102 protein-coding genes, 3 tRNA genes and 2 pseudogenes are annotated in these 115,343 nt (G+C 57.0%); 44 read left to right on the top strand and 63 right to left on the bottom strand.

Features of this window, described 5'->3' with window-relative positions:
- Positions 1 to 156: 156 nt before the first annotated feature.
- Both QMC91_RS02685 and hcp read right to left on the bottom strand, forming a co-directional pair.
- Positions 157 to 399 carry a type II toxin-antitoxin system HicB family antitoxin gene (locus tag QMC91_RS02685; RefSeq protein WP_300234967.1) on the bottom strand — a complete coding sequence of 81 codons (243 nt, stop codon included), beginning with the start codon at positions 397 to 399 and terminating at the stop codon, positions 157 to 159.
- Between the two features lie 473 nt (positions 400 to 872).
- Positions 873 to 2,490: pseudogene (gene hcp / locus QMC91_RS02680) on the bottom strand (hydroxylamine reductase).
- Between the two features lie 65 nt (positions 2,491 to 2,555).
- On the opposite strand from hcp, the gene QMC91_RS02675 reads away from it, so the two are divergent.
- Positions 2,556 to 2,915 (top strand): helix-turn-helix domain-containing protein, encoded by a 360-nt coding sequence (locus QMC91_RS02675; RefSeq protein ID WP_300234963.1) that lies wholly within the window; start codon positions 2,556 to 2,558, stop codon positions 2,913 to 2,915.
- 361 nt (positions 2,916 to 3,276) lie between these two features.
- Positions 3,277 to 3,486, top strand: coding sequence for a hypothetical protein (locus QMC91_RS02670; RefSeq protein WP_300234960.1), 210 nt, complete (start codon positions 3,277 to 3,279; stop codon positions 3,484 to 3,486).
- A gap of 134 nt (positions 3,487 to 3,620) precedes the next feature.
- On the opposite strand, the gene QMC91_RS02665 is transcribed toward QMC91_RS02670, so the two are convergent.
- Positions 3,621 to 3,932: a hypothetical protein gene (locus tag QMC91_RS02665; RefSeq protein WP_300234957.1), complete on the bottom strand. Its 312-nt coding sequence runs from the start codon at positions 3,930 to 3,932 to the stop codon at positions 3,621 to 3,623.
- 320 nt (positions 3,933 to 4,252) lie between these two features.
- On the opposite strand from QMC91_RS02665, the gene QMC91_RS02660 reads away from it, so the two are divergent.
- Both QMC91_RS02660 and QMC91_RS02655 read left to right on the top strand, forming a co-directional pair.
- Positions 4,253 to 5,485: a hypothetical protein gene (locus tag QMC91_RS02660; protein WP_300234954.1), complete on the top strand. Its 1,233-nt coding sequence runs from the start codon at positions 4,253 to 4,255 to the stop codon at positions 5,483 to 5,485.
- A gap of 59 nt (positions 5,486 to 5,544) precedes the next feature.
- A complete protein-coding gene (locus QMC91_RS02655; protein WP_300234951.1) occupies positions 5,545 to 5,874 on the top strand; it encodes a DUF6398 domain-containing protein in 330 nt (109 codons plus the stop codon).
- 108 nt (positions 5,875 to 5,982) lie between these two features.
- Here the strand turns inward: QMC91_RS02655 and QMC91_RS02650 are convergent, their stop codons facing one another.
- Genes QMC91_RS02650 through QMC91_RS02635 form a run of 4 tightly spaced genes read right to left on the bottom strand, consistent with a single transcriptional unit; the run spans position 5,983 to position 10,434 of the window.
- Positions 5,983 to 7,071: a DNA topoisomerase IV subunit A gene (locus QMC91_RS02650; protein ID WP_300234949.1), complete on the bottom strand. Its 1,089-nt coding sequence runs from the start codon at positions 7,069 to 7,071 to the stop codon at positions 5,983 to 5,985.
- On the bottom strand, positions 7,064 to 8,866 hold the full coding sequence (locus QMC91_RS02645; RefSeq protein ID WP_300234945.1) for a DNA topoisomerase VI subunit B: 1,803 nt from the start codon (positions 8,864 to 8,866) through the stop codon (positions 7,064 to 7,066). Before QMC91_RS02645 ends, QMC91_RS02650 begins: the two co-directional genes overlap by 8 nt.
- Positions 8,853 to 10,085: a histidine--tRNA ligase gene (gene hisS, locus QMC91_RS02640; protein WP_300234942.1), complete on the bottom strand. Its 1,233-nt coding sequence runs from the start codon at positions 10,083 to 10,085 to the stop codon at positions 8,853 to 8,855. Before hisS ends, QMC91_RS02645 begins: the two co-directional genes overlap by 14 nt.
- 16 nt (positions 10,086 to 10,101) lie before the next feature.
- Positions 10,102 to 10,434, bottom strand: coding sequence for an ABC transporter permease (locus QMC91_RS02635; RefSeq protein ID WP_300234939.1), 333 nt, complete (start codon positions 10,432 to 10,434; stop codon positions 10,102 to 10,104).
- Positions 10,435 to 10,482: 48 nt separating this feature from the next.
- On the opposite strand from QMC91_RS02635, the gene larB reads away from it, so the two are divergent.
- The 4 genes from larB (at position 10,483) to QMC91_RS02615 (ending at position 13,985) form a co-directional block, all read left to right on the top strand.
- Complete coding sequence (gene larB, locus QMC91_RS02630; RefSeq protein ID WP_300234936.1) at positions 10,483 to 11,256, top strand: nickel pincer cofactor biosynthesis protein LarB; 774 nt, start codon at positions 10,483 to 10,485, stop codon at positions 11,254 to 11,256.
- Positions 11,253 to 11,759: a nicotinamide-nucleotide adenylyltransferase gene (locus QMC91_RS02625; protein ID WP_300234934.1), complete on the top strand. Its 507-nt coding sequence runs from the start codon at positions 11,253 to 11,255 to the stop codon at positions 11,757 to 11,759. The genes larB and QMC91_RS02625 overlap by 4 nt, the downstream gene beginning before the upstream one ends.
- Before the next feature lie 42 nt (positions 11,760 to 11,801).
- A complete protein-coding gene (locus QMC91_RS02620) occupies positions 11,802 to 13,058 on the top strand; it encodes a hypothetical protein (protein ID WP_300234932.1) in 1,257 nt (418 codons plus the stop codon).
- 78 nt (positions 13,059 to 13,136) lie between these two features.
- Positions 13,137 to 13,985: a hypothetical protein gene (locus QMC91_RS02615; protein ID WP_300234930.1), complete on the top strand. Its 849-nt coding sequence runs from the start codon at positions 13,137 to 13,139 to the stop codon at positions 13,983 to 13,985.
- 348 nt (positions 13,986 to 14,333) lie between these two features.
- Here the strand turns inward: QMC91_RS02615 and QMC91_RS02610 are convergent, their stop codons facing one another.
- Complete coding sequence (locus QMC91_RS02610) at positions 14,334 to 15,104, bottom strand: DUF169 domain-containing protein (RefSeq protein ID WP_300234927.1); 771 nt, start codon at positions 15,102 to 15,104, stop codon at positions 14,334 to 14,336.
- 310 nt (positions 15,105 to 15,414) lie between these two features.
- Between QMC91_RS02610 and QMC91_RS02605 the strand changes: the two genes are divergently transcribed.
- From QMC91_RS02605 to QMC91_RS02590, 4 genes are all read left to right on the top strand, one after another.
- Positions 15,415 to 16,221 carry an ATP-binding cassette domain-containing protein gene (locus QMC91_RS02605; RefSeq protein ID WP_300234924.1) on the top strand — a complete coding sequence of 269 codons (807 nt, stop codon included), beginning with the start codon at positions 15,415 to 15,417 and terminating at the stop codon, positions 16,219 to 16,221.
- 108 nt (positions 16,222 to 16,329) lie between these two features.
- Entirely contained in the window at positions 16,330 to 16,749 is a 420-nt protein-coding gene (locus QMC91_RS02600; RefSeq protein WP_300234922.1) for a pyridoxamine 5'-phosphate oxidase family protein, read from the top strand.
- 38 nt (positions 16,750 to 16,787) lie between these two features.
- Entirely contained in the window at positions 16,788 to 17,900 is a 1,113-nt protein-coding gene (locus tag QMC91_RS02595; protein ID WP_300234920.1) for a TIGR04013 family B12-binding domain/radical SAM domain-containing protein, read from the top strand.
- Positions 17,901 to 17,903: 3 nt separating this feature from the next.
- Positions 17,904 to 18,545, top strand: coding sequence for a metallophosphoesterase (locus QMC91_RS02590; protein WP_300234917.1), 642 nt, complete (start codon positions 17,904 to 17,906; stop codon positions 18,543 to 18,545).
- Here the strand turns inward: QMC91_RS02590 and cyaB are convergent.
- Entirely contained in the window at positions 18,535 to 19,062 is a 528-nt protein-coding gene (gene cyaB / locus QMC91_RS02585) for a class IV adenylate cyclase (protein ID WP_300234914.1), read from the bottom strand. The genes QMC91_RS02590 and cyaB overlap by 11 nt on opposite strands.
- A 1,343-nt stretch (positions 19,063 to 20,405) precedes the next feature.
- Here cyaB and QMC91_RS02580 point away from each other — a divergent pair.
- Positions 20,406 to 21,143: a peptidylprolyl isomerase gene (locus QMC91_RS02580; protein ID WP_300234911.1), complete on the top strand. Its 738-nt coding sequence runs from the start codon at positions 20,406 to 20,408 to the stop codon at positions 21,141 to 21,143.
- A 444-nt stretch (positions 21,144 to 21,587) separates the two neighbouring features.
- Positions 21,588 to 21,935: a transposase gene (locus QMC91_RS02575; protein ID WP_300234908.1), complete on the top strand. Its 348-nt coding sequence runs from the start codon at positions 21,588 to 21,590 to the stop codon at positions 21,933 to 21,935.
- Between the two features lie 169 nt (positions 21,936 to 22,104).
- Here QMC91_RS02575 and wecB (QMC91_RS02570) read toward each other — a convergent pair whose 3' ends face one another.
- The 3 genes from wecB (QMC91_RS02570) to QMC91_RS02560 are packed head-to-tail and all read right to left on the bottom strand — an operon-like array spanning position 22,105 to position 25,552.
- Positions 22,105 to 23,190, bottom strand: coding sequence for a non-hydrolyzing UDP-N-acetylglucosamine 2-epimerase (wecB, locus tag QMC91_RS02570; RefSeq protein ID WP_300234906.1), 1,086 nt, complete (start codon positions 23,188 to 23,190; stop codon positions 22,105 to 22,107).
- A 3-nt stretch (positions 23,191 to 23,193) separates the two neighbouring features.
- On the bottom strand, positions 23,194 to 24,624 hold the full coding sequence (locus QMC91_RS02565) for a nucleotide sugar dehydrogenase (RefSeq protein WP_300234903.1): 1,431 nt from the start codon (positions 24,622 to 24,624) through the stop codon (positions 23,194 to 23,196).
- Positions 24,625 to 24,637: 13 nt separating this feature from the next.
- Complete coding sequence (locus tag QMC91_RS02560; protein ID WP_300234900.1) at positions 24,638 to 25,552, bottom strand: Gfo/Idh/MocA family oxidoreductase; 915 nt, start codon at positions 25,550 to 25,552, stop codon at positions 24,638 to 24,640.
- Between the two features lie 298 nt (positions 25,553 to 25,850).
- On the opposite strand from QMC91_RS02560, the gene QMC91_RS02555 reads away from it, so the two are divergent.
- Positions 25,851 to 27,311: a flippase gene (locus QMC91_RS02555; protein WP_300234897.1), complete on the top strand. Its 1,461-nt coding sequence runs from the start codon at positions 25,851 to 25,853 to the stop codon at positions 27,309 to 27,311.
- 1,129 nt (positions 27,312 to 28,440) lie between these two features.
- Here the strand turns inward: QMC91_RS02555 and QMC91_RS02550 are convergent.
- The 9 genes from QMC91_RS02550 to QMC91_RS02510 form a co-directional block, all read right to left on the bottom strand.
- Complete coding sequence (locus tag QMC91_RS02550) at positions 28,441 to 28,884, bottom strand: hypothetical protein (protein WP_300234894.1); 444 nt, start codon at positions 28,882 to 28,884, stop codon at positions 28,441 to 28,443.
- A gap of 471 nt (positions 28,885 to 29,355) precedes the next feature.
- Positions 29,356 to 29,631 (bottom strand): DNA-binding protein Alba, encoded by a 276-nt coding sequence (gene albA, locus QMC91_RS02545; protein WP_300234892.1) that lies wholly within the window; start codon positions 29,629 to 29,631, stop codon positions 29,356 to 29,358.
- 13 nt (positions 29,632 to 29,644) lie between these two features.
- Positions 29,645 to 30,661 carry an aspartate-semialdehyde dehydrogenase gene (gene asd / locus QMC91_RS02540; protein ID WP_300234889.1) on the bottom strand — a complete coding sequence of 339 codons (1,017 nt, stop codon included), beginning with the start codon at positions 30,659 to 30,661 and terminating at the stop codon, positions 29,645 to 29,647.
- Positions 30,662 to 30,706: 45 nt separating this feature from the next.
- Entirely contained in the window at positions 30,707 to 30,880 is a 174-nt protein-coding gene (locus tag QMC91_RS02535; protein ID WP_214023117.1) for a 4Fe-4S binding protein, read from the bottom strand.
- A 62-nt stretch (positions 30,881 to 30,942) separates the two neighbouring features.
- A complete protein-coding gene (gene dapB, locus QMC91_RS02530; RefSeq protein ID WP_300234882.1) occupies positions 30,943 to 31,704 on the bottom strand; it encodes a 4-hydroxy-tetrahydrodipicolinate reductase in 762 nt (253 codons plus the stop codon).
- Positions 31,694 to 32,572, bottom strand: coding sequence for a 4-hydroxy-tetrahydrodipicolinate synthase (gene dapA, locus QMC91_RS02525; RefSeq protein WP_300234879.1), 879 nt, complete (start codon positions 32,570 to 32,572; stop codon positions 31,694 to 31,696). Before dapA ends, dapB begins: the two co-directional genes overlap by 11 nt.
- 9 nt (positions 32,573 to 32,581) lie before the next feature.
- Positions 32,582 to 32,770 (bottom strand): 30S ribosomal protein S17e, encoded by a 189-nt coding sequence (locus QMC91_RS02520; RefSeq protein WP_300234876.1) that lies wholly within the window; start codon positions 32,768 to 32,770, stop codon positions 32,582 to 32,584.
- Between the two features lie 12 nt (positions 32,771 to 32,782).
- Complete coding sequence (locus tag QMC91_RS02515) at positions 32,783 to 33,334, bottom strand: thiamine-phosphate synthase family protein (protein WP_300234872.1); 552 nt, start codon at positions 33,332 to 33,334, stop codon at positions 32,783 to 32,785.
- A 37-nt stretch (positions 33,335 to 33,371) separates the two neighbouring features.
- Entirely contained in the window at positions 33,372 to 33,965 is a 594-nt protein-coding gene (locus tag QMC91_RS02510) for an HD domain-containing protein (RefSeq protein WP_300234869.1), read from the bottom strand.
- Between the two features lie 47 nt (positions 33,966 to 34,012).
- Here QMC91_RS02510 and QMC91_RS02505 point away from each other — a divergent pair, with 47 nt between their 5' ends.
- Entirely contained in the window at positions 34,013 to 34,195 is a 183-nt protein-coding gene (locus tag QMC91_RS02505; RefSeq protein WP_300234866.1) for a hypothetical protein, read from the top strand.
- Between the two features lie 56 nt (positions 34,196 to 34,251).
- On the opposite strand, the gene priL is transcribed toward QMC91_RS02505, so the two are convergent.
- Entirely contained in the window at positions 34,252 to 35,256 is a 1,005-nt protein-coding gene (priL, locus tag QMC91_RS02500) for a DNA primase regulatory subunit PriL (RefSeq protein ID WP_300234863.1), read from the bottom strand.
- Positions 35,256 to 35,999: a DNA polymerase sliding clamp gene (locus tag QMC91_RS02495; RefSeq protein ID WP_300234860.1), complete on the bottom strand. Its 744-nt coding sequence runs from the start codon at positions 35,997 to 35,999 to the stop codon at positions 35,256 to 35,258. The genes priL and QMC91_RS02495 overlap by 1 nt, the downstream gene beginning before the upstream one ends.
- Positions 36,000 to 36,595: 596 nt before the next feature.
- Between QMC91_RS02495 and QMC91_RS02490 the strand changes: the two genes are divergently transcribed.
- From QMC91_RS02490 to QMC91_RS02475, 4 genes are all read left to right on the top strand, one after another.
- Positions 36,596 to 37,207, top strand: a complete 612-nt coding sequence (locus QMC91_RS02490; RefSeq protein ID WP_300234858.1) for an RlmE family RNA methyltransferase — start codon at positions 36,596 to 36,598, stop codon at positions 37,205 to 37,207.
- Positions 37,188 to 38,063, top strand: a complete 876-nt coding sequence (gene moaA / locus QMC91_RS02485; RefSeq protein ID WP_300234855.1) for a GTP 3',8-cyclase MoaA — start codon at positions 37,188 to 37,190, stop codon at positions 38,061 to 38,063. The genes QMC91_RS02490 and moaA overlap by 20 nt, the downstream gene beginning before the upstream one ends.
- Positions 38,064 to 38,175: 112 nt before the next feature.
- Positions 38,176 to 38,685, top strand: a complete 510-nt coding sequence (locus QMC91_RS02480; protein ID WP_300234853.1) for a hypothetical protein — start codon at positions 38,176 to 38,178, stop codon at positions 38,683 to 38,685.
- A 12-nt stretch (positions 38,686 to 38,697) separates the two neighbouring features.
- Positions 38,698 to 39,864: a M20 family metallopeptidase gene (locus tag QMC91_RS02475; protein ID WP_300234850.1), complete on the top strand. Its 1,167-nt coding sequence runs from the start codon at positions 38,698 to 38,700 to the stop codon at positions 39,862 to 39,864.
- 205 nt (positions 39,865 to 40,069) lie between these two features.
- Here QMC91_RS02475 and QMC91_RS02470 read toward each other — a convergent pair whose 3' ends face one another.
- Positions 40,070 to 41,395: a hypothetical protein gene (locus QMC91_RS02470; protein ID WP_300234846.1), complete on the bottom strand. Its 1,326-nt coding sequence runs from the start codon at positions 41,393 to 41,395 to the stop codon at positions 40,070 to 40,072.
- 299 nt (positions 41,396 to 41,694) lie between these two features.
- On the opposite strand from QMC91_RS02470, the gene QMC91_RS02465 reads away from it, so the two are divergent.
- Entirely contained in the window at positions 41,695 to 42,693 is a 999-nt protein-coding gene (locus QMC91_RS02465) for a lysylphosphatidylglycerol synthase transmembrane domain-containing protein (protein WP_300234843.1), read from the top strand.
- A 40-nt stretch (positions 42,694 to 42,733) separates the two neighbouring features.
- Here QMC91_RS02465 and QMC91_RS02460 read toward each other — a convergent pair whose 3' ends face one another.
- Complete coding sequence (locus tag QMC91_RS02460) at positions 42,734 to 43,441, bottom strand: class I SAM-dependent methyltransferase (RefSeq protein ID WP_300234840.1); 708 nt, start codon at positions 43,439 to 43,441, stop codon at positions 42,734 to 42,736.
- A gap of 10 nt (positions 43,442 to 43,451) precedes the next feature.
- Positions 43,452 to 44,189 (bottom strand): glycosyltransferase, encoded by a 738-nt coding sequence (locus tag QMC91_RS02455; protein WP_300234837.1) that lies wholly within the window; start codon positions 44,187 to 44,189, stop codon positions 43,452 to 43,454.
- A gap of 82 nt (positions 44,190 to 44,271) precedes the next feature.
- Between QMC91_RS02455 and wecB (QMC91_RS02450) the strand changes: the two genes are divergently transcribed.
- Positions 44,272 to 45,354 carry a non-hydrolyzing UDP-N-acetylglucosamine 2-epimerase gene (gene wecB / locus QMC91_RS02450; RefSeq protein WP_300234834.1) on the top strand — a complete coding sequence of 361 codons (1,083 nt, stop codon included), beginning with the start codon at positions 44,272 to 44,274 and terminating at the stop codon, positions 45,352 to 45,354.
- Positions 45,355 to 45,435: 81 nt separating this feature from the next.
- Here wecB (QMC91_RS02450) and QMC91_RS02445 read toward each other — a convergent pair whose 3' ends face one another.
- Together QMC91_RS02445 and QMC91_RS02440 are read right to left on the bottom strand one after the other, a co-directional pair.
- A complete protein-coding gene (locus QMC91_RS02445; RefSeq protein ID WP_300234831.1) occupies positions 45,436 to 46,551 on the bottom strand; it encodes a glycosyltransferase family 2 protein in 1,116 nt (371 codons plus the stop codon).
- Positions 46,552 to 46,565: 14 nt separating this feature from the next.
- Positions 46,566 to 48,101, bottom strand: a complete 1,536-nt coding sequence (locus QMC91_RS02440) for a glycosyltransferase family 39 protein (protein WP_300234828.1) — start codon at positions 48,099 to 48,101, stop codon at positions 46,566 to 46,568.
- Positions 48,102 to 48,245: 144 nt separating this feature from the next.
- On the opposite strand from QMC91_RS02440, the gene QMC91_RS02435 reads away from it, so the two are divergent.
- Complete coding sequence (locus QMC91_RS02435) at positions 48,246 to 48,884, top strand: hypothetical protein (RefSeq protein ID WP_300234825.1); 639 nt, start codon at positions 48,246 to 48,248, stop codon at positions 48,882 to 48,884.
- Positions 48,885 to 49,017: 133 nt separating this feature from the next.
- Positions 49,018 to 49,089: transfer RNA gene (locus QMC91_RS02430), tRNA-Arg, on the top strand.
- Positions 49,090 to 49,490: 401 nt separating this feature from the next.
- On the opposite strand, the gene uvrB is transcribed toward QMC91_RS02430, so the two are convergent.
- The 4 genes from uvrB to QMC91_RS02410 form a co-directional block, all read right to left on the bottom strand.
- Positions 49,491 to 51,434 (bottom strand): excinuclease ABC subunit UvrB, encoded by a 1,944-nt coding sequence (gene uvrB / locus QMC91_RS02425; RefSeq protein ID WP_300234822.1) that lies wholly within the window; start codon positions 51,432 to 51,434, stop codon positions 49,491 to 49,493.
- A complete protein-coding gene (gene uvrC, locus QMC91_RS02420; protein WP_300234819.1) occupies positions 51,431 to 52,981 on the bottom strand; it encodes an excinuclease ABC subunit UvrC in 1,551 nt (516 codons plus the stop codon). Before uvrC ends, uvrB begins: the two co-directional genes overlap by 4 nt.
- A gap of 174 nt (positions 52,982 to 53,155) precedes the next feature.
- Positions 53,156 to 55,960 carry an excinuclease ABC subunit UvrA gene (uvrA, locus tag QMC91_RS02415; RefSeq protein ID WP_300234815.1) on the bottom strand — a complete coding sequence of 935 codons (2,805 nt, stop codon included), beginning with the start codon at positions 55,958 to 55,960 and terminating at the stop codon, positions 53,156 to 53,158.
- A gap of 173 nt (positions 55,961 to 56,133) precedes the next feature.
- Positions 56,134 to 56,589, bottom strand: coding sequence for a ferritin family protein (locus QMC91_RS02410; protein ID WP_300234812.1), 456 nt, complete (start codon positions 56,587 to 56,589; stop codon positions 56,134 to 56,136).
- A gap of 295 nt (positions 56,590 to 56,884) precedes the next feature.
- Between QMC91_RS02410 and QMC91_RS02405 the strand changes: the two genes are divergently transcribed.
- A complete protein-coding gene (locus QMC91_RS02405; protein WP_300234809.1) occupies positions 56,885 to 57,556 on the top strand; it encodes a DUF5591 domain-containing protein in 672 nt (223 codons plus the stop codon).
- Between the two features lie 223 nt (positions 57,557 to 57,779).
- Here the strand turns inward: QMC91_RS02405 and rbcL are convergent, their stop codons facing one another.
- The 10 genes from rbcL to QMC91_RS02355 all read right to left on the bottom strand — a co-directional run bounded on the left by rbcL (position 57,780) and on the right by QMC91_RS02355 (position 72,994).
- Positions 57,780 to 59,072, bottom strand: a complete 1,293-nt coding sequence (gene rbcL / locus QMC91_RS02400) for a type III ribulose-bisphosphate carboxylase (protein ID WP_300234806.1) — start codon at positions 59,070 to 59,072, stop codon at positions 57,780 to 57,782.
- Positions 59,073 to 59,457: 385 nt separating this feature from the next.
- On the bottom strand, positions 59,458 to 60,108 hold the full coding sequence (locus QMC91_RS02395) for a TfuA-related McrA-glycine thioamidation protein (protein ID WP_300234803.1): 651 nt from the start codon (positions 60,106 to 60,108) through the stop codon (positions 59,458 to 59,460).
- Positions 60,071 to 61,285, bottom strand: coding sequence for a YcaO-related McrA-glycine thioamidation protein (locus QMC91_RS02390; RefSeq protein WP_300234800.1), 1,215 nt, complete (start codon positions 61,283 to 61,285; stop codon positions 60,071 to 60,073). The genes QMC91_RS02395 and QMC91_RS02390 overlap by 38 nt, the downstream gene beginning before the upstream one ends.
- The gene (locus QMC91_RS02385; RefSeq protein ID WP_300234797.1) at positions 61,282 to 61,698 is read right to left on the bottom strand and encodes a molybdenum cofactor biosynthesis protein MoaE; all 417 of its coding nucleotides are present in this window, start codon (positions 61,696 to 61,698) and stop codon (positions 61,282 to 61,284) included. The genes QMC91_RS02390 and QMC91_RS02385 overlap by 4 nt, the downstream gene beginning before the upstream one ends.
- 191 nt (positions 61,699 to 61,889) lie before the next feature.
- Positions 61,890 to 62,633: a HesA/MoeB/ThiF family protein gene (locus QMC91_RS02380; protein WP_300234794.1), complete on the bottom strand. Its 744-nt coding sequence runs from the start codon at positions 62,631 to 62,633 to the stop codon at positions 61,890 to 61,892.
- Positions 62,634 to 62,806: 173 nt separating this feature from the next.
- A tRNA-Leu gene (locus QMC91_RS02375) sits at positions 62,807 to 62,891 on the bottom strand.
- A 163-nt stretch (positions 62,892 to 63,054) separates the two neighbouring features.
- Entirely contained in the window at positions 63,055 to 67,188 is a 4,134-nt protein-coding gene (locus QMC91_RS02370) for a HEAT repeat domain-containing protein (protein ID WP_300234791.1), read from the bottom strand.
- 452 nt (positions 67,189 to 67,640) lie between these two features.
- Entirely contained in the window at positions 67,641 to 69,437 is a 1,797-nt protein-coding gene (locus QMC91_RS02365) for a PAS domain S-box protein (protein WP_300234788.1), read from the bottom strand.
- 461 nt (positions 69,438 to 69,898) lie between these two features.
- Entirely contained in the window at positions 69,899 to 72,007 is a 2,109-nt protein-coding gene (locus QMC91_RS02360) for a minichromosome maintenance protein MCM (protein ID WP_300234785.1), read from the bottom strand.
- Between the two features lie 12 nt (positions 72,008 to 72,019).
- Positions 72,020 to 72,994 (bottom strand): replication factor C small subunit, encoded by a 975-nt coding sequence (locus QMC91_RS02355; RefSeq protein ID WP_300234782.1) that lies wholly within the window; start codon positions 72,992 to 72,994, stop codon positions 72,020 to 72,022.
- A 141-nt stretch (positions 72,995 to 73,135) separates the two neighbouring features.
- On the opposite strand from QMC91_RS02355, the gene QMC91_RS02350 reads away from it, so the two are divergent.
- The 7 genes from QMC91_RS02350 (at position 73,136) to QMC91_RS02325 (ending at position 82,578) form a co-directional block, all read left to right on the top strand.
- Positions 73,136 to 73,888 (top strand): hypothetical protein, encoded by a 753-nt coding sequence (locus tag QMC91_RS02350; protein ID WP_300234777.1) that lies wholly within the window; start codon positions 73,136 to 73,138, stop codon positions 73,886 to 73,888.
- A gap of 7 nt (positions 73,889 to 73,895) precedes the next feature.
- The gene (locus QMC91_RS02345; protein ID WP_300234774.1) at positions 73,896 to 74,633 is read left to right on the top strand and encodes a metallophosphoesterase; all 738 of its coding nucleotides are present in this window, start codon (positions 73,896 to 73,898) and stop codon (positions 74,631 to 74,633) included.
- Complete coding sequence (locus tag QMC91_RS02340) at positions 74,578 to 77,310, top strand: DEAD/DEAH box helicase (protein WP_300234770.1); 2,733 nt, start codon at positions 74,578 to 74,580, stop codon at positions 77,308 to 77,310. Before QMC91_RS02345 ends, QMC91_RS02340 begins: the two co-directional genes overlap by 56 nt.
- 171 nt (positions 77,311 to 77,481) lie before the next feature.
- The gene (locus QMC91_RS02335; protein WP_300234768.1) at positions 77,482 to 80,895 is read left to right on the top strand and encodes a PAS domain S-box protein; all 3,414 of its coding nucleotides are present in this window, start codon (positions 77,482 to 77,484) and stop codon (positions 80,893 to 80,895) included.
- A 216-nt stretch (positions 80,896 to 81,111) separates the two neighbouring features.
- On the top strand, positions 81,112 to 81,861 hold the full coding sequence (locus QMC91_RS02330; RefSeq protein WP_366944357.1) for an aminotransferase class V-fold PLP-dependent enzyme: 750 nt from the start codon (positions 81,112 to 81,114) through the stop codon (positions 81,859 to 81,861).
- Between the two features lie 5 nt (positions 81,862 to 81,866).
- Positions 81,867 to 82,232, top strand: a complete 366-nt coding sequence (locus QMC91_RS09960; RefSeq protein ID WP_366944361.1) for an aminotransferase class V-fold PLP-dependent enzyme — start codon at positions 81,867 to 81,869, stop codon at positions 82,230 to 82,232.
- On the top strand, positions 82,204 to 82,578 hold the full coding sequence (locus QMC91_RS02325) for a hypothetical protein (protein WP_300234766.1): 375 nt from the start codon (positions 82,204 to 82,206) through the stop codon (positions 82,576 to 82,578). Before QMC91_RS09960 ends, QMC91_RS02325 begins: the two co-directional genes overlap by 29 nt.
- A gap of 91 nt (positions 82,579 to 82,669) precedes the next feature.
- Here QMC91_RS02325 and QMC91_RS02320 read toward each other — a convergent pair whose 3' ends face one another.
- A complete protein-coding gene (locus QMC91_RS02320) occupies positions 82,670 to 83,860 on the bottom strand; it encodes a Xaa-Pro peptidase family protein (protein WP_300234764.1) in 1,191 nt (396 codons plus the stop codon).
- A 118-nt stretch (positions 83,861 to 83,978) separates the two neighbouring features.
- Here QMC91_RS02320 and QMC91_RS02315 point away from each other — a divergent pair, with 118 nt between their 5' ends.
- Positions 83,979 to 84,728 (top strand): class I SAM-dependent methyltransferase, encoded by a 750-nt coding sequence (locus QMC91_RS02315; protein ID WP_300234761.1) that lies wholly within the window; start codon positions 83,979 to 83,981, stop codon positions 84,726 to 84,728.
- Positions 84,729 to 84,895: 167 nt separating this feature from the next.
- On the opposite strand, the gene QMC91_RS02310 is transcribed toward QMC91_RS02315, so the two are convergent.
- The 3 genes and pseudogenes from QMC91_RS02310 to QMC91_RS02300 all read right to left on the bottom strand — a co-directional run.
- A complete protein-coding gene (locus QMC91_RS02310; protein ID WP_300234760.1) occupies positions 84,896 to 85,072 on the bottom strand; it encodes a hypothetical protein in 177 nt (58 codons plus the stop codon).
- A gap of 230 nt (positions 85,073 to 85,302) precedes the next feature.
- Positions 85,303 to 85,740 carry a HAMP domain-containing sensor histidine kinase gene (locus QMC91_RS02305; RefSeq protein WP_300235183.1) on the bottom strand — a complete coding sequence of 146 codons (438 nt, stop codon included), beginning with the start codon at positions 85,738 to 85,740 and terminating at the stop codon, positions 85,303 to 85,305.
- Positions 85,741 to 85,992: 252 nt separating this feature from the next.
- Positions 85,993 to 86,748, bottom strand: a pseudogene (locus QMC91_RS02300) (PAS domain S-box protein); the annotation flags it as partial.
- Between QMC91_RS02300 and QMC91_RS09955 the strand changes: the two are divergent.
- Positions 86,629 to 87,000: a hypothetical protein gene (locus QMC91_RS09955; protein WP_366944356.1), complete on the top strand. Its 372-nt coding sequence runs from the start codon at positions 86,629 to 86,631 to the stop codon at positions 86,998 to 87,000. The pseudogene QMC91_RS02300 and the gene QMC91_RS09955 sit on opposite strands and share 120 nt — an antisense overlap.
- Positions 87,001 to 87,441: 441 nt before the next feature.
- On the opposite strand, the gene carB is transcribed toward QMC91_RS09955, so the two are convergent.
- Positions 87,442 to 90,612: a carbamoyl-phosphate synthase large subunit gene (carB, locus tag QMC91_RS02295; protein ID WP_300234759.1), complete on the bottom strand. Its 3,171-nt coding sequence runs from the start codon at positions 90,610 to 90,612 to the stop codon at positions 87,442 to 87,444.
- Complete coding sequence (carA, locus tag QMC91_RS02290) at positions 90,612 to 91,667, bottom strand: glutamine-hydrolyzing carbamoyl-phosphate synthase small subunit (protein ID WP_300234756.1); 1,056 nt, start codon at positions 91,665 to 91,667, stop codon at positions 90,612 to 90,614. Before carA ends, carB begins: the two co-directional genes overlap by 1 nt.
- Before the next feature lie 128 nt (positions 91,668 to 91,795).
- Between carA and QMC91_RS02285 the strand changes: the two genes are divergently transcribed.
- Both QMC91_RS02285 and QMC91_RS02280 read left to right on the top strand, forming a co-directional pair.
- Positions 91,796 to 92,677, top strand: a complete 882-nt coding sequence (locus tag QMC91_RS02285) for a flavodoxin family protein (RefSeq protein ID WP_300234753.1) — start codon at positions 91,796 to 91,798, stop codon at positions 92,675 to 92,677.
- 28 nt (positions 92,678 to 92,705) lie between these two features.
- The gene (locus tag QMC91_RS02280) at positions 92,706 to 93,050 is read left to right on the top strand and encodes a hypothetical protein (RefSeq protein WP_300234751.1); all 345 of its coding nucleotides are present in this window, start codon (positions 92,706 to 92,708) and stop codon (positions 93,048 to 93,050) included.
- On the opposite strand, the gene QMC91_RS02275 is transcribed toward QMC91_RS02280, so the two are convergent.
- The 8 genes from QMC91_RS02275 to QMC91_RS02240 all read right to left on the bottom strand — a co-directional run bounded on the left by QMC91_RS02275 (position 93,047) and on the right by QMC91_RS02240 (position 101,472).
- Positions 93,047 to 93,628: a carbonic anhydrase gene (locus tag QMC91_RS02275; protein ID WP_300234748.1), complete on the bottom strand. Its 582-nt coding sequence runs from the start codon at positions 93,626 to 93,628 to the stop codon at positions 93,047 to 93,049. The genes QMC91_RS02280 and QMC91_RS02275 overlap by 4 nt on opposite strands.
- A gap of 330 nt (positions 93,629 to 93,958) precedes the next feature.
- Positions 93,959 to 95,602, bottom strand: coding sequence for a dihydroxy-acid dehydratase (gene ilvD, locus QMC91_RS02270; protein ID WP_300234746.1), 1,644 nt, complete (start codon positions 95,600 to 95,602; stop codon positions 93,959 to 93,961).
- A 183-nt stretch (positions 95,603 to 95,785) separates the two neighbouring features.
- The gene (gene cobA, locus QMC91_RS02265; protein ID WP_300234744.1) at positions 95,786 to 96,523 is read right to left on the bottom strand and encodes a uroporphyrinogen-III C-methyltransferase; all 738 of its coding nucleotides are present in this window, start codon (positions 96,521 to 96,523) and stop codon (positions 95,786 to 95,788) included.
- Positions 96,520 to 97,404, bottom strand: coding sequence for a hydroxymethylbilane synthase (gene hemC, locus QMC91_RS02260; protein ID WP_300234741.1), 885 nt, complete (start codon positions 97,402 to 97,404; stop codon positions 96,520 to 96,522). Before hemC ends, cobA begins: the two co-directional genes overlap by 4 nt.
- Complete coding sequence (gene hemL, locus QMC91_RS02255; RefSeq protein WP_300234738.1) at positions 97,389 to 98,636, bottom strand: glutamate-1-semialdehyde 2,1-aminomutase; 1,248 nt, start codon at positions 98,634 to 98,636, stop codon at positions 97,389 to 97,391. The genes hemC and hemL overlap by 16 nt, the downstream gene beginning before the upstream one ends.
- Entirely contained in the window at positions 98,623 to 99,606 is a 984-nt protein-coding gene (hemB, locus tag QMC91_RS02250) for a porphobilinogen synthase (RefSeq protein ID WP_300234735.1), read from the bottom strand. Before hemB ends, hemL begins: the two co-directional genes overlap by 14 nt.
- Positions 99,585 to 100,856 carry a glutamyl-tRNA reductase gene (gene hemA / locus QMC91_RS02245; protein WP_300235181.1) on the bottom strand — a complete coding sequence of 424 codons (1,272 nt, stop codon included), beginning with the start codon at positions 100,854 to 100,856 and terminating at the stop codon, positions 99,585 to 99,587. Before hemA ends, hemB begins: the two co-directional genes overlap by 22 nt.
- 1 nt (position 100,857) lies before the next feature.
- Positions 100,858 to 101,472 (bottom strand): bifunctional precorrin-2 dehydrogenase/sirohydrochlorin ferrochelatase, encoded by a 615-nt coding sequence (locus tag QMC91_RS02240; RefSeq protein ID WP_300234733.1) that lies wholly within the window; start codon positions 101,470 to 101,472, stop codon positions 100,858 to 100,860.
- 232 nt (positions 101,473 to 101,704) lie between these two features.
- Between QMC91_RS02240 and QMC91_RS02235 the strand changes: the two genes are divergently transcribed.
- Positions 101,705 to 102,397 (top strand): PrsW family intramembrane metalloprotease, encoded by a 693-nt coding sequence (locus tag QMC91_RS02235; RefSeq protein ID WP_300234730.1) that lies wholly within the window; start codon positions 101,705 to 101,707, stop codon positions 102,395 to 102,397.
- 98 nt (positions 102,398 to 102,495) lie between these two features.
- Positions 102,496 to 102,567 (top strand) — tRNA-Gly (locus QMC91_RS02230).
- Positions 102,568 to 102,801: 234 nt separating this feature from the next.
- Here QMC91_RS02230 and fae read toward each other — a convergent pair.
- Positions 102,802 to 103,305 carry a formaldehyde-activating enzyme gene (gene fae / locus QMC91_RS02225; protein WP_300234727.1) on the bottom strand — a complete coding sequence of 168 codons (504 nt, stop codon included), beginning with the start codon at positions 103,303 to 103,305 and terminating at the stop codon, positions 102,802 to 102,804.
- Positions 103,306 to 103,796: 491 nt separating this feature from the next.
- Here fae and QMC91_RS02220 point away from each other — a divergent pair, with 491 nt between their 5' ends.
- Entirely contained in the window at positions 103,797 to 104,900 is a 1,104-nt protein-coding gene (locus QMC91_RS02220; RefSeq protein ID WP_366944355.1) for an inositol-3-phosphate synthase, read from the top strand.
- Between the two features lie 215 nt (positions 104,901 to 105,115).
- Here the strand turns inward: QMC91_RS02220 and QMC91_RS02215 are convergent, their stop codons facing one another.
- The 6 genes from QMC91_RS02215 to QMC91_RS02190 form a co-directional block, all read right to left on the bottom strand.
- A complete protein-coding gene (locus QMC91_RS02215; protein WP_300234722.1) occupies positions 105,116 to 105,769 on the bottom strand; it encodes a DUF2284 domain-containing protein in 654 nt (217 codons plus the stop codon).
- Positions 105,770 to 105,927: 158 nt separating this feature from the next.
- Positions 105,928 to 107,067 carry a helix-turn-helix domain-containing protein gene (locus tag QMC91_RS02210; RefSeq protein WP_300234719.1) on the bottom strand — a complete coding sequence of 380 codons (1,140 nt, stop codon included), beginning with the start codon at positions 107,065 to 107,067 and terminating at the stop codon, positions 105,928 to 105,930.
- Positions 107,051 to 108,037 (bottom strand): homoserine dehydrogenase, encoded by a 987-nt coding sequence (locus QMC91_RS02205; protein ID WP_300235177.1) that lies wholly within the window; start codon positions 108,035 to 108,037, stop codon positions 107,051 to 107,053. The genes QMC91_RS02210 and QMC91_RS02205 overlap by 17 nt, the downstream gene beginning before the upstream one ends.
- Complete coding sequence (locus QMC91_RS02200) at positions 108,037 to 108,525, bottom strand: amino acid-binding protein (protein WP_300234716.1); 489 nt, start codon at positions 108,523 to 108,525, stop codon at positions 108,037 to 108,039. The genes QMC91_RS02205 and QMC91_RS02200 overlap by 1 nt, the downstream gene beginning before the upstream one ends.
- A gap of 99 nt (positions 108,526 to 108,624) precedes the next feature.
- Positions 108,625 to 108,945: a hypothetical protein gene (locus QMC91_RS02195; RefSeq protein WP_300234713.1), complete on the bottom strand. Its 321-nt coding sequence runs from the start codon at positions 108,943 to 108,945 to the stop codon at positions 108,625 to 108,627.
- Between the two features lie 444 nt (positions 108,946 to 109,389).
- Complete coding sequence (locus QMC91_RS02190) at positions 109,390 to 110,559, bottom strand: redox-regulated ATPase YchF (RefSeq protein ID WP_300234710.1); 1,170 nt, start codon at positions 110,557 to 110,559, stop codon at positions 109,390 to 109,392.
- A gap of 112 nt (positions 110,560 to 110,671) precedes the next feature.
- Between QMC91_RS02190 and QMC91_RS02185 the strand changes: the two genes are divergently transcribed.
- The 5 genes from QMC91_RS02185 (at position 110,672) to QMC91_RS02165 (ending at position 115,164) form a co-directional block, all read left to right on the top strand.
- Positions 110,672 to 111,262: a pyruvate kinase alpha/beta domain-containing protein gene (locus QMC91_RS02185; protein ID WP_300234708.1), complete on the top strand. Its 591-nt coding sequence runs from the start codon at positions 110,672 to 110,674 to the stop codon at positions 111,260 to 111,262.
- Between the two features lie 2 nt (positions 111,263 to 111,264).
- Positions 111,265 to 112,092, top strand: a complete 828-nt coding sequence (locus tag QMC91_RS02180; RefSeq protein ID WP_300234705.1) for a hypothetical protein — start codon at positions 111,265 to 111,267, stop codon at positions 112,090 to 112,092.
- A 308-nt stretch (positions 112,093 to 112,400) separates the two neighbouring features.
- The gene (hxlB, locus tag QMC91_RS02175) at positions 112,401 to 113,000 is read left to right on the top strand and encodes a 6-phospho-3-hexuloisomerase (protein WP_300234703.1); all 600 of its coding nucleotides are present in this window, start codon (positions 112,401 to 112,403) and stop codon (positions 112,998 to 113,000) included.
- A 9-nt stretch (positions 113,001 to 113,009) separates the two neighbouring features.
- Complete coding sequence (locus QMC91_RS02170) at positions 113,010 to 114,119, top strand: pyridoxal phosphate-dependent aminotransferase (protein ID WP_300234700.1); 1,110 nt, start codon at positions 113,010 to 113,012, stop codon at positions 114,117 to 114,119.
- 7 nt (positions 114,120 to 114,126) lie between these two features.
- Complete coding sequence (locus QMC91_RS02165) at positions 114,127 to 115,164, top strand: M42 family metallopeptidase (RefSeq protein ID WP_300234697.1); 1,038 nt, start codon at positions 114,127 to 114,129, stop codon at positions 115,162 to 115,164.
- The last annotated feature ends 179 nt before the right edge of the window (positions 115,165 to 115,343 follow it).

Here is a 115,343-nt window from a genome sequence, read left to right as displayed (position 1 = left end):
AGCAACGAGGATTGCTCCCTCCCACTTCATTAACCCTTCCCCTGGCAGAAGCAGGTATCGTATAGCGCCCCTACCGAAGGTTGAAATACCGTGCGCTGGCCCTGCAATCACCTGATTTCTGGAGATCGCCTGCGTATTATATGGGGCTGCTCACGGTCATGACGCGGTGCCTTTTTCCCGGCAAGATATCCCGGAGCCGCTCCTGCCGGCAGGTTCCGGGATAACACTCCCCTCCTCCCGGGCGGCCTCAAGCCAGAGGGAGACGGCAACCTTCACATCCCGGAGCGCCTCCTCCTCGGTCACGCCGAAGGCAGAGCACCCCGGAAGTTCCGGGACCACGGCGATGAACCCCTCATCCTCATCGCTGTAGATGATCTCGATTGCGTATTTATGCGGCAACGTCATCCTCCAAGAGGTTATAACTCTCAATAACTTTAAGCAGTTGGCGAACCTGATAGGGCTAATAGGGCTTTGCCTTCCTACCCACGTTCTGGAAGTTCAGTATCTCCGTGATGCCCTGCCGCACATAAACCCTGTGACTGCCTTTTCCACCCCTTAAAAAGAAACCGAATGTCTCCGCTGCACGGCGGAGGTCGTCGAACCGCACATTCTTCGGGTTGTGCTTCAGGCTTTCGTAGGCCCGTCTTCGATCCCATCCCCTGGTCCCTCTCCTGTATCTTTTCCTCAATCTACCCAGTTATGGGTTTTCTTATCCCTCCCAGGCCCCGCTTGTGAGTAATGGAAGTTGTTGCCAGGCTTGAGGGGCATAGAGATCCACACCAGAATCAGCATGCACCGGATCTGCATCCTCAAATTGAAAGGAGGCTCCCCTCAGAGCCCGTGGAACCGCGCTCCTTCCAAAAAAGGAGAATTCAGTTCTCCGGCACCATCCGTGCGAGATCCTCCTTGAACGTCGAGATACCCCGGATCCCGAAGTTCTCCACGAGCACTTTAAGGATGCCTGGTGAGACGAAGCCAGGCAGGCGGGGACCAAGGGTGATATCCCGCACACCGAGCGATAGAAGGCTCAGGAGGACGAGCACAGCCTTCTGCTCGTACCAGGCGATGTTGTATGAGACCGGGAGTTCGTTTATCCCGACCCCGAAGGCCTCCGCAAGCGCCTGGGCGATCACCACCAGTGAGTAGCAGTCATTGCACTGCCCGGCGTCCAGGACACGCGGTATCCCGCCGATATCACCAAGACCCAGGCTGTTATAGCGGTACTTCGCACAGCCTGCCGTAAGGATGACCGTATCCTCCGGAAGTGCCTCCGCAAACCATGTGTAGTAGTTTCGCTCAGGGTGCCGACCATCGCAGCCTGCCATCACAACAAACCGCCGGATGGCACCGGACTTCACCGCATCGATCACCTTATCCGCGATTGCGAGTACAGGGGTGTGGGCGCAGCCCGTCACAAGGTCGCCGCGGGAGATATCCTCCGGGGGTTTACAGCGTTTTGCGTGCTCGATCAGCGCCGAGAAGTCTTTCTTACCATCAGGCTTGGCGTCGATATGCTTCAGCCCCGGATACCCCACAGGCCCGGTTGTGTAGATCCGGTCGCGGTATGAGTCCCTCGGTGTAACGAGACAGTTCGTTGTGACCAGGATCGGGCCGTTGAACCGCTCAAAATCACCGCGCTGGAACGGCCAGGAGCCACCGTAGTTCCCGACCAGGTGGTCATACTTCGCGATCTCCGGGTAGGCGTGCGCCGGGAGCATCTCGCCGTGGGTGTAGACGTCAACGCCGGTCTCTCTGGTCTGCTCGAGAAGGTCAAAGAGGTCTTTGAGGTCGTGGCCGGTGACAAGTATTCCCGGACGGTTGCCCGCCGCTGTGCTGACCGTCGTTATCGCCGGCGTCCCGTAGGCGTCAGTGTTTGCCGCATCAAGCAGGGCGAGAACCTTCACGCCGATCTTGCCACATTTCAGGACGTAGCCGACCATCTCGTCGACGCTGAGGTCTTTCAGTGTGGCGGCAAGCCCTTCCTGAAGAAACCGCATGACCTCCTCATCCTCATGCCCGAGGGCCGCGGCATGGTATGAGTAGGCACCAACCCCTTTGAGGCCATAGGTGAAGGAGGTCGCGGAGCGACTTGAGATCCTGATCCACGCTCTCACGCGCGGCAACAATCTCCTGTGCCTTTGCCGTAACCGCTTCCGGGCCTGATGGTGCCCAGGTGCATGCATCGGGTTCACTCTTCCCGGCGGGTGGGAGGGCGTCACGGAGCCTGGCCGCCTGCTGGATCATATGCTTGAGGCGCTCCTGGTCGAAGTTCACGTTTGTGAGGGTGACAAAGAGGTGTTCTGCGATAAACCTCCCTGCCTCCGGGTTCCCGCCACCCCTCTCCATCGCCGCCAGGTTCCTGACCGAGAGTCCCTTGAGAAGGTAGATCAGGACATCCTGGAGCCCCGCGGTATCATCATCTTTTCCGCATACACCGCGCACGGTGCAGCCAACGCCTTTTGAAGTCTCTTCACACTGGTTGCAGAACATTCATGCTCACTCTATAGTATCTTTTTGATACTATATAAGTAGGAGAAGGTTTCTCATACTATACCATGCAGAGCGGTTGCACGGTCAACCAGACCCTCAAATACCTTGGAAAGAAGTGGATGCTCCTGATCATCCTCGAACTCTACAAGGGGGAGGGCTACACCCGGCGGTTCACCGAGATAAAGGAACGACTCCCGGGAATCACGGCAAAAGTCCTCTCAGCCCGGTTGAAGGAACTCGAGGAGGAGGGTCTCATCGAAAAGAGGATAGATGCCACCTCTGTCCCCGGGAGGAGCGACTACACCCTCACCGAGAGTGGGGTTGATATTGTGGAGGTGATAAAAGAGATCAAACGCTGGGCGCTGAGATGGAAGATAGAGAATCTGGCATGCGGTGCACAGGACTGCCACGATTGCATGCTGTGAACTACCCCGCCCTCACGGACAGGGCTTTGGGTAATCACCCCCAACAGGTCCACAGGTTCAAGCGGCGCTGATCCACATCTGCACGTATCGTGTTCACTTCTAGTGGGCCATTTCATCTAATATTTCACGTGGCCTCCCATCACCTCTCATGCTCTCGCGCGAAGCGTGCTATGAGCCTTCAGCTCATAGATGAGGCATGAAAACCGGCTATGGCCGGCCCGTATTGGTTATAGCCGCCTCTTCGGGCGGGCGCTCTCCATATACCCATAGATTGGTTTTCATACCAGCCTTGACGCCCGTGGGATAGTTACGCCATCCTTCGCGAAGTCCGTGTATCTCCTCCTAACCGGGACCGCTACGAGTGCGACTTCCAGGTCAGGTCAGGTCAGGCCGGACGATTGTCCAGGCCGTCCAGGTGATGCAGTCCCTGCAGGACGACGCCACGAGGCAGCGGGAGATGCGCGGCCTTGACGAAGGAACGATCGTCACTGCGTCGGAATCGGCGGAGACGACCATCGACGGGCGGGCCGTCCACATTGTCCCGACCGCAGAATGGCTGGAAGAACTGTGACGCTTTTCTGGAACCGGTGTGTAAGCTGCCGGGCCGCTACAGGGTTGCCGGCCGCTCGCAGCACCACTCCTCCGGATTCGGGATGCTGCGTCGTTCCGATAGACCGTACGCGAGGATACGATTTTTTTGGGAGGTCAGAGGTCCAGCAGGAGTTCCGGGTCGGGATCGGTTGATACAAGAGTGACGTTTGTTATCCGGTGGTAGAACCTCTGGGGATAACTGTAGGTTGTCTTCCCGCTCCGGCTTTTCTGCGCGAAGGGTTTGAGGATATCCTCCGTCTCGTACTCAAGCGAGTACGCCGCCCCGGTTTTGAGGGGAGCCACCCCCTTCGCCCGGAACATGACTTTCTTGAAGCCCTCCATCGAATGGTCGCAGTCCGAGTAGTCAGAGGCGAAAACAAGTCCATCTTTCCGGACCCTGTCGATCACAATCCTGGTTCGTAGCATGGATTTGCTATCGCCCCGGTCAGGCATTAAGGTGTGCCGTGCGGGGCGAAAGTAATCCTGACGAAAGGGCCCCACCCATAAGGGGTAGTTACCGGGGCCCCCGGAGCGGTCATGCAGACGCGCGGAAGATCCGTTGTGGACCGCTTCGTCTTCGCGCACTTCTGCGTGAGGTAGTGATCACTCCCATGCACCTGGACCCACACGATATGGTGACATGCCCCATAGTCCGGGCATGCGGAGGAGCGCCCTGATCGCGTTCCCGGAGAGGGCAGCAGACCACGATCATTCATTATCCCATTACAATCATACCTCTGTGGTGAATGACACCAAAGGTCTCAACCGCTACCTGCCTCGTCTGCAGGGCTCCCCTGACGAAACGAAAGGCGCTTAAACACGCCACAGAATGCCTTCAGGCGTCGGGCTGGCCCACCGAAGAGAAGCCCTCGCTCCTAATCATGATAGAGGGACTCCGCAAAAATAAATACTGGCTGGTAGTTCTCGCACGACACGACGCCCGGCTTGGAGATCTAGACCGGTTGATCCGCGACGTTTGGGTGGAGTGTTGCGGGCATCTCAGTTCCTTCGAGATCGAAGATGTCTTGTACGACTCAGACGATGATATGTGTTCCACAGGCGCCATGGAAGTCCCCCTTTCGGATATCGTCTCGCCGGGCAGCACATTCACCTATGACTACGACTTCGGTTCCACCACCTCGCTGGAATTGAAGGTGATCGGAGAGACACCCATCGCCCCACCGAAAGGTCCGCTCTGCCTGATCGCACGGAACAACCGGCCACCTATCCCGTGCAACCACTGTGGCGGCGAGGCCGCTTTTGCGCTGTGCAATACCTACGGGGAGAACCCGCACTATTACTGCCGTGAATGCCTCTCTACGATCGATCACGATCCCTTTTGTGTGGAGATCATCTCCAACTCTCCGCGAAACGGCATCTGTGGCTATATCGAGGACGCCACCACCGCACTTCAATGGTATCCACCCGGATGGAGCGCGGATGAGATCGTTCCTGAAGAACCGACCGAGATCCCGAACCTGACCGCGTTCGATGACGAACAAACGGTGGAGGCCGCAAAATATACCATCATCCAGGATATCGGACTCGATATCGACGCGTTTGTCGAGGCGGAGAAGGCAAAAGACGGAGAAGAGGCCGGCGCGATGGCCGGGAATACCGTCATAACCTTCTGCACTTTAATGCTTCTTAACCGCAGATTGAAGATCGATGCATGGGATGCCCCATCTGTGCAGGAGTGCCTGGTAGAGCATATGTCGCAGAACCCGATCTACCCAAAAGACTGGCCGAATAAAGCCGTCCCGATCCTCTGCCGTTTCCTCACACACATGGAAGCATCCGGCCACCTCACAAACGCTTCTGAACTCATCGCTGCTCTCAAGAAACCACATGATGCCCGTCAGGGCTACAGGCATACCGGATGCAAATCGGGGGTCATTTTCATACGAAAGCGGAACCCCACTTTCAGAAAGAAACCACGAGCCCGGAGAAGGGTCTGGCTTACTTCAAGTACATCCTGAAGAAAGCGGAGAAAGCAGGCGTCAACACGAACGACATAAACGCGTTCTTCAATTTCGCGATGAGAGAGTTCGCCGAGATGGTCGGGTTGGACGTTGAGAACGAAGAAGTCCAGCAAGAATTCTCCGTTCTGCTTGATACCGGAGCGTCTGAACTGGACATAGAAGGTCTGCGTACCACCATGATCTTTATCCGGTGCGAGGACTTCTGCAAACGGTTTAATGACGATACCGTCCTTGAGCGTTGCCGGAAGATCCTCAAGGACCTCTTCGAGCATCCGGCCGCACCACTCTCGCGGGGTGACGCGGTTCTCTGGAGTGCGGCAATCGTGTATGCAGCCTGTCAGGATGAGAACCTGATCCGGACGGGAAAAGGTGCCTTTTTTCCTTGAAGATGAGATCAGTTATTTCTTAGGCTTTGAACGAGCATCGATCCGGAACAAGGTGAGGGCGTTGAGAGCGTTCCTCCCTGACTGAGGGCGGGGATCAGGGCCACTCCCTCAGATAACCCCCATCTCCGACAACCTTGTCGGCAGGTAATCCTTCGTCACAAAGTCAAGCCCCCTGCTTGCAAACGCCTGCTGTTCCGACTTCAGCTTCATATTGAGCTGCAGGTTGATCTGGTTATGCCAGTAATCGGTCGCAAACCTCGGATCGGTGAGTTCCGCTTTCAGGGCATTGATATCCTGCTCTGTGAGCCTGTCGGCGGGGAGGTTGTAGTCCGAGATATCCGATGGCTGCACCCCGACAAACTGCGCCTGAGGTGTCGCCAGGAGTTCCGAGATGTGGGCGCTCTTGATCGAACCGTAGGCAACGCTTGCATATATCCGGTATGACCACGGATCGCCGTCGGTGAAGACCACCACCGGTAGACCGAGCGAGTCGTTGAGTCGCCGCAGCACCCTTCGCGTCGAGCGCGCCGGTTGGCCCTTGAGGTGGACAAGGATCGCCCCATAGTCCTCGTCAAACCCGTTCTCCATCAAGCGGGCATACATACCACCGGTCTCTATTGCGATGACAAACTTCGCATCGTGATCGATGAACTCAAGGTTGTCGACGTTGTTCGGGATGGGGTATCCAGCCTCCCCGACATCCTCCTGACAATGGATCTCCTTCACCCCCCTGCGGGTGGTCTCCCGGATCCGGAGCGGCCCGAATATAGAGGCCCCATCCTCCTCCGGACGGAGGTGAAAAGCCTCCCGCTGCATCTCTGTGATGATCTCCAGGTCCTCGATCAGGAGGTTGCTCTCGTCCTGGGCGGCAAACTTCGCCTTTTTCCAGCCTTCGGAGATGTAATAGAGTTCTCTCAGGGTTGACGACCGGTTCTCCACGAGTTGCTGTTTCAGGAACCCGATTACGTATGCCATCTTCAGGAGATGGATGGCACTCTTCTCCGTTGTCGCTGAGCGTGTGCTCTCCAGGTCACCGTACTTCCAGACCTCGCTATCATCATCGTACTCAATATTCCGCTTCGTCCGCGTCGGCAACCGGATATATGGCACAACGCCGTCCTTCATCTGTTCATACCAGTCGCGGGCGATACCGATAAGCCGCTCCTTCGCACGTGCGTCCATCTCTTCCCTAGACATCGAGATCCACCACCACTTTCATCCCGTCATCAACCCCTCGCAGATCAAGCGTCCCCTCCCCCGTCCCGGTGTAGATGGCGCGCCAGGCCTCGCCTGCACCGAGGGTGCACCTCCAGACCCTGGTGTATTCACCGTCGATGCTCTCAACAAAATCCGGTAGGGGCACCGCGTCCTCCGCCTTATCGCTGGAGAGGTTGTAGATTACGAGGTCCACCTCCTTTCCGGTGTAGTTGTTCACCTCGATAGAGACCTTCCCATCGACCGTCCGTTTCTTTGCAACGACTTTTCGCATGATCTTTCCCTCAATCGGGGTGGTGTCCACCGGCGGGAGTTCAACGATCTCGCTTACCTTTGCTGCTATCTCCGGGATGATCGAGCATATCGCCCGGGCACGGTCGTCCTGCTGTTTCTTCTTCTCCCGCCGGGCAAGATATCGCTTGACCTCGCGGCCGAGTTCCTGGAGGACAAGGATTATCTCACGTTCGATCTCCGGGATGGACGCGATCGCGTCCTTGCTCTCGCTCGTGAAGGGGACGTTTGTGGAGGCCACATGAACCATGATCAGCACCGGCCCCATCGGGAGACCCTGCTGTGCGAGCCCGTAGTTCTTCCAGTTCACCTGCGAGACACAGTCCGTGATGGCGCAGGCGCCCTGCTGATATAGGAGGGGAACGCGGTTTGCAAACCGGAGGATCATGGCGTTTCCTTCCGGCGGGATCTTGCCTCCGTAGCCTATCGCCGCCTCGACTATGAACGAGTGCCCACCGTAGACCGCGCTCGGCCGCGTCCGGGCCTTGATGAAGTCAAGCTGGATCTCCTTCTCAAGTCCCCTGCAGATCAGGTCTTCCCCGATGGGTGAGAGGCACTGCTGTGCCGGCGGGGCCGGAACCCTCACGGCCTGCATCGCCTCCAGGAGACGCTTGAGTTCGTTTGAGTCGAGTTTGTTTACCTTCCGGGAGGGTTTGAGCCCGGCGAGGTTGATCATCTCCTCCGCGGTCTTCTTTCCAACACGTGAGAAACTGCCGATCAGGAACTCCTCGACTGTTTCGGTGCTCGCGGCCGCAAGCCTTTTCAGCGCACCGAATTCGATCCCGTGCGGGTGGGGGAGGATCGGTTTTGGGCACGGCGGGACGTCGTTGCTTGCCCGCTCAAAGACTGTGATCTCACCATCGATATCCGCGGTGATCCTTGCATGCGGGTTGACGATCGCTGTCAACCTGAGGTAGTCAAGCAACCGTTTCTTGGCGGTAAGCGTGCTCCTGAACTGGATCTCGATCCTTGTCCCGTGTGTCCGGTCCCACTCGATCTCTTCGTGGCTGATCACCTCCGGTTCGTTGGTCTCCGTCCGGATCATAATCTCGAACCGGTGGGCGGGTCTGTTTACACCCGTCCTCGAGGTGATCCGGGCCGGTGTGCCGGTTGTGAGCTGCGCATACAGCACTGCCGCCGATATCCCGATACCCTGCTGCCCCCGACTCTGCCGGATCTGGTGGAACCGGGAACCGTAGAGGAGTTTTCCAAAGACCGGAGGTACGTTCTCCGGGACGATGCCAGGGCCGTTGTCCTCGACGATTATACGGTAGACCTCGTTTTCAACCCTTCTTACCCCGACAAAGATGTCCGGGAGGACTTCTGCCTCCTCGCAGGCGTCAAGGGCGTTGTCTACCGCCTCCTTGACGGTTGTGACGATCCCGCGTGTGGGGGAGTCAAAACCCAGCAGGTGTTTGTTCTTCTCGAAGAACTCCGCAACGCTTATGCTCCGTTGCTCTCTTGCCAGGTCCTCAGCGATGACCATGCCCTGCTACCCCGGCGATGGCGTCCTCGAGTCCCATCTCCTTCTGCTCCCCGGTGCTGAGGTTCTTCAGGGTCACCGTGCCGGCCTCAACCTCGCGTTTACCGACGATCACGACAAACTCCGCGGTCTTTGCGGCATGAGCGACCTGGGCGGAGAGACCTCTCTGCATCAGGTCGACCTCGGCCCTGATCCCGGCCTCCCGGAAGGCGCGGGCGACCTGAAGCGCCCGGGTGCGGGCCTCAGGCGTGCAGACAACTCCGACGACGGACTCGTGGGGGAGTTCAACCTCACCGAGCGAGACCATAACACGGTCGAACCCTATCGCAAAACCACATGAGGCGACGTCTTCGCCGCCGAAGAGGTGGGCAAGCCTGTAGGCGCCGCCGCCAAGGATCTGGTTCTCCGCGCCCAGGTTCCTTGCAAAACCCTCAAAGACTGTTCCGGTATAGTAGTCAAGCCCGCGGGCGATCCCGAAGTCCGGTCTGTATGAGACCCCCTGGGAGTCCAGTATCCCAAACGTCTCCTCGATCCTGGTGCGTTCAGGAACGTCCCCGGTGACCTCAAAGACCTCGTCCACGCTGCGGCAACCAGAGAGGGCGGCAAGCGGTTCGGCAAGGTGGCTGAGACCCCGGGCAGCGAGCACCGCCTCGAGACCCTCCAGGTCGTGCTTATCGAGACAGGCCATGATCAGCCCCTGGTCACCGGGATCGAGACCGGAGAGGATGTGCTTCATCGGTGCGAGGTGCCCGACATGGAGGTCGAACGTGACCCCTGTCGACCGGAGCATGTCGTCTGCAAGCATGATCACCTCGGCGTCGGCAAGCGCGGTGTCCGCGCCGATCAACTCGACGCCGAACTGCCAGAACTGTCTGTATCGGCCTTTCTGGGGGCGCTCGTAGCGGAAACAGTCGGCAAAGTAACACCAGCGGATAGGTTTTGGAATTACCCTGCCCTCGTTGACGTACATCCGCAGCACCGCCGCGGTGACCTCGGGCCGGAGTGTCATCTTCCTGCCGCTCTTGTCCTCAAAGACATACATCTCCTGGATGATCCCTTCGCCGGACTTCATCGTGAATAGTTCAAGGTGCTCAAAATCAGGGGTACAGACCTCCCGGTATCCCCACCGTCGGGCCACCTCCCGCATCCGCTGCTCGATCGACCGTCGCTGTTCCATCTCTTCGGGTAAAAAGTCCCGTGTACCCCGTGGTTTCTGAAGCATTCAGCATTCTCTCCGCTTATGGTCTCTTCTGCGAACTCTTAACATTTCTGCGTTCCGCTCTGCCAAAGAACCGCTCGATGGCACTTTTGCCATGCCATATGTTCTCCCGCTCAACCCTGTCCTGGAGGTAGAGGGCAAGCAGGATCAGCGCAAGACCGAGAAGGTCCCACGATTCTGCATACATCGTGATGAACGCCCCGAGGAGCGCAAGCGCCGTGTATGGAACCCCGTGATACGCCGCCTTCCGGTATCCAGGAAGGCCTGTGCGATAAAATATCCGCAGGTCGCGCAGCCAGAGGAAAGCGGTGGCGGCAACGCCGAACCCTGCGATGTAGGCAAGGTAGGACATGATATGAAGTAATATTATACCTCCACCCCCTATTTTTGTTATCGAATTATGCTGCCTAATGCCACAATCAGGGAGATCCTCCGGATGTATCGTGACGGCGAGGTGTCCGAGGACGAAGCAGCAGGCGCTATCGAAGGGCTCCGGATCGAGATGATCGACGGCATTGCCCGGTTCGACACCGGCCGGAGTGTGCGTTGCGGAATGCCCGAGGTTGTGCTCGCCGAGGGCAAGGAGCCGGAAGCGTTTGCGGAGATAATGCTTGCGCAGGTGAGGGCGGCGGGCCGATGCATCGCGACAAGGGTCTCGCCGGCACACCTTGAGGCGCTACGCAGCCGGCTGCCGCCGGGTGTCCTGCTGGAGTATCGGGAAGCGGCAAGGGGCGTCATCCTCTCTACGGGGGAGGACCCCGCCCCCAGGGGAGGTACGGTCGCCATCCTCACGGCAGGGACGTCCGATATCCCTGTCGCAGAGGAGGCAAGGCTGATGGCCGAGGAGATGGGATGCAGGGTCAAGACCGCCTACGACGTCGGGGTAGCGGGGATCCACCGTCTCTTCTCGGCTCTTAGGGACATGATACCCGCGGACGTCTTCGTCGTGGCCGCCGGTCGTGAGGGCACGCTCCCGGCGATCGTGGCGGGTCTGGTTGACCGCCCGGTGATCGGTCTTCCTGTGAGCACCGGTTATGGCTACATGGGCGGAGGGGAGGCGGCCCTTGCAAGCATGCTCCAGGCCTGCTCGGTTCTGGCGGTCGTGAACATCGATGCCGGGTTCACGGCGGGGGCTTTTGCCGCTCAGGTCGCACGTGGGGGGTGCCGTGAATGAGTCGCGGGTTCTACATCGGTCGGTTCCAGCCCTATCACAACGGTCACCAGTCGGTGCTGGAGAGGATCGCACGGTCTGTGGACGAGATTGTCATAGGTGTGGGGAGCGCCCAGCTCTCCCATACCATGGACAACCCGTTTACTGCCGGCGAACGGGTGTTAATGCTGACAGGTTCGCTCACGGATCTCGATTGCCCCTTCTACGTAATTCCGATCGAGGATATCCAGCGTAACGCCCTCTGGGTGGCCCACGTCCGGTCGATGACACCGCCGTTTGAAACGGTCTACTCTAGCAATCCGCTGGTCATGCAGCTCTTTGCCGAGGCGGGGGTGGCGGTTCAGTCGCCGGATATGTATGAACGGTTGACGCACTCGGGCACCGCCATACGGCGGCGGATGCTTGGTGGTGAACCCTGGGAGCACCTGGTCCCTCCTGCGGTTGTGGAGGTTATCCGGGAGATCCATGGTGTTGAACGCCTCCGGCGGATCGCAGGGAGCGATTGAAGAAAAGAATGATGGTGACCGGGATCATAGTCTGAGAAAGGCATGTTCAAACAACTGCGCGACCTATTTCGACCGGCGGAGGAGCACCTGGAACTCTCGTTTGACGGTCTTTCGTCCTGGCTGGATTCCCGCGAGGAGGAGATCGCCCGCGACCTTGCCGCTGCGACGGCATCGTCACAGGACGCCATCTCCACCACGCTGGTCACCCTGCGGGAGGCGGTCGCCCGGATGGAGACGGCGGAGACCGATGAGGACGCTCACCCCCGGCTCAGGGATATATCGCGAAAGACACTCCCTGCGTTCACAAGGTCGATGTCCCAGTTCCTCTCCCGTGAGCCATCCGGCGACCCGGAGGCCTTCTATGCGACGGCTGCTGAGATCCTGAAAGGTGTGCTCAAGGCGATGAAAGGACAGGGGAAGTACCTCTCATCCGCTTACCCCGACGAGGTCAAGGAGGTTAGAGATGCTGTGCGCGACCTGGGACGCGAGGTCAACACTATGACAGAGGCGATCGGGCGGGCGCGTGAACGCCGGGAGCAGGTGGAGGTGGTGCGCGGGTCGTATGAGGCTGTTCTCCGGATACGGGATGAGTATGCTGCCGTAAGCGCCCATGTCCGGGATCATTCCACGGCGATTGAAGAACTGGAGACCTCGATCCGGAAGGCGGAAGAGGGACTTGCCACCCTGAAAGACCACCCCGACCAGGCCCGGAAGAGAGAGATTGAGGAGACGATCCGCGAGATCAAGGCTGCGGAGGCGGGGGTTGAAAGAGAGATCGGGTCGCTCCGGGTCACTGCTCTCCACGTCCTCCGGAAGGCCGGGAAGGTGGCAGAGAGGAGCGGAGACCGTGCCGCTGTTGCGGCGATCTCGATAGCGGTTGAGGATGAGGATGCGATCGAGGCGGCGATGCCGTCGGTCCTCGACATGGTCCGGCGGGGCGACCTCGCTCTCAAGAACCAGGAGGAGATCCGTCTCTTCTCCGACCCGGAGACGCTGTCCGCCGCGTTTAGGGACGCTGTTTCGCGCAAACGTGCCCTTGAAAAGGAGCAGAAAGTGCAGGAGGCGGCCCTGGCGGCGTTAACGGTCGTGGTTGAGGAGGAGCGTCTCAGTGCGGCGCTCCCTGACCTGCAACGGAGGCGCGAGGCTGCTGTCGCGGCGAAGGCGCGGGCGGAGAACCGTCTGGAGGGGCTGCGGGCCGAGTATGCGCAGGAGTGCGAGAACCTGCGGTCAGGTCTGAACAGTCTCGCCGGCACAGGGGTGAGTGTCACGATCCCTGACCTCACGCCGCCTCAATCCTGACCGGGAGGGTGTGGTCCCCCGGTCGAGAATAGAAACCATGTTTATCTCTGGCGGCGAAATGACCTGTGAGAAGAGTCGATGACCACAAAAACAACAACACCCGGACCCGCGTCCCGTCTCTGGATGGCGGTTCCCGCGGTATCGTTTGGGGGTATACTGGTCGGTCTGCTGCTGAGGACGGTTGCCGGTCTCTCCTATAGTTTCTGGGTGGGGATCGCCGGTTGCGTGATCGCCTCCTGCATCCTCTGTTATCAGGCTTACACGAGACCACGGCGAGATCTCGTCTCGCTCTTCACACCACTCTACGCCGTCCTCATCTTTCTCGTCCCTAACGATATCGGATCGATGATGATCGTCCAGGTGCTCTTTGCGGCGACGATCAGTCTTCTTGCCGTCCGGGTGGAGAAGTTGTTTGGGGTCAAAAAAGTGGAGAAGAAGACCATGAAACAGATGTTGAATGAGTATATCATGCGGATCGAGCCTCTCTTTGCTCCGATCGACGAGGAGACAGGGCACCTTGTTGCACAGGCGTTGTTGAGGTTTAAGTTCGGACTCTATGAGTCCGCGATTGATAACTGTACAAAAGCACTTGACCTGCTCAAAGCGATCAAACCGTACCCCGGCGTGCTGGAGCGCGCACTCCTGATCCTCCGTGAGCGTGCGGCCGGTCTCGCTGACTCAATGGTGGTTACAAACCCCGAACACGTCTTCAAAGATGAGGACAACGAGTATCTCGCCATACGTCTCCCGAAAGATCTCGTCGACGACCCCGCTGCGCTTGACCTGGACAACGCTCTAATCCTGCTCTACGCTGTCGGGATAGAGACATCACCCAATGACGAGCAGGCGCTCGAGGAGCACCAGCGTTTCGTCACCCAGATCCTTGAGTCTTATAAGGAGAAGATGGCCGAAGCAAACGTGACCTGAGCGGCGGGTAGCGGCGGTCACCTGCTGTTCTTACTGGCTCTCGTGGCCGCCAGAGGTGATCCCTCACATTCCAATGCCGGAGTGGGAGCATCCCTGCTGGAGGAAGAGATCGCCGGCATGGCCGAGTTATGGGGTGTGTTACAACCTGGCAGGCACTCCGACCTTCCCTAATTCAAACGATCCCATGACCGCCCACCGAGAGCGGCAATCGATGAACAGGGTTACAACTACTGGCTCTGGCCCTATCTGGTTGAGGAATACCGCTCCCCTGGCAGAGCAGGGCCAAACTACATCAACAGCATCGTCTTGGTTCCGAAGATTGCATGTTACTCGCCCTTTTACCCCTTTTCAGGGTGAATGCAACGCATTGCTCCGTGCGATCTTCTTCACGACTTTCTCCCAGGTGCCCGTGATCAGGAAACTCTCCTCCATGAACCCGATGACCCTCTCAAACTTCTTCATTGGGAATGCCATCGTCAGGACATCCACCGGCACGCAGGGCCGTGCCGAGGGGTCAAACAGCCCGAGAACGGCTTTTGGGTCATCGTTCTGCTGCTCAAGCCAGGGGTAGTGAAAGACCGAGCTGCACCCGGCGCCGAACGGGCAGATAACCCCGCAGGGGTCTGGCCGATCGAAGTTTGCAAGTGTAAAGAGCCCGGAGATCACTTCGGGCCTGGTGAAGAAGACCACGGCATCAGGATTGTCTGCAGCGGTCAGGTTGTCCCAGCGCTTGAAGACGATCTCTTTACCTTTTGTCGGTATTCGGACGGTCTTCCGGTCGAGTTCGTCGACAAGTTCGGGTGTCTGCCGGTATCGTTCCCCCTCAACGATGCCTGGTTTGCCGTAGGATAGGAAGTAGCGGAAGTCTGGAGCCCTTTCGGCGTCGTAACCGAGGTAAAACCTCCCACCACGACAGCCAATCGATTCTTCAGAGAAGACGAGGCTCTGGCCCTTCCGCACCCTGGCAACGTCGCAGACAAAGCACCTCCAGCCTTTCGGGGCAGGAATCCTTTCCAAACCCTCCGTAACTCCCCCGACCTCAAAGGCGATCGGGAGTTCGGCTCCCGGGAAGTAGGTCTCGTGAAGCCGGATGTAGGTGTCGCGCAGTTCTGTGTCCATAGGGCTCTGTTTCGGGGCAGGGCGGATTAATTTTATGATCTGTACCATGGGTGTGTAGAGGCCATGAGATCAACGATCAAGACCTTATCTCCCCCCTCTTTCCCGGTATTATGCATGGGGCAATCAAATAGCCCCCGGTGAAGATCCCTCGATGACCCCCGCCTCCCGGCCGTTGAACGTCTTTCGTGACCGACCGCCCCACATTGCCGTTGACAAGAAGCATACCTTTTGAAGAGAACTGCCAAATGTACAGAGCGGCGACGCCTGATGGAATCCCCTACCATAACACCCACGCGACGGAGTGGCTGAGATGACGGCTGAAGATCAGCGTTCTCCAGACCCGTTTGTCGAGTTTCAAAACCTCAGTATCGTCCGGGATGGGAGAGTTCTCCTCGACTCGGTCTCACTCACGATCCAGGAGGGGGAACATATTGCCATTCTTGGACCGAATGGTGCCGGGAAATCGTCGCTCATCAAGGCGATCACCCGGGAATACTACCCTTCCGCTCCCGGCCCGGAGGTGACGTTCCGGTTCTGTGGGCAGGATACGTGGGACGCCTTTGACCTGCGATCCCGCCTCGGCGTTGTCTCCGGCGACCTCCAGTACATCTTCACCCGCGGAATATCGGGACGGGAGGTTCTGCTCTCGGGTTTCTTCTCGAGCATCGGGCTGTTCTCCCATGAGGTGACCCCGGCGATGGAGGAGAAGGTCGACGAGATCCTGGAGTTCCTGGGTGTCGCCCACCTCGCCGACCGCCCGATGACAGAGGTCTCGTCGGGTGAGGCCCGCAGACTTCTGATCGGGAGAGCGCTCGTCCACGACCCAGGCACCCTGGTCCTCGATGAACCCACAAACAGTCTCGACCTGCACGCGCTCCACACCCTCCGAAAAACCCTTAGAAAGATTGCCGGATCGGGGACAGGAATCATCCTGGTGACGCACAACCTTCATGATATAATCCCGGAGATCGCGCGGGTGGTTCTGATGCGGGATGGCGCGATCGCGATGGACGGCGAAAAGCCTACAGTGCTGACAGAGAGGAATATCGGTGAACTTTTCCGCGTCCCGGTACACATCCACAGAGAAGATGGTTACTACTACGCCACAGGCTACTGAAATCTGGCGGTCGGGGCTGGAAACGCTTATTTTTGTGCTGGAATTGCACTTACCCATAACCCTTTTAGTCAGAAATGACAATTTCCGGATCGATAGGAGGAGAGAATCATGTCATCCAGACTTATGGACTACTTCAACAAACAGCCAAGAGTTGGCATACTGAGCACCGCAAACAGAGAGGGTAAGGTAAACGCGGCTGTCTTTGGGTCACCGAGGATGGTCGATGAGAAGACCATTGTCATGGGGCTAGGAAAGAACCGCACACTCGAGTACCTGCAGGAGAACCCCTATGCCGTCTATACAATCCTTGAGCAGGGGAAGACGCTCATGGACTGGAAGGGTATCCGTGTCTACATGAAACTGAAGGACTACGCGACCTCAGGCGAGAAGCTGGAAGCATACAAGAGAGAGGTTGCTGCGGCACTTGGCGAAGATGCGGCGAAGATGATGCACGCCACGCTGACATTTGAGGTCACTGAGGTCCGTCCAATCGTCGATATGGGCCAGGGCTGGGAGAAATCAATCTGAACGCTTTAAGCATCAGGCACGCCCGCAAAACCCGTGACATGAGGGTATACTGGCGATACATCCCTCAGGCAAAGAACACCTTTGCCGCACTTGCTGCTGCGTGCGAGGTGCACGGTTACGAGATCGAGGTGACGGACGGCCCTCGACCGGATGTCACCATCTACAGCCTGAACTCTATAAACGAATGCGTCTATCGTGACGAGATCGCCGGCACAGACTGCATAACGATCGTAGGCGGCCCTCATGCCTCTGCCTGCTACCGTGAGGTGGCTGAATACGCCGATTACGTTGTCGTCGGGGAGGGCGAGTACACCCTCCCGGCGCTTCTTGCCGCTATCGAGGAGGGGCGTGACCCGCCGCCCGGTGTTGCTACCGCTACTGGCTACACCCCTGCCCACCACACCGTTCTCCTGGACGGTTACCCGCCCTTCTCGCAGATCAAGGGTTTTGTCGAGATCACGCGGGGATGCCCCTTCTCCTGTGATTACTGCCAGACGCCGCGCCTGTTTGGGCGATGTATGCGCCACAGGTCCATTGACGAGATCGTCCTCCACGCCTCGCGCTACCTGGATGTCAGGTTCGTCACCCCGAACGCCTTCGCCTACGGCTCTGATGGCGTCCATCTGCGACCTGACAGGGTAGAGCGCCTCCTCAAGAGACTGGATGGGCGACGGGTCTTCTTCGGCACCTTCCCGGGCGAGGTGCGCCCGGAGTGCGTCTCAGAACAGTTCCTGGAACTTGTGACCGACCACTGCGCCAACACCCGTCTGCACTTTGGGGCGCAGTCGGGGAGCGATGCGGTGTTACGCCGTCTGCACCGGGGGCATACGGTCCAGGACGTCCTTTGTGCTGTCGACCTCTGTTATGAATACGGGCTCGTTCCGGTCGTCGATTTTATCCTCGGGCTGCCATTTGAGAGCGATGATGACCAGCGCGCAACGCTCGACCTGGTGAGGGAGGTCACGCGGGTGGGGAGGGCACATATCCACTACTTCATGCCACTCCCGGGGACACCGCTCTCAAAAGCCAGCCCCCGTTCGCTCCTTCCGGAGACCGAGAACGTCCTTGGAAAACTGGCGCTCAACGGCAGAATAACCGGCTCGTGGATGGATCATGAGATAAGGTTTTTTAGACACACCCCTCATCTATAGAGCATGATGGATGTGCTCCTCCTAGCAGATCTGCACGGAAACTACGGAAAAGTAGACGCTTTTCTCGGCTACGACTACGATGCGGTCATAATCGCTGGTGACATAACCAATTTCGGTCCACTTGAACCTGTAGAGTCAGTAGTCTCCTCCTTCGAGGTGCCATGTTTTGCAATACCAGGCAACTGCGATCCCCGCGAGATCGTCGACGTGCTCGAGCGTTCGGATGCGGTCTGTCTGCATAACTCTTGGATCTCCCTTGGCAAGGTAACATTCGCCGGGCTTGGGGGCTCGAACAAGACTCCATTTGACACACCGTTTGAACTGACGGAAGAAGAGATCGATAAAGAACTCGGCAGGATCGTCAGGTACATGGAGCGGAACGTTCACAACGTCCTGATAAGTCATGCCCCGCCTTACAAGACACTGGACGTCGTCGGCGCGAATCACGTCGGGAGCCAGAGCATAAGAAAGCACATGGCCGGTTTCGACCTGGTTTGCTGCGCCCATATCCATGAAGCACGGGGCGTCACCGAGGTAGACGGCGTCAGAATCGTCAACCCCGGGCCTGCATCGGATGGATTCGGTGCTCTCATCCATTTCGGGGATGAACCGAAAGAGATCCGTATTGATCTGATCACTGTTTGAACAACAACATCTCAAGATATGAGGTGTAGATCGGTGGACCCTCTACACCCAGTTCTTTTGCAATCGCGCCAATCCTTGTGGCGGCGTCATCTCTATCGTCTCCGGTCAGGATCTCGATCTCGATGAATGTCCCGAGTCCCTCGACGGCGTCGAGTGTTATGGTCACACCTGCTGCCTCATAGAACTCGCGCACCTTGGAGACCGTGGCAGCACGTCGGAACCCCAGGCTGGTGAGTATCGCCTCAAGGGTCTCCCCGGAGCTCACACCCAGGTTCTGTTCTTCCCTGGCCTTTGCGCTGCCTACATGGATTTTCGGGCCTTTGTAGGTGAGTGTGATCCCGGTATCATCATACCTGACCCGCAACGCCTCGTCCGTCTCACCAAAATCGCGGTGTGGGGCGTTGTAGTAGACGTCCAGTTCCTTTTGTCTCCTGCCCTTCCGCACTCCCATCGCTTCCAGCCTGGATCTGATTGTATCAAGATCCCTGACCGCAAACTTTGCCTCCACCTCGAGCATAACTCTCGCATCAGATCGTCTATCTGGATCGGTGATAAACCCCTGCCGATGGGGTGTTCCTGGCGATTGAACCCTGGCGAAGGCGCACCCTGAATGGCCGGACAATTCTCCAGGCCGTCCAATGCGAGAAATGGGAGCGTCTCTCTCCGATTCAGGATGAAAGACTCCTTAAAAGCAAGAACTCCATTTGCCCCTGGCGGAAAGGGCGGAAGGGGGGACGCGCCGGCGGGCCTGGGGGCGGGGTTCTTCCACCATACGATGGATAACCCGGTCACTGGAACCATGCAGCGAGAGGAATGGGGAATTACCTTCTCCCACGGTACACTGCTACAAAACAAATCGCCTTGCCGGGTTCATCTGGCTTCTCACATCACCATGAATGGTTTCCACGGTGCTATCTCCACACCCATCCTCACCCTGCTGGCCGGTGGTTCTAAGAACGATTTCATACTGTTTAGCCTCCTCCAGATCTCACTATTCAGCCACTTTTTGAGTCTCCGTATTCTGGTTAACGCCAGTTGTAATGGTCCCCCTACCAGAAGTACATCCACAATAGCGGTATTTTTACAATTGTTCAGAAATAATAGCACAATCCTCGTAAATAGGCTGTTTAAACTCACTTTGCGAGACCTTAGCCTCACCTGCCTGAGCATCGCGACAGATATTCTGCTCCCGGAGCCCCACGGTTCAGTAACTTCACATAAGCAAAGGTTCGCTTTCTCCACCTCCTCGGGGGTGAGGGGATTACGGGGTGATTGCCAGGGAAGGCCGTGCCATGGATGGTCTCGCCGTGATACTCTGGATGCACACCGGGACACTGTATCAATGGAGAATCGCCCCCGTGGGGAGGGGCTGACGGTGGGGCGGAACGCCTCTTTCCCATGTCTTGACTTGTTACCGGGCACTCTTTTCCGGCATGCAGATCACCCACACCTCCCGGCGCGTTCCGCGCCTCCTCCCGCCCCCTTCCGAGGGGCGGGCAGTGCGTGGCGATAGCAGGGATGGCCGTGCATGTGTCTTCTCCAGCGCCTCTCTCGTGTTTCTGGTTTTAAACTACCAGGATCTGGTATCAGGCCTCAGAGCGAGTTTACTTTTGCAAGGGGAGCGATCTTTGAGCCTTTAAGTGCGGATCTAACGGCAAAATAGGCTGAAGATCCAGGTAGTTCTGGAGGGGGCTAGATCCTGTTATTCCGGGTGCTTATGACCACGGGCAGGCTGGTAGACAGTATATATACCATTCCATCCTAATGAAATGGAACAACTTGATAGAGGTGCTCGGTGAACCTGTGCGCAAACGCCGTACAGGAGATTGCTGTGCACTAACTAACCATGGTGAATGGAAAATGGCACTTCAGGAAGGAGATTTTGTCAGGATCAGCTACACCGGCCGTATCGGTGGGGACGTTTTTGATACCACAGATGAGGAGATTGCAAAGGAAGAGGGTATCTACAATCAAATGGCGGAATACGGCCCGATAACCATCCGCCTTGGAAGCCACCACATCCTTAGCGGTCTTGAAGAGGAACTGATCGGAAAGGAGGTTGGCACGGAAGGAGAGGTTGAGATCCCGCCCGAGAAGGCGTTCGGAGAGCACGACGAGAGCGAGGTGGCCTCTTTCCCGATCACGCAGTTCCGCGAGAAGCCCGAACCCGGGATGCGGGTCAGCATCGAAGGCCGCGAGGGTATTGTCACCAACGTCATAGGGAGGCGCGCGGTCGTCGACTTTAACCACCCCTTCGCAGGAAAGAGCGTGCACTACACCTACAGCATCCTCGAGAAGGTCGACGATCAGCTGGAGCAGATCAGGGGTCTCATCAAGATCTTCGCCCGCCGGAGCGATATCAATGTCAGGATCACCGATGGAACGGTCGAGCTCGCGCTGCCTCAGGATATCATCTATGATCGGCGCTGGATGATGTGGCGGGGAAGTCTGATCAGCCAGATCTTCGAATACTACCCTGAGGTCAACGAAGTCGTCATGAAGGAGACGTTTACTCGCCAGCCCTCGACTGAATCACAACAGGAGACGGAAGAGATCGGGACCGCTGAGGCTGACGAGGCCAGGGAGTCGGAGGATTAAATTTTCCGCTCCTGCAATCTGCTTTTTTAACTCACGGGGGTGAAGAGGGCGGATCTGGAAGTCCCCCCCACAGGTGGAGGGGTTCTTGATGCCCTCAAATAGTATGTCGATTCTCAAGAGAAGAGAATTGGATGATCGCTTCCTACACGTATCGTCCTTATCCTGATGCAATCACAGAGGGGCGGTTGAATACCGCACTCGATACCCGTGTGTGGCTCTGTAGGAAACCCCTTGAAGAGTGTCACACTGCGCGGGATAAATGCCCCACTCCGACGATGCGGGGAACACAGGCGCGGATCGTCACGCTGAAGGATCAGAATCCCGCTGTTAAGGATGTGTAATTTAAAGTTCTCCAGATGGTCAACTATACACCCTGGAGTAACATTCGTGCTCTCTTCCAGACAAAAAACTACATGATGCCCGTTAGAGCTACAGGCACACCGGATGAAAATCGGGGGTCATTTTCATACGAAAGAAAAGAAGGAAGATCGGCAAACTCCTGAACGTAAGAAAGCCAGAGAGGTTGTCGCACGCGTCCACGAACGGATCGCGAGCCGTAAGTTCGATTTTGCTCATCAGATCTCCCGGCAGTTGGTGGATCGGTTCGGCACGATCGTGTTTGAGGATCTGAAGATCAAAAACATGCATAAAAACCATCATCTGGCAAAAAACATTGTCGATGTCGCCTGGAATCTGTTCATCACGATCGCAGAGACCAGAGCAAAAGAGGCTGGTTCTCGTCTGATCCTCGTGAACCCAGGGAATACATCATGGCAGTGTTTCCAGATGTGACATGATCGTCGCCAATACGCTCTCTAACCGTGTCCACTCCTGCCCGCACCGTGGGTTATCTATGGATCGGGACAGAGATACGCGGCGATCAATATTATGGGATTTGGGCTGCAATCCCAGGGGTAGTATCCCGGGATACCCCGACGAGAGGGGAGCAGTAACTTACCACTCACAACCGGCGCTGGTTGGTGTCCAGGTACCTGCCGAGAAACTTCCTGATCAGAAGGCTGGCATTCCCCTCGCCAAAGAGGTTTTTCTGTCGCACCGTCGGTGAGAAATGCAAAACAGCATCCAAAACCCGATCCCGTTCGGCACCGACAAGCACGTTCCATCCGCTCTCGACCGTCTCAACCCATTCGGTATTCTCCCGGAGGGTGATGCAGGGTACGCCGAGCAGGTAGGCCTCCTTCTGGATGCCGCCGGAGTCGGTCAGGATCTTCTCCGCATGGGCCATCAGCCTGATCATATCAAGGTAACCGAGCGGTTCGGTCAGAATGACGTTCGCGGGTATCTTCGCGAGGAGACCGTATTCATCCAGGAACTTCCGTGTCCGGGGGTGGACCGGGAAGACAACAGGTCTCTCGACATCCCCCAGCGCACCGAGTATGGCGGCCATACTATCCCTTCTGTCGGTGTTTGATGGCCGGTGGACGGTGACCACCAGATAGTCCCCCGGTTCGACCCCCACGTTCTCCAGGATCCTGGAACGTTCTTCCGCGACCCCGCGGTTGTAGTTCATGGCATCGACCATGACGTCTCCCACCAGAAATACACCCTTCCTGATCCCCTCGGCCGCAAGGTTAGATACCGCGGTCTTTGTTGGACAGAACAGGATCTCCGAGCAGTGGTCGGTGAGCACCCGGTTCACTTCCTCTGGCATCCGGCGGTCAAAACTCCTGAGTCCGGCCTCCACGTGCGCCACCGGTATGTGAAGTTTTGCCGCCGCAAGCGCTCCCGCCAGGGTAGAGTTGGTGTCACCGTAGACAATAACCGCATCCGGCCCCTCTCTCTCCAGGACGTCCTCGATCGCTGCGAGCATCGCCCCGGTCTGGTGGCCGTGCGTCCCCGATCCAATCCCCAGGTTGTAGTCGGGTTTCGGGATGCCGAGTTCCTCAAAGAAGATCTCCGACATCCCGTGGTCATAGTGTTGCCCCGTATGGATGAGGACCTCCTGGTAGTCCTTCCGGATCTCCCTGGAGACCGGTGCACACTTGATGAACTGCGGCCTTGCGCCGACGATCGATGCAATCTTCATGTACTACCGCCGGATCGGATGACTGTTCTTGTCGCCCCGGCCGATGCCCTTGTAGATGAACCCCGCCTCGATAAACGTGTCCGGGTCGATAACGTTCCTGCCGTCCACGATCACCGGATGCTCGCTGCCAGAGAGTTCTTTTGTTCGTGCAGGTTCAAGAGAGAAATACTGCCGATGACCGGTGAAGATTGTGATCACATCCGCACCAGCGAGGGTTGCATCAAGGTCGTGTGAGACCTCGATCCCCGGATATTCATCCACATATGGGTCGTGAACGCGGACGTTCGCACCCGCCTCTTTCATCGCCTCAAGGTATGGCTCTGCAGGGGTGTTTCGTGTATCATCGGAGTTCTGGATGAACGCCCAGCCAAGAAGCGCCACGTTCGCGCCATCCGCCGACTTACCGGCGCGTTTGAGCCCCTCGACTGTCAGGTGCACCATGTGGCGGGGCATGAACTCGTTTATCCTGCGGGCGACACCAAAGATCGACTCCGCCCCGTGCGGATACCACAGGTCGCCGCCGAGGATGACAGCGCCCCGCTCAAGGTGCCAGGTATCTTTTGTCAGGCAGTGACCGCCAACACCCGCACCCGGCCAGAGGATCGCACGTGTGATCCCCTCGCCCTTGAGCGAGTCGATCCCCCTCCGAACGTCGTAGACGTTGACGCCCATCGCCTCACAGTGGAGGGCAAGCTGGTTCACGGCGGCGATCTGAAGATCGCGGAAGGCGTTCTCGGCGGTCTTAGTAACCTCGGCCGCGGTTGCGGTCATAGGGATTATCCTGCCGGTCGTAAGGACAGGTCGGTAGAGTTCAGTCGCCCGCGCTGTGCTCACCTCGTTTATCCCACCGACAATCCGGTCGTGTTCGCGGATGTTCCTGATCAACCGTCCGACCATCACCCGTTCCGGGGCATGAGCAAGCGCAAAATCCTCGCCGGCGATCATGCCTGACTCCTCCTCCAGGATCTCGCGGGCCATCCCTGCGGTTGTGCCGGGAGTGACGGTCGACTCAAGCACCACAAGCACTCCTTTTGTAAGGTGCTTTCCCACCTGCCTGAGCCCTTCTATCAGAGCGGAAAAGTCGGGGATCAGGTCCTTCGGGTTCTTGAAGGGGGTCTGGATTGCGAGGGTCACCGCATCGCACTCAACTATCCGGGAGAAGTCTGATGTGCACCGGAACTTACCCGCATCGAGAACCTTCGAGAGCAGTTCTTCAAGCTCTGGTTCCTCGCCGCGAAGCGGGGATTCGCCACGGTTGAGCATGGCGATCTTGTAGCCGGAAGACGGCGAATCGCGCTGAAACCCATAGACAAACTCAAACTCTGGCGTGTCGGCAAAGAGCACTGCGGCCGGGATGCCGACATACCCCATGCCGACCACACCTACCTTTCTGATAGGTCCACGGGCATTGATGATTGACTCTAACCTGCTCATACAAAAACCATCCTTATACCGAAAAGCATTGGCTGATCTCTTCGCAGATCTCCATGTTTATCAGCGCCTGCCGTGGGGTGACCGGGAAATCACGTCCCCTGGCAACGCACTCAAGGAATGTTGAGAGTTCGAGTTTCAAGGGTTCCTGTTTGTTCACAAGCACCTTCTCTATGATGTTCTCCTGGACATAGCGCTCGTCCTCGACGGCATACTGTCCGGGTTTGCGGTGGATGTAGATCTCCTGGGCCATGAAATCGCCCTCGATGGTGAACTCCTCCTCCTCGATGTAGATCATCCGGATCTTCTTTGAGGACTTCCTGCTCGCGGAGAGGTAGACGGGGGTTTCATTAAAAGAGAAGAGGGCGCTGCATACGTCCTGGTTACCGCTCCCGGCAAGCCGATATAACCCATCCGGGAGGAGGACGTTTCGCATAATATCAATATCGTGGATCATCAGGTCTTCAACCACTGACGACCCGCTCACGCGGGAGGAGGCAGGATTATGTCGTTTCATCTCGACATAAAGCGGGTCACGGACAATCTTCTTGATCTCAGGGACGATGGGGTTGAACCTTTCGATGTGCCCGACACCGACGACAAGATCTTCAGGTATAATCCTGACAAGATGGCGGCTCTCTTCTGCCGTCGCGCAGATGGGCTTCTCGATCAGGAACGGCACTCTGGCATCGATCGCCTGCTTTGCAACAGAGAAATGGAATGGTGTCGGGACGCAGATGCTCACAGCGTCCACATTTGCGAGCAGGTCTTCAACACCAGTCGAGACGGTTGCCCCGAATACCCCGGCAAGGTCACCTGCAGCCTTCTCGTTGAGATCATAGAGGTAGAGCGAGTCCACCGCTTTCAGTTCTGAGTATACACGGGCATGGTTCCTGCCCATCATTCCAACACCGATTACCCCCGCATCCAATATCTCACCGCCAGTAGCATGAGTTTGCGCTCAGTGTTTGAGCGTCGTAAGGTATTACTATACCGTTTGTGTTGTCCCGGTATGAATGATGGGCCCCCGGACACCCTGAACGGGATGGGGGCGGCGTATCACAACGGACTCCCAGCGCATCCCCGGAGGGCGGGGGTGCAGGGGGTAAAACATTACCATGAACCGGCAGATTCGCACCCCCTCTGCGCAGGTTCGGTTCAAAAGAGATATGGTTTTTTACGCCCAAACCCGTCTTGTGTTTCGCTCCTCCGGTTATGTTGGTCGCGTCATGCGCATCGACCCCGTGAGGCGCCAGAGCGTGATCAGTCTTGGCTCGACACTCGGGCTGACCGCGATCGGGTTCCTCTCCACGATGTTCTTCGCCCATACTGTGGGCCCCGCTATCCTTGGCGCTTACTTCTTGTTCGTCGCTTACTACAGTGTCTTCAACCTGATCGGGGACGGAGGGTTCGGGGGTGCCGCGGTCAAACGGATCAGTGAGGGCGTGGACCAGAACGCTTACTTCACCGCGTTTGTGTTCCTCCGAGCGATGCTCCTCTTCGCTTCGGTGGGTCTCCTCCTTCTGTTGCGCCCGATCCTTGTCGATCTCAGTGTATCTGGGGCATTTCCCTGGCTTCTTGTCGCGCTGGTCGTCAGCGTCTTCAGTAACATCGCCTCAAACGGCGTGTACGGGCGGGGGAAGGTCGGCATCAACCAGATCGGTAACCTGATCGACACCCTGGTCAGGATAATCGTCCAGGTCGCTGCGGTCATCCTCGGTTACGGGATTGCAGGTCTCGCCGGCGGGTTTGTTGCCGGGCTTATTGCGTGTGGGCTATTCACCTTCCGGTTCCTGGACCTCTCCCTGGCGCCCTTTGGCCTCCCACACCTCCGCAGCCTCTTCTCCTTCTCTGTCTGGACGTTCCTCAGTTCGAGCGGCTACCTTGTCTTCTCGTATGCGGATACGATCATGGTAGGTTACTTCCTGACCGATGTCGATGTAGGGATATACCGTGTGGCTCTCCAGTTAACCTCGATCGCAACGTTTGTCACGCTTGCGCTCCATACCACCCTTTTTCCGAAGATCAGTTACTGGGGGAAACATGGTGAACTCTCTTTGGTGGAACATGCCCTCGGCAGAGGGTTCACCTACTCGCTCCTGCTCGCGGTACCGGTGGTTTTTGGGGGCTGGATCCTCGGTGAACGACTCCTTTACTTCTTCTACGGGGCAGCGTTCTCGCTCGGGGCAGGAACTCTTGCCATACTCCTGCCGGTTCAGATAGCCCATGTCTTTATGTTTCTCCAGACGATGTGTCTGAACGCTCTCAACCGACCACAGGATTCGTTCCGGGTGACTGCTATCGCCGTCGGCGCAAACATTCTCCTGAACCTGGTCCTCATCCCGTTATACGGCATCATGGGGGCTGCGATGGCGACGCTCATAACAATGGTGCTGAACGCGACTCTTGCCAGCCGTAAACTCTCACGGTGTATTCAAGTGAGGGTGGAGTCCGGGCCTGTCGTAAACATCGTCCTTGCCGCACTTGCCATGAGCGCTGCTGTTGCAGTCTTTTCATATATCATCCCGCTCACGAACGTCCTCGTTCTTCTGGGCGCGATCGCACTCGGTGGGCTGGTATATATGGTGGTTATTCTCAAACTTGACCGGGGCATCCATGATGAACTGAAGGACCTGGCAGAGGGTCTTGGCATCCCCTGGCCCGGGGTGCTCCGAGGCCAAAGCAAATAGAACGACCCTCTGCTCTGCCACGCTGCTTGAAGGGATCTGATAAAATCAATTAGCCACCTCCAGATTTCACCAATCAGCCACCTTCTGAGTCTTCGTCTTCTGGTTAAGGGCAGGTGTAATGGTCACCCCCTACTAGAAGTACATTCACAACAGCGGTATTTTTACAATTATTCAGAAATAATAGCACAATTCTCGTAAATAGGCTGTTTAAACTCACTTTGCGAAACCCTACCCTCAGCTACCCGGGCATTGCGACAGATATTCTGCTCCCGGAACACCACGGTTCAGTAACTCCACATAAAGCGAAGGATCTCTTTCTCCACCCCCCTGTGGGGCGGGGGCAGAAACAGGATCTCGGCGATGGGGTTGTGTTGACACAGGAGAACTTCCAGGGCAGTTTATCGATGGAGAATCGCCCCTGTCTCCTACATCTCAGGTCGAACCACCTTCGCTGACCGCCACCCCTTCGGGGGGGGGGGCGGGCAGTGAACGGCGATAGCAGGAAAGGCCGTGCCAGGGAGGGTTTCACCCAGATGCTGGAGAGGCCCACCCTTACACTGTATCCATGGAGTATCGCCCTTTTGGGGAGGGGCTGACGGGGAGAGGGGACGGGACACGTCCCCTTCCCCTGTCTTGACGTGTCACCGGGAAAGTATTCACTGACTACCCCCACCACCCTGGAAGGCCACGCATGGGTCTTCTCCCGAGTCTCTCCCCGTGTTTCTGGCTTTAACCTATCAGTATCTAATATCAGGCCACAGAGCGAGTGTAATTTTACAAGGAGAGCGATCTTTGAGCCTTGAAGTGCGGATCTAACGGCAACTAAGGCTGAAGATCCAGGTAGTTCTGGAGGGAGTTACTTGCTCATTTGTCCGGGATTTACGGCACGATAAAACCTCAAAGACAGGATATGAGAAGGAGATAGAGGCCGGTTTGATTCTAGAGGGGGGTTCAGGGCCTGAACCGATCGATACCTGCCTTACTGAGATCTGGGCCATCATGCCTCAATCTCCCGGTATGGTGGGTGTGGTATGGTAAAGGGTTGAGTTTTGCCGTCACCCTGATGATAACTCAGTGGAATGCGGTATAAAGTAGTATAAGCACTTGATATCTGATCGATCCGTGGAACTTACGCAAAATAGCCAAATCCGCCAGGAATCTCGCTGATGTTTTCATACTGCCTGACGCTCTGCGGTGTTATGATGGTAAGAGAGGGCACGACCACTCCAAAACTGTGCTCCGGGAACCAGTATGTCCCATCTCCGTAATCATTTGATACGCCATTCACGCGGATCTCCGCATGATCAAGACCTAGATACTGAACGCTCACACTGTCAAAGTTCAGTATGTTAAGGACCTTCTGTTCCAGGTCAGACTTCCCAAGTAGGAGGACAAGAAAGCCGATACTATTATCTACCGTGTAGTTCATGCTAACAACGGCATCTGCCTTCTCCAGCCGAATGGTGATGTCTTGAACCGTTATGTAACTGTAGCGTCCCTCGTCTGCTGCCATCGAGGGGGTGATGAGGGCAAGCACCAGCATCAAGACTACGCCTACGGCCACATACTTCATTGTATAGTTGTCTATATGGTGTTTCTTAAATCCTTTATGGTCGAAGCCTGCCAGGGCACCCCTATCCCAGATCGACGGCCAGCGGGGCTGATGGCAGAGAATCCTCAGCCAGCAGTGATTTCTCCAGGTCCTGCTGCTGTGTATTTATGCGGTTTCAGCTTTCCGGATGGATCCAACCGATATCAAGTGCCCCGGAAAGAGCCTGGTTCGATCCTTGCCCACCCCAAAGAGAGAATGAAACTTTGGGGTAATTCCTCAAACTCTGGCGATTCTCTCATGATCCGCCACCACAGGTCTGTTAGCCTGACCTGGTTCACGGTGAAACATTGGCAGATGGGCATGCTGGCCCAAGCCCGCAAGAATCAGGGATGTTACTTGTTCACCTTCTCAACCACAACCAGGTTCCCGACGGATCTAACCTCAGTCTGCATACCATACGTCGATGGCGTGCAAAAAAAATGTTTCCGGGACTCACTTCTGCTGAGCGAGGATTATCTCGATGCTGGAGACATTTGTCTTGCCGGTATCGGTGTCGATCATCTCGGTCGATGTAAGGATCTCTTTCTTGACCACGTTTGCAAGGAACCGGTTGAGCGCAATCTCCGCTGTATCGACGGCGCGTGATATAGCCTTTCCGCGAGCCTTAATAGCAACTTCTTCCGCACCATTGTTGAACTGGGTGACCACAGCAAGCACGTAGTTCATGACCGGTTTGTTTCCAACGAATACTGTGTTGTCTTTTATCATTGAGCACACCTCATCAAAGGTAATTCCTTGAATGTATCAACTCTGCGTTGAGGACGGATGCGCCTGCAGCCCCACGGATGGTGTTGTGGCCGTGCGCCACAAAACGCAACCCTTCGCGAACCCTACCAACGGAGACTGTCATACCTCGCCCACGGTTGCGATCAAGTCGTGGTTGTGGACGGTCAGGCTGATCGAGAAGTTCGATCGTCTTTGCTGGCTGTAGCGGCAGGTCACTAAAGGGTGGCTTGAATGTTGCATAGGCTTTCTTCACCTCAGCAACAGGTTCATTGATGTCGACCCAGACAGCCATCGTGTGGCCATCGATCACAGGAACCCTGTGGCAACTGGCACTCACCCTGAAAGGAGCCGGTTTGACCTCGGCGCCATCGAACGTACCCATGATCTTCAACGTCTCGGTTTCCATCTTCTCCTCTTCAGAACCGATGTATGGGACAACGTTGTCATAGATCTCCATGGCAGGGATGCCGGCAAACCCGGCTCCCGAGATAGCCTGCATGGTCGCCACACGCACATCATGAAACTCGAACGCCCTCAGGGGTGCAAGAGCCAGCACAAGGATAATCGTCGAGCAGTTCGGATTGGTCACAATAAATCCATCACGCCCCCGATCGCGCTGAAGATCGATCAGCCCAAGATGGTCCGGGTTGACCTCCGGTATCACCAGTGGGACATCGGGATCCATTCGATGTGATCTGGCATTGCTGCAGACAGCGATACCGGCGTCGGCGATCTCGGTCTCGAGCTGTGTCGCCACCTCTGGCGGCAGCGCTGAGAAGACAAGATCACAGTCTTTCAGGCTCTCGACGGTTGTTGGAGTGACGATGATATCGCTGACTTTATCCGGGTACGGCGCATCAAGCCTCCAGTTGACCACCTTGCCATAAGGTTTTCCCGCACTCCGTTCGGATGCTGTAAGGGTCTGAAGGTTAAACCAGGGATGATCCGCCAGCAACTGAACGAAACGCTGTCCTACTGCCCCTGTGGCACCAAGCACTCCTACATTAATCATGGATAGGAGTATCTCTTGTGCAGGTGGTATTAAAAGAGTTGGTTTTTATTCCATGGAGATCGCTTCGGACGGACACTCGTCGATGCAGGTCTCACACTCAACACAGAGATCCGGATCGACTTTTGCCTTCCCGTCTACCATGGTTATGGCAGCAGAAGGACAGACATCCACACAGGTCTCACAGGCGGTGCACTTCTCGGTATCAACTACTGCTGGCAATTTTGTTCCTCCAAATGTACTTAATTTTTACGATGCCACCCAAAATAAACTTCACTCACCAGTCACAACCCAAGGACATCCTGCATGGTGTAGATGCGCGGTTCCCTGCCGACGATCCAGCGTGCTGCTCGGAGGGCGCCCTGTGCGAATACCGCACGATCGTATGCCCTGTGTGAGACTTCGATACACTCAAAGTTGCCTGCGAAGAGAACGGAATGGTCGCCGACTATATCCCCGCCACGGATCACATGAACGCCGATCTCATCTTTTCGCTCGGTTGCACCGACGCGACCGTAGACCTTCTCGCGTTCCCCGAGTTCGTGGTCCAGGATCTCGAGGATAGTCTTGGCTGTACCACTCGGTGCGTCCTTCTTGTAGCGGTGATGTGCCTCCGTGACCTCGATATCGTAATCACCCAGCTGTCGGGCGGCTTCCCCCACAAGTTTCCAGAAGATGTTGACACCGACCGAGAAGTTGCTCGATATCACCGCCGGGACGCTTCCTTCGACGGCGCTCTCGATCTCCTTCCGCTGGACGGGCGAGAAACCTGTCGTCCCAACTACCAGTGCCACATTGTTTCTTGCTGCCGCTTTGATGTTCTCAACCGCAGCAGCCGCAACGGAGAAGTCGATGAGAACGTCGGGCTTCTTCTCCTTGAGGAACGCATCAATCTCCGTTGCCGGGACAACCTCTGTCCCGAAAAGGTTTCCCTTCTTGACATCTATCCCGCCGACCAGAGCGAGGTCTTGGGCCTCGTTGACTATCCGACCGACAGTGCCGCCCATGCGCCCGAGTGCGCCGGATATAGCCACCTTAATGACCATAGGCTGCAAGCACCCCCTTCAGGAGTTCCGTCCTGGGCGCATCCAGGTCATCCAGTGGTAGTCGAAGGGGTCCTCCAGCCATCCCGAGGAGTTCCACAGCCTTTTTTACCGGGATTGGGTTTGTGTCGATGAACATTGCGCGCATGAGTGGTGAGAGGTTGTAGTGCAGGTCCTGCGCGCGGGCAAGGTCACCGGCGCTGAACGACTCGTACATCTCCACCATCAGCCCGGGTTCAACGTTCGCGACGACTGATATCACACCTGCACCTCCAAGGGCAAGGATTGGGAGGGTCATTGCATCATCTCCTGAGAGAACACTGAAGTCATCGTCCTGTGTCTCTTCGATGATGCGGGAGATCTGGGTGATATCCCCACTTGCCTCTTTGATCCCGACGATGTTTGGATGTTCTGCAAGCTCTGCTACAAGGTCTGGTTGAAGGTTCTGCGCTGTCCGGCCCGGAACGTTGTACATGACGACCGGTAGATCGATGTCAGCGAGTTTTGTGAAATGCTTGATCAGCCCTGAACGGTTTGGCTTGTTGTAATAGGGGCTGATTATAAGCGCGCCATCTGCGCCGACGTCATTTGCTGACCTGGTCAGGCGTATGGCCTCAGCCGTGCTGTTAGATCCTGTTCCCGCAAGCACGGGCACCCTGCCGTCAACAACCTCAACCGTCTTTGCGATAACAGTCTCGTGCTCCTCGAACGTGAGTGTTGCTGACTCGCCGGTTGAACCACAGGGCACTATGCCGTGGACGCCACGTTGCAGAAGCGACTCTATGTTGGACTCAAGCCCCTCAAGATCGAGACTCATATTTGAGTCACGGAAAAATGGGGTTATGATTGCCGGAAGGACTCCCTCAAACATGTGTGAGATTTACCGCTTCCTTCTATTTATTTTTCGTGTGATGTACCCGGCAACCTGGTTCCTGACCCTCTTGCTCTCGATCACGGCAACCCCTGCTACAGCCTGCTTATTCTCTTCAAAATCCTTGCTGAACCTTCCCTGGTGCTTGACGAGGAGTTCTTCGCCGAGGTTCTTGATATATGACGGTTTTATACCCATATGGATCTCCCTTTATAATTGTGCATATTTTATGCGATTCGACAGTTTAAGAATATTTTGTGCTACCGCGACCGGATCCTCTCCTAGTAGCCTGATCATTGGCTCTTTCCCGACGGCCCCGCGGTCATATATGACATCAGGTACACCCTCCCTGCAGCAGGAGGCTACACCCCAGTCCATCGTCTGAACGCCAGGTGGTTCCTTCCCCCGCTCAAAAGAGCAGACCTCTAAGAGAAGTGTATCGAGTATGGAAAGAATATCCTCCGAGAAACGGATGTTTGTCGCGCTACGTATACTCGGATCGAAGCGCATGGCAGTCAGGACAACCCTTGCCATATGGTCGCTTGCGCCGAACGCGATCTCCCCGACGGGGTGAACATGGTCACCAAGCCTGACGATTCGTCCCATAACACCTGCCACATCCTCTCTGCTCCGCGCATCTGGCAGGGCGTAGACTATATTCATCCCAACCTCGGGGATGAGTCGCGCGTCCATATGCTCGACGAGCAACTGTACAGATTCCCTCAGCACCCCGATGATCCTTTCGCGATCTTCCTGTGTCATATCGAGATCACCTGTATGAATCTTACCTCGACTGCATTCATGCAAGCCCGAGATCCGCACGCGCCTCCTTGAGCCCCTCGATCGCTAGGAGATAGAAGGTCTCAATGTCTATGAGCGACTCGATCAGCAGGATCCGTTCGCGCTCGCAACCGGCGGCAAAAGACTTTTCTTTGAACTTCTTCTTAACGGTTCTCGGTGTGACATCGTCGATCGCCCCGCCCTTTACAAGGGCGCAGGCAATGATGAGGCCCGAAACACTATCAGCAGCCTGGAGCGCAACCTCGACAGGGCGCTCGTAACCTGATGTGAGTATGTGGTTGTGGCGCCTTACAATCTCCGCTATGTCCTCCGGGACGCCGTTCTCGATCAGGATCCGGTGACCTTCGATACCATGGCGGTCCATCTTCCCACCAACAAGATCGTAGTCGATGTCATGCAGGAGACCGATGATCTCCCACGTATCCGCATCTTCACCGAGGTACCCCGCGACCTTCTTCATGATGGCCGCTGTGGCGTGACTGTGCACGATGTGCGACTGCGACGTCACGTAGCGCTGAAGCAGGTCAATGGCCTCCTCTCTCTCCATGCGTGAGAAGTTGTCGGTCGCCCTGGATAAGGATGTGGGTCGCATCCAGCCGCAGGGATAGAGATATACATGCATCTGTTCCACATCAATACATGAATATACGGGTTCTTGAAGTGCTGGCGGCATTGGTGTGCTTTGTGATCTTTGTCCTGCTGCTGGTAATGCTACCCGATCTTATGGCGGGGATGGAGGGGCTTGCCTACGTTGCTGCGCTGGTGGTCTTCATAAGTTCACTCGGTATAGCAGGTTACCTGATCGACCGAATGATCGTGTGAACAACGCCGCGCCTCGCGGGCGGTGCTTCCTGCTCCACCCCCTTCACCCCCGCATGTTAAAACTGTTTTTTTGCACCACTCTTCTTGAGTCGGTAGTAACTTAAGGGGTGGCTGACCCGCTCGCAGTCCTTATCCCGGTTGACACAAAGGCCGAAGGTGCGCATCGTGGCGCAGGATGGCGGGGTGTACTCGGTACCGCCACGGCCGGAGATGTGCTCTACCTGGTACATGGTCATATCCGGGTCAAAGTCGGGTGCCTGCGCGAAAATTTCCGCTATCTGGGCTATGTTCATACCGATAGTGTGGAGGAACGATGTAATGGCAAACCGTCCCATGTGCGTCAGGTTAGTTCCTGCTGTGAGCGCCTGGAGGAGAGTGCCAATGCATGGCGGAAACGCCTCCTCCTGGATCTCCCCGAACTCTTCGAGTATCTGTTGCTGTTGGAGTGCGGTGATCTCGCCAGCCACCGCCGCCAGGGTTTCGCATATCCCGGCAGGTATCCTGAGCGGGAGGTTATCGGCGACGATCGCCCGGATCCGTTCCCTGATCAGTTCGTCGATCTCGCCAGGCTCTATACCTACAAACCCCCGTTGGACATCCCTGTTGACGAGCCTCCAGCGCTTATCCCGCAGACGGGCGGTCAGTCCCACGTAGTCGGTGACCGGCATGCTTCTGGCGTCGGGGTCGATCTGTAGCCGCAGGGCAACGAAACGACGCACCTCCGCTTCTTCGGATGCCAGGAAGAATGATGACCGGTCAGCTTCGTAGCGTGCAAGGCGGTCGATAAGCGATCGGTCGCCTATGCACGAGACAATTATACGGGCAAGGGCATAACTTGCGATCTCGAGTTCCGGGCTGAGGCTCCGTGCGGCGTCATCCTGAAACTCTCGCCCGAACCTTAGCGCAGTGATGATCCGTTCCTTCGCTCTTTCAAGTGCCACAGCACCCGCACTGCTTGCGAGGAACGCCTCAAGTGATTCAACGTGCTGCCGGGCCAACTGCTGTGATTCTTTTAAAAATGGATATTTGGTTAGTTCTTTTCGATCGAGTAGAATATCCATCAATCGGCCTCGACCCTGGGGGCAAGGAGGTACTCGACACGGCCGCTACCGTCCGCGATCTCAAAGACAAACCGGACGGGGTGATTGATGCCCAGGTGGATCTCGACCTCCTCTGCGCGCGCCATAACCCTGCCCATATCCTTTAAATAATCGATCGAGAAGAGGGAGCGGGATCTGACCGGGTTTAAGGCGATTAACTCATCCTCGCTGAGCGCAAGTTTGATGTGGTCGGTGTCCCCCTCGGCTTCCATGTAGAAGGTCATGGATTCGGGGTCGATCCCGAGCGCGATCTTGTCGGAGATGACGCTTGCGGCCTTGATGGCATTGTTGAGCGTCTCTCCAGGGATCACGACCCTCCCCGGGAGTTCGACCGCCGGAGAGTTTGGGTCTTTCCGGAGGGTGTTGATATCCAGAAGTGTGAGAGAGTATCGGTAACCGCCGAAGATAAGTTCCAGTTTCCTATCGTCGTCACGCGATTGGAGGGTCAGCGCATCGCCCTTACCAACCATCGCCAGGATGTTCTTCAACTTCGCGACATCCAGGCCAAGTTCCCCGCCTGTCGCTGAGAACGATGCGAATGCGGTGCTCTGGAGTTCCATGGAGATCATGGCCACGTTTGCGGTATCGACGGAGCGCGTCCAGATCCTGTCTTCTTCCGTGTGCAACCGGCACTCTGTCACCAGCGCGGCGATAGCGTCGATAGACTCCCGGAATATTTCTGCATCAATCGTTGCCTTTAACATTATGACCCCTTACAACACTCGTTGAGAGTATATAGTCTCCTTTACTCATAATAGTCCTTTACGATCAAAATCTGTGTGGGGCCCAGGACATGGGCGTCAGCGAGACTTTCGTGATCCGATACCTGGCCCGTGATCCAGCGATTCTGATCAACAAATCCGCCACTTTTTCCCGGCAGTATTCGCGAGAAACATCAACTCGCCCCTGGCAAACATTTCGCCGGCCAACCCCTCCTCCTGGGTGGCAGTGAGTGGCGATTGGTGGTTGGAAGCCACATCGGGGGTGCAAAACGGGATTTCATGGCAAAGTTACAGTAAATATTGAAGATCACAAGCCTCCTCACACCCCCGGTCTCTATGGAGAGTCGCAGATAAGAAGAGGGATAGATAAAAGGGCGGTCTGAGGCGAGACATGTTCCACAAACCCCCCCGGGGGAGGGGTTTATCAACCCAGGGGGCATTGTATTCGATGGGCTCCACACTCCGTAATTCTATTACCGCATCATTCATAGTTAACTGCACCAAACATTATACATAATCTCCTTGATGATGCACACGGTGCAATCAACCGACCGTCGTAATCAGGTGGGGGTCTATCAATGGGTTCACAGTGGACGAAGGACAGCGTCTATCGCAAGGCTATGCAGTCAGGCTACAGGGCTCGGGCCGCCTACAAACTGCTGGAGATCCAGCAGCGCAATGGTGTTATCAGGGTCGATGATAACGTTGTTGACCTGGGGGCGGCGCCTGGAAGCTGGTTGCAGGTGCTTCGCGATCTGACCGACGGCAGGATAATAGGCGTTGATCTAAACCCCATCGCACCCATGGAGGGTGTCATCACCATCGTCGGCGACTTCACCGATCCTCTTGTTCAGGAGCGTATCCGGCAAGAATCAGGTGGAATGGTCAATGTTGTGGTCTCTGACGCATCGCCAAAACTCTCTGGCCAGAAGAGTTATGATCAGGCGCGTGCGGTTGGGCTTGGTGAAGATGCACTTGCGTTCGCCTGCACAATCTTGAAGCCCGGTGGAAATCTGGTTTTGAAGTCGTTCCAGGGAGAACTATTCGGAGATCTGGTGGCCAAAGTCAGGAAGCATTTCTATTCCGTAAGGAGTTACAGGACGAAAGCATCACGGAAGGGGAGTGCTGAGACCTATATCATTGCAAAGAACTTCAAAGGAACATGCGACGATGCTGAAAGACCCTTATAACCGAACCGTGACCAACCTCCGGATCAGCCTTACATCGCGGTGTAATCTGCGGTGCATCTACTGCCATGCCGAAGGCGAGGTAAACCCGAAGGAGCAGATGAGCGCAGACGAGATTGCTGAACTGATGAAGGTTGGTGCGCAGTTCGGCATCAGGAGTGTCAAGTTCACCGGGGGAGAACCTCTCCTGCGCCAGGATCTTGTCGATATCATCCGTTCGGTGCCGCCGGATATCGAGTCATCCCTGACAACTAATGGGACGCTGCTTGCTTCAAAGGCCGCGGATCTCAAGGAGGCCGGGCTTGCACGGGTGAACGTCAGTCTGGATACGCTCCGGCCCGACCGCTACCGTCAGATCACGGGGAAGGATTGCCTGAACGACGCCCTGGAAGGGATCTATGCGGCGATCCATGTTGGGCTGACCCCGGTCAAGATCAACATGGTCCTGCTTGACGGGATCAACGAGGATGAGTTAGACGACTTTATGGCGTTTGTCCGCGGAAAACATGATCTGGTCCTGCAGGTTATTGAACTGATGGAGTTCAACGAGTGCAGGTTCCACGGGGATGTCGACAGCATCGAACAGGAGTTAAACGAGCGGGCAACACGGGTCGTCACCAGGAGGATGCACCACCGGAAGAAATACTGTCTCGACGGCGCCGAGGTCGAGGTGGTCAGGCCCCTCCATAACACAGAGTTCTGCGCCTTCTGTAACAGGCTGCGGGTGACCTCTGATGGCAACCTCAAGCCCTGCCTCCTCCGGACGGATAACCTGGTCGATATTCGGGGCAAGCACGGCAAGGAACTTGAAGATGCCTTTCGTGAAGCGGTCAGTCGCCGCAGGCCATATTTCACGTAGGTGCGATATACCATGTCCAGGCAGATGCGTGGCGTCGTTGCCCTTAATCCACCCTGCTCTTTGCTGCATCAAAGGAATATTATTTGAACCACGCTCGCCAACAGGAGAACGTATGCTGGAAATGAACGAGTATGCCCGCGTAACGCAGAGACTCTACAACAAATCGTTGATCCTGGAGAGCCCCAGCGATTTTCATCCGGTTCTGTACTTCTATTTTACCGATGCCCTCGCTCACATCGACTTCACTGCAACAATTCTCGCTTACAACCCGATGTCGCCAAGGAACATCATGAGCATGGAATACATGCGGTGGCGTCTGGACCAGGAGAGGGTCGGTGACCGGGTACATTTCCCGGGTTTCATCAACTGGCTTAAGGCCGAGCATCCCGAGATCTACGAAGAGCTCCCGATGCTCTGGACAGGCATCTATGATACGGATGATCCTGCCCAGTACAGGAGCTTCCGGATCGTGCTTAACCCCGATGAGAGAGGGCCGATTCAGGCTGAGTATCTCTCGATGTTTATCGACGAATTCTTCGAACCGGCGTTTATCAAACAGCTCTATAAGAACTCGTCGCTGGCGAGGCTCTTCGACGAATATGCGGCAGCCAGGTCAGTGTAAGGGGAGCACTGCATGGATGTCGCCCAACTCGCCTCATCGCTGATCCGCATCCGGAGCGAGAACCCGCCGGGGAACACAACCGAGATCGTCGCATTTATTGGGGATTTCCTTGATTCGCTCGGAGTGAAGAGTCGCATTGTCTCCAACCCTGATGGTCGCGACAACCTGGTCACTACTGAACCCGATCCAGAACTCCTCCTCTGCGGTCACGTAGATGTGGTTCCGGCCATCCCGGATGAGTGGATCTACGATCCTTTCAGTGGCACGAACGCCGGTGGCTATGTCTGGGGGAGGGGCGCCACTGATATGAAGGGGGGATGTGCCGCACTCCTCGTCGCCTGCCGGGATCTTATCGAGAGCGGGCTGGAGCCAAAGGTCCAGTTTGCCTTTGTCTGCGATGAGGAGACCGGCGGCGAGCACGGTATCCGGTCGCTGCTTGCGCAGGGTCTGCTCAAGCCCCGTGAATGTCTGATCGCAGAACCGACACCACATACCAGCCCGGCGGTCGGTCAGAAAGGCCTCTACCGGCTTGATATCTCGTTTCGTGGCACACCCGGTCACAGTTCTCTTTACCCTCTTGTCGGGAAGAGTGCCGTTATGGCAGCGTTCGATCTACTTGCCTACATGCGGGAAGTTCACGCCCATCAGTTTCCGGTCGATGAAGACCTGCAGCCGCTTGTCGGGCAGTCAGCCCGCCTCTTTCGCGAGATCTTCGGAATCGAGGGAGGGGATAGCGTGCTGACACGGGTGATGTTCAACCCCGGGAGGATCGAGGGGGGTGAGAAAGCAAACATCGTGGCGGAGCAGTGCCGGATGGACCTCGATATCCGCGTGCCGTGGGGATGCCCTCTCGATGACCTCCGGCGCGGTATAGCCGACCATGCTCCCGATGCCGTGATACGCGAGGTAGACGTGGCGGAACCTACGTTTACGCCCCCCGACGCCAGGGTTGTCAGGACGGTCTGCGCCGAGGTGGAAAGAGTTTATGGGACGGTGGCGCCGTTCCTCCAGTGGGCTGCAAGCGACGCTAAGTACCTCAGGGATGAGGGGTTTGATGTCGTGGAGTACGGCCCGGGGGAGATCCCGACCCTGCATGCGGTGGACGAGCGAGTGTCCATAGAACAACTTGGGCGAGCGGTGGATATCTACCGTGGGGTCATCCGGGCATACTCGTGGTGAGGGGTTGACAGCGGTGCAGGTGGTTATTGGTGGTCAGAGTGGGGACTGCCAGGGGGAGCGCACACTGAATGTGCGTCATTCTGGCGAGTATATGATTGCCATAAATGGATCTTCCGATACATTTCAGTAACACTGCCTCATTCTTTTGGGTGATCACTCAAACACGACCTGCCATCTGTTGATCGTTTCTTCACCCTGTTTTGGACTATCTTGTAATCCCCCTGATCCTTGATATTACCTGTCTGACTGCAGATCTGGTGTCATCATAGAGGGTTGGATCTGACTTTAAGATAAGAAGGATCGATGCCAGATATACTGCAGCATGGACTATAAAGAACGCGAGCGAACCGTACCAGCCGACTGTCCCTATTTCATTAACGTAACCCCTGTTTACGTAAAGGACTCCCCAGGCAATCGGGAACTCGATGTAAACTACGGCCTGTAACAGGTAGAACATAAGAATGTTCCTGAGCGAATCGATCAGCAGCAGGGCGTAAAATGGTGTCAGCCAGACGAGATATTGTGGACTATGGAATTTTGTGCAGAAGATCACCATAAATAGTGTGACGGCGATGAGAACGAGCAGTCTTCGTGGATTCTCAACACCTTTGACCCATGATACGAGGATCAGCAGGAGGATTATCCCTATCATGAGAATATACATTACAAGTGAGATTACCCCCTCTGAAATTGGTATGTGCAGAACCACATTGATGAGATTATAAAGTGTATACGTCACGGTATTGGCATATACCCCAACACCCGTTCCAGTGGCAAAGAGGAACGGTCTATACCAGTCCTGAACAAGAAGGATCATGGGGATCAGGAAGATTGCGCCGCAGACAGCGACTACCTTCAGCACTGTAGTGATTTCTGTTTTTAGTGATGTTCTGCTGGCATTGAACGGTACAAGATACGGTATTGCAATGGCAGGGAACACCTTTGTGAAGAAACCAAGGATCGTTGAGATGTAACTCCTTGCCGGCATGCCATAAACTGCAGCGAACGTGCCGAGAACCAGCAGGAACGTGGGGAAAGAGTCATACTTTGTCAGGATGAAGTATGACGCCGCAAAAGCCGTTGCATAGAGGAGTGCGGCTCTGAAAGCGCGTTTACTGTCGAAGATGCGCAGTCCAATTAAGTACACGAGGAAAAGTGTGAGAATGTCAAAGAAGGCCATGAGCACCTGAAACCCTGCCACATATACGTTGGCGTCATTGGCAATCATGGCAGGAATGAGCGGTATCAGAACCGGGATCAGAAACATGAACGGGTATTCAACGGAAAAGTCAATGTAAGGCATCTGACCATTCAACACGTTCATTGCGTAGCCAAAATATACCGAGATGTCAAACAGATCAACGAACGAATGAAACACCGAGGTCGTAAGGAAAAGAACCATCAATTTTGTGAAGATTGAGACGCACCCAAGAAGGAAGAGATTGCGGATCAGATCAGAACGTTCGATATTGGGTATTGTCAGTCCGCAAACGGAGCAGGACGGAGCAGAGCGTTTCTTCCCTTTCCTCATGAGTTAATGTTTGTTTATGCACTATAAGAGAATGTCTCTTTGCATCAGGCAGGGCATTGGCCACCCCCTACCGAAGGGAGAGAGACAGAATTTATCTCCCTCCCAGGAGTTGCTGGATGCGCCACATCTCCTGCCATGACGGTAGCACCAGTCTTTGTCAACCTGCAGGGGGGTCTAAAATTACCCATCGGCTAAAATAATCTCCCCTCCCTTCAAAAATCGGATCTAACTTTATCTTCTGCGCATTTGCGCGACAGATCGACATCTTTAATCATTTCCAAAAGCAACAATTCTTTTAAATGCCTTCAAAACGGCCAATACGACTTATAGGTATCATCGGCATTGCTGTTTTCGTGGTGATCCTTGTCAACCTCGATACCCGGGCGATCCTCACCGCTCTGCTATCTGTCAATTATTGTTACCTGATCGCAGCTCTACTGGTCAATGGGTTGATCGTTGTCATTAAAGCAAAAAAGTGGAAAATCATCGTAGATTCCATTCGTTCGGGTTTCTCTCTGTGGCAAAGTGTCATTGGTTTTTTAGTTGGTTTCTCTCTCTCCACCCTGACGCCGGCAAAGGTAGGTGATGCCGCCAGGTTCCTGTATGCTCGAAATGAGTCCTGCACCACAGGGATGGCTCTCTCAACCGTTGTTATCGACAGGATAATCGATCTGGTTCTCCTCTTTGCATTCGGGATCATCGCTATGATCGCCTTCTCTATCATCAGAGGCGTGGAGATCCTATCCGGCGGTCTGTTGCTGGTTCTCGCAGGGGCTATAATCTTCGGGATATATACGATCTCTCGCAAAAATTACATGGAAAAAATCCTCAGGCCATTCTTCAGTGTCTTTGTCCCGACACGTTATCGTAACCAGGTTTCAGGCTACTTCAACGACTTCTATTCCGGGCTTGAACAATTTCTGGCTTCTCCCGGTAAGGTGATAAGATGTCTTGTGGCAGGGATCTCATCTTGGCTACTGGCGGTGGTCTATGCAGTTCTACTTGGAATGTCCATTGGCATCGATGTAGGATACTACATGTTCCTTGTGATCCCGATTATCAGCGTTGTGGATCTACTTCCGATCAGCATCTCAGGCATTGGAACAAGGGACGCCACGCTGCTCTATCTATTTGGAATTATCGGAATCGCTCCAGAGACGGTCGTTGCCTTTTCAATCCTGTACCTGGTCTTCAGTTACTGGTTTATCGCCCTTGTAGGATTGCTCTTCTGGTTCCTCTATCCCGTCCCGCTAGAGATGCTCAAAGAAGAAGCAACAGAAACGCAGAGCGACATCTGAGTGCTCATCCGGCCATGCCGTGAGCAGGGCTCATCACCTCTTACTCTTTGCAACCCACGATGCCCACCGCATAGCTGTAATACTCCTTGAATGGTAGGAACCTCTCGATCTTTGCGAATTTCCTTCGGATTGGAAGCGGAATGAACTCTTTCTCGTTCGTTGCAAGAACCGGTGTTGCCTGAAGTCCAAAACACCGTTTGACCTTTATTTCCGCCTCTCCAAACGTTCGTCTAAGTCGTCCTGGGGAGTAATCCTCCTCATATCCAAATTCAAACCTGTTAACCCGATAAGCAACCTCTTTTCCGAGTTTGTACCAGAGACAGAGGGTGTTTGGGACTATCACGATTATCTGTCCACCCCTTCGGGTGATTCTTGCCATCTCTGATAGCGCTCTAACGTTTGCGGGGTAGGGAAAGTGCTCGATCACGCCAGAGTTGTATACCAGGTCGCAGGTCTCGCTCCGGATAGGGATCTGGAAGATATCACCCTGTAGTGGGGTATCGCAGTTATGTTTTGCGATACTGAGGGCGTTTGCAGAGATATCAAGTCCGATGGTCCTGTGTCGGGGGGAGAAGATCAGGAGTGTCTGTCCTGTGCCGCATCCTGCTTCACAGACCGTTGAACCTGCCGGGAGACTCCGCTCAATATCTCTCATAAAATCGAGGTACCTGATACTATAGTCGCTTGTGATCTGGTTTTTGCTCCAGATCTTGTCCCAGAGTTCCGCGCCCTGTTCTATTTCAGTCATATGCTTCCTGTTACGAGCGCCATTGCCGGTGAAAGTACTTCGTCCGGACGATCTTTCTCATAATCTTCAGGTTGTTGAGAACCTCTCTGCGAATGTTGATCTTTGATTCGCCATACCGTCGTTTATGAAGTTCAACGGGGACTTCTATCACGCGGTAGCCGGAGATGAGGTACTTTGAGATAATTTCAGCGTTGATCTCGAAGTTTTCACTCTCCAGGTCCAGTTTTTTCAGTGTCTCTGCCCTATACAGTCGAAAGATCGGGCTTACGCAGGTGATGGGCTGGCGCAGCAACATACGATACATGAAATTGACACTTTTGCTTAAAAAAAGGCGCATTGGTGCTACCTCCTCCATGAGTCCACTCTGGAGATATGGTGAGCCGGCTACGCATTCTGGCTGTTCACGAAAGTATGCATCGAGGAGGGCCGGTATATCTTCCGGTCGGAAGGTGAGATCGGCGTCCATGGTTATGATAAGGTCGGCGGCGGTGTATGCGAATCCTGTCTTAAGCGCTGCACCCATCCCCCTGTTCTTTTCGTGACAAAGCACCATCACGTTCTGGCGATTCGCCGCGATCGAATTGATCTTTTCAAGGGTCCGGTCTTTACTGCCATCATCAACGAAAATAAAGTCGATGGATATATTGTATCTCTCTGCAATCTCGTCGACAATTGGGAAAAGTTCGAGTTCATAGTTGTCGACATTATCTTCTTCGTTATATAGGGGGACTACTATCGAGACCTGCATAACCGTTACTCTTAGCCTACCATATTTCACCGGAGAGTATATCATCGATCTGTTTTAATCCATCTTCGTTCCACAAATATTGATGAGGATTGCGATCATTCTCGGCACGCGCCCTGAGATAGTCAAGATGTCTCCGGTGATACGTTCATGTCTTGTACGATCCGTTGATTTCTCAATAATTCACACCGGCCAGCATTACTCATACGAGATGGACCGGATCTTCTTTTTCGAACTCAAACTTCCAGACGCTGCATACAACCTTGAGGTTGGTTCCGGAACACATGCTACACAGACTGCGCGCATGCTGACCGGTCTTGAGCGGATTCTGCTTGAGGATCACCACGACGTCGTGCTGGTCCAGGGTGATACGAACACAGTGCTTGCCGGGGCTCTGGTAGCCGCAAAAATTGGTGTCCCTCTGGGTCATGTTGAGGCTGGATTGAGGAGTTATGATCGTTCGATGCCAGAGGAGATCAACCGGGTAGTTGCCGATCACTTGAGCGATTTTCTTTTTGCACCGACAGAAACGGCTGCCTGCAACCTGAGAAAAGAAGGACGGCCTGACCCAGCAATATTCGTAACCGGCAATACCGTCGTCGACGCTGTTCTTCAGAACCTCTCTCTCGCTGCAGGGGATGAGACTATCTTTGCAAGGCTCGGCATTGAGAAGGGTGGCTACATCCTTGTCACCGCACACCGCCAGGAGAACGTAGACAGGCGGGAGAACCTTGCCGGTATACTGAAAGGTATTGAACTCGTAGGCAACGAGTTTGGCGTCCCGGTTCTCTATCCGATTCACCCCCGCGCAAGAAAGATGATTGAGCGGTTTAACCTGCTGGTTCCAGATAATCTCCATCTCATCGAGCCTCTCGGGTATTTCGATTTCCTCCTTCTTGAAGCCTCAGCACAACTTGTCCTGACCGACTCAGGAGGCGTCCAGGAGGAATGTTGCATCCTCCGGACACCTTGTGTGACAATGAGGAAGAACACAGAGCGTCCCGAAACGGTCGTTGCAGGAGGGAACATACTTGCAGGGACGGATCCTGAGGCTATACTCTCCGCCGCCAGGGCGATGGTTCTCAGGCCGAGGAACTGGGAGAACCCATTTGGCGATGGTAGATCAGGCGATAGAATCGTCGGGTATCTCCAGGAGAAATTTGTGTGATGGGGGTAAGTTGGTCGCGATGTTATGCCTGTGGCTTGCGTGCGAAGTCGGTGGTGCACAGGGGTTGAACGGCCAGCCCCATCATATGCTCTTCCATGTGAAGTGTCGGTTGATCATAAAGTTCCAAGCAAACGCTGCAAAGATCCCTGCAAGGTTCGCGATGAGATAGTAAATCCCTCCTACCTCTACAAGGAGGTAGAGTATCAGCATATTGATGGCGAGCCCACCCATTGAGACCGCCTGGAACGACACAAACCGGTGGAGTCTACGCCTGAGCCTGAGTTTCCCTTCTGATTTAAATGTCCAGAGATCGTTCCATACGAAGTTGTTCACGATCGAGGTCTCGATCGCGATAGCTGCTGAGACGAGGTAATAGATGCCAGCAACCTCCGTCAGCACGTAAAGGAGGCCCATGTTGACAAAGATGCCCGAGAGTCCAACAATCCCGAATCTAACAACCTTTGTCCACTCCGTCCAGACCGGACCGATGCGGTGTGTGACCGCGAACCAGAGGATGCCACAGCACTGCCGGATGTAATCAAGCATAGTCTCCAGTCGCAGTTTGCTTTCCCCTTCTGCGCGGTCCCTGAAGACAAACGGAATCTCGACAAATGAGCGCCACCGGCCCTTGCCGAGGACCTCCATCAGGATCTTGTAGCCCTTTGGTGCGAGAGGAGCGCCGTCCACGACCTCTCGGCGTACGGCAAAGAACCCGCTCACGGGGTCGGTAACCTCAGGAAATAGAATACGTCCAAACGCCGTGGCTCCCAGAGATAGAATCCGTCGCTTGAGTGGCCACTCCTCGATATCCCCCCCTTTCATGTACCTGCTCCCGATGGCTATATCCGCACCATCACGTATAGCCTCGTAAAACCGGGGGATAAGTTCTGGCGGGTGGGAGAAGTCAGCGTCGATGATCAGGAAGATATCCGATCGCGCTGCCCGGAACCCATCTACAACCGACTGGGAAAGGCCATGGTCTTTCATCCGGACGATCAGGCGCACGTTCTCGCACTGCCCGGTGATCTCCTGTACGATCGGGATCGTGCGGTCATCTGAGTTGTCGTCCACAACCAGGATCTCAGCCTGGATCCCGCTCTTTGAACAGACATCGTTTACCGCATCGATGATAGCGGCGATATTCTCCTCCTCGTTAAAGGTTGGGATGATCACCGAGAGGTCGTAGCGTTCGGTCATGGTAATTGATCTCGCTAGGTCGATCTGAAGAGGTAGATCCCCATACGCTGCCCGACAAACTCGGCATTCTTATCAAGCCAGACCAGAGCGTCTCCCGTTGGGTCGACAGCGAGGATATCAGCGGTTACCACATAAAACACACGCCGGCCGGGGTATTGTTCCAGGATCGCATCGAGGTCCTCCCCTGTATTCGCCCCAACTTCGATCGTCCCATCGGTGGTGTTGCTGTAGTAGTAGTCGAGCGGCTGCGACATATAGGGGGGCAACACTACAATGAGATCGCCATCTACCGTCATACCCGCGAGTTCCTCAGAGAACCCTCGCCAGTCGTTCTTCTGCGGCGTCGTGTAGTATGTCGCAAGGAATGGCGTGCTGATCAGGAACACCGCTGTGATCGCAAGGTATATTGCTCTTTTATCCCGGACGATAGCGTAGAGCGCTGGATACGATGATGCTATGCCTACGAAGTAAACTGGCAGGAGGTAGATGAGGTAACGTGGGATCATCGGCATCCTTGAGGAGAGGAGGAGGCTTGCTGCCAGCGGGAGGATCATCATGAAAACGAGGAGGAGCGATCCATTTCTATCCTCGCGCCATGTTGAGATGACACCGATCAAGAAGAGGATGATGAATAGCACCATGATCAGGTCGTTGAATCCAGATATCTGGAGCAGCGTCTGATAGATGACGTTGACGCCCTGGATGCCGTAGGTTGGGGCTGATGATGTCCTCACGAGGAACAGTTCGGCCGTAACGATGAGCAGAGGAAGGGTAATTACGATGAACACAACGATCGAGAGTGCTATATTTCGTGCGGTCCCCAGATCTTTATGGATCTCCCCAACCTGGGTGATCAGCGCGTGCAGGACAAGGACTGCGACTGGGACAAACGCGTAAAAGTGTGTCCAGAAGGCAATCGCTGAAAAGATCCCGAATAAAACCCAGGAACGGGTCTCATTTGATCGGTATGCTTTTATATAGAAGAGCAGCGCAAGCGAGAAGAAGAAGAGCATCGGGGCGTAGGCCCGGGCTTCCTGTGAGTAGAAAATGTGGAAGGGTGAGAACGTGAGGAGCGCTGCTGCAAGGAGCCCGACGTTTTTATCGCGGAACTCTTTCCCAATGAGGTAGATAGCGGGGATCGTAAGGACACCAAGGAGCGCAGGGAGAAACCTGAGCACGAACTCGCTCTCCCCGAAGAAAATCATCCCGTGCTCCAGCCAGTAAAAGAGCGGTGGGTTGAACTCTCCCGCAGCGACGCTTGCCCAGATCCCACCAAGCGATTGCCGGGCAAACGTGAGGGTTGTGGCTTCGTCGAGCCAGAGTGAGTTCCCACCAAGGTTGTAGAACCTGAGTATAAACCCGACAAACGTCAGTCCGAGGAGGATCTGGATATACCTGGATGTCCTGATTGTCTTCACGACCCTCTCGAGCAAAGAGACGTCTGAGGGTACAGGTGAGGCGATCCCGGTATCAAGGTCGCCTAAATCGTCCTGTCCCCTCTGTGCCGGGCTTACGGTTTTCTTTCCTTTCTTCCCCTGCTTTTTGCTCATCTTTATCAACAAAAATTGACGCCAGGCGCAGATATACGTTACTGGTTGCGTTTATCATATGGAGTAGTGGGTTGAGCGAGGCACTCTCATAACCGCGAGAGGATTGATAAAGACATATATACCCTGCTGCGCAACCCCTCTACGATGATGGTAGGCCATATACCTTTTATGGCAGCTGCGGTTCTGCTGGTCATCATCCTTGCCTCTGCCGGGTGTGCGGAGTTGCCGCCAGGTGGAAATACAGGGTGGTCGGGTTCGATTCCTCCGACGGAAGAACCTGGTAACGGACAGGGTTACAACCCCGGCTACCTGACGCCCGCCACCCCCTATCCTACGCCGACACCGAACGATCTTGCGGCGCCAACGCTCAGCAGGTTGCCTGAGGCCCTGCCGACGACAGACCCTTACGTGACCATCTATCATAAAAAGACGAAGTTTGAGCAGACTACAGAGGCCTACTCATTCAACCTGACCAGACCGCCGCTTATCATTGAGTTCGACGTGGAACCAAAGATGATCACACGCGAAAAACATACCACCAGTGATTATGGCGATAAAGATGACATTGTCGTCACACAGAGATACCCGAGTGAGAACGCCTGGTTCATGGTGACCGTCCGGGACAGCGCGACAGGTAAGATCGTGGCGGAGGAAGGGTTCGGGAAGGGCTTCAGCGTTGACACCCACAAAAGGATCTTTATTGGCAGGTACGGGGATTACCTGATCCAGTTCTCTGGAAACGAGGTTACAGTGGAGATCCTGGTGCGCGTCGGTGGCGTGTAGTCGTATGGATCAAGGATACACAGCAGCATTCCTGGTGACCTGTGTATCCACACTGGCTCTCCCCATAACCCTGTGAGCAATCCTTTTTAACCAGGACAACGCTAGTTGTTAGGGTAAACGGATTCGTTCTCGTGTCCCGGTAGGGTAGTGGATATCCTAGAAGCCTGCGGAGCTTTTGACCCGGGTTCAAATCCCGGCCGGGGCGTATTTTCCGATTTTTTATTATTTCGGGCTCAAGTTACGTGGCAGGCCCGGATTAGGAGGGTGATACCCTTCAATCTCCCTTCGAGGCAATTCCTCCAGGGTCAGGTACGGCGTAAAAAGGATTCTTATAGTATCTCTCTGAACTATCAGCACCGGGGAACCGTTCCACCACGACATGGATTTCGTGGGGTTCACCACGGAACCTCCCTGAGAGATGATAGCTTGTCCTGGCGAAGAGCCTGTTCACCCGAGCCTTTGCCCGACTCGTGTCACGCCGCTGGTTATCGCTCAATGACAGGATAATACTACAAAACGTCTTTTTCCCCGCACTTGAACGCATCGAGGGACGTCTGTAGGTGTTCTTGTGAACCTGCTCGTAGTAATGGCACCCCCTCTGCTCTCTCAACACCTGGCCTTCTTTACCGTCCCTTCTCCCTGCAGTCTCCGGATGATGTCCCGGATGGCAATCGCGCGCTCGAACTCCAGGCGTTCCGCCGCCTCCCGCATCTCGGCCTCGAGTTCTATGACCAGGTTCGGGATCTCGGCCTTCGGGACGTGCCTTATATCCTTGATATCGACCTCTTTTTCGCGGATCGGTTTCTTGATGGTCTGCGGTGTGATCCCGTGCCGCGCGTTGTAATCAAGTTGCATCGCCCGCCGCCGCTCTGTCTCCGCCAGAGCTCTCCTGATCGAGTCGGTCATGGTGTCGGCGTAGAGCACGACCTTTGCGTTCGCGTTCCTGGCAGCCCGGCCGATCGTCTGGATCAGGCTCCGGGCGTCGCGCAGGAAACCCTCCTTGTCGGCGTCCAGGATGCCGACCAGTCCAACCTCGGGGATATCGAGTCCCTCACGCAGCAGGTTTATCCCGACCAGCACATCGTACTTCCCAAGGCGTAGTTGCCGTATGATCTCCGTCCGCTCAAGGGTATCGATCTCTGAATGGAGGTAACGGGTCTTTATACCCTGATCGGCCAGGTAGTCCGAGAGTTCTTCAGCAAGCCTTTTCGTGAGCGTCGTCAACAGCACCCGGTCGCCGCGCTCGATGGTGGCCCTGATCTCTGCCATAACGTCCGGGATCTGCCCTTCGATCGGCCTGACCTCCACCGCTGGATCAACGAGCCCCGTCGGCCGGATGATCTGCTCAACAACGTTTGAGCGTTTAAGCTCGTAGTCTCCCGGGGTTGCCGAGACGAAGATAACCGTTCGCATGTAATCTGTAAACTCGTTGAACTTCAACGGTCTGTTGTCAAACGCCGATGGAAGACGGAACCCGTATTCCACAAGTGCCTTCTTCCTCGAGTAGTCGCCGTGGTACATCCCCCGAACCTGCGGGAGGGTCTGGTGACTCTCGTCGATCACCATCAGAAAATCGTCCGGGAAGTAGTCCAGTAAACAGTAGGGCTTCTCCCCGGGTTTCCTCCCGTCAAAGTGGCGTGAGTAGTTCTCGATCCCCTTGCACGTCCCGGTCTCCCGGATCATCTCGATATCGTAGAGCGTCCGCTGGCGCAACCGGTGCGCCTCGAACATCCCCAGGTTCGGGAGCCATTCCTCGAGTTCCTCCTCGATCGAGGCGATCGCCCGCTCTTTTGTCTCCTCCGGGACAACAAAGTGGCGGGCTGGGAAGACGAAGAAGTAGTCCATCGTCCCGACCCTCTCTCCGGAAGTCTTATCGATCTCGCTGATCCGGTCGATCTCATCCCCGAAGAGTTCGATCCGTACGATGTTGCTGAAGTAGCCCGGGATCAGGTCGATTGTGTCGCCGCGTGCCCGGAATCGACCGGGAGCAAGTTCGATATCGTTCCTCTCGAACTGGATCTCCACGAGTCGCCGTAGGATATCGTCACGTCTCATCCGGTCGCCGACCTTCAACTCGAACCCCAGACCCCGGAAGTTCTCGGGGTTCCCAAGACCGTAGATACATGAGACCGAGGCGACCACGATGGTATCAGGGCGGGAGAGGACAGAGGCGGTGGTGGCAAGTCGCATCTGCTCGATCCTTGGATTGATCTGGGCGTCTTTCTCAATGTAGAGGTCGCGTTTCGGGATGTAGGACTCTGGCTGGTAGTAATCGTAGTATGAGACAAAGTACTCCACCCTGTTCTCCGGGAAGAACGACCTGAACTCGTTGTAGAGCTGGGCTGCAAGCGTCTTGTTGTGGGCGAGAACCAGCGTTGGTTTCTGGACGTTCTGGATCACGTTTGCTATTGTGAAGGTCTTACCTGATCCCGTCACCCCAAGCAGCGTCTGGAACCGCTCACCGCTCTCGATACCGGCGGTGAGTTTCCGGATGGCGTCGGGCTGGGAGCCGGTGGGTTTGAAGTCCGCTGTGAGTTGAAACACGGTCATGGTACCACCATCTTCTTCCGCAGGTTTCTGTGGTAGGTGATCGCAAACCGGTGCGCTTCGTCGCGGATCTCCTGGACGAAGAGTGATGCCTTCTCGTGACGGTCAAGCGACAGGGGGTGGGAGAAACCCGGTATGAAGACTTCTTCCTCGCGCTTGGCGATGGCCGCGATGGGTATATCGAACCCGAGTTCCCGGAGCACGGCAGTTGCTGCTGCTAGTTGCCCTTTTCCGCCGTCGATCAGGATCAGATCGGGGAGTTCCCCGCCCTCCCTCTTCAGCCGGCTGTAGCGCCGGCGCACGACCTCCGCGATCGCCGCGAAGTCGTCGATACCCTCGACCGTCCTGATCCGGAACCGGCGGTAGTTGCGCCGGTCGGGTTTCCCGCAGTGGAACCTGACCATCGAGCCAACCATCGCCGTTCCTGATAGGTGGGAGATATCGAAACACTCGATCGCGATCGGGAGGGTCGGGAGGTGGAGATGGCGTTTGAGTTCCTCGAGTTTGATCCGGTCGCCAAAGAACGTGATCTCCACGTTCTTCCTGACAAGGTCGAGCAGGTTTTTCTTCTCGCCCCGTTGCGGCACCACAAGACGGACCTTACCTCCCCTGAGGTGTGAGAGGTAAGTGGCGACCGCATCATCTACTGGTTCGGGGAGGATCACCTCCTCCGGGGGTTCATTGTCAGCGTAGTAGCGGGCCAGGAACTCCTCGAGGAAGCCTTCAGTCTCATCGAAGGTGTACTGGTGTTTCCCGGCAAGTGTTCCACGGTCAACGTTGAAGAGCATCAAATAAACGGTTCCATCGTTTCTGACATAGTTGATGATATCCTCGTTGTAGGTCTTCTGCCGGTCAACATGTTGACGCTCGCGCAACCGCTCGAGGGCAGCAATCTGGTCCCGGAGATCCATCGCCCGTTCGTAATCGAGGCGTTCCGCTTGTGCCGACATCTCCTCCCTGAGTGTCCTGATGAGCCCGCCGATATCACCTTTGAGGACTGCCTCGGCCCTCCGGACGCTCTGCTGATACTCCTCCTCGCCGATCCTCCCGATACAGGGGGCGCTGCATGATCCCATGTGCGCACGCAGGCACGCTCGCCGGGGTAGGCGTCGGCATGAGCGGAGCCCGAATAGCGATTTTAAAAGCTTGAGAAGATCATCACGTTCTTTTGCCGAAACAAACGGCCCGTAGTAACGGCCTTTTCCGTCGGGTCCACGGGCGACATGGATCCGTGGGAACGGTTCGTCGGTGATGTGGATGTAGGCATAGGTCTTCGAATCTTTCAGGTCGATGTTGTACTTCGGCTGGTGTTTCTTTATCAGGGTGTTCTCCAGGATGAATGCCTCGACCTCGGTGTCGGTGACGATGAAGTCGATCCCGGCGATGGCGTCTACCAGGCGTGCTGTCTTCGGGTCAAGGTCGTGCCGGGAGAAGTAACTTGAGACGCGCTTCCGGAGGTTCCTGGCCTTACCCACGTAGATGACCGTTCCCTCCTCGTCAGAGAATAGGTAGCAGCCAGGTTCGGTTGGAAGGGTTGCAGGGTCGATCATGGTTCAGGTGTGGTATTTTCTAATACTCTTTCGGAGAGAGGGGGATCCTAGTCAACGCCGTCGTTGACGGCAGCACGCGCATATGTGAATACAGGAGGTGGAACCGATAAAGTCTTTGTAGACATGTGTCTCGGAGGGGGTGTTGCAACTGAATCGCAGCCGGTGCTTTATCTCTCATGGTTTCAGGATCTTTTTCAAGAACGCTCCGGTGTGGCTCCCCTCAACTTCCGCGACCTCTTCGGGGGTTCCCGTCGCTATGACCTCGCCGCCTGCGTCCCCGCCTTCTGGCCCCAGGTCGATGATGTAGTCGGCCGACTTTATGACATCCAGGTTATGCTCGATCACGACCATGGTGTTCCCCCGCGCCACAAGATCGTCCAGGACGGCGATCAGGTTCTTCACGTCATGGAAGTGCAGCCCCGTCGTAGGTTCGTCGAGGAGGTAGAGCGTCTTTCCCGTCGCCCGCTTCGAGAGTTCACGGGTCAGCTTTATCCGCTGCGCTTCGCCGCCAGAGAGGGTTGTGGAACTCTGGCCGAGCTTGATGTAGCCAAGCCCCACACGTGAGAGCGTCTCGAGTTTGTTCCTGATAGAGGGGACGTTCTCAAAGAGGACCAGCGCCTCCTCGACGCTCATATCGAGGACATCGGCGATTGATTTGCCCCTGTACTTCACCTCAAGTGTTTCGCGGTTGTAACGCGCTCCCCGGCACTCCTCGCACTCGACGTAGACGTCAGGGAGAAAGTTCATCTCAATCTTGATGAGCCCCTCTCCCTGGCAGGCTTCACACCGCCCGCCGCGCACATTGAACGAGAACCGCCCGGCGTTGTAGCCACGGACTTTTGCCTCTTTTGTTCCGGCAAAGACCTTCCTGATCTCGTCAAAGACCTTGGTGTAAGTTGCCGGGTTCGAGCGCGGTGTCCGGCCGATGGGGCTCTGGTCGATGACTATCACCTTGTCGATCTCTTCGTCGAATGTGAGGGTATCAAACTCGCCGGCGGGTTCGCGTGAGTTATGGAGTCGCTGCATCAGTGCGCGGTAGAGTGTGTCGTAGATGAGTGTTGACTTCCCCGAACCCGAGACACCGGTTACAACCGTCAGGACGCCGATCGGGATCCTGGCATCGATGTTCTTGAGATTGTTTGCCCGGCAACCTGTGAGCCGGATGAACCGATCGCTCCTTCTGCGCCTGGCGGGAACTTCGATCTTCAGATCGCCCGCAAGGTACCTTCCTGTGAGCGAACCGGGATTTGCTGCGATGACTTCGGGTGGGCCTTCCGCGACTATTTCGCCGCCGTGGAGCCCCGCTCCAGGTCCCATGTCCACCACCCAGTCGGCGCTCCGGATGGTCTCCTCATCGTGCTCCACCACGATCAGTGTGTTGCCGAGGTCGCGGAGGTTTCGGAGGGTGTCGAGCAGTTTCCTGTTGTCGCGCTGGTGCAGCCCTATTGAGGGCTCATCCAGGACGTAAAGGACGCCCGTGAGGTTTGATCCGATCTGGGTTGCCAGACGTATCCGTTGTGCCTCGCCGCCGGAGAGGCTCCCGGTGCCCCGCGAAAGCGTCAGGTAACCGACACCTACCTGCTCCAGAAACTCGAGACGGGTGATGATCTCCTTGAGAACCTGTTTTGCGATCTCGCGCTCGGTCTCGGTGAGTTCCAGCGTCCTGAAGAACGAAAGCGCTTCGGTTATGGAGAGGTCGGTGACATCGACGATAGACTTCCCGGCGACCTTCACGGCGAGTACTTTATCCTTGAGCCTCCGGCCGCCGCATTTGGGGCATGGAAGGACGCGCATGAACTTCTCAAGTTCCCGGCGGCGGTAATCTGATCTCGTCTGGCTGTGAAGCCGTTCTGCCTGGGGCACAAGCCCCTCCCATCTCCCGGTATGTGACCATGAGGAGTCGCCGTTCCTTGCCTTCACCGAGAACCGGAGTCGTTCGTTCGAGCCATACATAAGTGCCTGATACTGCTGCTCGGTAAGATCCTTTATCGGTGTCAGGAGGGAGAATCCGTATCGATCGGCCACCGCAGCGAGGTGGTGCACCCGGTAGCCGTCAACATAGTTCCTGTAGAGAGCGACGGCGCCCTCGGCGATGCTCTTGTTCCTGTCAGGTATTATCAGATCGGGGTCAAACTCCATCCGGATCCCGAGGCCGTTACACTCTTCGCAGGCACCGAAAGGGCTGTTGAAGGAGAACATCCGGGGCTGGAGTTCTTCAAACGCCGTTCCGCAGACCGGGCAGGCCATGAGTGAGGAACAGGTCTCCTCGTGTCCTTCGTTATCGACTGCGATGACCAGTCCTCCGGACTTTTCAAGAGCGTTCTCGACGGCCTCGGCAAGTCTTGAGCGCTCATCTACGGATAGGCGGTCGATGACAACCTCGATATCGTGTTTGCGGTAACGCTCCAGGGTGATCTCCTCGTCTGTCCGCCGGATCTCGCCGTTCACGCGTACGCGGGCATAACCTTCACGGTTGAGGTCGCGGAAGACCTGCTGGTATGTCCCCTTCTTCTGCCGGACTATCGGGGCAAGGATGGTGACCGTCCCGGTCATTATTGAGGCGATCCTGGCGGCGATCTTCTCAGGCGACTGCGCCTCGATTGGGATCTGGTGCACCGGACAGAAGGGTTTGCCAACCCTGGCGAAGAGAAGCCGGAGGTAGTCGTAGACTTCGGTGACGGTGCCGACGGTGCTCCGCGGATTCTTTGATGTGGTCTTCTGTTCGATGGATATGGCAGGAGAGAGCCCTTCGATGCTGTCGACGTCGGGTTTCTGCATCAGACCCAGGAACTGTCGGGCGTAAGCGGATAGTGATTCGACGTAGCGCCGCTGCCCCTCGGCGTAGATGGTGTCAAAGGCGAGCGTGGATTTTCCTGAACCGGATACACCTGTAAGGACGATAAGTCGGTCGCGCGGGAGTTCGACGTTGATATTGCTGAGGTTGTGTTCCCGTGCTCCCCTGATGATGATCTTCTTCATTTGGGTATCCAGATATTTTTGCCTTACTTCCTCATAGCCATTTGCCAATAGGAAGATTTAAATGTCAAAAACAAGAGGGAGGGTGATGGCCGGACGGCATCGGATGTTCCGACCGCCTCTGTCACGGCAGTTTGAGCGCGAGTAAAAGTTGTTGTGTGAGGTGGTGGTACCTATCACCACGCCTCGGGATATGCCATGTTTGTGTAGATGTCCTCGAGTCGGGCTTTGTGTCCCTTCTCCATGTTGGCGAGTTGTTCAAAGACCATCTTCTGCTCTGCGTCTGCAGAGACCCTTGCCAGCCGGCTGTACATCTGTGCAGCCTGTAATTCTTTCTTGATAGCGAGGAGCAGACCGTCGAGCGGCTTCATGTCGACGGAGAGTTCGGGCTCGTCGAGAGCGTCGGTGACCTTGTAGTCGGGAGCCGCTTTGAAGTGCATCTCCTTTGGCCCGCGGGTAAGCACCCGCTGCAGGTACTCGCGGTGGCTCTTCTCGTCCTCGGCAAGGTCGAGGAAGATGGTCTTCAGGCTTTTGTCTTTCGCCTTATCGGCAACCGATTTGTAGAAGGTGTACGATTCCACTTCGCTGTCTATGGCACTGCTAATGATCTTCTCAAAATCCTCTGATTTCATATCTCTACCTCCATGATCCTCTGCGAAAGCAGAGTCCGTTCGCGTTTATTCGAACGTTGCAATATAGGATATTGAACGGTTAAATCTTTTGCCATTCTCACTCCGGAACCGGGTCACCCTCTTAATCTGGCTATGCTGCAGATCGGTGCACGTAATTACCGCCAGGTGGGAGGAATGCGCCTTTCCAGATTACTTTTATACCCTCCTGTCCGGAGATATTTACAGCAGCATAACGGGAGGACTTTTTCTCTTCCTGGATCAAACTTCTATCCAGTTCAGAGGGTAATCTCCAGTCATGCAGGACGATCGGGTGCTACAGCGTGCGGAGACCGGGCCACGGGTGGTCGAGGTTGTGCATGATCGGCATGGAAACCAGATAGAGATATTCGACCCGCCTTTCTACCGCAGGGAGTTTGAGGAAGCGTATCGGTTTATCATTGATGAGTATCTGGTGGCGCCAAGAGAGATCGCCCTCTTTCTCCCCTGTGCGGTGCGTAAGCCCTACAGCCAGAGCCCGAGTCACAAACTATTCCGTCGGATCATCGATGATCTCCTCGACCCCGCGGACTACCATATTGTCATCTTTGGCACCTGCGGGACGGTTCCTGCGGAGCTCGAGTGCATGTACCCGTTCTGTAACTACCACTACATGCTCGGCAGGACAACGGACGAGCGGGTCAGGCGCGATTTTCATCGTATAGAGGTCTATAGGTTGAAGGGCTACCTGGAGAAGACCCGGGAGACCTACCGGTACCGACTTGCATACTGCATCGGGCCGTTCAGGAAGGCAATGGTCGAGGCATCAAAAGAGAGCGGGATCGCCGTCGACCTGCTCCCCTCCGACCCGATGATAGAGCGGCTCTACGATATCGACTGTCCGTTCCCGGAGGGGAGTCTCTCGATGCAGGTCTACATCGATGAGTTCCGGGAGGGACTCGCGAGGCTCGCAAAGATGGTGCAACGTTGATGTCGCGATAGTGTCTCAAAACCTTTGGTGCCCTATCGCCCGGTGCTTCCAGATCCCCTGGCGAGGGGGCCGGTCAGGGTGTGACGACCTTCCATCCCTTCGCAGCATCCGGTGAACACAGATATCACCTCGTTTCAGGTATCGCGCCAGCCACACCCGGAAAACCCTCAACACGCCCTGATCTGACTACCGGTATCTGCCCGCTATTCAGGCTCTGACGCGGTCACTTCGGCTTGTAATAACCCCACTTCTCCAGGGCTTTCTTGAGTTCAGGGGCCTGTTTTGCCTTATCGTCGAGGCTATCGCCTTCCTGCCATGCTTCGATCGCCTGCATGACGGCCCTCGCACCGGCCCTGGTCCCTTCAGGGTGGCCGTGAATTCCTCCACTCACCAGGAGGACGAGGTCGGTTCCGTAGATATCAAGGACGTCCGGGACGAGTCCGGGGTGGAGACCACCCGACGAGACCGGGAAGGCGCTCTTGATCTCTCCCCAGTCCTGGTCGAGGGCCATGTGGGGGAGGGCGTTCATGTGCCGTTCCCGGAGCATATCTGCAAGCAACGTGGCCTCGGCCCTTGTGCCGACCAGTTTACCTACGGCGGTCCCGGTGTGGATCTGTGTAACGCCGATCAGCCGCATCAACTTCGCCAGGAACTGCATAGTGATCCCGTGCCGTTCGTCCCGATCGAAGGCTGCGTGCATCGCGCGGTGAGCGTGAATTGCAAGCCCCAGGTCGGAGCAGTAATCCCGGAGTGTTGTGACCGCGGCCGTCCCCGCCACAACGACATCGATCATCGCGTAGTTCCATCCGTAGTCCGCAAGCATCTCCGCCCGCGTCTTCATCGTCTCGGTATCGGCCGTGATGTTAATGAGCGCAGACTTCACCTCACCGGTCTCCTGCTCAGCGCGATCCCTCATCACCGTCATTTCACGGACGCGGTCCTCAAACCGGTTAAATGACTGGGACGTCAGGTTCTCATCGTCTTTGACAAAATCAAACCCGCCCATCCAGGTCTCGTAACCAACCTCGGCGTGCTCCTTTGCGGTAAACCCCACTTTCGGCTTAGGGACGGCGCCTGTGAGCGGCCGGCCGTTGACGCGCATCATGTCACGGATCCCCTCGATACCGAAGTGCGGCCCCTTGAAGTGTCGGATGTAGCCTGCCGGAAGCGTGGCGTCTATCAACCTGAGGCGGTTCAACGCCTTCATGCCAAAGATGTTCCCGGCGATGCCGCTCAGGAGCTGGGTGGCGTTCCCCTCTTCCCAGAGATCAAGAGGGTATGCTATCTTCACGTAGTTCCCCTCGATCTCAAAGGCCTTAGCCTGGAGGTCACGCATCCTCGGTGGCATGGTAAAGAGCGTTGTCCAGGTCCCGGTCGAGCTCTCCGAGGCAATACGGCCAACCGCCTCATCCTTGCTGATCCCTTCGGCGGGTTCGAAGTAGTAGAGTGCTACAAGTTCGTCCGGGCCGGGGGTATGGTCGAGATCAACGAACTCGTTGTACCAATCAATCGCCATAACATCACCTCTGAAGTGAAGGCTTTCAGGGGTGAAAAACCTGGTGGCAATACGCTGGTTTCATCTGGCAACATCAGGAACGGGAGAGAGGCCCCGGGGGCAGTTGTACTACGTTTTCATAAGTTCATCATATAAGGTAAAAAATATATAAGATAAATTTCATACTAACAACCGGGTTGGGCGCCACGTCTGGTGAGAACCTCCCCTGCCCCTCTGCACGTCCACCATACTATGCTATATCATCAAACAAATTTTGGCCGGACAACTCAGGGACTGCCCCCTGCCCTGCCACATACCCTGAAGTAAGACGACCGTGATATGGCGGCATTTTACAGTTATACCAATTTCAGGGGCAAAAAATCGCGTTATTTTAGAGACAGGACTTTCATGGTTCGCTGATGATATTCCTGATATACTCAAGCGCGAGCAGCGCGTCCTTACGTTTCTGGTCGACAGAATGTTCCCTGACGAATACCAGAAAGCGTGCAATCTCTGCTGGATCAACCTTGCCCTCTGCCGCGGTGGCAACCGCATCGTATGTCCTCTCGGGGAAGTAGAGTTTTCTGGCGGCCTCTATCAGCGTCCTGCCAGTATCGGTGCCGATCACACCGCAACCGATCGCACTTTGAACGGTTGCCCGAATGTTCACAAGAGGCTCTGAGATCGCCACAAAAGTCTCAGGATCAAAGAGGAGCGCGACCTCGTCGTCAGCAACAAGCCTCCCTTCACGATAGGCGCGGTAGATCTCGCCGACCCCTTCCATTCCGAGGCTGTCGAGTTCCGCCGCACGGAGCGCTCCCATGCTTGAGGCACCGACGACCCGCACCCCTGCCCTCAGCGCGGCAAGGATCTCACGGTGGGCGACGGCAGAGTCCTGAAAGAAGACGCCATCGATCAGCCCGATAATCCTGGCACCCTCCTCGGTGGCCCGGATGATGTCACCCCGTTTAGCCGGGGGTCGGTAATCGGCGTCCAGGATCTGGCTGGCGGTTGCAATGTCACAACTGGGACCCAGAAAGACGACTACGCCGTGCATCGAGGCACCTCCTGCCCATCCGGTCCTGGTCCATCGCGTACATCTCCAGACCGGGCACGATAACCCGGACAACCGGGATCCCGATCTCTGGTCTGGTGAGGTCGACCACGATCACTCGCGAGAGCCCTGCCATTCTGAGTCGGTCGATGACATGCTGGATGTCGGTCAGGAAATCGTCGCTGTCAAACGACGGCAGGTCAGCGAAAGATACGGTCTCTGAATCTGCGAACCAGTGCCGGTTCAGCCGTTTCGTCCGTTCATAGCCGATCCGTTTCCTGACATCCGCTGTATCAGTATCCTCCCTGGCGCCGTGGATCTGGGTCAACCGGCTCTGTGCAACCTCTGTGAGTGCCCGGAGGACGGCGATCCCGGCGTTTGTATGCGACCCCATCCCGATCGTGAGCAGTGTCGGGTCTCTGAGGACAATGTCATCGGCAACCGCGGCAACGGTTGGGATTCCTATATCGCTTGTGATATCCTTGAGCGTGACCTCTACCCCGGCGGCCTCAAACTTTGCGAGCAGGTCGGCAGCAAGCCCGTCCTCGATCCCATCGATCCGTGGACCGGTATTCCGGGTCACCTCCACGAGCGACCAGGCGTCCCGCTCAACAACCTCCATCAGGGCGTGGAAGATCGCCTCTTCGAGGGTGTTGCCCGAGGCCAGTCCATTGGTGTTCGTCCGGAAGAGACCACCCATGGTTACCGGTAGGGGGTGGAAGACCGCGTGAGTCGGGACAAGGATCTCCTCTTCCTGCACGATATCGTAGCCCCATACCCAGGGGATCACCAGATCTGGAGGGACGCGATCTGGGAGGATCAGGTCGACGGGATCGAGCGCTTTATACTCTGCCGAAACCTCACTGTAGCGCCGCATGATGACCTCCCGGTCACCTATCTCCGCCGAGTAGCGCTCGATCCCCTCCATCATGGCCGAGACCTCGGCCTCGATGGGGGTGGCACCTTTGCCGTTGTAGACCGATATCGCCCCCGACTCGGCGGTTGGCCGGATGCTTGAGAATACCGGGATACCGATCCGGTCAAGGTTCGTTATGTCTGCAACCCTGGTTATCCCGGCCGCCGGCAGCCTCTCACGTGCACGGCGTAGCGTTTCCTCGGGCGGAACCGCGCGCTGGGTCTCTCTGGAGTAGGACTTGCGGCAGGACTGGAGCCTGATCATGCCTCGCCTCCTGAACCCTCTCCAGGCACCCACCGTTCACCACCCTCTCCGATCTCTTTCTTCCAGATCGGCACGCTCTGCTTTATTCGATCTATAATGTATTCGCAGGCTGCAAAAGCCTCCTGCCGGTGCCCGGCGCCGACGACTATGAGGAGGATGTTCTCCCCAACCCGGAGTTGTCCAACCCGGTGGATGATCCAGACGGTCGCTATCGGGAATCTCTGGAACGCCTCATCCCTGATCGTTTCAAGTTCTCTCACCGCGACTTCCTGGTATGCCTCGATCTCCATCACCTCCACCCCTTCATCGGCCCTGACGGTACCAAGGAAGGTAACGATAGCGCCGAGATCAGGTCTCTTCACCTGCTCAATCACGGTGTTTATATCGAAATCCTCTTCTGTTACGCTGATCATACTCGTCTCCTCTCTCATCCACCCTTCCAGCAACTCCGGGAGGAGGCTACGTCTCCCTCTTCGCCGTTGTTCGGAGGATGCCGTTCAGTTCTAAGAGTGCACTTGCCGCCCGTTTTGAGGGGTCTTCGACCGCCAAAGGCAGGCCCGGTTCATCGCATCGCAGACCCGGGCAAACTCCTTTTGCAGGACTTTCATGCCTTTCCGTCACCTGCTGCCCCGCAGGCGTTGCAGTCCTCCTGCCGCTCTACGGTCAGGGTTGTCATCGTCCCGGCCCGACCGTCCCAGATAAGGAGTCTGTTCTCAAGGAGTTCACCACTGCCGGTGATATACTTTATAGCCTCGTTTGCCTGGACAAGACCGACGACCCCCGCTGTTGTCCCGACGACCGGGATCATCTCCTCACGGGGTGGAGCCACCGGGAATATGCATTCCAGGCAGGCCGTCCGTCGCGGGACGATCGTTGTCGCCTGACCGTCGAACCCGCTGACCGCCCCGTGGATGAGCGGGACACCTTCCCTGATCGCCGCCCGGTTCAGGGTGTAGCGCACCAGGAAGTTGTCGGCGGCGTCGATGATGAGATCGACCCCGGCAAGAAGACCGGGGGCGTTCCCCTCGTCCATGGTAGCCTGGATCGGGGTGACCCTTACATCCGGGTTCTGTGCCTGGAGTTTCGCTGCCGCCGACTCGACCTTTGGCCGGCCGATATCGCTCTCGGTGTGGAGCACCTGCCTGTTCAGGTTGGTCAGGTCCACCAGATCACCGTCGATCAGCCGGATCTCCCCCACTCCGGCAGCAGCGAGGTAAAGCGCAATCGGGCAACCGAGCCCTCCGGCACCCACTATGGCGAGCCTGGCGGTTGCAAGCCGCTCCTGTGCCTCTTCCCCGAAGAGCGCTATCTGCCGGCGGTAGCGTTCCCGTTCCCGGTCAGTGAGCATCGCTGGATATGTCCTCCTCCGGGCTAGAGGTTTGACACTGTAACCCATTGAATACGCAATTTATGTGGTCTTTTGGTCAATTTGAAGGTTGTGTTTACGAAAAGTCACACGTCTGTTTACCTGGCAATTGCACGAAAGATCGATCTCAGTGATGGAAAACGGAAAACTGCCAATGCGAGGGGTGAGATTTGAACTCACGAACTCCTACGAGACCAGGCCCTCAACCTGGCGCCTTTGACCTGGCTTGGCAACCCTCGCTTTATCCACCCATATATAGCGCGCTGCAATATAATAAAACATTGGCCCTTCACGGAGTTCCGCTCGAAAACACGTCTCCGGTGTCATGCCCCGGACGAGAAAAACCCTGAAATTACATCTCTGGTCCAAACCCTCTTCTGTGCCTGAAGGGTGGGCCCTTCGTTCAGCCGCCACGTTCCCTGATCCTTGCCAGTGCATCCTCGGCGGCCTTCCTGGCGTACCAGTCTTCATCGTCAAGGAGGGCTTCGAGTGGCGAGACCGCCCGCCTATCCCCGATCTCGGCCAGGACATCCGCCGCACGTTTACGGACGTCGCCGTCCTGATCCTCCAGAGCGGCGATAACCTCCTCCATCGCAGGGGCACCGATGGCAATTAGCGCCGATGCCGCCTCCCGACGAACGCTGTAATAATCGTCGTGGAGCAGATTTATGAGACCTCGCACCGCACGCGGGTCGCCGATCTCACCGAGAGTCATCGCTGCCCGCCGCCGGATGCTATCATCGTGGTCTTCCAGGACGGTTATCAGAGGTTCGACTGCGACGGCCCTCATCCTGACAAGATCGCTCCAGCGCTCCTTTGCTATCAGGTAGACTGCCGTCTCCTCTCCCTTCGCAGGGGACCAGCCCAGGCGGTCCAGGGCATCAGCCACCCCGGCCCTGACACGGAAATGCGTATCAGTAAGTGCAGAGGGGAGAATGCGTGCAGCAGGCTCCCCTATCATCACCAGCGCCTCCACTGAGCTCTTACGTGATGCCTCGCTGCCCTCTCTCAGAACACGGAGGAGAGGCAAAACAGCAGGTTCACCCATCAGTCCGAGCGCCCGCACCACAACACGCCAGAGACGCGGGTCGTCCAGAAGAAGCGCATCGATCAGAGGTTCTATAGCCGCAGGGTTTCCGATCTTACCAAGTGTTGCGGCCGCTCCCGAGCGGATCGGCAACGGGGCGGTGCGGAGCGCCCGGATCAAGGGCTCAACCGCCGGACTCCCAATCTCGACAAGCGCCCGCGCTGCTCCAAGCCTGATCCGCCAGTCACTGTCCTGGAACGCCTCGATAAGCGGCAGAACAGCAGGCTCGCCCACCATCTTGAGAGCCTCGATCGCCTTTCTCTGCGCCGCTTCCTGTTCGGTCTGGAGTTCCCGGATCAGTCTCATTACAGCAGGTGCTCCGATCACACCTAGTGCATGCGCTGCACCCCTCTGGATCCCGCTGTCAGGATCGTTGAGCATCCGGATCAGGGGTTCGACAGCGGCGGCCCCGATCGCGGCAACCGAAGCCCACTGTTCTTTTGCGATCAGGTAGCGGATGGTCTCCTCCTCGGTCTCAGGTTTCCAGCCGATCCGATCGAGCACCTCCGCAGCCCCAAGCCGGACCATGTAACGCTCGTCGTTGAGGGATTCTGTTATAAGTGGCGTAATTGGCCTCCCGATGCGGGTGAGGGCGTCGATCGCTCCAAGCCTGACGCCGTCATCAGGGTGAGCCAGCGCCCCTATTAGCCCGGGTGCGGCCGATTCACCCAGCGTGGCAAGAACCATCAGGGCTCGTTCCCTGACACGGGCATTGTTGTGCCCGAGCGCTGCGAGGAGCGCATCTATGGCAGGCTCACCTATCACTTCAAGGATCCCGGCAACTGTATCACCGATATCTGGATCCGCAAGGGCCAGGATGAGCGCTCCCGTGGCAGGGGCGCCGATCCGAACGAGCACTCGTGCAGCCTTCTCACGGATCTGCGGCCGGTGCAGGGCTTCGATCAGCATATCCACTGCTACGTAACCGAGTTGAACCAGTACATCTTCGGCCGGTCCACCGAGTCTATCCTCATCGAGCACAGAGACCAGTGGGAGAACCGCAGGAGTCCCTATATCGATCAGAACCTCCATCACGGCGGCCTGCACCGCAGCATCCGTGTCACCAAGCCTTGCCACCAGGTGCTCGAGTGCGGGGCCGCCGATCTCAGCGAGGTCCCGCCACCTCCGCAGTGCGATCAACCAGGCGATCTTCTCTTCCAGATCGGCGGGCTCCCAGCCAAGCCTATCAAGAACCCCTGCCACTCCAAGCCTGATGGCGGAGTTTTCGTCGCTGAGGGTCTTTATTAGAGAGGGAATTGCAGGGTCACCGATCCCGGTCAGTGCGGCCAGCGCGCCCGCCTGCGCATCTCCCTCCTCGTCGAGGAGGGGGATGAGTGCATCTACCGCCGGTGCACCGATGCCGATCAGGGCATCGACGGCCTTTCGATGGAGACGATCTCCACCTCTTCTGAGGAACTCGATAAGGCGTGGGACGGCCGCCGTCACGCCGAGCCTGCCGAGCACCTCAACCGCATTCTCCATTGCGGTCTCGCTGCTACCCTCCTCGAGCAGCGCAAGAACAGGAGCCACGGCCGGTTCTCCGATGGCAACCAGTGCCTCTGCCGCCGCAGGACCAACGCTCTTCCAGGCAAGGGCGGTCACGAGCGGGGCCACAGCCGCCGGATCACCGATCTCCCCGAGGGTAGCCGCGGCCTCGCGACGCACGCGGTTATCATCATCGTTGAGTGCCCCGATAAGGATGTCAACACCTGCGTCGCCCATCAGGGCGACCTCTGTCCACTCCTCCCGGGCGATCAGGTAGCATGCCCGTTCGGTATCACTCCATGGTTCCCAGCCCATCTCACTCAGGATATCGGCCACGCGCGACCGCAACCGTTGCGGCCCGGAGATGAGGACCTGGATCAGGGCTGGAATTGCAGGATCACCGATTGCACAGAGGACACCATGGAGCACCACTTCTACCTCTCTATCGGTTGTGTTCAAGGCCTGGATGCACGCCTCCGCCGCAGGTTCACCGATTCGTGCCAGTGCATCTGCCACACTGTTGCGGAGTTCCGGGTTCTCCAGCAGCCGTATGAGCGGAACGACAGCTGCTGCCCCGATCTCTGCGAGGGCCATGGCAGCAAGCGGCCGAACCTCATCGCCTGCCTCCTGCATCAGATCGATCAGAGGTTCAATTGCGGTCTCGCCGATCTCTCCGAGCGTACGGGCAGCGTTCCACCAGATCTCTTTATCGCGAGATCTCAGGATCTGAATGAGGGGTTCGACTGCGGTCTCACCATAAGCCGCAAGATCCAGCCACGCCTCGCTGGCGATGAGGTAGCGGATCGATTTGGCGGTGTCGGGTGGTACCCAACCGAGTTCGCGGAGTATGGTGGCGGCAGAGTTCCTGACGCGCCGCTCGGGCGCATCGAGTGCCTCAATAAGGGATGGGAGCGCCTCGTCGCCAATCTCACGGAGGGCGTAGCGAACCCCGAACTGCACCTCTTCATCCTCATCGGCAAGCGCCTGAATGAGGGGTGGCACGGCAGGACCCGCCATGCGCACAAGTGTGGTCGCCGCCCCCATCCGGGTTTCCTCGTCTCCGAGAGCGGCGATCAGCGCGGGGATCGCCTCCTCCCCGATCATGACAAGGGCATCGGCGATACGCCACCGTCTGGCCTCGTCAGCGTGCGCAAGTGCGTGAACGAGCGGGTCTACGGCGTCCGCACCGTGTTCTGCGATGGCCTCGGAGGCACGCCGCCTGACCACGCCATCGTTACTCATCAGGTCCTCGATGAGCGACGCTATCGGGCGGTCTTCCTGGAGGCTGATCTCGTCTGGTCCGGGGCTATAAAACGTAGACCCGACATCGTCATCCTCAAATCCGAGCATCCGCATGAGTTCCTCATCGCTGAGCGATTCAGAGCGAGAAGTGGAGGTTTCATCCGCGATACCGCTGTTTGAAGCCTCTATGGAGAGTTCATTGGGAGAGGCCTCTCCTTCCACGGGATTCGCCTTAGTAAGGGGCTCGAACTCTTCCAGATCTTCCTCTGGCCATTCGATCTCAATCTCTTCGGGGAAGAAAAGATCGTCCTGATTGAGTTCGGTCTCCCTGTCGGTCGAGGACTCCTCACCACCAGGAGCATTCGCTGGGGGTTGGGTTTTTTCTTCTTCGCTTTCGCTCTCTTTTGAACCTCTCTTTAACCAGCGCTTTATGCGCGAGGATGCGCCAGACCTGAGGAGACCCGGCAGGCAGACCGCCGGGAATACAGAGCTAGTCGTCACGGCAATCTCGAGTATAACGGCCGTGGAGATGAGTAGAATGAATGTGGTTATCACGATTGTGCATAACAAGACGTAAGGAAAAAGTGGGGATGCACACCGTCTCTCCGGCCCCGGTTCATTGGCCCCTGCGGGTATCGCCATCTCCGCTGCCATCTCAGGGTTTCCAGGTAGAGGAGCGGTTAGCAGGATCTCGGCGGATCCTTCTTGGGCCTCGGTGTGCATACCAGAATCTCTCAGTATAAAAAATTAAAAGTGTTTGTCCTCGTCTTCACCGGGGATTTTCCAGGATGTGGTTGATCCCCCCTGGTGCCGGGGATCAAACTCCTTTTGATAGATCTGATCGCGCCGTCTCATCGGGGCTCGCGTCATATACTCTCATCGGCCGGGACACCAATACCTGTTTCTGGCTTAAATGGCACAGTCCAGCGCAGGAGTGTATCAAGCAGAGAGTTCCCGTCTCGGCCTGGGACGACCGGGCGCCGGGGAGAGTAAGGAAGAGACCGGAAAGGGAGGGCTGAGGGAAAGTTCATTCCGCCATTCCCACCAGATCCACTCCGAATGGTGATTCTCCATCGGTACACTGCCAGCGAAGGAACCTCACCACGGTATCTCATCAAGATCCTGTCTCAGCCATGAACACGGCTTCCATGGGGCAATTGCTACTCACTGACCTCTCACTCCTCCTCTGCATCCCGCCATTTCCCGTAGGGGACACGAATCACGAACCTTGCCCCCCTGCCCGGAATGCCGGTCTCTGTGATTGTGATCCCTGTCAACGCCAGGATCTCGCGTGAGAGAAACAGGCCTAAACCTGTGTGTTTCCCAAACCCGCGCTCGAATATCCGTTTCTTATCCGCCTCTGAAACACCCACGCCGTCGTCCTCCCAGGTCACCAGAAGGTCGCCATCGGATACCTCAGCAGTTACGGTGATCCTGCTGACGCCTGCACCGCCATGTCTCTGGGTGTTGTCAAGGAGGTTCTCAAAGACCTGCTTTAGCATGGGATCTGCATATATCTCGCGTTTGATCCCGGAGGTCTGGAGTGAGATCGATGGCGGCACCTCAAGGCCCCGGATGATGGTCTCAAGGCTCTGCCAGCCAGGTTCCAGCGTGCCGATGGCCTCATACTGGCGTGTGAACTCGATCTGGCGCTGGATCTTGTGGATGGCCAGGTGAACCTTCTCAAGGTATGCCTCACGGTCGGCAGGATCGGCGTCCTTGTACAATTCCATATACCCGTCAGCCGCCGTGATGCTGTTCAAGATATCGTGGCGGGTGATCCCGGTGAGGATCTGCAACTGCCGGTGAGCCTTCCTGAGGGCTGCTTCAGCCTCTTTTCGTTCGCTGACGTCCCGGATAACAGCCACAGCATGCCATGCCCCGCCGGTAAGAACCGGAGAGATGGTGAGTTCAACCGGAAACACCCCCCCATCTTTTCTGCGCGCTGTCCTCTCAAGCGGCCTGCCGATGACAGGTCCTGTCCCGGTGATGGCGAAGTTACGAAGTCCCGCTTCTGCCGCCTCCTGAACGTACTCCGGGGCTATGAGGTCATGCACAGGTCTCCCGCGTGCCTCTTCCTCCGAATACCCAAACATCTTCACCGCCGCCATGTTCCAGAACGTCACACGACCCTCGCTATCGATCATGACTATGGCGTCATACGCCGACTGAGCGACGGTTCTGAACATCTCCTCGCTCTCTCTCAGAGCGTCTTCCGCCTTCTTGCGTTCGGTGATCTCATAGGCATGGACGAGGTAACCGATGATCGAATCACCATCATCCCTTATCGGTGTGATGAGGCGATCCAGCCAGATGACACCGCTTCGTGAGGTCGGATAGAGGTTACGGGACCGGACTTTCTCGAAATCAAATTGGGCCTGGTAGTGGGTTGTTCTCCCCTCCATGAGTTGTCGCTTCTTGTCCTCTGGAAGATTCGGGTCTTCGAATAAGGGAAAGCCCCTGAGCGAGTCTAGATCCTTCACACCCATGAGGTCCAGGGCAGCAGGGTTGGCATGAGTGAGCCTCCCTTCGGCATTATACACCCCGATGGCGATCGGCGACTGCTCGTATATCGCCCGATACCACCTCTCCCTACTCCTGACCTCCCTGTTTAGTTCCTGGAGACGCTCCTGCTCCTCACACTCGGCGGCGACCGCTGCACGAAGGCGGGCGGCAAGGTTGGCCACGATCGCTGCAATGGCAAGGAAGACCACTACCCGGATTACAGCCGCAAACACGATCTCGGGGGTTGCCGGGGTGAGGAGAGCGACAAGCGCCAGGTAGATCGCTCCAAGCCCGGCAGATATGGCAACCCCCCGCCGGAGATAGTAGTAGGCGGCATAGACGATGGGAATGTAGAAGATATGCGGAAATACGATGGTGATATCGCTTACCAGGCAGACAATCGTGACAGCAATCGCGGCAAGGCTTGAGAGTGCAAGGATCCCCAGCTGGATACTACTTTGCTTCAATAAACCCCCTCCAACGAGTTTTTAGGCGAATGACGCCGGCAACGCAGTGGTTGCCCTTGAGAGAAAATGTGCGGTGGGAATGGCCCGGACCTGGTACTCATGGTTTTTCATCTACCCTTTGTGCATATAGCGTTTCCGCCGTGCAGCAAGAGCATGGTTTGCGGCTGGCTGTGGTCATATGTTCTTTTCAAGCGCGCCTGGGGCTCAGACGTGTTTGGAGACTGGAGGCGTTTAACACCCCTCGCAAACTCCTTTGAACGCCCGTCGGTTGATTGCGGAAGCGACGCGTTCACCCCCGCCGGGGTCTTGAAAGACAGGAGACATGGCATACGGCGAGAGACCATTCTCATCAGAGGCTGACCATGCAGCGCACAGAAGTCTCCGGCAACCGACCCCCACAAACAGCCATAACGGGGGCGAAAGTTGTATGGCACCCCACTCCGCCCTTAACCTGCTTCTTCTTACCCTATCAACTTGACAAGCCCATGCCGGGGTTCGAGCACCTCGCCGCCCCGTTTCAGGTGATCCAGCGTATACTCGATCTTGTCGCGGGCGAACCCCTGCTGAACCAGGATCTCGATGACCTCCTCGACCCTCGCCTGGCCATCCGACTCCCCCGAGAGGTTCCGGATCGCCTCCTTTATCGACCGGATGATATCGCGCTGCGACTTTGGAACCCCGGTCACAAGCTTGTCGATATCAAAACTCCCGCTCTCGGCGTCGTATGCAACCTGCCTGAGACAGGCATCCACGATCTTGAGGATCCGGTCGGTGTCCTCTGTATCGATGGTGTTTGAGAGGCGCATCCGGGCGCTCGCCTCCGCAAGTCGCACCAGTGCCTCGAGTTGTCTGGCAGTGACCGGGACAGGTTTGTTGTTCCCACTGGCCAGGTTCCGCAGACGCATGTAATAGCCTATAAGCGCTTCCTTCGCCCCGTCTGAGAGGATGGGGAAGCACGTTCGTTTCGCATATGCGATGTACTTGCGCAGGAGCGCTGGATCGATATCGGGCGTGACCGGTTCAAGCGCCCGGCGGATATAATCATCATCAACACCCGCCAGGGGTTCGTGCTCGTGCTGCTTGATCAACTCTCCCACGGCGTGGGTCTTGATGATGTGCTGGGCTATCGCTGCATCACGTTCGGCCTCCGGTTGATCCGTCATAACAAAGATCAGATCAAACCGGGAGAGGAGCGATGGCGGCATGTTGATCTGTTCGGCGATCGGGATGAACTGATCAAACCGGCCGAGTTTTGGGTTTGCTGCGCCGAGGAGGGCGCACCGGCATTTCAGGGTCGCTGTGATCCCGGCTTTGGCAACCGAGACTGATTGCTGCTCCATTGCCTCGTGCAACGCGCTCCTGTCCTCTTTTGCCATCTTGTCCATCTCGTCGACTGCCGCGATCCCCATATCCGCGAGAACCAGCGCACCTGCCTCAAGCGTCCAGCGGCCGTCTCCGAACTCGTCCTTGATCGCAGTCGCCGTAAGCCCTGCGGCCGTCGACGACTTGCCGCTTGTATAGATCCCGCGGGGCGAGAGTTTTGCAACGTATCTCAGTATCTGGCTCTTCGCGATACCCGGGTCTCCGACCAGCAGGACATGGATATCACCGCGTAGACGGGAACCATCCGGCATCTCCTTCGGTATACCGCCAAAGAGCTGGAGAGCGATCGCCTCCTTCACGTCGTCGGAACCATAGATGGTCGGTGCGATCGACCGCACAATCTTCTTGTATATCATTGGGTCGCGAGCGAGGGCCATGATCTTCGCCTCGTCCTCCTCAGTGATCGCAACCTCCTCAAACTCCTTCTCGGCGACCTCTATAGAGTTGCCCTCCAGGTAGATGTCAAAGAGGGTGCTCTTCTGGCCGTAGTTGATCCGCTGCACCGACCGCAGGATGCCGTTCACAACCACCCGGTCACCCGGTGTGACCAGGCCGGTGAGGTCGTCGGTGACGTCGATATCGAGCGTCTGGGGCTGCTCTCCACCGCGGAGACCCTCCGGCGACTCCTGAATCCTGATCTTCTGGGCGTCGACAAACCGGCATCGGTTGAGGACAAGATCGAGTCGTGTCTTGCGCTCGCAGTTCGGGCAGAATTCAGGCTCATCAAACCGGCCGTAACCCTGCGGGATCGGATCCGTCAGCTTGTTGCAGGAGCGGCACCGGAAGACCGCACTTACAATCCGGGGACGGACCTCCGTGGTCTTTCTGAGAATCCCCTCGATGCTGACGAATGTATTGATCTGGTCAGCCCGAATGTCCCTGATGTTGGTCTTCTGTGGCAGGTTGGTGAACCGGATGTTAAGGTGATCCGGTTCCAGACTGTCCTTGAGTTTAAGCAGTTTGTTCTGGACTATCGCGTCTCTGATATCCCCTATAACCTTCCCGGGGCTGCGGAGGAGTTCAAAAGCAAGCCGGTTGTTCAGGATCTTGCGGTAATCGATGACAAGCGAACGCCTGTGAGGATACTCGCGGGAGATCTCGGCAAGCTCCCGGCGATACTGTTTTTTCAGGGTTTTCGTCCACTCGCCAACGTTATCGGTGACCTCGACGTTGATCTCCTCGGTCAAAACCAAACCTCCTCAGCGGTGCTCCCGGGCGGCAAGGACGAACCGGGCGATCAGCGCTTCCATCTGGATATCGCTGTTTGCTCCCTCCGATAGGCGGAAATCGGCCTCGCCGAGGGCGTCAATAAGTTTCACTTTGAGCGGCCGGTCAATATCGCGCTGGATCAGAGCCCTGTAGCACTGGTTGATCAGCTCGTTTGGGGCGATGCCACGTACACGGGTCAGATCGGAGAGAACTTTCTCGGCCTCATCAAACCTCCCGGCGATCGAGAGATCCAGGAGTTCGTCGATCTCATCCGGTCTGGCGGTCGCGGTGATCGAGTAGATCATCTTCTCATCGATCTCGGGGCTGATGATGGCAGCGCCCTGAAGAGCATTGATCGCCTTTCTCATATCCCCTGCAGCGACGTAAACTATGGCGTCAAGTGCCTCTTCCGAGACCGTGAGCCCCTCGGCCGCAGCAATCCTCCTGATCTCTTCTATGATTGCCTCCCGGTCAAGCGGCCTGAACCGGTATATAGCGCACCTGCTCTGGATGGGGTCGATGATCTTTGAGGAGTAGTTGCAGGAGAGGATGAACCGGCACGTGCGGGCGTAGGTCTCCATAGTCCTCCTGAGAGCCGCCTGCGCATCAGTGGTCAACGCGTCCGCCTCGTCCAGGAAGAGTATCTTGAACTGCGCACCGCCAAGTGGCGACGTCCGCGCGAATTCCTTTATCTGGTTCCTGACGACGTCGATACCGCGCTCGTCGGAGGCGTTCATCTCCCGGAAGTTTGTCTGCCAGGACTCTCCGAAAAACTCCCTGGCGAGCGCCACGGCGGCGGTGGTCTTTCCGACCCCTGCACTCCCTGCAAACAGGAGGTGCGGCAGGTTCCCGGTCTTCACGTAGGACTTGAGGCGCACCACGATATCTTTCTGCCCGACCATCTCATCAAGTCGTCTGGGCCGGTACTTCTCTATCCAGATGGTGTGGTCGCCTTCCGATTGCATAGACATAGGTGTCTGTCTACGTAAAAAGATTCAATGTTTCATAATCCGGTGATCCCTTTTAGAGGGTGAAACGCAGATAATAGGTACAGACGCGTGGTAGTCCCTGTATTTCACAACCACTTTCTCGAACGGATTGATTGCATGGAGCCTGTAGAACGAGTGTTCGCGCGGGAGTTCTCCACCGCGCGGTATACTGTGGATGCCGGCGACGGCCATCTCCCGGTGACACCCTCTGGTGCCTGCTCCCACCGCCTCTTTATTGTCGGTGCTCTCACCGAACGCCTGGGAGGCGGGGATCTCATGCAGGCCCGGGTAGCCGATCCTACCGGTGTATTCCTGGTCACGGTGGACTGGCATAACCCTGACGCGCTCGAGACGCTCGGCTACATCGACCCGCCTGTGTTCGTTGCCGTCACCGCTCGGCCGGTGCCGGGCGGTTCGGGAGACCGGGCGTGCCCGGCACTGGAGGTCGAGGCCATCCGTGTGGTTGACCGCACCGCACGCGACATCTGGGTGCTCGCAACCGCCGCTGCAACGCTTGACCGGCTTGAGGCGCTCCGGGATGGGAGGGGTGAGCGTGCCGCAACCGCCCTCAGGCTCTACGCAACCACGGAGAACGAGATCCGGGAGATGGCCGGGATGGTAAGAACAGCGCTCGCGACTGTCCGGGAGGTCCCTTCCCCATCCCGGATCACCCCCCGTGCTCCGGCGGAGATCCTGCTGGACGCTCTCAAGGCGGTGGACAGCGGTTTGAAGGGGATCTCTATCGAAGATGCAGTCGCTGCCGGGGTGGGTTCCGGCCTCACCGCCAGTGAAGCACGCACGGCGCTTGAGAAACTTCTCGCTGCCGGAGAATGCTACCAGCCTGTAGATGGCACAGTAAAACTGATCTGAGACGATAATGCACCTACACTTCATTGAGAACGGCCCGGCCCTCCTGGTCGAGCAGGAGCAGCGGGTTCTGGTCGTCGCCGACCTCCACATGGGGATCGAGTCGGGCCTCGAACGCTACGGCGTTCACATCACCAGCAGGAGCAACGCCCGTGCAGAGCGGGTGATCGCCTGTATCGAGGAGACAGAGCCCGATCTCCTGCTCCTCCTTGGTGATGTCAAGCACAACGTCCCGGTGACAACCCGACAGGAGTACCGGGAACTTCCACGTATACTCCAGTCGTTTCGCGAACTCGTCCCGATCGCCGTCACCCCCGGCAACCATGACGGCGGGATCGACCGGTTCCTTCTGGAAGGTGAACTCCTGCCCGCCGGAGGCACAATCATTGACGGGGTCGGGTATCTCCACGGCCACACCCATCCTGCTGCCGGGCTTTCCAGCCACCTCATAATCCTCGGCCACCACCACCCGGTGGTTTCGCTCATGGATGCCGTCGGCTGCGCCGCCCGCGCCCGACCAGCCTACCTCTACTCAGTCTTTGAAGAGCCGACAGGGGAGCGCACCCGGCTTCTCTTCGTCCCGGCCTTCAACGAGTTTGCGGGCGGGATCGATGTGGGTTTGCTGCGGGAGAGCGGACTCGGGCCGCTGTCGCGCTGTATAGACGAGAAGAACGCGGAGGTGTTCCTGGCAGATGGCACATACGTCGGCTCCCCGGCCACGCTCTGCCCCGCAGAGATCGACGGTTGAACTTCTCGACCCACGGGTGAGGGAGGTTGTCCGGAAGCGCGGGTTTACAGATTTTTCTGAGGCACAGGAACGGTCCATCCCTCAGCTTCTTGCTGGAGATAACCTGATCCTGGTGGCGCCGACAGGCACCGGGAAGACCGAGAGCGCCATGCTCCCGGTATTTGACAGGCTCCTTGAGACCCCGGGTCCCGGGTTCAAGGCACTCTACATAACGCCACTGCGCTCCCTGAACCGTGATATCCTGGCACGGATGGAGTGGTGGTGCCGGGAACTATCACTCACAGTCGGCGTCCGTCACGGGGACACGCCGCAGAACGAACGGCGTAAGCAGGCACTGAACGCTCCCGACCTTCTCATCACCACCCCGGAGTCGCTGCAGGCGCTCTTCATGGGCAAACGTCTCCGCGAACACCTCAAAAACGTCAGGTATGTCATCATCGACGAGATCCACGAGCTCGCCGACAGCAAGCGGGGGGCACAGCTTGTGGTGGCGCTCGAACGTCTGGTCGAGTATGCCGGGGATTTCCAGCGGATCGGTCTCTCGGCAACCGTCGGGAACCCGGACGATATCGGTCGGTTCCTCTGCGGTTCACGGCCATTCTCGCTTGTGGAGGTCCCGGTCGCAAGCAACCTTGATATCACCGTCCGGTTTGCCGGCGAGGACTTCAGTGATCAGGTCAGTGCGGTCGAGAAGTGTCTGGATGCCCGGGGTTCCACCCTTGTCTTTGTCAACACCCGCGTGACCGCCGAGGCCCTCGGCCACAGCCTCTACTCCAGGGGGGACGTCGAGGTTCATCACGGTTCGCTCTCGCGGGATATCAGGGTGGATGCCGAGGAGCGGTTCAGGAATGGTGAGATCCAGGCGCTGATCGCGACCTCTTCGATGGAGCTTGGTATCGATATCGGGCATATCGAGCATGTTGTCCAGTTTGGTTCACCAAGGCAGGTATCGCGACTGGTGCAGCGGGTCGGTCGGGCCGGACATCGTCTCGATGCCATATCGCGCGGGACTGTCCTTGCAACCGGGTTTGACGACCTCCTGGAGTCACTTGTGATCACAAGGCTGGCGAAGGATAACGAGTGCGAACGGATCGTCCCGCCTGCCGGCGCAGCCGATGTGCTTGCAAACCAGGTGGCGGCGATCGCTGTCGAGTACGGCGAGATCGAGATATCGCGTGTCCGGAAGATAGTGGAACGGTCGAGTGTCTTTAACGGTTGCGGGTCTCTCCTGGACGACGTCTGCCGCCAGATGGCGGAGCACAGGTTGATCCGGATCGAGGAGACCAGGATCATCCGGACAGGGCGTGCAAGGCGGTACCTTGTCGGGAACCTCTCGATGATCCATGACGAGCGGAAGATGGAGATCTTTGATATAGTGTCGCGTCGGACGGTCGGAACACTGGATGAGTCGTTTGTTCTTGGCTGGATGCACACCGGCGCGGTCTTCATCACGAAGGGCCAGCTCTGGAGGGTGCTTGAGATGGAGGGCGGGAGGATCACCGTCGAGCCTGCAACCAGGGCGAAAGGGGAAGTCCCATCCTGGGAAGGCGAGCAGATCCCTGTACCGTTTGCGGTCGCCCGGGAGGTCGGGGCGCTCCGACGGAGACGGGCATTCGACCGTTACTCGAACGTTCCAGGGGTGATCAGGTATGCAGAGCGGTTCATGGCCAGGATGGACACAGGAAACCACCCCATTCCATCCGATCGACTCATCACCCTTGAGAACGCTGACGAGGGTGTGGTCTGCAACGTCTGTGGGGGACATAAGGCAAACGAGGCGCTCGCCCGGGCTCTCTCGATCCTTCTTTCCGCCCGCTACGGAACTACCGTCGGGATCGAGGTCGGTGCATACCGATTCCTCCTCCGCCTGCCCGGGAACGTCCGGGCGCTTGAGGTGCAGGAGACCCTGGCGGGGGTCGAACCCGACCACCTTGCCGGGATCCTGAAACTTGCCCTGAAACGGACGGCGTTATTCAAGTGGAAACTTGTTCAGGTGGCCAAAAAGTTCGGTGCCATCGATGCGGATGCCGACTACGAGCGGTTCAGCATCCACCGTCTGATCGACCTATTCGACGGGACGGTCATAGCGACGGAGGCCTACCGGGAACTCTTCAGCAACTACATGGACGTGGATGCGGCGCAGGAGATCCTGACCGGCATACGTGACGGCCGGATTGCCGTCACCATCGGTCGACTCAGCCCCATCGGGAGCGAGGGGCTCTCCTCATCCCGGGACACGATCCCGCCGCCGATGATCGACCAGGCGGTGATCGGGACGCTTATGCGCCGTCTGGATAAGGAGGAGGTCGTCCTGTTCTGCATGAACTGCCGGAAGTGGAAGAGCCGGACGGTCGTTGAGCGCGTCCCCGAGCGGCCGCAGTGTCCCCTCTGCGGCGCACGTCTCATCGCCGCGCTGAAACCCTGGGACGAAGAACTCATCCCGGCGGTAACAAAAAAGAAGAAGTCGGAGGAGGAGCGGGCGATCGAGGTCCGGTTCCTCCGGAACGCAAACATCGTTCTTTCAAGCGGGAAGAAAGCGGTGATCGCCCTTGCGGCAAAGGGTGTCGGCCCGGAGACAGCGTCGCGGATCCTGGCAACCCTCTCTGATGGGGACGCTTTCTACCGTGAGATCCTGAAGGCCGAGCGCAACTACGTAAAGACCCACCGGTTCTGGTAGCGCTCCCTGGCAGTTCCCTCCTTTTTTGAGGAGAGTGGATCTGATACGCATGTTCTGGAACGAATCTTTCTTTGTGACAGAGTGTTCTGTAATAATCGGCCTTTACAGCTCACCGATATCTCCGAAACCTATAAAGAACCATAGTGCCTCCTTTTGTACGGGTTTAGCTCCATGTCACCATCCCCCCTGGTGCGCGTCCTCTACGTTGATGACGAGGTTGCACTGCTTGAGCTCGCTCGCATCTTCCTTGAGCAGAGAGGCGGGATGGTTGTCGATACCACTCCAGACCCGCGTGAAGCACTCCGCATGATCATGAGCGATCGCTACGATGTGATAGTCTCGGACTACCAGATGCCGGAGATGGACGGTATCACGCTCCTCAAGCGGGTTCGTGAGGCCAGGTCGCAGGTTCCCTTCATAATCTTCACCGGTAGGGGACGTGAGGAGGTGGTGATCGAGGCACTCAACAGCGGTGCTGACTTCTATCTGCAGAAAGGCGGCGACCCGAAGTCGCAGTTTGCCGAACTCGCAAATGCAATAAGACAACTTGCTGGCAGACAGAGGGCTGAGGCTGCAGTCCGCAAAACCGAGGAGATGCTGCACAAGGCCGAACGGCTTGCACATCTTGGGAGCTGGGAGTTCGATCACAGGACAGGAGATCTGGTCTGGTCGGATGAGACCTACCGCATCTTTGGGCGCGACCCCAAAGAGGGCGTGCCGACCTATGAGGAGTTCCTATCGATCGTCCACCCGGACGATCGCGCCAGGGTCGATGCAACCTACTCCGCCTCGATCACAGATGGGAACGGGGGCTATGAAATCGAGCACCGGTTCTTTCGGGCCGATACCGGCGAGGTTCGCCACGTTGTTGAGCGATGTGAACATCTCCTGGATGAGTCCGGGCGGGTCATCCGCTCAGTCGGGATGGTTCATGACGTAACTGAGGCAAAAGAGGTAGAGGAACGTCTCAGGGAGAGCGAGGAGCGCGTACGGGCGAAACTGGAGAGCATCCTCTCCCCGGAAGGTGATATCGGTAATCTGGAACTTGCCGATATTATCGATATCCCGATGATTCTATCGCTTCTCAATGATTTCCACGCTCTCACCGGGATCTCGGTCTCCATAATCGATACCCATGGCCGGGTGCTGATCAATGCAGGGTGGCAGGAGATCTGCACGAAGTTTCACCGGGTTCATCCCGGGACGCTTCGAAACTGTATTGAGAGCGACACGCAACTCTCCATAGGGATTGCTGCCGGGGAAGCGAAGATCTACCGCTGCCGGAACAACTTGTGGCAAGTTGCGTCTCCCATCATCGTGGGTGGCAAACACCTTGGCAACGTCTTCATGGCGCAGTTTTTCCTCGATGACGAAGAACCGGATTACGAGGTCTTCCGGACGCAGGCAAGGCACTATGGATTTGATGAAGAGGCCTACATCGCTGCGCTTGATGCCGTTCCACGGTTGAGCAGAAAGACTGTGGATAGCGCCATCTCGTTCCTCCGTGAGGCTGCCATCTTTATATCACGGTTGAGTTACGCCAACATCACCCTGGCCAGGTCACTTACAGAACGCGATGCCCTGATAAGAGAGCGCGAGGAGACCGCAAACCGGTTGAAACGATCTCAGGAGATCGCTCACGTGGGCAGCTGGGTGTTCGATCACACCACAGGCCAGTTGACCTGGTCGGAGGAGACCGCCCGGATCTTTGGTTCCGCCTGTGGGGAATCTTCAGCAGGATACCAGGATTACATTGATTACATTCACCCCGACGATCGCGCTGCGGTCATCTCGGTGCATTCCAGATCACTCAGGGATGGTAGTGACGGCTACGAGATTGAGCACCGGATCATTCAAGATGGTAGCGGGGAGGTCAGGTACGTCATTGAGCGGGGCGAGCATCAGCGGGATGAGTCCGGGCGGGTCATCCGTACCATCGGGATGTTGCACGATATCACAGAACGTAAACTTGCCGAACTCGAGGTGATGCGGCGTCACGAGGAACTGCAGGCGGCTTATGAACAACTCACGGCCATCGAGGAGGAACTCCGGTCAAGTTTTGAGGATCTTCGTGAGAGGGAGCAGCAACTACGGGAGAGTGAGCGCAGGCTTGCCGACATCATCGAGTTCCTTCCTGATGCGGCCTTTGTCATCGACGTAGAGGGTCGTGTTATCACCTGGAACCGTGCTATGGAGAAGCTTACCGGTGTTCCAAAAGCGGAGATGCTTGGCAGGGGCGATTACGCTTATGCGGTTCCGTTCTACGGTGAGGCACGCCCCATACTTATCGATTATATTCTCGAACCCGATAAAGCCCTTGAGAACCACTACGACATCCTGGGGAGGGAAGGAGATGTCTTTGAGAGCGAGACGTCGCTGGCCCATCCTGCCGGCAGGGAAGCTGTCCTCAGGCTGAGGGCATCACCCCTCTACAACCTGGAAGGCAGGCGTGTAGGTGCTATAGAGACGATCCGGGAGGTAACCGAGCAGAAACGGGTCGAGAAGGCGTTACGGGAGACTGCTGAGAAGATGGCAGGGATCTTCCGTGTTGCTCCAATAGGTATAGTCATGACGGTGAACGAAATATTCACGGAGGTAAACGACCGCCTCTGCGAGATCCTCGGTTACTCCCGTGATGAACTCATCGGTCAGCACGTCCGGTTGCTCTTCCCGGATGAAGAGGAGTATGAGACCGCCATGCAGAAGGCGTTCACCGGGATCAATAAGAGCGGGAGGTTTACGCTTGAGACGCGGTCACAACGTGGTGGCAGAAACGATGACCCTGTCTTTCTTCAGGTCTCGGGCACTCCCCTCGATCCCGGGGATATATCCCGTGGGATGGCACTAACCGTTCAGGATATAACCGAGAGCAAGTGGATGGAGCAGGAGATCGAGTATCATGCCCGTGAACTTGCCCACCAGAGGAACAGCCTGGCCACCGCGAACAGGAAACTCACCCTCATGAACAGCATCACCCGGCACGATATCTTAAACCAGCTGACAGTCCTTCTTGGAAACCTATCGTTTGCCCAGATGGCCGGTCCCGGCGAGGATATCTCCAACTACCTTGACCGTGTACAGTACGCCGCCGACCTGATACGCCGCCAGATAGAGTTTACGCGGGACTACACAGACCTCGGTGTCCGGGCACCCGAATGGCAGCGGGTCTCAGATGCTATCCGGTCGGCGACCTTGCATGGGTTGCCGGTCGAAGATGAGACAGGAGACCTGATGATCTATGCGGACCCGATGCTTGCAACGGTCTTTTCCAACCTGATGGACAACTCCATCCGTCACGGGGAGTCGGCGACACACGTCCGTGTATGGTCATACCCGGAGGAGAACGGAGACCTGGTCCTGGTCTGGGAAGATGACGGCATCGGTATTCCGCTGGATGAAAAGGAACGGATATTTGAGCGGAATTTCGGGAAGAACACCGGGTTAGGGCTTTTCCTGATCCGTGAGATCCTCGGGATCACCGGGATCACCGGGATCACCATCACCGAGACGGGGGAACCCGGAAAAGGAGCGCGGTTTGAGATGCGAGTTCCACACGGGATGCACCGGCACGCGGAGTCCGACTAGATCAGGTGATCGGGAAACGTTCCGGCCGTCACCCCTCCCCTCCTGCGGTTTTGAGAATTGGTTGTTCTGGGGGTTGCACGTATTCCCCAATCGACCGGATTGCCGCTGCAGGTGCCCGAAGCGATCTCTTTTTGGTCGTGGCCGACAGAACCGCTGAAAAACGAGTTGCATGACTGAACGTCCACCGATCATCTACGTGAACAACGCCGCCACGACATGGCCAAAACCGCAGGGAGTGCTCGAGGCCGTCAGCCAGTCCCTTGCCGGCCGGTCTTCGGGTCAGGGAGGAACACGGGGAACCAGGGCGAAGATTATGTCACACTGGCACGCGAGGCAGTCTCGACTCTCCTGGCTGCAGAGCCGCCGGAGCATGTGGTCTTTACCATGAACGCAACAGACTCCCTGAATATCCTCATCCTGGGATTTCTCGCCGGAAAGGGGTCAGGATTTCATGTCCTTACAACCGAACTCGACCACAACTCCGTTCTGCGACCGCTGCACGAACTCGAACGGCAGCACCGCATTCGGTTGGCGGTTCTTCCCTTCGAGAACGGATCGGTCAACCCGGATCTGGTCGAGGCGACCATCACCCCGGATACGCGGCTCATGGTCACAACCCACGGTAGCAACGTCCTCGGTTCGGTGCAGGATATAAGCCGTATCGGGGAACTCCTGCATGACCACGAGGTCTATTTTATCGTGGATGGTGCACAGACCGCCGGCCACGTAGCCGTTGATCTGAAGGCGCTGCCGGTCGATGCCTTCGTCTTCACCGGGCATAAGGGTCTATTCGGGATCGCGGGTAGCGGCGGTTTTTTCCTGCGTGACCCCGACTCGATCGCTCCTGTCCGCTATGGGGGGACAGGGACGGCCTCTTTCTCGCTCTTTCAGCCCGCGAGATGCCGGAGCGGTTCTAGGCCGGTACACACAACTACCCCGGGCTTGCGGGGCTTGCAGCCGGCGTAAACTACATCGCCTCCGTCGGGGTGAAGACCATAGCAGAGAAAGCAGAGCGAGAGACTGCATATCTTATCCATGAACTGAAGAAGGAACCGGAGATCGAGATCTACAACGATTCGCCCGAACTTCCCATAATCTCGTTCAACATCCGAGGACTCGATAACGACGATGTGGGGTTCATCCTTGCCCGTGCATACGGGATCGTGGCACGTACCGGGCTCCACTGCGCACCCCTTGTTCATCGGGCGATCGACGGCGGCTCAGGTTCAGTCAGGCTCAGCCTCTCCTGGTTTACCACGGATGAGGAGTGCCAGAACACCGCAGAGGCGGTCAGGGAGATTGCACAGAATGCGGATTCTTCGTTCGGTTCGGCATAAATCCTGTGCCGACGGCTCGCTCATGAAGGAGTTTCTCCTCAGCGCCCCCTTAACGGAGGGTTTCTTCTCCTATCTTGCACACTTTGGCGAGGTTGAAGCGCTCCCAAATCAGGGTGAGGGGTTCTACAAATTCGAGAAGCCCGACTGGTTCTCCATCAGGGGTCTTGCCGGGGATACAACCGTTGAGGTCCGGTTCAGGAGGGAGGTCATGCACCTGACTGTTGATTTCCTCTATCTCCTATTTACCTCCTACCGTGAGGAGGGAGCGATAGACATCGCTCTGCTAAAGCAGAGAGAGCAGGCGGTCGCGAAACGGGTGAAAGAAGATCTTTACGGGCCAGATTGAGGCACACCGGATTTCAGGCCGATCACCTCTGGCCACCATCCGCCATGGCTGAACGGGATGTGATGGTGATCGATTCTGCCACTCTGTATCTTCAGACCGGGATCAAACCGCGGTTCCTCCCGGTGATGGACGTGCCACCTCCGCGGGTAACAACAAAGGTGTTCTCGATCCCGACCATCCCGACCCCCTCAATCCCTTTCTTGGGTTCAAGAGCGATCACCATGCCCTCTTCCAGCGGTTCATCGAAACCGCTGGAAATCACCGGCATCTCGTCCACCTCAAGACCGACGCCGTGACCCAGGAACTGCACCCGCCGCTCCCCAAAACCCATAAAGTTCTCCAGGAATTCTGGCTCCAGGTTGTCGAGTATTGTCGTGTAGACCTCTGCCGGCGTTACACCCGGCCGGAGCAGCGACGCCGCCTCGTCCTGGATCTCGACGCAACGCCAGTGCACTTCCATCGCCTCCGGCGGAAGCGCATGCCCGAACATATAAGTCATCGTCTTGTCGGAGTGGTAGCCCTGCACGCCGCAACCACAGTCAAGAAAGACCAGATCACCGGGTGCAAGCCTGCGGTCATGGCTGCCGAGCACAGGTGCGCCGGGAGCCACCCCGCGACACCCACCAGGGCCATCGAACGCAGTTGGGTAGAGCGAACTCTCGCCAAACCCGATCTGCCCGAGCACCATCTCCACCCCGAACATCCCGAACCTGGTTATGCCGTGGTGCCCCTCCCTGACCATGAGAGCAAAGATCTCGCCCCCGAGTTCAGCCTCGCTCATCCCTTCCTGGAGCATTGCCGGGGCACAATCCTCGAGCACGTGCCGATGGATCCTTCCCGCCCGCTCCATGATCGCGATCTCGTAAGGGCTCTTCCTCGCCCGGACGTTTGCCGACTGCGCATCGAGCGAACGCACCTCCCTGAAGGGGAAGTGTTTGCGGAAGCGTTCGAGCAGTGCGACGGTTACCTTCTCAGAATCGAGATAAACCGTCGCCGGACACTCGCCCATGCCGGCAGCAGCGTCGCGGAAACTCTTCATCGGCCGGATTTCGGGGAACTCTGACTCATCAAGCGCCCGTTCAAGACTCCTGCGTACCCAGAGCACCGGTTCGTCCTGGCGGGGGATCAGGAGAACCCCGTCCTGCATCGTTCCGGTGAAGTAGAACTGGTTCGTCCGTCCGAAAACCGCAGCAAACTCCCATGAGGGGTTATCGGCGTCCATACGGTCCCGAAAACGCCCCATTCTCTCCCGGAGTTCCGGGGCAGGGGTCCTTTGCTCCATGTTCATAAGTTGGTGCCGCCGGTATTAAGATCTGGTGGGATGTAGTCCACAATGAGGGTCCCGGAAGTGGTTCTAGCTGCAGCAGTGGTTTTATCGCTTTGAACGACAGATTGCTCGCGTGGAAATTCCTTTCGTCTTTACGATGCACGAGGGTCTGCCACGGCAGGGGCCGGGTAGCAACAAGTGCACCAGGAAAGCCTTCTCATTCCTCTCAGACTTACCCGCCAGACCCGAGATCCTGGATATCGGCTGCGGTGCCGGGATGCAGACGATCGAGGTGGCCCGGGTCTGTCCTGGTTGTCGTATCACGGCCGTCGACATTCATCAACCTTACCTCGCCCAGTTCATCCACGAGGCAAGATCTGCCGGCGTGGATGATCGAATCAACACCGTCCAGGCCTCGATGAATGACCTTCCGTTTCCTGACAGAACGTTTGACGTCCTCTGGGCGGAAGGCTCGATCTTCGTCATTGGGTTTGAGGAGGGGCTGAACTCCTGGAGGAGGCTTTTACGCCAGGGAGGATACCTCTGCCTCACCGAATCTGTCTGGTTCACCGAAAACCCATCACCGGAGGCTTTGTCGTTCTGGAACGAGTGCTATCCGGCGATAGGACCGGTCACGAAGAACTCTGCGATCGCAGAAGATACTGGATACCGGGTCGTTGCAAACTTCCCTCTCCCGGATTCTGCCTGGTGGGACGGCTACTATGCCCACGTCCTCAGGCGTATAGACGACCTGCGGCCAGAGGTCGCCGGCAATCCCGGGGCGATGGCACAGATTGAGTTTGCCCTCCGTGAGATTGCGATCTTTCGGGAGCACGCTGGCGAATACGGGTATGAGTTCTTCATCCTCCAAAAGGAGGACTGAGACCTCCTGCCCGGACAAACCTTCCAGCATCGGGAGATAAAAACCCCCGTCGCGAGTTTAAGTATGCCCGGGAGTCGGGGGTGTCTCAGGGATGCCGTATCAATCGCGGCCTCCTGCCAGAGCAGGTCAGGCTTACACAAGCAACCTGGTTTAGCCTCCTCCAGATCTCACCATTCAGCCACCTTCTGAGTCTTCATCTTCGGGTTAACGCCATCTGTAATGGTCACCCCCACCTCCCGGCGCGTTCCGCGCCTCCTGCCGCCCCCTACGAAGGGGGCGGGCAGTTTGTGGCGATAGACCCGGATGGCCTTGCAAGGGGAGAGTCTCACCGTAACGCTGGACATACCCTCCCGGAAACGGTACCCATGGAAAATCGCTCTCTTGGGGAGAGGCGGAACACCCCCTGCCCCTGTATCATCATGTCACACAGACACCCTCTCCCCTGGATGCAGAGCAACCCTCCGCCTACCCTGCTCACCTGTTTTCGGGAGCGCAGCGCAGGGCTGTAACGCTGTCCGGGTTTTTGTCATCCAATATCTTAACTCTGACGGTGGTTCACGCTCGCTTATCGTTATCAGTTCGGAATAGTCTGAACCGGGTTTTTGCCCTCGATCCATCTCCAGGCCTGCGGGGGGATAAGAATCTCAAACCGTGCCCCCATGCCCGCAACCCCGGTTTCGCAGATCCCAATATCCGTCACCGCGAGGACGTCCCGCACAAAAGCCAGCCCGAAACCGCTGTTCTTGCCGTATCCATACTCGAAGATCTTCGCCTTCTCCTCGTCCCTGACCCCGACACCATCATCCTCAAAGACCAGAAGAAGATTCACGTTGTCCAGTTCGGAGGTGGTTATCTGAATCCGGCTAACCTTTCCGCCGTGACGGATTGCGTTATCGAGGAGGTTGTAGATGACTTTTGGCAAAAGCTTATCCGCGTAAATCTCCACCGGTGCAACCAGGTTGCCTATCTCAACCCCCGGATGCTGGATCTCGCCGGCGATCTGTGTGTTCATTGGCCCGATAGACTGCCAGGCAGCCCCATATGTGCCGATCATCCTGTATTCACGGAAGAATTGAAGATGCTGTTTTATCGTCCCCACGGTCTCGATCGAGCGCTCGAGAACTTCAGGACTCTCACGATCTCTGTACTCTTCCTGGAGCAGGTCCAGGTACCAAGAAAGAGCAGTGACCGCGTTGGCAATGTCGTGGGTGGTCACCCCGGCAAGAAGGGATAACTTTTGCTTGCTCAACTGAAGTGCCGTCTCGGCCGCTTTCCGATCGGTTACGTCACGCAGTATCAGGACGAACCCTGCGGGTTTCATTTCCGGGCCTCTGACAATCACGCCATTGATACTGGCGATCCTGCCATTCCTGTTCTCCGGCACCACCTCAAGATCCGAGAACCTCCCTTTTTCGGCAGCGGCCATGATCGAGGAGTATGCGTTTCCCGGGATAAACTTCCGGAACGGTTGGCCATGGAGGTCTATTTTGGAGACACCCAGAATCTCCGCAGCCGATGCATTTTCGAGAGAGATTGTGCCGTCCATATCAGTCAGGATCAGTCCATCAGGCATTGTACTGATGATGTCCATGACCGCTGCCTCTGGGGTCAGGGTAAACAACTCGTATCTCTGGATGGCGTATGTAATGAGAGCGGAAAATATGAAAATCCCGATAAAAACAAGATTGACGGTATGGATCCCGATAAACGGAAGAGCCACCCCGGAGAGACCATTAAAACCGACGATGGCCATTATACCAGCAAAGATCAGCAGGTTCTGGCGTCTCTCTCTTTCCCGGCGTGCCCGACGCCAGGACGAGAAACCGGCGTATAACGCCCAGAGCATCGCCAGAGTAGCATAGGTTATCACGACCAGGTAGACCGGGGTTGTGAGGTTTGGTTGGTATATGTATCCCGTTCCTGGCTGAAACGAGACCTGATAGATCAGGTCTGTGGTAAAGCCGATCAGCGCGATAATAACTGCGGGCAGGTAGAGTCCAACAAGGATTGTGCCGTACCGCTTCTCCCGGACGGCGGGCTGTTCGGTGAGGGCAAGAACAAAATGGACCGCGACCGCGAGAAAAACGCTCCAGAACTAACTGGCCCTCAGCCAGAACAAAAAACCCTCATAGTCGGTCGAATTCCAGATAAGAAACTCTCCAGCACCCCAGCAGGTCGCAAGAAGCGCTGCCGCAAGGAAGAGGCGGTTAACGGTCGAGGATGGGTTCTGCGAGAAGATGTAAATGCCAAGGCCATAGGTAATAAAACCTGAGAGCACACAAAAGGCGACCAGCGCCAGAGAGAGTACTGCAAGAATTTCTGGCATTAAACCTCACGGAACTACACTACACTGCCAGCACCAATCCCCTCTCTCAACGGCGTCTGTTAGCTATCAAGTCTGTTAGCTATCAATATGGCTGCCACCATATTTAGCACTCAAAATTATAACATTTTCGATCCGGCAACCCATCTCTTCAACCTGGATCGCGAAGATACCCTGTGGCCGGTGAATCCCCGAAGGAGGGGGGATCCTGGAATGGGTTAAACCAGACCTACCGGCGAGGGTCATCCAGTTCCACACCCTCTTCACGCTGCAAGATAAAGTTCACATGTAAATACCATGCAGCGCCGGGTTATGGAGATCCAATCACTGGTTGAGATGCCCCATAACTCCGAGCAAAACCCATCCTAAAAGATGTTTGAGCCTTCCCGGTTATACCTCTCCATGATAGTGCGCCAGCGGCTCGAGAGTGATCTCCTCGTGCTTGATGACCTCGATCGCCATCGCGGCCGCCCTGGCCGCCTGGAGCGTCGTGATGTAGGGGATACCGTAATCCACAGCAGCCCTCATGATCTGTATGTGGTCCTGGCGGGAGGCCTTGTCTGCAGGGGTGTTGATGATCAGCCGGATGCTCCCTGAGCGCATCGCGTCAATGACGTTTGGCGACCCCTCCTGGACTTTCCGCACAAGGTTTGCCTCGATGCCGTTCTGGGCCAGGAATTCAACCGTCCCGCTCGTCCCGTAAAGGGTGAGGCCGAGGTCCCTGAGTTTTCGTGCGATCGGGAGGAGTTCCTCCTTCTGCTCGTCGGTCACCGATATGAAGACGTTCCCCTCCGTCGGCAGGGTGTTATCCGCGGCGGTAGATGCCTTGTAGTAGGCGCGGCCGAAATCATAATCGATTCCCATCACCTCACCTGTACTCTTCATCTCCGGGCCGAGCACGGTATCGACGCCGGGAAGCTTGTTGAATGGGAGGAGCACCTCCTTCACCGCAACATGCCGGATCTCGCGTTCAGCAACACCCATATCGGCAAGTTTCCTCCCGACCATCACCTTCGCCGCGATCTTTGCAAGGGGGATCCCTGTTGCCTTTGCAACGAACGGCACCGTCCGGCTTGCCCGGGGGTTTGCCTCCAGGACGTAGACCACATCGTTCTGGACGGCATACTGGATGTTTATCAGTCCCACAACCCCGAGACCCAGGGCGATCTCTCTTGTGTATTCACGCACCCGTGCGATCACCGAGGCTGAGAGCGACTGCGGCGGAATGACACAGGCCGAATCACCAGAATGGACACCGGCCCACTCGATATGCTCCATTATACCGCCGATCAGAACATCCGTCCCGTCACAGACAGCATCCACGTCGATCTCGACAGCGCCCTGGAGGAACGAGTCGATCAGCACGGGGTGTTTACGACTCACCCGCACAGCCTCTTTGATATAACTCGCGAGTTCAGCATCGTCGTGGACGAGCTCCATCGCCCGCCCCCCAAGGACGTAGGACGGTCTGACCAGCACCGGGTAGCCGATCCTCCGGGCAATCTCAAGCGCCTCCTCCTCAGAGTAGGCGGAACTGTTCGCGGGGCTGGGGATCCCGAGCCGCTTCAGGAGATGGCTGAACCGGTCACGATCCTCTGCCACGTCCATGGCGTCGGGTGATGTCCCCAGGATCTCTGTTCCAAGACCAAGGCGTTTGATCTCCGCCTCAAGCGGCACTGCCAGGTTCACAGAGTTCTGGCCGCCAAACTGGACCATGACACCGTAATAGTCATCTTTCTTGAGAATGTTCATGACGTCCTCAAGGTGCATCGGCTCGAAGAAGAGCCTGTCAGAGGTGTCAGCATCGGTTGAGACCGTCTCGGGGTTGTTGTTGATGATATGAACCTCGATTCCCTCTTCCTCACGCAGTGCCATCACCGCGTGGACGGTACAGTAGTCAAACTCGATCCCCTGTCCGATCCTGATCGGCCCCGAACCGAGGATCAGCACCTTCTTTGTGTCGTTCCGGGTCAGTTCGCACCCGTCCTCCCGGGTGGAGTAGAAGTATGGCGTGGTCGCCGGGAACTCGGCGGCACAGGTATCGACCATCTTGTAGGTCAGCATTCCAGAGAGTCTCTCAACCTCAGCGGCGGTCAACCCGGTCAGTTCCTGGATCTCCTCGACTATGAAACCATAACGCCTGGCGACCCTGACGTCTTCCGGTGCAAAGTTAGTCTTTAACTTCCGTTCGAGGTCTACAATGTTCCTGACCTTCTCCAGGAAGAACGGTGTTATGGAGGTGAGTTTTGCGACCTCCTCAACGGCAAATCCCTCGCGGAAGGCATCGAAGAGACACCCGAAACGCTCGTCCGTAGGAGATGTAAGGATCATCCGGATCTCGTTTGGGTTTGTGTGCCGCTGCATATCATTATCGAGCGACCGGAGCGCCTTCTTGAATGCCTCCTCTACCGTTCGCCCGATCGCCATCACCTCCCCGGTGCTCTTCATCGCGGTGGTGAGCGTTCTGTCTGCTGACCGGAACTTATCAAACGGCCACCGGGGCACCTTCACCACGACGTAGTCTATTGCCGGTTCAAATGACGCCGGCGTGACACCGGTCACTGTGTTCATGATCTCATCCAGTCGCAGCCCTATCGCGATCTTTGCCGCAACACGGGCGATCGGGTAACCGGTCGCCTTGGAGGCAAGCGCGGATGAGCGCGAGACCCGCGGGTTCACCTCGATGATCCGATAATCGCCATCTCGGTAGGCAAACTGGATGTTGCATCCGCCCTGGATGCCGAGCGCCCGGATGATCTTTATCGCGGCAGTCCGGAGTGTCTGGAACTCGTCATCCCGGAGGGTGAGGATTGGCGCAACGACGACGCTCTCACCGGTATGTATGCCCATCGGGTCGACGTTCTCCATGCCACAGATGATGATACACGTATCTGAGGCGTCGCGCATAACCTCAAACTCGATCTCCTTCCAGCCCGCGACACTCTCCTCCACAAGGACCTGATGAATCCGGGAACGGGCAAGACCGATCTCGCAGATTCGCCGCATCTCCTCGGGCGTGTGTGCCACACCACCGCCTGATCCGCCAAGGGTGTAGGCGGGCCTGATGATCGCAGGGAGGCCCACATCCCGTATGGCATCCTCGATCTGGTTCATGTTCTCCAGGATCGTGCTCCGGGGGACGGGTTCCCCGATCATGTTCATCAGATTGCGAAACTGTTCCCGGTCCTCGCCACGGTAGATCGCCTCAAGCGGTGTTCCAAGGATCTCAACGCCCTCGAGTGCTCCCATCTCCGCAAGTTCCGCCGTCATATTGAGCCCGGTCTGACCGCCCATGCCGCTCAGAATACCGTCAGGCTTCTCCTTCTCGATGATCTTCGCGATGATCTCGGCCTTCAGGGGTTCGATGTAGATCGTGTCCGCCATATCGGGGTCGGTCTGGATCGTCGCGGGGTTTGAGTTGACCAGGACAACCTTGACCCCCTCTTCCCGGAGGGCACGGCAGGCCTGTGATCCAGAGAAATCAAACTCGGCTGCCTGCCCTATCTGGATTGGGCCGGAACCGATAAGTAGGACTTTTTTAATGTGAGGCATCTTCGGCATTATGGAATCTCCCTGTATATGCGGTCAAAGAAGTGCATCTCCGTGTCCCTGGGTCCGCCGTGCGCTTCAGGGTGGAACTGGACGCAGGTGATGTTGAGATCGCGATTCTCGAACCCCTCGACTGTGCCGTCGTTCACGTTCCGGTAGGATACGGTGCAGCCCTCCGGCAGGCTCTCCTCGTCCACAGCAAACCCGTGGTTCTGCGTGGTGATGTAGATCTTACCGTCGCTGTAGCGGACAGGCTGGTTTGTCCCACGGTGGCCAAACTTCATCTTGTAGGTCTCTGCGCCGAGTCCAAGTGCTGCAACCTGAATGCCCATGCAGATCCCGATTATGGGCACATCCCCGGCCAGTTCGCTGACACAACGGATGGCGTCTGTTGCCCTTCTCGGGTCGCCGGGACCGTTACTGATGAAGAGAGCGTCGGGCTCTGCAAGCATAACCTCGTCAGGTGTTGCGTTGTGCGGGAAGACATGGATCTCAGCGCCACGGTAACTCAGACTCTCAATGATGTGGCGTTTCACCCCGAGATCTATGAGAGCGAGCCGTTTTCCGGGGCCGGTGATGGTGTAGGGCCCGGTACAGGAGACCTGTCCGATAAGATCGGTCCCGGTGATCGGGGGAACCGACCTGGCAAGCCTGACCGCTTCGTCCCCGTCCTCACAACCGACGATGAGAGATGCCCTGAGTGTGCCGTGGGTCCGTGTCTTTATCGTCAGGCTGCGGGTATCAACACCAGATATCCCCAAAAGAGCGTTTTCTTCAAAGTATTCCGCAACCGAGGGTCTCGTAGTTGGCACGCGCGCGATCTCGCGCACGACACATCCAGATGCATGAACCCTGGAACTCTCAAAATTCTGCAGATCTACACCGTAATTCCCGATAAGGGGGTAGGTGAACATCAGGATCTGTCCGGCATAACTGGGATCAGTCAATGCCTCCATGTAACCGGTCATCTGCGTCGTGAAGACGAGTTCACCGGAGCATGTCCCTTCAACACCAAAACCATCCCCTACAACAAATGTTCCGTCTTCAAGACCCAGAACCGCCTTCATGAATTACCATACCATGTGGATCGGATTCCTTATTAACGGTAGTGACCGACCGGCTGCCGGTCTGGAAAGCAGCGCATCCTTCAGGCAATCCGAAATGTAGAAGATAAGGTGAAACGAGATGACACACGATGAGCGAGAGCGCGACAGAAGAGAAGACTCAGATTATCGAGACATCTGAGGGAACGTTCACCCTCAGGCTGACCCTGGAGGATATGGGAAGTATATATCCAGGTATGATCCGCTACAAAATCGAGGTTCTCCATGGCACAGAGACGGTCTACAACTACGCGGTCAACTCATATGAGATACCGCCGGGTTCGCTCTTTGACACCCGTAAGACCGCGGAGATAGTCTTTGCCAGGCTAGCACAGGACGTCTCGTCGCGCCCACACCTTTATACCCGGCCACGGGTCTTTACACGCCCGCTACCGGGCTATAAGGTCGATGTTGTGATCCTGCAGGGGAGTCCTCGCCGGTTTGGCAACTCCGCAAAGATTGCGTCATGGTGCGATGACGAGGTCGCAAGGGCAGGCCTCTCCTCTCGCATCTTCTATCTGCAGGAGATGGATATACGGGCTTGCATAGGCTGCTACGTCTGCTACGACCAGGGTTACTGTCCTGTTGAGGATGATATGCCAAGGCTAATCAGGGCGCTTGAGACCGCATCGCTCGTGGTAGTCTGCACCCCGGTCTACACCAGTACTGTACCTGCACCCCTCAAGGCGGCGATGGACCGGTGTCAGTGGCTCCACGCGCGAGAGAAGGTGCTGGGGGCAGAGGTGCACGCCCGCGGTCTTCTCATCGCGGTCGCTGGACGGCGTGGGAAGGAGGCATTCACCTGCGTCACAGGCGTGGTCAATGCGTTCATGGGAAATCTGGGTATCCGCCCTGTTGAACCGATCCTGATCGGCGATCTCGACCGACTGCGAGACGTGGCAAATATCGAAGGGCTTGAAGAACAGATCAGGGCTTCGCTACGTGCGTTGCTCGTTACCGCGGACGAAGGATAATATAGCATCCGTCACCCACCGTTGATATATGGCAGAAGTGATAGTCGAGATTGTCGGGCTCAAAGATTCCGAGTGCGGCCCATTTCCCTGTGACGAGACGAGATCCTGCGGCCTTGAGACCTGCCACCCCTCAAACAACCTGCTTGAAGCCATCAACGCCCTGCGTAAAGAACTGCTCGCCGAGTATGGGGATAGGGTTGTGGTGAAGACGACGCTGATCGATGAAGGGATGCCCGAAGACGTCCGATGCATCATCGAGGAGCACCAACCGCCGATCCCGATAATCCTGGTCAACGACAGGCTCACGCCAATCGGGAGGATCTCGCTGAATCTGATAAAAGAAGAGATTGAGTCGGTTCTTGAAAATCCCTAAATTACCTTCTTCAACTCGCCGGTGGCAAGATCGAAGTAGAGGCCGTGAATCTGGATCCGCCCTTCCTTTTCTGCAGCCCTGACGGGTGGATAGGTGCGGAGATGCTCGATCTGCAGGCCGATGTTCTCGATCTCGATGAGACGTAGTCGGTTCTTCTCTTCTTCCGGGTTCTTCGGGGCCGGGATCCTGGAATCGACACGACGTTTCGCCTCAACCGCGTTGTTTAACCAGAGCGGGATGTAGGTGTCCCCGCCTTCATGGTCGAGCGACTTTATCGCGCCACAGTTTGAGTGCCCGCAGATGACGATATCACCGACCTTGAGGTGGTTGAGCGCGTACTCGATCACGGTTGCAAGGTTCCAGTCCTGAAGAGGAACGATGTTGCCTATGTTGCGGTGCACAAAGAGTTCTCCGGCCTTTGCACCGGTGATCCGCTCCGGGTCTACCCTCGAGTCGGAGCACCCGATCCAGAGGACACCGGGGTGCTGGGCCGATGCAAGCGGACTGTAATGATCGGGATCTCTTCTGAAGTCTTCTTCCAGGAAACGCCTGTTCCCTTCAAGATATCTCTCTATCATCTATGTTCTACTCCGTTGTCAGTGTTGACGATCCGTCATCACTGGCCAAACAGGGGGATTGTCACCGATGCGTTAAAAATATATATACCTGGATCGTTGAGAAGGTGCCCTGCAGAGGAGATGCGGCCTGACGGGTATGGCAGTACTACACTGAATAACGGGGCTTTTGCGTGTTCATCACGACGCACCGCCCCCAACCATCGGGCGCTGCCCCGGTTTGATGAACCTCTCCCGAAACGGATCCCACTGAGAGATGGTCGGGGTTTTTGTGAGAGAGACGGTTTCGGGGGGAGGGGATAACCCCGATCCCGCCAGCCCTTACGGGGTCTTTCAACGCTGGACGGCACCCAGGTTTGCCTGCTCCACCGTCCTGGCATACCTGCCGAGCACGCCAGTTATCCGGGGCTGTGGTGGTTTCCAGCTTTTTTGCCGCTCTTTCAGGGTCTGCGGATCCAGACAGAGATCGAGTCGCTTCTCGTATAGATCGATCGCGATCTCATCGCCATCCTCCACAAAGGCGATAGGCCCGCCGACCGCGGCCTCGGGTGCGATATGCCCGATGCACGGTCCCCTTGTGCCACCAGAGAAACGGCCATCAGTGACCAGGGCGACCCGTGCGTAACCAAGCCCCATCAGTGCCGATGTTGGGGAGAGCATCTCCGGCATACCGGGTCCTCCCCGCGGCCCCTCGTAGCGGATCACGACAACGTCACCCTCTGCAATCTCACGCTTGAGGATCGCGGTCATCGCGGCATCCTCGCCATCGAAGACCCGCGCCGGACCCCTGTGACGCCACATCGCCTCGGGGACAGCGGCGCACTTGACGACGGCGCCGTCGGGGGCGAGCGTTCCCCGGACGATCTTGAGACCACCGGCGAGGCTGACCGGGGCCTCGGTCGACCGTATCACATCCGGATCGGTGATCCTGGCGTTATTTGCGATCTCCAGGATAGAGCGGCCTGAGACCGTCGGAGCGTCGTCAAGGTAGCGCTCAAGCCTCTTTAAGACCGCCGGGATGCCTCCGGCGCGGTAGAGGGCAAGCATCGAGTGCGGCCCGCCGGGCATCATGTGACAGATGTGCGGCGTCTTCTCGCCGATGGCATTGAATGTCTCGAGGTCAAGGGGGATACCGGCCTCACGCGCGACTGCCATCAGATGGAGCACCGTGTTCGTCGATCCACCGAGTGCCATGTCCACTCTTATAGCGTTTGTAAGGCTCTTCCGGGTGACGATCCTGCGTGGTCGTATATCTTCCCGGACAAGGCCGACCACCCGTTCCCCGCTCTCCCGGGCCAGACGGAGTTTTGCGGCATCGACCGCCGGGATGGCTGCACATCCGGGGAGGGAGAGCCCCAGAGCCTCGGTAACACATGCCATGGTGTTTGCGGTATACAGTCCCTGGCAGCTCCCGCACCCGGGCATCGCCGAGCACTCGATCTCGCCGAGGTCTTCCTCGGTCATTGTGCCAGCGGCAACGCGGCCAACGCCCTCGAAGACGTCGATCAGAGATAGTTCGCGGCCTGCCGCGTAGCCAGGGAGCATCGGCCCGCCGGTGACGAGGATCGTCGGTATGTCGCACCGCACCGCCGCCATGAGCATCCCCGGGACGATCTTATCACATGTCCCGATGCAGACCAGGCCGTCGAAGCGGTGCGCCTCAACCATCAGTTCGATAGCGTCGGCGATGTTCTCCCGCGAGGGAAGTGAATACCGCATCCCCTCGTGTCCCATCGCGATCCCGTCACAGATGCCGATTGTCCCGAACTCAAATGGCACTCCGCCCGCGGCAGCGATCCCCTCCTGCACCTTCTGCGAGATCGACCGGAGATGGATGTGTCCGGGGACGATGGTGTTGTAGGCGTTTGCTATCCCGATGAAGGGCATCTCCATCTCACGATCTGTGATGCCAAGCGACCTGAGCAGCGCCCTGTTCGGGGCACGCTGGTAACCCCTCTTAACCGTCTCACTCCGCATTGTAAACCTCATAGGAGAGTAAGCGCACAGGAGGAAAAGAGTATGCCGGTTGAAGGGATGTGGTGCATGAGGCTACGGGGTCTAATATCAGGTGGTGCGATGCGCACTTTCAGCAACCTCAATCATAGGGGGTGGTGGTATGGTCGAGAAAGAGAGTCACTCTCGAATGTCATAACCCCACCATCACTCGTTGGAACCTCCATATAGTTCCACAACCCCGCCGATGACGATCACCGCTGGCGGTCTGACACCCACCGCACGGGCCTTATCGACGATATCAGCAAGCGTCCCGACAGTCACACGCTGGTCGGGCCGTAACCCCCGCTCTATGATCGCCACCGGGGTCGAGGGATCTTTCCCGTGCTCGATAAGAACCGCCGCGATTTTGGGGAGGTTCTTTACCCCCATCAGGATGACGAGTGTCCCCTTCAACCGTGAGAGGACCGCCCAGTCGAGGGCGGACTCAGGTTTTGCCGGGTCTTCATGGCCCGTAATGAACGTCACGGTCGATGCGTACCGCCGGTGGGTGACCGGGATCCCGACCATCTCCGGGACGGCGATGGCACTAGTCACCCCCGGCACCACTTCGACAGGGATGCCGTGCTCCCGGAGTGTCTCCATCTCCTCTCCACCGCGACCAAAGAGGAAGGGGTCGCCACCCTTCAGGCGTACGACAGTTTTTCCCTCCTTCACCCGTTCAACCATCAGCGTCTCGATCTCCTGCTGCTCCAGAGTGTGGTTCCCGCCATACTTCCCGCAGTCGATGAGTTCGGCGCTCCCAGGGAGGGTCGCAAGGATCTCTTCGCCCGGAAGCTGGTCATAAAGGATCACATCCGCGCTCTCGATCACCTCACGAGCGCGTATCGTCATGAGGCCGAGACCACCTGGCCCTGCCCCAACCAGGTAGGCTTTTCCTGTCATGGTCGTATCCCCAGTGCCGCGTAGGCTTCCCGGATCAGGTCGGCCGCCCTCTCGCGCAGTTCTCGCCCGCACACCCTTGCCTCATCGATCGTCGTGACGCGCCGCTCGATGCGCTCCCACCTGGAACCATCGAGCGAGAGCACCTCGGCAACCAGGTCTCCGCCCCGACAGTATATCCCCTGCGGGGTGAAACAACCTCCACCGACCTCCTCCATCACGGCACGCTCGACCCCGACATCAAGACGCGTCCGGGCATCGTCAAGCGTTGCAAGGGTCTCAACGACCGCCGGGTCATCGCGGCAGACCACCGCAATCGTCCCCTGGTTTGGCGAGGGGACGAACCTCCCGACGGGGAGGGGTTCGCCCTCCAGAGTTAGCCCCAGTCGCTCAAGACCCGCCTCAGCGAGCACGATGGCATCATACCGCCCCTCCCGGAGTTTCCGGATCCGGGTATCGACGTTCCCGCGCAGTTGTCTTACCTCAAGCGTCGGGTCGTCGCGGAGGATCTGGGCGCGGCGCCTGGTGCTCGAGGATCCGATGACGCGGAGAGCATCGAGCGGGACTTCGTGCGCAAGGAAGTCAGCGGGAGAGTCACGTTCGAGCACCGCGCAGCAGGTAAGTCCTGCCGGACGTGCCGCGGGGATATCTTTCATGCTGTGCACAGCAGCGTCGATCTCGCCGCGGAGGATGGCGTCATCGAGAGCCCTGACAAAGACCCCCTGCCCTCCTATAGCGTGGAGCGGGACGCCGATCGTGGTGTCGCCCTCCGTCGTGATGGTAACAACATCCGCATCAACACCACGGTCGGCAAGCAGTTCAACGACTCTCTCTGTCTGTGCCAGCGCAAGAGCGCTCCCCCGTGTACCTATGCGAAAAGACATGATCCGTAAGCGTCTGCAATCTTCTCGATATCTGTTCTGGTATGCGCGGTGGAGAGGAAGTTCGTCTCAAACTGTGACGGCGGGAGGAAGATCCCCGCATCAAGCATCGCCTTCCAGAACCGCGAGAACGCCTCCCTGTCACACTCCTGAACGTCCCGGTAGTTCCTGGGCGGCGCCTCCCTGAAGAAGTGCTTGAAGAGCGAACCCATCCTGACAAACGATCCCCTGCGCGCATCCAGGGCGGTCTCCTCGATCGCTCGCGTCGCCTCATCCAGGTGCCGGTAGACGCCCGGGTGCTCGTGGAGGTAACGGAGCGTCGCATACCCCGCCGCAAGGCTTGCAGGGTTGCCGCTGAAAGTTCCGGCCTGGTAGACGGGGCCAGAGGGCGCGACCATCTCCATGATCTCCCGTCGCCCCCCGAACGCTCCGATTGGAAGTCCACCACCGATGATCTTACCAAAGGTTGCAAGATCAGGTTTAACCCCATAACGAACCTGCGCACCCCCGATCCCGACCCGGTAGCCGGTGATCACCTCATCAAAGATCAGGAGGACATCATGTGCGGCGGTGATCTCCCGGAGATCAGCGAGGTAACCGTCCTCTGGCAGGACAGGGCCGATGTTTCCCATGATGGGTTCCACTATGAACGCGGCAACATCCTCATTCCTGGCGAGCAGGGTTTCAAGTGCCTCAGGGTCGTTGTATGGGACCTGTCGGGTATGCGCCACAACGTCCGCCAGGACACCCGCGGAGTCGGGCACCCCCAGCGTCGTCGCCCCGGAACCGGCCTTCACCAGGACGGCATCGTGTGCTCCGTGGAACCCGCCCTCAACCTTTACGATATCCTGCTTTCCGGTGTATCCGCGAGCCAGGCGGATCGCGGCCATTGTCGCTTCCGATCCTGAAGAGACGAACCTGACCATATCGACTGCCGGATGGTCCTCAATGATCGTCCCGGCAAGGTCGATCTCAAGGGGTGTCGGGGTGCCGTAGAGCCACCCTTTCTCAATCTGGCGCTCGATCGCCCCCTTCACCTCGGGGTGAACGTGGCCGAGGATGAGCGGGCCGTAAGCGAGACAGCAGTCGATGAACTCCACACCATCGACGGTCGTAAGACGCGACCCCGCTGCGCGTTCCACATAGAACGGGTATGGTCTGATCGCCCTGACAGGGCTGCTGACGCCGCCGGGCATCAGTTGCTTTGCACGCTCAAAGAGGTCACTGCTCTTCATCAAGCCACCTTGCTGCATCTTCTGCATAGTAGGTGATGATCATGTCAGCCCCGGCACGTTTGATGGCGATGAGAGTCTCGAGGGCAACCGCCCGCTCGTCCAGCCATCCACGTTCCGCAGCGGCTTTGATCATCGCATACTCTCCGCTGACCTGGTAGGCAGCCACCGGCAACCCCAACTCCTTCACGGACGCCAGAATATCAAGGTAGATACCGGCCGGCTTGACCATCAGGATGTCAGCACCCTCTGCGCCGTCGAGCTCTGATTCCATCACCGCCTCGCGTGCATTTCCTGGGTTGATCTGGTATGTCGTCCTGTCACCGAACGCAAACCCGGAATCCGCCGCATCGCGGAATGGACCGTAAAGGGAGCTTGCAAACTTCGAGGAGTAGGACATGATCAGGGTGTCCGTATGTCCGGCGGCGTCGAGAGCCTGCCGGATCGCTCCGACCATGCCATCGAGCATGCAGGAGGGGGCAACGATATCCGCACCGCTCTCCGCGTGTGAGACGGCGATCCGCTCCATCAGTTCGAGTGAGGGGTCGTTTAAGAGGTCAGGGCCATCGGCGGTCTCACCGACAATCCCGCAGTGACCGTGGTCGGTGTACTCACAGGCACAGACGTCGGTTATGACCGCCATGCCTCTGAGATTGTTCTTGATCTCCCTGACAGCCCGCTGTATGACGCCGTCGCTCGCGTATGCCGCGGTTGCCTCACTGTCTTTCTCAACCGGGATGCCAAAGAGGATCACCGCACGGATACCGCCGTCCAGGAGACGACGACAGTGATCAACAACGCCATCCACGGGGTGGCGGAACTGCCCCGGCATCGAGGCGATCGGGATCGGTGCATCGATCGATTCGTCCACAAAGACCGGCGCAATCAGGTCAGTCTTTCGCAGTTCTGTCTCGCGGAGGAGTGGCTGGATGATCCGCCTCCGCCTCCGTCTCATTCTTCGTTCTGGAAACATGATTCTCCTCGCGTAATCGCCTTCATCAGGGTTTCTGCACCTTTTATATCGCCGCGCTCCGCGCTCGCCCGGATGGCCGTCGTCACGTCCGCCAGGAGTTTCTTGGTTAGCGCTCGCGTCAGGTCGTCGACGATCGCCTGCGTCCGTTCGTCCACCGCCCCGAGTCGGGCGAGCGCACGATCGCGTTCACGCCCACGGATCGACTCCGCCCAGGTGTAGAGGAGGGCCAGCGTCTCGTCGGCCGCCGTGCGGCGGAGTAGCCGTATGAAATGCTCAAGTTCTTCCTCGATTATCTGGCGTGCCCGGGCGGCCTCGTCCCTCCTGGAGGCCATGGCGGCCTCATTGACGCTCCGGAGGTCATCGATGGTAAAGAGGTGAACGCCCTCGATCTCGCGCACCCCCTCCTCGATGTCACGCGGCTGAGCGATATCAATGAGGATCAGATGGCGGGGCTGCCGATCGAGCGGCCAGAGACGTTCTTTCATCACCTCCCGGACACCCTCTGTCCGGATGACGGCATGGGGTGCAGCGGTGCATGAAATGACAACGTCAGAGAGCGCGATGTAGCGGTATAGATCCTTGAAGTTGACCGCCAGTCCCCCGATCTTCTCTGCGAGGATCACCGCCCGGTCATAGGTTCTGTTGGCGACGTAGATTGCAGTGAGACCTTTCGCGGCCAGGGCCTGCGCCACAAGCACCCCCATCTCTCCGCTCCCTACCACCAGGATGTGTCGATCCCGCAATGTTCCAAGAAGTTTCTCTGCGAGCGTCACCGCAGCAGAACCAACGGAGACTGTGCCGCGGTTGATCCCTGTCTGACGCCTGACCCTGACGCCTGCATGCACAGCCTTGTTGATACAGAGTTCGATTGCAGCACAGGATGTGCCTGCCTCCTGTGTGATTGCCAGCGCCTGCTTGAGCTGCCCGAGGATCTGATCCTCACCGACGATCAGGGAGTCGATTCCGGCAGCAAGTTCCAGGAGGTGGCGGGGCACGGCCTCGCCCTCGATGACCGTAAACCCGTCTCTACCCATCACGTGCAGGAACTCCTCAAGGCTACGTGCATCACCCTGCACCAGCACCTCAACGCGGTTGCAGGTCTGGAGCAGGAGCACACCATGGAAACGTTCCCGCGCTTCGCGGAGAAACGCCACCTCGTCCGGGAACCTGAACGCCTCGAGCGTGGCGATGTCTGCGGTGTGGTGGCTTATGCCGGCAAGCGCGAGGGGGGTCGTGAGCGGTTCAGACATTTCAGACATGGAGGTACCTCGAGATCGCCAGTTCGCGTGCACGGCCATAATCGGTGGCCAGTGCCTCCCAGATCTCGTCATCCAGCAGGATCTTCCAGAGGGTGCGGGAACGCTCTGCCTGCACCGGTTCAATCTCCCGGAGCGTCGAGCGTATCTCTTCCTGGAGGTCGATCATCCTATCCAGGTTCGCATACTCCGACTCAAGTCTCATCCGGAGGTAGCGGGATACAGCAGGACTCTTCCCGCGGGTACTGATCGCAAGCAGGTAGTTACGCCCGCGGACGAGAGAGGGGATTATGACGTCGCCCGGTTCCCCTGCGGCGTTGTTGAAGAGGATACCGGCCGCGGCGCAGAGTCTTCCGATACGGTTATTGAGGGCTGGATCGGGTGTTGCGGCTACCGCAAGAAATGCGCCATCAAGCAGTTCCCCGATCGCTTCATCCGGTAGAGAGGCGAGGTCGACCTCCTCTCGCCTGACCAAGAGAGCGTCAAGCCGCGGTGAGAAAGAACGACTGATCACCGTCACCTCCGCCTCATGCTCGAAGTACGCAGCCTTCCGGGCACCGACATCGCCTCCACCGAAGATAAGCACCCTCCTGCCCGTCAGATCAAGCATGAGAGGGATCATTCGTTCTATAGTGTGGTGAATAGACTACATTAAGGTGTTGAAAAGCCAGTTTCAACGGAAACTGATGGATCTGTGGGGTCGGATCAGGCGACCGCGACCCATCTGCCAGAGGGAGGTCTTACCGGTCACGGCTATGGGTATGCTATTGAAAAACCGGCCGAGAGAACGGATTCCCACAGACGGAAAAGCTCTTCCTCTATAAAGCCATGACACAATAAGCATGGTCGCCGTTGAGCCGTTTCTGGTCCTGGTTCTGGCACTTGCGCCGGGTCTATTCTGGGCGTGGTACTTCTACCGGAGGGACAGATTCAAGCCCGAACCGGCGGCCATGATTGTGAAAATCTTCATCCTTGGCCTCCTGGTTACGTTTCCCGTTGCCTTCGCCGAGGGATTCATCGGCCTCTTCGTCGCGTCACCCCTTCTCATGGGCGCCGTTGTAGCACCAATAGTTGAGGAGTACGGCAAGTTTGCGGTTGTGCATCGGTTTGCATACCCGAACACCGAGTTCGACGAGCCTATGGACGGCATCGTCTACGCCGCTGCCGCCGCACTGGGGCTGGCAACCATTGAGAACGTTCTCTACGTCTTCTCGGCTTACCTGACCTCCCCTTCTCTTGCCCTCAGCACAATCGTTGCCCGTGCGCTATTCTCAGTCCCCGGCCACGCGCTCTTTGCCGGAGTCTGGGGCTACGCTCTAGGTCAGGCCAGGTTTGCACCCGCCGAGAAGCGCCCCTCGATCATCCGTCGTGGATTAATTCTGGGGATGGCGCTGCACGGCACCTTCAATCTCCTGCTCATCTCCGCAGAGATCATCGCTTACGCCATGGCCGCATTTATCCTGATCCTGACACCGGGTCTCTGGATAATTGCAAACCGAAACATCAGGAAGGCTCTACTACAGGGAGACCGTTAGTAAGACGTTGCGCAGCCATCGCAGCGGGCAAATCTTCGATAGGCTTATTAGCCTTGAAAACTCACCCTTTAAGGCACACAGTGCGAAAGCACACGCGTGCGCCGATAGTGTAGTGGTTATCACTAGGCGTTGCCAACGCCTAAACCCGGGTTCGAGTCCCGGTCGGCGCATGAGAAGCCAATCCCAGATACCTTTTTCTGAACATTTCTCGTGACGATCTTCTTCTTGACTGAAAAGAGCCAGACAGACGAGGGACTCTCCAGTTATATTGCAGAATGAGGTGGGCGTCCCGGATCCGGGATCTCAAATACCATCTCCAAACCCGGTCTGGGGGAGGGAGGGTGACCCACCCCCGGTACAGGGGAAAGATCACGTGGAATCAATTATCTGCCGTATCTGGTGTCTCATGCAAAGGGATGCTTTGCGGTATCCTTCTGTGCGAGCACATCTTTCATCCTCGGTTCGCCCCTTATCGCCCGGCGTATTGCGGTCTTTGTCGCCTCGTAGTTCCAGTCATAGATCTTTTTCTTGTCCTTTGCGTCCCACTCTATGAAGACAGATGCTATGATCAACAGGTCATCAGCCTGCGCTTCCGGGATGATACCTTCAGCAACGCTGTCCACGACCGCCTTTGCGACGGCTGCCTGGGCAGGCCCGAAGATAAGGAGAGCCTGGGCCGCATTCCTTATGGTTACCTTGTTTACCATCAGCGTAGAGGGCTTTGCCGGAACGTTCGGAGTGAGGACCGCAAGGAGCGGGGTGTGCCCCTTTGCGGGCGATGCAAGCGCCGTGACAAACGCCTCTTCCACGCTGCTCCCCTTCTTGCCGATGACCAGATCGATATGAGCAACCTCCGGGCCTTCGCCAACAAGCGCCTCTCCGATCAATGCATGTTCAAAACCTACCATAGTTAACCATCTCCTGAATATGAACAGTCACGATCTGGATCGGTTAAAGTAAAAAAAAGTTGCGGAGGTGTAACATTACACAGAACTTTTTCAAAGCGTCGCAACCTGGAATGTTGGTCGTTCCTGCCGGGTTACCGTGGAGAACGTGATAAGTCTATCAAACCAGTTCCTTCAGGCGATGCGCTGGTTTGATGGGCGGATTCCGGGGGATCTGCTCCACACGGCCTTCCCGGCCTATCGCCACGCACTGCCCGACCCCGAAAGCCCCAGATGGGCATGGTGCCAAACATGGTATCATGCCCCAATACATTCTGTCGGCTGTGGTTGACCACATCCCATAGCATATCCTTATATTTCTCGCTGCAGCAAATTACTCTTAAATCACAGTTGTTGAGTAGAGTGCATCTCGCAACCTATACTGCTGTGCCTGGCTTTGGATATCGGGAGTGATGATCCTTGCCAGAAACCATACCGCATGATGGAGGGCTGTTGTGGATTCGATCAAGATTGCAATAGTGGGTGTTGGAAACTGTGCCAGTTCTCTGCTTCAGGGAATTGAATATTATCGAGAAAAGAGAGGGGAGGACGTAACCGGGCTGATGCACTGGGATCTCGGTGGTTACCGGCCTTACGAGATCGAAGTGGTCGCGGCATTCGATATTGATGCAAGGAAGGTTGGAAAGGATGTTGCAGAAGCAATCTTCGCTCTCCCGAACTGCACCACAGTCTTCTGTCCGGAGGTGCCGAAAACCGGTGTGACCGTCCGGATGGGACGGGTACTGGATGGTTTTCCGGAGCACATGCTGGACTACAAAGAGGAGTGCAGGTTCGTGCTCGCCGATGATGAGGAGGCGTCACGTGAGGATATAATCCGGGAACTGGAGGACTCGGGTGCAGAGATGCTGATCAACTACCTCCCGGTTGGCTCGGAGAAGGCCACAAGGTTCTACGCCGAGTGTGCGCTGGAGGCTGGTGTAGGCTTTATCAATAACATGCCAGTCTTTATCGCAAGCGATCCTGCATGGGCAAAGAGGTTTAAGGAGCACAGTCTTCCGATCATCGGTGACGACATCAAGAGTCAGATCGGCGCAACAATCACACACCGGGTTCTTGCCGATCTCTTCCGCCAGAGGGGTGTTGTGCTTGACCGAACATACCAGCTGAACACTGGTGGTAACACAGATTTTCTTAACATGCTCAATCGTGACCGCCTTGCCTCAAAAAGGAGATCAAAGACTGAGGCTGTGCAGTCAGTCCTCAAAGAACCCCTTGACGCTGACAACATCCACATCGGCCCGAGCGACTACGTCTGCTGGCAAAAGGACAACAAGGTCTGTTTCCTCAGGATGGAGGGGAGGATCTTCGGGGATGTCCCCATGTACCTCGATCTCCGCCTATCCGTTGAGGACTCTCCAAACTCAGGCGGGATAGTCATTGACGCCATCCGCTGCTGCAGGCTTGCCCTTGACAGGGGTATCGGCGGGCCGCTGATCTCACCCTCCGCCTACTTCATGAAGCACCCTCCGTTGCAGTTCAGGGACGACGACGCCTATCATATGACCGAGGAGTTTATCCAGGGGCTCCGGGACTCCTGAAGACCTGGAAATGGCACCAGATCCAGGTGCTTCGGCCACGAACCTTTTTCCCATAGGGGCTTCCTCCTCAAAGGTGCATACCTGAGCCCGGGAGATGCATAATGAGGCATAAATTGGAGGCTTCCTGACGTGGCGGGATATCCGGGGCCCTCGAACCAACGATTCTGAGATATAAACTCGCCAACTTTTTACTGAGAGTGTGCGCGGGGGGACACTCACTCGATCAGGACGAGCCCTACGGAGGTAATGTTGCCGTGCTCGATCTTGCCATACTCAAGGTTCCTGCATGGGACTATATGGATGTCCCATCCCGCCCTTCTGGCGGTGGAAAAGACGTCTATCCCGGCGGCCTCCATGCTCGGCCTGACGAGATCCATGTGCCGGCAGAACCTGCGGATGCTCTCGTCAACGACACCTTCCTGCTCCTCGGCGACACAGTGGAGGTGCTCGCAGTATATGCATGGGTATCCCCCGAACCCGAAGGCCTTCGGAAAATCATCGTAGAACGCTGTCTTCTCCAGGAGATGCACCGTTGAGTTCACCCAGAGGATAAGGTCCCGCAGAAACGGGTGAAAGTCAAGCGGTATCTCTTCTGGCTTGAGGTCAGGATGCCCCGGTATCCCCTCAAACCTGAGGAGCAGCCCGGTGCTGTAATCGCTGATCATCTGCCGCGTCTCGTCTGGTGCTGGAGCATAGGGCGGACAGGACATATGCTTCCCATAGCCCTTGCAACCGTAGCGGCACTTGAACCGCACCCACTCTGCGACCACGATCTCATGGGCCTCTATCCATCGTGGCTCCGCCCCCCGCTCTCGCGCCAGAGAGGAAAGTTTCCTGATCTCTTCTTCCAGTTCGGCCCGCACGTCCACTCGCCTCGATGATGTGTATCATCCATATCCCTGTACTTATAGGTTACGGAAGAGCACCGGGGGCTCCGTGAAAGAACTCATGTAAATGGAAGAAAAAGGGAAAACCTAACTCACCTTACAAGAAAACCGGACGATGCAGGCATGATCGAGATCGGAGTTCACTGATCGCCGTGACCCGCTGGTTCCAGGCCTCTGCAGACATCCTTTCCTGGATCGAGCAGAACGTCGTGCGGGAGACCGATGAGCGAGATCGCCGCTAGTGCCCCGATAACACCACGCCCACCGTGGAGATGCACCCCGAAATGTCTGGCGGTGGCCTCGGCCATCTCCAGATCGATCACCGACTCTCTTGCCCCCTTGCCATAAGCCCTGAGATCACGAGGTACCCGAAACCCCTCTCGAAGAGCGATTCCCCACTCGTGGGACGCCGCCTCCCCTGCGACAAATCGCACCGCGGCCTCCTCTATCCGTGGGATCATCCGGGGTTCCACTGCAAGTTCGATGCAACTACAGGAATTTCCGGCTGTCCTGGGTTCGAGGCGGGGGTTAAGCATCGCGACACGGTGACCGATCGGCATGACGCCATCAAGTTTCGCAAGGTTTTGCAGGAGGGCAAGAGCCAGGGCAAAGGTTGCGCCCTCGGTGGCGGTATCGGTGTCATCTATCCCGATAGCGACGTAAGCAAGCGCCCGGGTTACCACCTCCCCCTCGACCAGAGGGCCCTCGCGGTAAACGGTGACTCCGCATACGCCCTCTGCAAAGGACATCATATCGGTGAGGGAGTAAGCCGGGCCGCCGATACATCTGATCTGCTGGCGGATACAGTCATCTTCGTGAAAGACACCGACTATCCCTACTGCCGGCGCAGGGTCCAGCCCGACAGCGACCTCCTGCCGTCCGAGGTGTGCCCGCTCACGGAGCAGCGTCCCGTCTCGCCAGACAGTCTGGAGAGCACCGCCGGCGCGGGTGTGATGGAACTCGCAGAACGCAGCGCACCCCCCGCTCATGCACTCATGGTAGATCTCGACCTCTTCACCATCAATTGTGGTGAATACCCTGCGGCAGGCAGTCTCTGGCATCACGCTACTGGCCACATACCGCGCAGCGTGCCGACCCCGCTGCTCTTCCAGCAGAGAGACGCACCCCTCCTCGATGAGACGATTAACCCAGTCCTGGATTGTGCTTCGGGGGATGCCGGTTACCTCAGCGATACCGGCGACCGTGAAGTAACCGGTATCGAGCGTTGCCTGGCGCATCAACCGCAATAGTTGCTTTCTCCGCTCAAGAACTCTGGACATATCTGTCACGGATGTAGAGTATATCGCCGATCACAGCACTGGCGGTCTCGGTGGAGCCTGCGCCCTTACCGATGAACGTAAGGTCTCCGGCGAGATCTGTCTCCACTGTAACGGCGTTGAGTGTCCCCTCGACAACGAGGGGGTGGGTCTTCGTAAGTATACGCGGCGATACACGAAGCACGCCGGCCTTCGGGATGATCTCACCTATCAGCCGGATCGTACATTCCTGCTCTTCAGCCAGCTGCAGGGCCTCGGGCGTCAGAAGAGCGATCCCTGTCCTCTCCACTCTATCAAGCGTGGTCTGCATATGCAGAACGGTGTTTGCCAGGATTACCAGTTTGATCGCCGCGTCGATACCTTCAACATCGTATGTGGGGTCTGCCTCGGCATACCCGAGTTCACGGGCTTCAGCTAAAGCCTGCGCGTAGGTGAGGCCTTCTGCAGCCATCCGGGTGAGGATGTAGTTGCAGGTGCCGTTAAAGACGCCATAGAGTCGGGAGATGGTGTTCCCGGCAAGCCCTTCCTGCATGGCATGGATGAGCGGAATAGCACCACAGACCGTTGCCTCGTATCTGAGGGTAACACCATTCTCCTCAGCAATCGCAAGCAGTTCCGGATATGCAAGTGCGATTGGACCCTTATTTGATGTAACAACGTGTTTCTTCCGCCGCAAAGCCGTTTGGATATGATGGAGTGCAGGCCCGCCGTTCTCCACGTTTGTAGGGGTCACCTCCACCATGACATCGTAGTCCGCCCGGGTCACCACATCGGTCGGCCGAATATCCGTACTGCCACAGGGAGCACCCTCCTCCTTTCTGGCAAGTGCTGCTTCAAGGTCGACCCCGACAGGATCGATTATTCCGCTTCGTGAGTCAGCAAGGCCGGTGACAAGGATGTCAAGATTTTTTGCAAGGATCGCACGGGCTATGCCGCGACCGACGGACCCGAAGCCGAGGATGGCTATCCGTATCATATGCCCTCCAGAGGCTCGATTATGAGAATGTCCTTCTGCTCTGCTACCTTGCGCAGGATCCGGATCGCCCTCTCCATCTCTGCCCGGGTTGTTGAACGAATGGTGATGCGCGCAGACGATGGCGAATCAATCGCCGGCATGATAAGCGAGAGTTCCGTAACCTCGGCCGAGCCGGTTGTGTCGATCCGATCGACTGTATCGGATATGTCCGTGTGCATCAGGTGCCCGATCATGATCAGCGTAGACTCATAGAGGAGACGTTCCTCCCCTATACGCACGACTTTGACACCCTGCTGCCTGAGCAGGGCAAGAAGCTTCTCGAGACGCCCCTCTGGAAGTTCCAGCACGATCTGTACATCCAGCACCTCTGTAGCCGCATGGGGCTCTCTCTGGTGAATTACTGCGATGATGTTTCCGCCGACTGCTGAGATCGGCTGGAGGGCTGCGACCAGCTGGCCAGGCTGGTCCTTCATCTCGAGCTTCATGGATATCCGCAAAAAACCACCTGCTGACTTGTTGATCTGCCGTGGAGATAAGCCTTCTACCAGGCAGCAGCCTTCGCGTGGGTGCGGGGAAAAACCGAATCAAAGCGAGTCAAGACTTATTCCGCTGAACTCATCAGCCACCCTGTTGACGTCTCTGACGCCGAACGCGGTCTGGACTGTGGTGATTTCAAGGTCGCGCGCCACATCACACATATAATCAATAATGTCAACAGAAAGTTCGCGTTTCTGTCTGGACTTGCGAAGTTGATCCACCAAAAAAGTCATCTTCTCCGGGGGTTCCATCCGAAGTTTGGCAAGGCTAATCACGCACATGTAGATCCGGGTCAGGTTCCTGTCCGTCCCGGTAATGGTGTCAAAGAAGTTCCGGAGAACCTGAGCCTGGTAGACCTCGCCACCCATGACAATCGTTTATCCTCAATTTTACATAAATGCCTATCGGTTTGTTCGCGTGCTACAAACAGGGGCAATCAAATCGGCGATCAAGATGTCATCTCACCACCTTTTCCCTGTATTATGCGTGGGCCAAATCAAATCACCCCGGGTGAAAATCCCTTACTGGCTACCCTCGCCGCCCGGCGCTCACGCGGCCTCCTCACGCCCCCTCAAGGGGCGGGCAGTACGTGGCGATTGGCCAGGAAAGTCGTGTATTTGGCGGAATAAAACGATCCGGAGGTTCTTTACTCCAGGGAACTGTATCTATTGAGAGTCGCCCCGGCGGGGTGAGGGAGGGATCTTCCTCCGCCCCTCCCTTGCATGTCATCGAGATGGTTTCTCCTTCCAGATCTCCCAAAACCCGGGATTTGGGTGTTCTGCGCCGGTGCGGATCCCCAGTAACCCGCCCATTCACCTGCGGACACTCACGATCTTAATGATATCACCGTTCTTTAGTTCATGGGTATCCTTGACCCGCATCCCGGTCCTTGCGTCGATGGCGTAGAGGAACCCCTCGCCGATATCCGAGTGAACCTGATAGGCAAGGTCACGAGGAGTGGACCCTCGCTTCATCAGAAACGCATCTGGAAGCACCCTGCCCTTGCTGTCGGTAAGTTTATGCTCATCCTCGACCGGGAATACCACGATCCTGTCCAGAAGTTTGAAGACCGCCGTATCCAGCGCCATCTGAACGCCGGTCCCATCAAACTTCTCCATGAATGCGGCTATCTTCTGTAGGGCGGCACGCTGAGCAGCGCTGAGGTTTACCCCTGGAAAAATCTCAAAACTCCGATCACCAGGGAGATAACGGATAAACTTCCCCTCTGCGGCCATTCTGAGTGCAAGTTCACCGGCCGCACTTGCAAAGATGATATCACGCCCTGCCAGTCGGTCAAGGCACTTTTTCGGCGCCTGATCGGCCTTGTTCCCGACTATCAGCATTGGTTTGCTGATTCTCATCAACTCACGGCAGAACTCCACCATCTCTTCCTCTCCCGCCGTTCGCAGGTCCACCCCGACCGCTGTGGTGGCATCGCGAACATGTTCGTAGGTTATACCCAGACCTGCAAACACCTCCGCAATCGCCGCCGCCAGTGAAAATTCCCGTGCCTGGGCCTGACGCTGGAGTTTCGCCCAGTTTCGCGATAGGATACCATACATCCACATTGAGATCTCATACTGCAGGAACTCGATGTCCTTCAGAGGGTCACGCGACCCGATCTCAACCGGGTTTCCTTCGGCGTCCGTCGCACCGCTTGCATCCACGACGTGTAGAATCGCATCCGCCTGCCTGAGATTGTCCAGGAACTGGTTTCCAAGCCCTCTCCCCTGGTGAGCATCGGGGACAAGACCTGCCACATCGATCAGTCCGACAGGGACAAATCGGACACCATCCACACAGTTCTCACACGGGACATGCATCTCCTTGCAGGGGCAGGCAGTCCTTACATACGCGACGCCATGATTGGCATCGATGGTTGTGAACGGGTAACTGGCAATCTCAGCCTGAGCCAGAGTTGCTGCCTTAAAAAACGTTGATTTCCCGCAGTTCGGTTTTCCTGCAATGGCCAGTGTGATCATGAGAGTATCTCCTGTTAGCGTTGAGAGTAGTGTTGGGGCATCCACCATTTATCATCTTCTTTCCCGCCAGCCTTACGGGAGATTCAATTAGGAGAAATGACAACATGAGTGCATGGGCTTTGTAACGCGGAATACATACTACTTTGACTCACCGGGCGCGGAGAACACACACGATGCAGCCCATTTTGCCGTCGAGCGGGCACAGGAACTCGGGATCAGGAAGATTGTTGTCGCGAGCACCACCGGCCGCACAGCACTCCTCTTCCAGGAGGTCATGGCTGGAACGGGTCTTGAACTCATCGTTGTCACACACGTTGTTGGTTTCTCAAAACCCGGTGAGTGGGAGTTCTCACCCGAGGCCGCTGCGACCCTCCATGAGGGCAGCGCAAAGATCGTCACAGGGACACATGCATTATCCGGGCTTGAGCGGGCCATATCACGCTCACAGCGACTTGGAGGCGCCTCCCGAACCGAGGCGATCGCCGAGGCGCTGCGGCGCATTGTCGCGGTCGGCCTGAAGGTAGCGGTGGAGTGCGTTCTCATCGCTGCTGACCAGGGTGTGATAGGCATTGATGAGGAGGTGATCGCGGCAGGGGGCACCGCAAGCGGTGCCGATACTGTCTGCGTCATTCGCCCCGCGCACACCGCATCTTTCTTCGACCTGCAGGTGCGCGAGATCGTTGCCATGCCACGGAACCGGTGAGCATGACGCTCAAATCGGTCACCGATGCCGCCGCTCTGCTCTGGCGGCACCCCATCCTCTGGTCAGTGGGCCTTGTCATGGGTCTTCTCACCCTTCTCGATCTCATCGTCCCACTCGAGGTGGGGGCGTTCTACACGCAGCCATTACTGCTCCTGCAGGTACTCGTGATGCCGTTTCTTGCGGGCGGGATTTACGGTATGATCCGGGAGAGGGATTTCTCAGGCGCGGGATTTGTGCGATCAGGGAAGGACTGCTACTTCCGGATACTGCTGCCATCGTTTGTCATCTTCTTCGCCGTCGTGCTGACGGTCATCCTGCTAGCGATCCCGCTCGCGCTTATCGGTGGAGTCATCGCGGTTAACATGGCCGCGCTCCTTCTCGGTGTTGTCTTATCGATCGCTTTCTTCACATTCTTCTACGACACCGCAGCGGCCTTCGAGAGGACAAAAACCTTTGAGTCGATCCGGAGGAGTGTTGAGTTCGTCATGAACAACCTCTGGAGCGTGCTGGTCTTCTACCTGATAAATATTGTAGTTCTTGTTCTACTCGGGTTTGTGGCGCTTTTTACCTGGTCAGCTCTTCTTGTGAATAAACTCGAACCCCTTCTAACTATGAGCCCTGCAGAACTCCAGATGCTGATGCCAGAGGACGTCCTGGCCCTCATCGGAACAGAGGGGATCTGGATCACTGCAATCATCTATGCGATCGTTGTCGCGCTCTTCTCGGCGTTCCACTACACCTACAAGGCGAGTTTCTTCAACAGCCTGGTTGCCGGTGTAATACAATTGCAGGGAGAGTATGATGAAAAAGGACGGTGGTATAAGTACTGATATCCTCGACCCATCACCAACCACTTCTTTCCCCTCAGTCGGGTCGTGGATCGTGCCCTGCCGAAAACCGTCAAATTGCATCATCAAATGGATCCGATAGGGTTAACACTTGTGGCGGGCAACTCCAGTGATGGTCGAATTCCGGGTGTCTACCACCGCGCCCCACCACAATCCGGGTAGCTGCGGTGACACCTGGAGACCCCACTGGCGGTTCAATCAAACCCCTGCGTAACATACATGTCCCCCTGTCCCATAGGGGTCGGGATATTCTAATGTATGATTCGCTTAAATCTAATTCCGGAGTTAGTATGACAGATCACCCGGTTAAGGAGATGATGCGGTTGATGGCGACCAGGATCATAACCATCGCAGACGGTATGTCTGATGAAGAGATCGATGCGTTTATCTCCGAGATCCTGAACGCAAACCGTGTCTATACCATGGGCGCCGGCCGTTCAGGGCTCGTGGCAAAAGCTTTTGCCATGCGTCTGATGCACCTCGGGTTCACGGCGTATGTCGTCGGGGAGACTGTAACACCGGCCATGCAGCCAGGAGATGTCCTCATAGTCTTCTCCGGGTCAGGCGCTACCAAGACGGTTGCAGATATCGCTGAAACTGCAAGGTGGATCGGCGGAAGGCTCTGCCTTATCACCTCAAAGAAAGGCTCAAGGATCGCCAAAATAGCTGATTGCGTCGTAATCATCGAGAGCCAGCGCGACAAGGTTGCAGACGAGTCTGCAGAGTTCGAGATCCGGCAGATGATGGGGGAGCTCAAATCTTTTGCGCCGCTTGGCACCATCTTCGAGACGACCGCCATGGTCTTTGCAGACGCTATTATCTCCAGATTGATGGAGATCACCAGCTGCCGACCGGAGGATCTCCAATGCCGGCACGCCAACATTGAGTGAGGTAAGTATATGAAAGAACATAGATATGCCGACCGTGTAGTTGGGGTGGAGATGTCCGGCATCCGCAAGCTCTTTGATGCCGGTGGGCCGGACACGATAAACCTGGGTATCGGGCAACCGGACTTTGATACGCCCGACCACATTAAGATGGCAGCAATCGCCGCCATAAGAGAGGGTAGAACGGGTTACACGCCAAACGCAGGGATTCCGGAACTCCGGGAGGCGATCTGCGGAAAGCTTGCACGCGAGAACAAGCTCACATACCTGCCGGAGCAGATCCTGGTCACGGCAGGAGGGAGTGAGGCGCTCCATCTGGTCATGGAGGCACTCGTAAATCCAGGGGATCGGGTACTGGTCCCTGACCCGGGTTTCCTCTCCTATCCTGCCCTTGCAGTCATCGCTGGCGGGCGCCCCGTGAGTGTTGCACTTGATTCTACTCTTCATATCGACGTCGAACAGGCGAAGGAACAGATGGACGGGGCACGACTTCTTGTCCTGAACTCGCCGTCAAACCCGACAGGCACCGTCGAGAGCGAGGAGTCTATCCGCGCTCTCGTGGAGTACGCAAACGACCGTGGGGTTACAGTTGTCTCGGATGAAGTCTATGAGCACTTTATCTATGAGAAGAAGCACGTCAGTGCAGCCCGTTTTGGCGACGATGTCATCACCGTCAACGCCGCAAGCAAGACCTACGCCATGACCGGGTGGAGGGTCGGCTACCTGGCAGTACCCTCGGAAGACTACATCCCGCAGTTGCTCAAGGTGCACCAGTATGCCCAGGCGTGCGCGACCTCAATATCGCAGTATGCTGCGCTCGCCGCATACACCGGTGACCAGACGCCGGTGGCACGGATGCGGGAGGAATATCGTGCGCGGCGTGACCTCCTTTACGAGGGTCTCACCGGGCTTGGGTTCGATTTCCCGCGACCAGAGGGTGCGTTCTACATGTTTGTTCCAATGGGGCAGAACCTGATCCAGAAGGCCATTGCAAACGGTATCATCATCGTGCCGGGCGATGCCTTTGGCTCCAGGGCGCCTGATTACGCGCGTATCAGTTACGCGACCTCGAGACAGAATTTATCAAGGGCGATCGCACGCCTCGGGGAGTTGATGAGGTGAGCAAATAATGGTAAAAGAGTTACTGCGGAAGTTGTCCGACGCCCACGGGGCCTCAGGCAGCGAGGGTAGCATAAGGGATATCATAAAGGCTGAGGTTGCCGGATCGGTCGACGAGTTCCTACAGGACACTATGGGCAACCTGATTGCTGTGAAGCGCGGCGATGACTTCTCGATCATGCTTGCCGCCCACATGGACGAGATAGGGCTGATGGTCCAGTATATCGATGAGAAGGGTTTCATGAGGGTCGTTCCCATCGGAGGTTGGTTTGGGCCGGTGCTCTACACACAGCGGGTGATTCTGCACGGCAAAAACGGCCCGGTCATGGGCGTTCTCGGCGCGAAACCGCCACACATGATGAAGGAGGAAGAGCGCAAAAAGGAGATCAAGATCGAGGATATGTTTGTCGATGTGGGTGCTGCAAGTGAGGATGAGGTAAAGAACCTCGGGATCGAGATCGGCACACCCATAACCATAGACCGTGAGTTCGCAGAACTTGCAGGCAACCGTGTTACCGGCAAAGCGCTAGACAACCGGGTTGGCGTCGCTATGCTCATCCGGACGTTGCAACAGATGGCGTCGCCACACACCATCTACGCCGTCTTCACCGTCCAAGAGGAGGTGGGGCTTAAGGGGGCGAAAGTGAGCGCATACTCACTGAATCCTGATTGTGCCATCGCAACCGATGTCACCATCCCCGGAGATCACCCGGGCATCGAGAAGAAGGACGCAAGCGTCGAGATGGGCAAGGGGCCTGTCGTGAGCATCGTCAACGCGAGCGGGCGCGGACTCATATCCAACCCCGCGATGGTCGCCTGGCTCAGAGAGACAGCGGAGAGGAAGAACATTCCATGCCAGGTTGAGGTCGGAACAGGCGGCAACACTGATGCAACGATCATACATCTTGAGCGCGGGGGTATCCCGAGCGTTCCGCTCTCTATTGCCGCGCGCTACATCCACTCGCCGGTCGAGGTTGTTGATATAGGTGATATCGAGTCAGGTGTTCAGCTCCTGGTAGAAGCGCTGAAGACCAAACCTGCGCTCTGATATCCTTTTTACGCGGGTGACCCCCCGGCATGAGGGTCTCCTGCGGTGTATTTTACGGTTTGAAAGGGAAGGACAATTCCCCATAGACTGTCAGAATATTGATTTTAGCCCACTTCAAACCCACCTGGATCTTCAGCCTTATTTTGCCGTTAGATCCGCACTTCAAGGCTCAAAGATCG

Source organism: Methanoculleus sp., assembly GCF_030019085.1.
Taxonomy (GTDB): Archaea; Halobacteriota; Methanomicrobia; order Methanomicrobiales; family Methanoculleaceae; genus Methanoculleus.
The sequence above is the reverse complement of the archived record's forward strand: the minus strand, read 5'-3'. Positions and strand labels throughout refer to the sequence as shown.

Bases quoted from the DNA above. Each gene is read 5' to 3' on its own strand.
- hxlB (WP_300234703.1), top strand. From the start codon at position 112,401: ATGACAGATCACCCGGTTAAGGAGATGATGCGGTTGATGGCGACCAGG.
- QMC91_RS02510 (WP_300234869.1), bottom strand. From the start codon at position 33,965: ATGCGACCCACATCCTTATCCAGGGCGACCGACAACTTCTCACGCATG.
- QMC91_RS02355 (WP_300234782.1), bottom strand. From the start codon at position 72,994: ATGCAATCGGAAGGCGACCACACCATCTGGATAGAGAAGTACCGGCCC.
- QMC91_RS02475 (WP_300234850.1), top strand. From the start codon at position 38,698: ATGGATGTCGCCCAACTCGCCTCATCGCTGATCCGCATCCGGAGCGAG.
- QMC91_RS02180 (WP_300234705.1), top strand. From the start codon at position 111,265: ATGACGCTCAAATCGGTCACCGATGCCGCCGCTCTGCTCTGGCGGCAC.
- uvrC (WP_300234819.1), bottom strand. From the start codon at position 52,981: ATGATCGACCCTGCAACCCTTCCAACCGAACCTGGCTGCTACCTATTC.
- QMC91_RS02600 (WP_300234922.1), top strand. From the start codon at position 16,330: ATGTCATCCAGACTTATGGACTACTTCAACAAACAGCCAAGAGTTGGC.
- QMC91_RS02165 (WP_300234697.1), top strand. From the start codon at position 114,127: ATGGTAAAAGAGTTACTGCGGAAGTTGTCCGACGCCCACGGGGCCTCA.
- QMC91_RS02465 (WP_300234843.1), top strand. From the start codon at position 41,695: ATGCCTTCAAAACGGCCAATACGACTTATAGGTATCATCGGCATTGCT.
- QMC91_RS02285 (WP_300234753.1), top strand. From the start codon at position 91,796: ATGAGCGAGAGCGCGACAGAAGAGAAGACTCAGATTATCGAGACATCT.
- cobA (WP_300234744.1), bottom strand. From the start codon at position 96,523: ATGACAGGAAAAGCCTACCTGGTTGGGGCAGGGCCAGGTGGTCTCGGC.
- QMC91_RS02565 (WP_300234903.1), bottom strand. From the start codon at position 24,624: ATGAGCAGGTTAGAGTCAATCATCAATGCCCGTGGACCTATCAGAAAG.
- QMC91_RS02490 (WP_300234858.1), top strand. From the start codon at position 36,596: ATGGGTTCACAGTGGACGAAGGACAGCGTCTATCGCAAGGCTATGCAG.
- rbcL (WP_300234806.1), bottom strand. From the start codon at position 59,072: ATGGCGATTGATTGGTACAACGAGTTCGTTGATCTCGACCATACCCCC.
- QMC91_RS02635 (WP_300234939.1), bottom strand. From the start codon at position 10,434: ATGTCCTACCTTGCCTACATCGCAGGGTTCGGCGTTGCCGCCACCGCT.
- QMC91_RS02195 (WP_300234713.1), bottom strand. From the start codon at position 108,945: ATGGGTGGCGAGGTCTACCAGGCTCAGGTTCTCCGGAACTTCTTTGAC.
- QMC91_RS02330 (WP_366944357.1), top strand. From the start codon at position 81,112: ATGGCCAAAACCGCAGGGAGTGCTCGAGGCCGTCAGCCAGTCCCTTGC.
- QMC91_RS02305 (WP_300235183.1), bottom strand. From the start codon at position 85,740: ATGAACACACAGATCGCCGGCGAGATCCAGCATCCGGGGGTTGAGATA.
- QMC91_RS02645 (WP_300234945.1), bottom strand. From the start codon at position 8,866: ATGGTCATCGCTGAGGACCTGGCAAGAGAGCAACGGAGCATAAGCGTT.
- uvrB (WP_300234822.1), bottom strand. From the start codon at position 51,434: ATGACCGTGTTTCAACTCACAGCGGACTTCAAACCCACCGGCTCCCAG.
- QMC91_RS02350 (WP_300234777.1), top strand. From the start codon at position 73,136: ATGGAGCCTGTAGAACGAGTGTTCGCGCGGGAGTTCTCCACCGCGCGG.
- QMC91_RS02310 (WP_300234760.1), bottom strand. From the start codon at position 85,072: ATGTCCAGCGTTACGGTGAGACTCTCCCCTTGCAAGGCCATCCGGGTC.
- QMC91_RS02625 (WP_300234934.1), top strand. From the start codon at position 11,253: ATGAGTCGCGGGTTCTACATCGGTCGGTTCCAGCCCTATCACAACGGT.
- QMC91_RS02580 (WP_300234911.1), top strand. From the start codon at position 20,406: ATGGCACTTCAGGAAGGAGATTTTGTCAGGATCAGCTACACCGGCCGT.
- QMC91_RS02345 (WP_300234774.1), top strand. From the start codon at position 73,896: ATGCACCTACACTTCATTGAGAACGGCCCGGCCCTCCTGGTCGAGCAG.
- QMC91_RS02395 (WP_300234803.1), bottom strand. From the start codon at position 60,108: ATGCACGGCGTAGTCGTCTTTCTGGGTCCCAGTTGTGACATTGCAACC.
- QMC91_RS02170 (WP_300234700.1), top strand. From the start codon at position 113,010: ATGAAAGAACATAGATATGCCGACCGTGTAGTTGGGGTGGAGATGTCC.
- QMC91_RS02275 (WP_300234748.1), bottom strand. From the start codon at position 93,628: ATGATAGAGAGATATCTTGAAGGGAACAGGCGTTTCCTGGAAGAAGAC.
- QMC91_RS02455 (WP_300234837.1), bottom strand. From the start codon at position 44,189: ATGCAGGTCTCGATAGTAGTCCCCCTATATAACGAAGAAGATAATGTC.
- hemA (WP_300235181.1), bottom strand. From the start codon at position 100,856: ATGTCTGAACCGCTCACGACCCCCCTCGCGCTTGCCGGCATAAGCCAC.
- carB (WP_300234759.1), bottom strand. From the start codon at position 90,612: ATGCCGAAGATGCCTCACATTAAAAAAGTCCTACTTATCGGTTCCGGC.
- QMC91_RS02235 (WP_300234730.1), top strand. From the start codon at position 101,705: ATGGTCGCCGTTGAGCCGTTTCTGGTCCTGGTTCTGGCACTTGCGCCG.
- QMC91_RS02340 (WP_300234770.1), top strand. From the start codon at position 74,578: ATGGCACATACGTCGGCTCCCCGGCCACGCTCTGCCCCGCAGAGATCG.
- wecB (WP_300234834.1), top strand. From the start codon at position 44,272: ATGAGGATTGCGATCATTCTCGGCACGCGCCCTGAGATAGTCAAGATG.
- QMC91_RS02470 (WP_300234846.1), bottom strand. From the start codon at position 41,395: ATGAGGAAAGGGAAGAAACGCTCTGCTCCGTCCTGCTCCGTTTGCGGA.
- QMC91_RS02620 (WP_300234932.1), top strand. From the start codon at position 11,802: ATGTTCAAACAACTGCGCGACCTATTTCGACCGGCGGAGGAGCACCTG.
- QMC91_RS02655 (WP_300234951.1), top strand. From the start codon at position 5,545: ATGAGAGAGTTCGCCGAGATGGTCGGGTTGGACGTTGAGAACGAAGAA.
- dapA (WP_300234879.1), bottom strand. From the start codon at position 32,572: ATGTTTGAGGGAGTCCTTCCGGCAATCATAACCCCATTTTTCCGTGAC.
- QMC91_RS02520 (WP_300234876.1), bottom strand. From the start codon at position 32,770: ATGGGTATAAAACCGTCATATATCAAGAACCTCGGCGAAGAACTCCTC.
- moaA (WP_300234855.1), top strand. From the start codon at position 37,188: ATGCTGAAAGACCCTTATAACCGAACCGTGACCAACCTCCGGATCAGC.
- asd (WP_300234889.1), bottom strand. From the start codon at position 30,661: ATGATTAATGTAGGAGTGCTTGGTGCCACAGGGGCAGTAGGACAGCGT.
- QMC91_RS02675 (WP_300234963.1), top strand. From the start codon at position 2,556: ATGCAGAGCGGTTGCACGGTCAACCAGACCCTCAAATACCTTGGAAAG.
- uvrA (WP_300234815.1), bottom strand. From the start codon at position 55,960: ATGAAGAAGATCATCATCAGGGGAGCACGGGAACACAACCTCAGCAAT.
- QMC91_RS02240 (WP_300234733.1), bottom strand. From the start codon at position 101,472: ATGCTTGATCTGACGGGCAGGAGGGTGCTTATCTTCGGTGGAGGCGAT.
- ilvD (WP_300234746.1), bottom strand. From the start codon at position 95,602: ATGCGGAGTGAGACGGTTAAGAGGGGTTACCAGCGTGCCCCGAACAGG.
- QMC91_RS02665 (WP_300234957.1), bottom strand. From the start codon at position 3,932: ATGCTACGAACCAGGATTGTGATCGACAGGGTCCGGAAAGATGGACTT.
- dapB (WP_300234882.1), bottom strand. From the start codon at position 31,704: ATGGTCATTAAGGTGGCTATATCCGGCGCACTCGGGCGCATGGGCGGC.
- QMC91_RS02660 (WP_300234954.1), top strand. From the start codon at position 4,253: ATGACACCAAAGGTCTCAACCGCTACCTGCCTCGTCTGCAGGGCTCCC.
- fae (WP_300234727.1), bottom strand. From the start codon at position 103,305: ATGGTAGGTTTTGAACATGCATTGATCGGAGAGGCGCTTGTTGGCGAA.
- hemC (WP_300234741.1), bottom strand. From the start codon at position 97,404: ATGTCTTTTCGCATAGGTACACGGGGGAGCGCTCTTGCGCTGGCACAG.
- carA (WP_300234756.1), bottom strand. From the start codon at position 91,667: ATGAAGGCGGTTCTGGGTCTTGAAGACGGAACATTTGTTGTAGGGGAT.
- QMC91_RS02605 (WP_300234924.1), top strand. From the start codon at position 15,415: ATGACGGCTGAAGATCAGCGTTCTCCAGACCCGTTTGTCGAGTTTCAA.
- albA (WP_300234892.1), bottom strand. From the start codon at position 29,631: ATGATAAAAGACAACACAGTATTCGTTGGAAACAAACCGGTCATGAAC.
- hemB (WP_300234735.1), bottom strand. From the start codon at position 99,606: ATGTTTCCAGAACGAAGAATGAGACGGAGGCGGAGGCGGATCATCCAG.
- QMC91_RS02615 (WP_300234930.1), top strand. From the start codon at position 13,137: ATGACCACAAAAACAACAACACCCGGACCCGCGTCCCGTCTCTGGATG.
- QMC91_RS02185 (WP_300234708.1), top strand. From the start codon at position 110,672: ATGGGCTTTGTAACGCGGAATACATACTACTTTGACTCACCGGGCGCG.
- QMC91_RS02550 (WP_300234894.1), bottom strand. From the start codon at position 28,884: ATGAAGTATGTGGCCGTAGGCGTAGTCTTGATGCTGGTGCTTGCCCTC.
- QMC91_RS02410 (WP_300234812.1), bottom strand. From the start codon at position 56,589: ATGAAATCAGAGGATTTTGAGAAGATCATTAGCAGTGCCATAGACAGC.
- QMC91_RS02190 (WP_300234710.1), bottom strand. From the start codon at position 110,559: ATGATCACACTGGCCATTGCAGGAAAACCGAACTGCGGGAAATCAACG.
- QMC91_RS02460 (WP_300234840.1), bottom strand. From the start codon at position 43,441: ATGACTGAAATAGAACAGGGCGCGGAACTCTGGGACAAGATCTGGAGC.
- QMC91_RS02505 (WP_300234866.1), top strand. From the start codon at position 34,013: ATGAATATACGGGTTCTTGAAGTGCTGGCGGCATTGGTGTGCTTTGTG.
- priL (WP_300234863.1), bottom strand. From the start codon at position 35,256: ATGGATATTCTACTCGATCGAAAAGAACTAACCAAATATCCATTTTTA.
- QMC91_RS02515 (WP_300234872.1), bottom strand. From the start codon at position 33,334: ATGACACAGGAAGATCGCGAAAGGATCATCGGGGTGCTGAGGGAATCT.
- QMC91_RS02390 (WP_300234800.1), bottom strand. From the start codon at position 61,285: ATGATCAGGCTCCAGTCCTGCCGCAAGTCCTACTCCAGAGAGACCCAG.
- QMC91_RS02380 (WP_300234794.1), bottom strand. From the start codon at position 62,633: ATGCTCACTGACCGGGAACGGGAACGCTACCGCCGGCAGATAGCGCTC.
- QMC91_RS02495 (WP_300234860.1), bottom strand. From the start codon at position 35,999: ATGTTAAAGGCAACGATTGATGCAGAAATATTCCGGGAGTCTATCGAC.
- QMC91_RS02435 (WP_300234825.1), top strand. From the start codon at position 48,246: ATGATGGTAGGCCATATACCTTTTATGGCAGCTGCGGTTCTGCTGGTC.
- QMC91_RS02335 (WP_300234768.1), top strand. From the start codon at position 77,482: ATGTCACCATCCCCCCTGGTGCGCGTCCTCTACGTTGATGACGAGGTT.
- QMC91_RS02385 (WP_300234797.1), bottom strand. From the start codon at position 61,698: ATGATCAGCGTAACAGAAGAGGATTTCGATATAAACACCGTGATTGAG.
- QMC91_RS02320 (WP_300234764.1), bottom strand. From the start codon at position 83,860: ATGGAGCAAAGGACCCCTGCCCCGGAACTCCGGGAGAGAATGGGGCGT.
- QMC91_RS02370 (WP_300234791.1), bottom strand. From the start codon at position 67,188: ATGCACACCGAGGCCCAAGAAGGATCCGCCGAGATCCTGCTAACCGCT.
- QMC91_RS02610 (WP_300234927.1), bottom strand. From the start codon at position 15,104: ATGGACACAGAACTGCGCGACACCTACATCCGGCTTCACGAGACCTAC.
- QMC91_RS02445 (WP_300234831.1), bottom strand. From the start codon at position 46,551: ATGACCGAACGCTACGACCTCTCGGTGATCATCCCAACCTTTAACGAG.
- hemL (WP_300234738.1), bottom strand. From the start codon at position 98,636: ATGAAGAGCAGTGACCTCTTTGAGCGTGCAAAGCAACTGATGCCCGGC.
- QMC91_RS02480 (WP_300234853.1), top strand. From the start codon at position 38,176: ATGCTGGAAATGAACGAGTATGCCCGCGTAACGCAGAGACTCTACAAC.
- QMC91_RS02590 (WP_300234917.1), top strand. From the start codon at position 17,904: ATGATGGATGTGCTCCTCCTAGCAGATCTGCACGGAAACTACGGAAAA.
- QMC91_RS02595 (WP_300234920.1), top strand. From the start codon at position 16,788: ATGAGGGTATACTGGCGATACATCCCTCAGGCAAAGAACACCTTTGCC.
- hisS (WP_300234942.1), bottom strand. From the start codon at position 10,085: ATGCTTCAGAAACCACGGGGTACACGGGACTTTTTACCCGAAGAGATG.
- cyaB (WP_300234914.1), bottom strand. From the start codon at position 19,062: ATGCTCGAGGTGGAGGCAAAGTTTGCGGTCAGGGATCTTGATACAATC.
- QMC91_RS02650 (WP_300234949.1), bottom strand. From the start codon at position 7,071: ATGTCTAGGGAAGAGATGGACGCACGTGCGAAGGAGCGGCTTATCGGT.
- QMC91_RS02575 (WP_300234908.1), top strand. From the start codon at position 21,588: ATGAAAATCGGGGGTCATTTTCATACGAAAGAAAAGAAGGAAGATCGG.
- QMC91_RS02555 (WP_300234897.1), top strand. From the start codon at position 25,851: ATGCGCATCGACCCCGTGAGGCGCCAGAGCGTGATCAGTCTTGGCTCG.
- QMC91_RS02325 (WP_300234766.1), top strand. From the start codon at position 82,204: ATGCGGATTCTTCGTTCGGTTCGGCATAAATCCTGTGCCGACGGCTCG.
- QMC91_RS02280 (WP_300234751.1), top strand. From the start codon at position 92,706: ATGGCAGAAGTGATAGTCGAGATTGTCGGGCTCAAAGATTCCGAGTGC.
- larB (WP_300234936.1), top strand. From the start codon at position 10,483: ATGCTGCCTAATGCCACAATCAGGGAGATCCTCCGGATGTATCGTGAC.
- wecB (WP_300234906.1), bottom strand. From the start codon at position 23,190: ATGAAGATTGCATCGATCGTCGGCGCAAGGCCGCAGTTCATCAAGTGT.
- QMC91_RS02440 (WP_300234828.1), bottom strand. From the start codon at position 48,101: ATGAGCAAAAAGCAGGGGAAGAAAGGAAAGAAAACCGTAAGCCCGGCA.
- QMC91_RS02200 (WP_300234716.1), bottom strand. From the start codon at position 108,525: ATGAAGCTCGAGATGAAGGACCAGCCTGGCCAGCTGGTCGCAGCCCTC.
- QMC91_RS02210 (WP_300234719.1), bottom strand. From the start codon at position 107,067: ATGTCCAGAGTTCTTGAGCGGAGAAAGCAACTATTGCGGTTGATGCGC.
- QMC91_RS02405 (WP_300234809.1), top strand. From the start codon at position 56,885: ATGCAGGACGATCGGGTGCTACAGCGTGCGGAGACCGGGCCACGGGTG.